The organism is Humibacillus xanthopallidus (assembly GCF_006717145.1).
GTDB lineage: Bacteria > Actinomycetota > Actinomycetes > Actinomycetales > Dermatophilaceae > Humibacillus > Humibacillus xanthopallidus.
The window spans coordinates 173,015-287,070 of sequence record NZ_VFQF01000001.1; the positions used below are offsets into that span (position 1 = coordinate 173,015).

Annotated in this window: 105 protein-coding genes and 2 tRNA genes (2 of these 107 running past the window's edge); 79 read left to right on the forward strand and 28 right to left on the reverse strand. The window is 71.5% G+C overall.

The window, feature by feature from the left end:
- The 3 genes from FHX52_RS00765 to FHX52_RS00775 all read left to right on the forward strand — a co-directional run.
- Positions 1–104, forward strand: partial view of a 2-hydroxyacid dehydrogenase gene (locus FHX52_RS00765; protein WP_141819048.1) — the 3' end only. Its footprint begins 835 nt before the window's first position; the window shows 104 of its 939 coding nt (coding positions 836–939); the start codon falls outside the window, past its left edge; it ends in the stop codon at positions 102–104.
- A 95-nt stretch (positions 105–199) separates the two neighbouring features.
- Positions 200–1,282: a WD40/YVTN/BNR-like repeat-containing protein gene (locus tag FHX52_RS00770; RefSeq protein WP_141819049.1), complete on the forward strand. Its 1,083-nt coding sequence runs from the start codon at positions 200–202 to the stop codon at positions 1,280–1,282.
- A 17-nt stretch (positions 1,283–1,299) separates the two neighbouring features.
- Positions 1,300–1,596 carry a MoaD/ThiS family protein gene (locus FHX52_RS00775; RefSeq protein ID WP_141819050.1) on the forward strand — a complete coding sequence of 99 codons (297 nt, stop codon included), beginning with the start codon at positions 1,300–1,302 and terminating at the stop codon, positions 1,594–1,596.
- Between the two features lie 25 nt (positions 1,597–1,621).
- Here the strand turns inward: FHX52_RS00775 and FHX52_RS24060 are convergent, their stop codons facing one another.
- Positions 1,622–2,251, reverse strand: a complete 630-nt coding sequence (locus FHX52_RS24060) for a TetR/AcrR family transcriptional regulator (protein WP_221630419.1) — start codon at positions 2,249–2,251, stop codon at positions 1,622–1,624.
- 59 nt (positions 2,252–2,310) lie between these two features.
- On the opposite strand from FHX52_RS24060, the gene FHX52_RS00785 reads away from it, so the two are divergent.
- The 4 genes from FHX52_RS00785 to ilvD all read left to right on the forward strand — a co-directional run bounded on the left by FHX52_RS00785 (position 2,311) and on the right by ilvD (position 7,376).
- Positions 2,311–2,958: a hypothetical protein gene (locus FHX52_RS00785; protein WP_141819051.1), complete on the forward strand. Its 648-nt coding sequence runs from the start codon at positions 2,311–2,313 to the stop codon at positions 2,956–2,958.
- Complete coding sequence (locus tag FHX52_RS00790) at positions 2,955–5,018, forward strand: YhgE/Pip domain-containing protein (RefSeq protein ID WP_141819052.1); 2,064 nt, start codon at positions 2,955–2,957, stop codon at positions 5,016–5,018. Before FHX52_RS00785 ends, FHX52_RS00790 begins: the two co-directional genes overlap by 4 nt.
- 46 nt (positions 5,019–5,064) lie before the next feature.
- Positions 5,065–5,589, forward strand: coding sequence for a SixA phosphatase family protein (locus tag FHX52_RS00795; protein WP_141819053.1), 525 nt, complete (start codon positions 5,065–5,067; stop codon positions 5,587–5,589).
- Between the two features lie 86 nt (positions 5,590–5,675).
- The gene (gene ilvD, locus FHX52_RS00800) at positions 5,676–7,376 is read left to right on the forward strand and encodes a dihydroxy-acid dehydratase (protein WP_141819054.1); all 1,701 of its coding nucleotides are present in this window, start codon (positions 5,676–5,678) and stop codon (positions 7,374–7,376) included.
- Positions 7,377–7,591: 215 nt separating this feature from the next.
- On the opposite strand, the gene FHX52_RS00805 is transcribed toward ilvD, so the two are convergent.
- The gene (locus FHX52_RS00805; RefSeq protein WP_141819055.1) at positions 7,592–8,422 is read right to left on the reverse strand and encodes a helix-turn-helix domain-containing protein; all 831 of its coding nucleotides are present in this window, start codon (positions 8,420–8,422) and stop codon (positions 7,592–7,594) included.
- A 125-nt stretch (positions 8,423–8,547) separates the two neighbouring features.
- Between FHX52_RS00805 and FHX52_RS00810 the strand changes: the two genes are divergently transcribed.
- Positions 8,548–9,390, forward strand: coding sequence for a phytanoyl-CoA dioxygenase family protein (locus FHX52_RS00810; RefSeq protein ID WP_141819056.1), 843 nt, complete (start codon positions 8,548–8,550; stop codon positions 9,388–9,390).
- A 9-nt stretch (positions 9,391–9,399) separates the two neighbouring features.
- Here FHX52_RS00810 and FHX52_RS00815 read toward each other — a convergent pair whose 3' ends face one another.
- Positions 9,400–10,365 (reverse strand): GNAT family N-acetyltransferase, encoded by a 966-nt coding sequence (locus FHX52_RS00815; protein ID WP_141819057.1) that lies wholly within the window; start codon positions 10,363–10,365, stop codon positions 9,400–9,402.
- 323 nt (positions 10,366–10,688) lie between these two features.
- Here FHX52_RS00815 and FHX52_RS00820 point away from each other — a divergent pair, with 323 nt between their 5' ends.
- The 3 genes from FHX52_RS00820 (at position 10,689) to ilvC (ending at position 14,229) form a co-directional block, all read left to right on the forward strand.
- Positions 10,689–12,575: an acetolactate synthase large subunit gene (locus FHX52_RS00820; RefSeq protein WP_141819058.1), complete on the forward strand. Its 1,887-nt coding sequence runs from the start codon at positions 10,689–10,691 to the stop codon at positions 12,573–12,575.
- Between the two features lie 3 nt (positions 12,576–12,578).
- Complete coding sequence (ilvN, locus tag FHX52_RS00825; protein WP_141819059.1) at positions 12,579–13,091, forward strand: acetolactate synthase small subunit; 513 nt, start codon at positions 12,579–12,581, stop codon at positions 13,089–13,091.
- Positions 13,092–13,200: 109 nt separating this feature from the next.
- Positions 13,201–14,229, forward strand: a complete 1,029-nt coding sequence (gene ilvC / locus FHX52_RS00830; RefSeq protein ID WP_141819060.1) for a ketol-acid reductoisomerase — start codon at positions 13,201–13,203, stop codon at positions 14,227–14,229.
- A gap of 180 nt (positions 14,230–14,409) precedes the next feature.
- Here ilvC and FHX52_RS00835 read toward each other — a convergent pair whose 3' ends face one another.
- Complete coding sequence (locus FHX52_RS00835; protein WP_141819062.1) at positions 14,410–15,162, reverse strand: SDR family oxidoreductase; 753 nt, start codon at positions 15,160–15,162, stop codon at positions 14,410–14,412.
- A gap of 258 nt (positions 15,163–15,420) precedes the next feature.
- Here FHX52_RS00835 and serA point away from each other — a divergent pair, with 258 nt between their 5' ends.
- From serA to cimA, 15 genes are all read left to right on the forward strand, one after another.
- Entirely contained in the window at positions 15,421–17,004 is a 1,584-nt protein-coding gene (gene serA, locus FHX52_RS00840; protein WP_141819064.1) for a phosphoglycerate dehydrogenase, read from the forward strand.
- A gap of 169 nt (positions 17,005–17,173) precedes the next feature.
- On the forward strand, positions 17,174–18,079 hold the full coding sequence (locus FHX52_RS00845; protein ID WP_141819066.1) for an ABC transporter ATP-binding protein: 906 nt from the start codon (positions 17,174–17,176) through the stop codon (positions 18,077–18,079).
- Positions 18,069–18,869 (forward strand): ABC transporter permease subunit, encoded by an 801-nt coding sequence (locus FHX52_RS00850; protein ID WP_141819068.1) that lies wholly within the window; start codon positions 18,069–18,071, stop codon positions 18,867–18,869. The genes FHX52_RS00845 and FHX52_RS00850 overlap by 11 nt, the downstream gene beginning before the upstream one ends.
- A 280-nt stretch (positions 18,870–19,149) precedes the next feature.
- Positions 19,150–19,236, forward strand: a complete 87-nt coding sequence (locus FHX52_RS00855) for a 3-isopropylmalate dehydrogenase (protein WP_246069834.1) — start codon at positions 19,150–19,152, stop codon at positions 19,234–19,236.
- A gap of 131 nt (positions 19,237–19,367) precedes the next feature.
- Positions 19,368–20,429, forward strand: a complete 1,062-nt coding sequence (locus tag FHX52_RS00860; protein ID WP_141819070.1) for a 3-isopropylmalate dehydrogenase — start codon at positions 19,368–19,370, stop codon at positions 20,427–20,429.
- 220 nt (positions 20,430–20,649) lie between these two features.
- Positions 20,650–21,768, forward strand: coding sequence for a branched-chain amino acid aminotransferase (locus FHX52_RS00865; RefSeq protein ID WP_141819072.1), 1,119 nt, complete (start codon positions 20,650–20,652; stop codon positions 21,766–21,768).
- A gap of 197 nt (positions 21,769–21,965) precedes the next feature.
- Complete coding sequence (locus tag FHX52_RS00870) at positions 21,966–23,585, forward strand: amino acid permease (RefSeq protein ID WP_141819074.1); 1,620 nt, start codon at positions 21,966–21,968, stop codon at positions 23,583–23,585.
- Between the two features lie 15 nt (positions 23,586–23,600).
- Positions 23,601–24,503 (forward strand): choline/ethanolamine kinase family protein, encoded by a 903-nt coding sequence (locus FHX52_RS00875; protein WP_141819076.1) that lies wholly within the window; start codon positions 23,601–23,603, stop codon positions 24,501–24,503.
- A complete protein-coding gene (locus tag FHX52_RS00880) occupies positions 24,500–26,965 on the forward strand; it encodes a GcvT family protein (protein ID WP_141819078.1) in 2,466 nt (821 codons plus the stop codon). The genes FHX52_RS00875 and FHX52_RS00880 overlap by 4 nt, the downstream gene beginning before the upstream one ends.
- A gap of 54 nt (positions 26,966–27,019) precedes the next feature.
- Positions 27,020–27,751, forward strand: coding sequence for a FadR/GntR family transcriptional regulator (locus FHX52_RS00885; RefSeq protein WP_246069551.1), 732 nt, complete (start codon positions 27,020–27,022; stop codon positions 27,749–27,751).
- Between the two features lie 9 nt (positions 27,752–27,760).
- Positions 27,761–29,128, forward strand: a complete 1,368-nt coding sequence (locus tag FHX52_RS00890) for a glutamine synthetase family protein (protein WP_141819083.1) — start codon at positions 27,761–27,763, stop codon at positions 29,126–29,128.
- Between the two features lie 112 nt (positions 29,129–29,240).
- Complete coding sequence (locus tag FHX52_RS00895) at positions 29,241–30,614, forward strand: aldehyde dehydrogenase family protein (RefSeq protein WP_141819085.1); 1,374 nt, start codon at positions 29,241–29,243, stop codon at positions 30,612–30,614.
- An 11-nt stretch (positions 30,615–30,625) separates the two neighbouring features.
- A complete protein-coding gene (locus tag FHX52_RS00900) occupies positions 30,626–31,393 on the forward strand; it encodes a 3-oxoacyl-ACP reductase (RefSeq protein WP_141819087.1) in 768 nt (255 codons plus the stop codon).
- A gap of 19 nt (positions 31,394–31,412) precedes the next feature.
- The gene (locus FHX52_RS00905; RefSeq protein ID WP_141819089.1) at positions 31,413–32,132 is read left to right on the forward strand and encodes a gamma-glutamyl-gamma-aminobutyrate hydrolase family protein; all 720 of its coding nucleotides are present in this window, start codon (positions 31,413–31,415) and stop codon (positions 32,130–32,132) included.
- Between the two features lie 812 nt (positions 32,133–32,944).
- Positions 32,945–34,525 (forward strand): citramalate synthase, encoded by a 1,581-nt coding sequence (gene cimA, locus FHX52_RS00910; protein ID WP_141819091.1) that lies wholly within the window; start codon positions 32,945–32,947, stop codon positions 34,523–34,525.
- Here cimA and bioD read toward each other — a convergent pair.
- The 4 genes from bioD to bioB are packed head-to-tail and all read right to left on the reverse strand — an operon-like array spanning position 34,504 to position 38,804.
- Positions 34,504–35,226, reverse strand: coding sequence for a dethiobiotin synthase (bioD, locus tag FHX52_RS00915; RefSeq protein WP_141819093.1), 723 nt, complete (start codon positions 35,224–35,226; stop codon positions 34,504–34,506). The genes cimA and bioD overlap by 22 nt on opposite strands.
- Entirely contained in the window at positions 35,223–36,398 is a 1,176-nt protein-coding gene (locus FHX52_RS00920) for an 8-amino-7-oxononanoate synthase (protein ID WP_141819095.1), read from the reverse strand. The genes bioD and FHX52_RS00920 overlap by 4 nt, the downstream gene beginning before the upstream one ends.
- Positions 36,395–37,735 (reverse strand): adenosylmethionine--8-amino-7-oxononanoate transaminase, encoded by a 1,341-nt coding sequence (bioA, locus tag FHX52_RS00925; RefSeq protein WP_141819098.1) that lies wholly within the window; start codon positions 37,733–37,735, stop codon positions 36,395–36,397. The genes FHX52_RS00920 and bioA overlap by 4 nt, the downstream gene beginning before the upstream one ends.
- Positions 37,728–38,804, reverse strand: a complete 1,077-nt coding sequence (bioB, locus tag FHX52_RS00930; protein ID WP_141819100.1) for a biotin synthase BioB — start codon at positions 38,802–38,804, stop codon at positions 37,728–37,730. The genes bioA and bioB overlap by 8 nt, the downstream gene beginning before the upstream one ends.
- Positions 38,805–38,926: 122 nt before the next feature.
- Here bioB and FHX52_RS00935 point away from each other — a divergent pair, with 122 nt between their 5' ends.
- The 4 genes from FHX52_RS00935 to FHX52_RS00950 all read left to right on the forward strand — a co-directional run bounded on the left by FHX52_RS00935 (position 38,927) and on the right by FHX52_RS00950 (position 42,171).
- The gene (locus FHX52_RS00935) at positions 38,927–39,484 is read left to right on the forward strand and encodes a TetR family transcriptional regulator (RefSeq protein WP_141819102.1); all 558 of its coding nucleotides are present in this window, start codon (positions 38,927–38,929) and stop codon (positions 39,482–39,484) included.
- Between the two features lie 241 nt (positions 39,485–39,725).
- Positions 39,726–40,211 (forward strand): VOC family protein, encoded by a 486-nt coding sequence (locus FHX52_RS00940; protein ID WP_185747025.1) that lies wholly within the window; start codon positions 39,726–39,728, stop codon positions 40,209–40,211.
- Entirely contained in the window at positions 40,208–40,834 is a 627-nt protein-coding gene (locus FHX52_RS00945; RefSeq protein WP_141819104.1) for a TOPRIM nucleotidyl transferase/hydrolase domain-containing protein, read from the forward strand. The genes FHX52_RS00940 and FHX52_RS00945 overlap by 4 nt, the downstream gene beginning before the upstream one ends.
- Before the next feature lie 227 nt (positions 40,835–41,061).
- Positions 41,062–42,171: a TolB family protein gene (locus tag FHX52_RS00950; protein ID WP_141819106.1), complete on the forward strand. Its 1,110-nt coding sequence runs from the start codon at positions 41,062–41,064 to the stop codon at positions 42,169–42,171.
- A gap of 127 nt (positions 42,172–42,298) precedes the next feature.
- On the opposite strand, the gene FHX52_RS00955 is transcribed toward FHX52_RS00950, so the two are convergent.
- A complete protein-coding gene (locus FHX52_RS00955) occupies positions 42,299–42,793 on the reverse strand; it encodes a DUF6326 family protein (protein ID WP_141819108.1) in 495 nt (164 codons plus the stop codon).
- A gap of 160 nt (positions 42,794–42,953) precedes the next feature.
- Here FHX52_RS00955 and FHX52_RS00960 point away from each other — a divergent pair, with 160 nt between their 5' ends.
- Complete coding sequence (locus FHX52_RS00960; protein ID WP_141819110.1) at positions 42,954–43,637, forward strand: TetR/AcrR family transcriptional regulator; 684 nt, start codon at positions 42,954–42,956, stop codon at positions 43,635–43,637.
- A 115-nt stretch (positions 43,638–43,752) separates the two neighbouring features.
- Here the strand turns inward: FHX52_RS00960 and FHX52_RS00965 are convergent, their stop codons facing one another.
- The gene (locus tag FHX52_RS00965) at positions 43,753–44,634 is read right to left on the reverse strand and encodes a 3-methyladenine DNA glycosylase (protein ID WP_141819112.1); all 882 of its coding nucleotides are present in this window, start codon (positions 44,632–44,634) and stop codon (positions 43,753–43,755) included.
- A gap of 69 nt (positions 44,635–44,703) precedes the next feature.
- Here FHX52_RS00965 and FHX52_RS00970 point away from each other — a divergent pair, with 69 nt between their 5' ends.
- From FHX52_RS00970 to FHX52_RS01005, 8 genes are all read left to right on the forward strand, one after another.
- Positions 44,704–46,167: a nitroreductase family protein gene (locus FHX52_RS00970; protein ID WP_141819114.1), complete on the forward strand. Its 1,464-nt coding sequence runs from the start codon at positions 44,704–44,706 to the stop codon at positions 46,165–46,167.
- A 54-nt stretch (positions 46,168–46,221) separates the two neighbouring features.
- Entirely contained in the window at positions 46,222–47,001 is a 780-nt protein-coding gene (locus tag FHX52_RS00975; RefSeq protein ID WP_141819116.1) for a fumarylacetoacetate hydrolase family protein, read from the forward strand.
- 33 nt (positions 47,002–47,034) lie between these two features.
- A complete protein-coding gene (gltX, locus tag FHX52_RS00980) occupies positions 47,035–48,678 on the forward strand; it encodes a glutamate--tRNA ligase (protein ID WP_281287858.1) in 1,644 nt (547 codons plus the stop codon).
- Between the two features lie 10 nt (positions 48,679–48,688).
- A complete protein-coding gene (locus FHX52_RS00985; RefSeq protein WP_141819118.1) occupies positions 48,689–49,339 on the forward strand; it encodes a GNAT family N-acetyltransferase in 651 nt (216 codons plus the stop codon).
- The gene (locus FHX52_RS00990; RefSeq protein ID WP_246069552.1) at positions 49,336–50,148 is read left to right on the forward strand and encodes an HAD family hydrolase; all 813 of its coding nucleotides are present in this window, start codon (positions 49,336–49,338) and stop codon (positions 50,146–50,148) included. The genes FHX52_RS00985 and FHX52_RS00990 overlap by 4 nt, the downstream gene beginning before the upstream one ends.
- Before the next feature lie 58 nt (positions 50,149–50,206).
- Positions 50,207–50,278: transfer RNA gene (locus tag FHX52_RS00995), tRNA-Gln, on the forward strand.
- Positions 50,279–50,367: 89 nt separating this feature from the next.
- Positions 50,368–50,443 (forward strand) — tRNA-Glu (locus FHX52_RS01000).
- Positions 50,444–50,590: 147 nt separating this feature from the next.
- Positions 50,591–52,351 carry an alpha/beta hydrolase gene (locus FHX52_RS01005; protein ID WP_141819120.1) on the forward strand — a complete coding sequence of 587 codons (1,761 nt, stop codon included), beginning with the start codon at positions 50,591–50,593 and terminating at the stop codon, positions 52,349–52,351.
- A gap of 7 nt (positions 52,352–52,358) precedes the next feature.
- Here the strand turns inward: FHX52_RS01005 and FHX52_RS01010 are convergent, their stop codons facing one another.
- Entirely contained in the window at positions 52,359–54,524 is a 2,166-nt protein-coding gene (locus FHX52_RS01010) for a bifunctional lysylphosphatidylglycerol flippase/synthetase MprF (RefSeq protein ID WP_221630421.1), read from the reverse strand.
- Between the two features lie 96 nt (positions 54,525–54,620).
- Positions 54,621–55,235 (reverse strand): MerR family transcriptional regulator, encoded by a 615-nt coding sequence (locus FHX52_RS01015; protein WP_185747026.1) that lies wholly within the window; start codon positions 55,233–55,235, stop codon positions 54,621–54,623.
- A gap of 73 nt (positions 55,236–55,308) precedes the next feature.
- On the opposite strand from FHX52_RS01015, the gene FHX52_RS01020 reads away from it, so the two are divergent.
- Positions 55,309–55,869 (forward strand): DUF4188 domain-containing protein, encoded by a 561-nt coding sequence (locus FHX52_RS01020; RefSeq protein ID WP_246069553.1) that lies wholly within the window; start codon positions 55,309–55,311, stop codon positions 55,867–55,869.
- Here FHX52_RS01020 and FHX52_RS01025 read toward each other — a convergent pair.
- From FHX52_RS01025 to FHX52_RS01040, 4 genes are all read right to left on the reverse strand, one after another.
- Positions 55,866–56,207: a DUF3072 domain-containing protein gene (locus FHX52_RS01025; protein WP_141819128.1), complete on the reverse strand. Its 342-nt coding sequence runs from the start codon at positions 56,205–56,207 to the stop codon at positions 55,866–55,868. The genes FHX52_RS01020 and FHX52_RS01025 overlap by 4 nt on opposite strands.
- Positions 56,208–56,282: 75 nt before the next feature.
- Positions 56,283–57,290 carry a glucose-6-phosphate dehydrogenase (coenzyme-F420) gene (gene fgd / locus FHX52_RS01030; RefSeq protein WP_141819130.1) on the reverse strand — a complete coding sequence of 336 codons (1,008 nt, stop codon included), beginning with the start codon at positions 57,288–57,290 and terminating at the stop codon, positions 56,283–56,285.
- A gap of 115 nt (positions 57,291–57,405) precedes the next feature.
- The gene (locus FHX52_RS01035; protein WP_246069554.1) at positions 57,406–58,386 is read right to left on the reverse strand and encodes a L,D-transpeptidase family protein; all 981 of its coding nucleotides are present in this window, start codon (positions 58,384–58,386) and stop codon (positions 57,406–57,408) included.
- A 236-nt stretch (positions 58,387–58,622) separates the two neighbouring features.
- Positions 58,623–59,375, reverse strand: a complete 753-nt coding sequence (locus tag FHX52_RS01040) for an IclR family transcriptional regulator (RefSeq protein ID WP_020142814.1) — start codon at positions 59,373–59,375, stop codon at positions 58,623–58,625.
- A 177-nt stretch (positions 59,376–59,552) separates the two neighbouring features.
- Here FHX52_RS01040 and leuC point away from each other — a divergent pair, with 177 nt between their 5' ends.
- The 3 genes from leuC (at position 59,553) to FHX52_RS01055 (ending at position 62,652) form a co-directional block, all read left to right on the forward strand.
- On the forward strand, positions 59,553–61,016 hold the full coding sequence (gene leuC / locus FHX52_RS01045; RefSeq protein WP_141819134.1) for a 3-isopropylmalate dehydratase large subunit: 1,464 nt from the start codon (positions 59,553–59,555) through the stop codon (positions 61,014–61,016).
- Between the two features lie 3 nt (positions 61,017–61,019).
- Entirely contained in the window at positions 61,020–61,613 is a 594-nt protein-coding gene (gene leuD / locus FHX52_RS01050; RefSeq protein WP_141819136.1) for a 3-isopropylmalate dehydratase small subunit, read from the forward strand.
- Positions 61,614–61,899: 286 nt separating this feature from the next.
- Positions 61,900–62,652, forward strand: a complete 753-nt coding sequence (locus FHX52_RS01055; protein WP_141819138.1) for an HU family DNA-binding protein — start codon at positions 61,900–61,902, stop codon at positions 62,650–62,652.
- Positions 62,653–62,813: 161 nt separating this feature from the next.
- Here FHX52_RS01055 and cofC read toward each other — a convergent pair whose 3' ends face one another.
- Complete coding sequence (cofC, locus tag FHX52_RS01060) at positions 62,814–63,755, reverse strand: 2-phospho-L-lactate guanylyltransferase (RefSeq protein WP_342777885.1); 942 nt, start codon at positions 63,753–63,755, stop codon at positions 62,814–62,816.
- A gap of 157 nt (positions 63,756–63,912) precedes the next feature.
- Here cofC and FHX52_RS01065 point away from each other — a divergent pair, with 157 nt between their 5' ends.
- Complete coding sequence (locus tag FHX52_RS01065) at positions 63,913–64,710, forward strand: lysophospholipid acyltransferase family protein (protein ID WP_141819142.1); 798 nt, start codon at positions 63,913–63,915, stop codon at positions 64,708–64,710.
- Positions 64,707–65,705 (forward strand): NAD(P)H-dependent glycerol-3-phosphate dehydrogenase, encoded by a 999-nt coding sequence (locus FHX52_RS01070; RefSeq protein ID WP_141819144.1) that lies wholly within the window; start codon positions 64,707–64,709, stop codon positions 65,703–65,705. Before FHX52_RS01065 ends, FHX52_RS01070 begins: the two co-directional genes overlap by 4 nt.
- Before the next feature lie 527 nt (positions 65,706–66,232).
- On the opposite strand, the gene FHX52_RS01075 is transcribed toward FHX52_RS01070, so the two are convergent.
- On the reverse strand, positions 66,233–67,318 hold the full coding sequence (locus tag FHX52_RS01075; RefSeq protein ID WP_141819146.1) for a trans-sulfuration enzyme family protein: 1,086 nt from the start codon (positions 67,316–67,318) through the stop codon (positions 66,233–66,235).
- Positions 67,319–67,368: 50 nt separating this feature from the next.
- Between FHX52_RS01075 and FHX52_RS01080 the strand changes: the two genes are divergently transcribed.
- Positions 67,369–68,508, forward strand: a complete 1,140-nt coding sequence (locus FHX52_RS01080) for a D-alanine--D-alanine ligase family protein (protein ID WP_141819148.1) — start codon at positions 67,369–67,371, stop codon at positions 68,506–68,508.
- Positions 68,509–68,581: 73 nt separating this feature from the next.
- Here the strand turns inward: FHX52_RS01080 and FHX52_RS01085 are convergent, their stop codons facing one another.
- Positions 68,582–68,887 carry a DUF3515 family protein gene (locus FHX52_RS01085; protein WP_246069555.1) on the reverse strand — a complete coding sequence of 102 codons (306 nt, stop codon included), beginning with the start codon at positions 68,885–68,887 and terminating at the stop codon, positions 68,582–68,584.
- A gap of 158 nt (positions 68,888–69,045) precedes the next feature.
- Entirely contained in the window at positions 69,046–69,279 is a 234-nt protein-coding gene (locus FHX52_RS01090) for an Lrp/AsnC ligand binding domain-containing protein (RefSeq protein WP_141819150.1), read from the reverse strand.
- A 187-nt stretch (positions 69,280–69,466) separates the two neighbouring features.
- On the opposite strand from FHX52_RS01090, the gene thiL reads away from it, so the two are divergent.
- Positions 69,467–70,468 carry a thiamine-phosphate kinase gene (gene thiL / locus FHX52_RS01095; protein WP_342777886.1) on the forward strand — a complete coding sequence of 334 codons (1,002 nt, stop codon included), beginning with the start codon at positions 69,467–69,469 and terminating at the stop codon, positions 70,466–70,468.
- A gap of 119 nt (positions 70,469–70,587) precedes the next feature.
- Here thiL and rpmB read toward each other — a convergent pair whose 3' ends face one another.
- Positions 70,588–70,776, reverse strand: a complete 189-nt coding sequence (rpmB, locus tag FHX52_RS01100; RefSeq protein ID WP_141821962.1) for a 50S ribosomal protein L28 — start codon at positions 70,774–70,776, stop codon at positions 70,588–70,590.
- A gap of 192 nt (positions 70,777–70,968) precedes the next feature.
- The gene (locus FHX52_RS01105; protein ID WP_246069556.1) at positions 70,969–71,742 is read right to left on the reverse strand and encodes a fructosamine kinase family protein; all 774 of its coding nucleotides are present in this window, start codon (positions 71,740–71,742) and stop codon (positions 70,969–70,971) included.
- A 241-nt stretch (positions 71,743–71,983) separates the two neighbouring features.
- Here FHX52_RS01105 and FHX52_RS01110 point away from each other — a divergent pair, with 241 nt between their 5' ends.
- The 8 genes from FHX52_RS01110 (at position 71,984) to mutM (ending at position 79,806) form a co-directional block, all read left to right on the forward strand.
- Positions 71,984–73,780, forward strand: a complete 1,797-nt coding sequence (locus FHX52_RS01110; protein ID WP_141819154.1) for a DAK2 domain-containing protein — start codon at positions 71,984–71,986, stop codon at positions 73,778–73,780.
- A 15-nt stretch (positions 73,781–73,795) separates the two neighbouring features.
- Positions 73,796–76,093 (forward strand): ATP-dependent DNA helicase RecG, encoded by a 2,298-nt coding sequence (locus tag FHX52_RS01115; protein ID WP_141819156.1) that lies wholly within the window; start codon positions 73,796–73,798, stop codon positions 76,091–76,093.
- A gap of 1 nt (position 76,094) precedes the next feature.
- Entirely contained in the window at positions 76,095–76,676 is a 582-nt protein-coding gene (rsmD, locus tag FHX52_RS01120) for a 16S rRNA (guanine(966)-N(2))-methyltransferase RsmD (RefSeq protein ID WP_141819158.1), read from the forward strand.
- Between the two features lie 64 nt (positions 76,677–76,740).
- A complete protein-coding gene (gene coaD / locus FHX52_RS01125; protein WP_141819160.1) occupies positions 76,741–77,223 on the forward strand; it encodes a pantetheine-phosphate adenylyltransferase in 483 nt (160 codons plus the stop codon).
- Between the two features lie 153 nt (positions 77,224–77,376).
- Positions 77,377–77,952: a YceD family protein gene (locus FHX52_RS01130; RefSeq protein ID WP_141819162.1), complete on the forward strand. Its 576-nt coding sequence runs from the start codon at positions 77,377–77,379 to the stop codon at positions 77,950–77,952.
- Position 77,953: 1 nt separating this feature from the next.
- Positions 77,954–78,148 carry a 50S ribosomal protein L32 gene (gene rpmF / locus FHX52_RS01135; protein ID WP_141819164.1) on the forward strand — a complete coding sequence of 65 codons (195 nt, stop codon included), beginning with the start codon at positions 77,954–77,956 and terminating at the stop codon, positions 78,146–78,148.
- Positions 78,149–78,156: 8 nt separating this feature from the next.
- A complete protein-coding gene (gene rnc / locus FHX52_RS01140; protein WP_246069557.1) occupies positions 78,157–78,939 on the forward strand; it encodes a ribonuclease III in 783 nt (260 codons plus the stop codon).
- A 6-nt stretch (positions 78,940–78,945) separates the two neighbouring features.
- Positions 78,946–79,806, forward strand: a complete 861-nt coding sequence (gene mutM / locus FHX52_RS01145) for a bifunctional DNA-formamidopyrimidine glycosylase/DNA-(apurinic or apyrimidinic site) lyase (protein ID WP_141819166.1) — start codon at positions 78,946–78,948, stop codon at positions 79,804–79,806.
- Here the strand turns inward: mutM and FHX52_RS01150 are convergent.
- From FHX52_RS01150 to FHX52_RS01160, 3 genes are read right to left on the reverse strand one after another with little or no spacing between them, the layout of a single operon-like run.
- On the reverse strand, positions 79,795–80,136 hold the full coding sequence (locus tag FHX52_RS01150) for a hypothetical protein (RefSeq protein WP_141819167.1): 342 nt from the start codon (positions 80,134–80,136) through the stop codon (positions 79,795–79,797). The two genes, mutM and FHX52_RS01150, sit on opposite strands and share 12 nt — an antisense overlap.
- A gap of 12 nt (positions 80,137–80,148) precedes the next feature.
- Entirely contained in the window at positions 80,149–81,903 is a 1,755-nt protein-coding gene (locus tag FHX52_RS01155; RefSeq protein WP_141819169.1) for a sodium:solute symporter family protein, read from the reverse strand.
- 60 nt (positions 81,904–81,963) lie between these two features.
- Positions 81,964–83,265, reverse strand: coding sequence for an NAD(P)/FAD-dependent oxidoreductase (locus FHX52_RS01160; protein WP_141819171.1), 1,302 nt, complete (start codon positions 83,263–83,265; stop codon positions 81,964–81,966).
- A gap of 40 nt (positions 83,266–83,305) precedes the next feature.
- Between FHX52_RS01160 and FHX52_RS01165 the strand changes: the two genes are divergently transcribed.
- The 3 genes from FHX52_RS01165 to FHX52_RS01175 all read left to right on the forward strand — a co-directional run bounded on the left by FHX52_RS01165 (position 83,306) and on the right by FHX52_RS01175 (position 87,484).
- Positions 83,306–84,601, forward strand: coding sequence for a hydroxyacid-oxoacid transhydrogenase (locus FHX52_RS01165; RefSeq protein WP_141819173.1), 1,296 nt, complete (start codon positions 83,306–83,308; stop codon positions 84,599–84,601).
- A gap of 91 nt (positions 84,602–84,692) precedes the next feature.
- A complete protein-coding gene (locus tag FHX52_RS01170) occupies positions 84,693–86,618 on the forward strand; it encodes a M3 family metallopeptidase (protein WP_141819175.1) in 1,926 nt (641 codons plus the stop codon).
- Positions 86,615–87,484: an MOSC domain-containing protein gene (locus FHX52_RS01175; RefSeq protein ID WP_246069558.1), complete on the forward strand. Its 870-nt coding sequence runs from the start codon at positions 86,615–86,617 to the stop codon at positions 87,482–87,484. The genes FHX52_RS01170 and FHX52_RS01175 overlap by 4 nt, the downstream gene beginning before the upstream one ends.
- Positions 87,485–87,566: 82 nt before the next feature.
- Here FHX52_RS01175 and FHX52_RS01180 read toward each other — a convergent pair whose 3' ends face one another.
- A complete protein-coding gene (locus FHX52_RS01180) occupies positions 87,567–89,546 on the reverse strand; it encodes an acyltransferase family protein (RefSeq protein WP_246069559.1) in 1,980 nt (659 codons plus the stop codon).
- 209 nt (positions 89,547–89,755) lie between these two features.
- Here FHX52_RS01180 and FHX52_RS01185 point away from each other — a divergent pair, with 209 nt between their 5' ends.
- Together FHX52_RS01185 and FHX52_RS01190 are read left to right on the forward strand one after the other, a co-directional pair.
- Positions 89,756–90,067, forward strand: a complete 312-nt coding sequence (locus FHX52_RS01185; RefSeq protein WP_141819179.1) for an acylphosphatase — start codon at positions 89,756–89,758, stop codon at positions 90,065–90,067.
- Positions 90,068–90,329: 262 nt separating this feature from the next.
- Positions 90,330–90,644 carry a chorismate mutase gene (locus FHX52_RS01190; protein WP_141819181.1) on the forward strand — a complete coding sequence of 105 codons (315 nt, stop codon included), beginning with the start codon at positions 90,330–90,332 and terminating at the stop codon, positions 90,642–90,644.
- A gap of 8 nt (positions 90,645–90,652) precedes the next feature.
- Here the strand turns inward: FHX52_RS01190 and FHX52_RS01195 are convergent, their stop codons facing one another.
- The gene (locus FHX52_RS01195) at positions 90,653–91,297 is read right to left on the reverse strand and encodes an MSMEG_1061 family FMN-dependent PPOX-type flavoprotein (RefSeq protein WP_141819183.1); all 645 of its coding nucleotides are present in this window, start codon (positions 91,295–91,297) and stop codon (positions 90,653–90,655) included.
- 112 nt (positions 91,298–91,409) lie between these two features.
- On the opposite strand from FHX52_RS01195, the gene smc reads away from it, so the two are divergent.
- The 15 genes from smc to trmD all read left to right on the forward strand — a co-directional run bounded on the left by smc (position 91,410) and on the right by trmD (position 110,372).
- Complete coding sequence (smc, locus tag FHX52_RS01200) at positions 91,410–94,994, forward strand: chromosome segregation protein SMC (protein WP_141819185.1); 3,585 nt, start codon at positions 91,410–91,412, stop codon at positions 94,992–94,994.
- A gap of 136 nt (positions 94,995–95,130) precedes the next feature.
- Positions 95,131–95,316: a hypothetical protein gene (locus tag FHX52_RS01205; RefSeq protein WP_141819187.1), complete on the forward strand. Its 186-nt coding sequence runs from the start codon at positions 95,131–95,133 to the stop codon at positions 95,314–95,316.
- Between the two features lie 120 nt (positions 95,317–95,436).
- The gene (gene ftsY / locus FHX52_RS01210; RefSeq protein ID WP_141819189.1) at positions 95,437–96,657 is read left to right on the forward strand and encodes a signal recognition particle-docking protein FtsY; all 1,221 of its coding nucleotides are present in this window, start codon (positions 95,437–95,439) and stop codon (positions 96,655–96,657) included.
- 276 nt (positions 96,658–96,933) lie between these two features.
- Positions 96,934–98,403 (forward strand): ammonium transporter, encoded by a 1,470-nt coding sequence (locus FHX52_RS01215; RefSeq protein ID WP_141819191.1) that lies wholly within the window; start codon positions 96,934–96,936, stop codon positions 98,401–98,403.
- A complete protein-coding gene (locus FHX52_RS01220) occupies positions 98,400–98,738 on the forward strand; it encodes a P-II family nitrogen regulator (protein ID WP_141819194.1) in 339 nt (112 codons plus the stop codon). The genes FHX52_RS01215 and FHX52_RS01220 overlap by 4 nt, the downstream gene beginning before the upstream one ends.
- A 61-nt stretch (positions 98,739–98,799) precedes the next feature.
- Positions 98,800–101,160: a [protein-PII] uridylyltransferase gene (locus FHX52_RS01225; RefSeq protein WP_141819195.1), complete on the forward strand. Its 2,361-nt coding sequence runs from the start codon at positions 98,800–98,802 to the stop codon at positions 101,158–101,160.
- Between the two features lie 299 nt (positions 101,161–101,459).
- Entirely contained in the window at positions 101,460–103,094 is a 1,635-nt protein-coding gene (gene ffh, locus FHX52_RS01230) for a signal recognition particle protein (RefSeq protein ID WP_141819197.1), read from the forward strand.
- Between the two features lie 346 nt (positions 103,095–103,440).
- Positions 103,441–104,409 carry a type IV toxin-antitoxin system AbiEi family antitoxin domain-containing protein gene (locus FHX52_RS01235; protein WP_141819199.1) on the forward strand — a complete coding sequence of 323 codons (969 nt, stop codon included), beginning with the start codon at positions 103,441–103,443 and terminating at the stop codon, positions 104,407–104,409.
- Between the two features lie 279 nt (positions 104,410–104,688).
- The gene (locus FHX52_RS01240; RefSeq protein ID WP_185747027.1) at positions 104,689–105,516 is read left to right on the forward strand and encodes an alpha/beta fold hydrolase; all 828 of its coding nucleotides are present in this window, start codon (positions 104,689–104,691) and stop codon (positions 105,514–105,516) included.
- A 10-nt stretch (positions 105,517–105,526) separates the two neighbouring features.
- Positions 105,527–106,621: an amidohydrolase family protein gene (locus FHX52_RS01245; protein ID WP_141819204.1), complete on the forward strand. Its 1,095-nt coding sequence runs from the start codon at positions 105,527–105,529 to the stop codon at positions 106,619–106,621.
- Complete coding sequence (locus FHX52_RS01250; RefSeq protein WP_246069560.1) at positions 106,611–107,540, forward strand: GNAT family N-acetyltransferase; 930 nt, start codon at positions 106,611–106,613, stop codon at positions 107,538–107,540. Before FHX52_RS01245 ends, FHX52_RS01250 begins: the two co-directional genes overlap by 11 nt.
- Before the next feature lie 182 nt (positions 107,541–107,722).
- Entirely contained in the window at positions 107,723–108,145 is a 423-nt protein-coding gene (gene rpsP / locus FHX52_RS01255; RefSeq protein WP_141819206.1) for a 30S ribosomal protein S16, read from the forward strand.
- A gap of 2 nt (positions 108,146–108,147) precedes the next feature.
- Positions 108,148–108,390, forward strand: a complete 243-nt coding sequence (locus FHX52_RS01260; protein ID WP_141819208.1) for an RNA-binding protein — start codon at positions 108,148–108,150, stop codon at positions 108,388–108,390.
- 249 nt (positions 108,391–108,639) lie between these two features.
- Positions 108,640–109,167: a ribosome maturation factor RimM gene (rimM, locus tag FHX52_RS01265; RefSeq protein WP_141819210.1), complete on the forward strand. Its 528-nt coding sequence runs from the start codon at positions 108,640–108,642 to the stop codon at positions 109,165–109,167.
- 20 nt (positions 109,168–109,187) lie between these two features.
- Entirely contained in the window at positions 109,188–110,372 is a 1,185-nt protein-coding gene (gene trmD, locus FHX52_RS01270; RefSeq protein WP_141821966.1) for a tRNA (guanosine(37)-N1)-methyltransferase TrmD, read from the forward strand.
- A gap of 9 nt (positions 110,373–110,381) precedes the next feature.
- Here the strand turns inward: trmD and FHX52_RS01275 are convergent, their stop codons facing one another.
- On the reverse strand, positions 110,382–111,140 hold the full coding sequence (locus FHX52_RS01275; protein ID WP_141819212.1) for an ABC transporter permease: 759 nt from the start codon (positions 111,138–111,140) through the stop codon (positions 110,382–110,384).
- Positions 111,141–111,391: 251 nt separating this feature from the next.
- On the opposite strand from FHX52_RS01275, the gene rplS reads away from it, so the two are divergent.
- The 4 genes from rplS to FHX52_RS01295 all read left to right on the forward strand — a co-directional run.
- On the forward strand, positions 111,392–111,784 hold the full coding sequence (rplS, locus tag FHX52_RS01280) for a 50S ribosomal protein L19 (RefSeq protein ID WP_141819214.1): 393 nt from the start codon (positions 111,392–111,394) through the stop codon (positions 111,782–111,784).
- Positions 111,785–111,854: 70 nt separating this feature from the next.
- Positions 111,855–112,574, forward strand: coding sequence for a signal peptidase I (gene lepB / locus FHX52_RS01285; protein WP_141819216.1), 720 nt, complete (start codon positions 111,855–111,857; stop codon positions 112,572–112,574).
- Positions 112,574–113,473 carry a signal peptidase I gene (lepB, locus tag FHX52_RS01290; protein ID WP_141819218.1) on the forward strand — a complete coding sequence of 300 codons (900 nt, stop codon included), beginning with the start codon at positions 112,574–112,576 and terminating at the stop codon, positions 113,471–113,473. The genes lepB (FHX52_RS01285) and lepB (FHX52_RS01290) overlap by 1 nt, the downstream gene beginning before the upstream one ends.
- 8 nt (positions 113,474–113,481) lie before the next feature.
- Positions 113,482–114,056 carry the 5' portion of a ribonuclease HII gene (locus FHX52_RS01295; protein ID WP_141819220.1) on the forward strand. It continues 199 nt past the right edge of the window, so only the first 575 of its 774 coding nucleotides appear in the window; it begins with the start codon at positions 113,482–113,484; its stop codon lies off the right edge, out of view.

The following is a 114,056-nucleotide window of genomic DNA, read 5'->3' on the forward strand; positions in this document are numbered from 1 at the left end:
GCGCGACGGAGGCGATGCGGCCGCGGGCCCTGGAGCTGATCCGGCGACAGGTCGTCGCAATGCGCGACGGAGAGCCGCTGCTCAACGTCGTCGCCACCGGCTGACGCCAGTTGGCACGGACTGACTCCGGCTGACTCGCCCTCAACCCGTGCGCGCCGGACCCTTGTCGGTGCACCGGTGCATAGTGGACACTGTGAACATGACCGAGACCATCGTCGCCATCGGCACGCGCAAGGGGCTCTGGATCGCCCGCAGCGACGACCGCAGCACCTGGAGCCTCGAAGGGCCCCACTTCCTCATGAGCGAGGTGGCCTCGGTCGCGATCGACACCCGTGAGGGTCGCTCGTCGCTGCTCGCGGGGGTCAAGTCGTGGCACTGGGGCCCGACGGTCCAGTCGAGCACCGACGGTGGACGCACCTGGACCGAGAGCGCCGAGCGCGCGCTGGCCTTCCCGGCCGACACCGACACCGCGCTCGAGCGGGTCTGGCAGCTGACCCCCGACCCCAACGACGCCGACGTCGTGTGGGCGGGCGTCGAGCCGCACGCCCTCTTCAAGAGCACCGACCGGGGCGAGCACTACGAGCTCGTCCGCGGGCTGTGGGACCACCCGCACCGCCCCTCGTGGGAGCCGGGCTTCGGAGGCGGGGCGGTGCACACGATCGTGCCCGAGCCCGGCCACCCCGAGTCGGTGCTCGTCGCGATGAGCGCCGGCGGCGTCTACCGCTCGTCCGACGGCGGCGAGACCTGGGTGCCGAGCAATCCCGGCATCCGTGCCGGCTTCATGCCCGACAACGAGTATCCCGAGTACGGCCAGTGCGTGCACAAGGTGGCCCGCGGCCAGGGCGACGGGGAGCTCTTCGCCCAGAACCACAACGGCGTCTACCGATCGCACGACAACGGCGCGACGTGGGACTCCATCGCCGACGGCCTGCCCACCGACTTCGGGTTCACGGTCCTCGCGCACCCGCGCCGGGCCGGAGTCGTCTGGGTCGTGCCGGTCGCCGACGCGGGGGAGCGCATCCCGCCCGACGCCCAGCTGCAGGTGCAGCGTTCCGAGGACGCGGGCGCGACGTGGCGGCAGCAGGCGACGGGCCTTCCCGACCACAGCTACACGTGCGTCCTGCGCGACGCTGCGGCTCTCGACTCGGCTGACCCTGTCGGGGTCTACCTCGGCACCCGCAACGGTGACGTCTTCGCGTCCGCCGACGAGGGCGAGTCCTTCCAGCGCATCGCGACCCAGCTGCCCGACGTGCTCGTCGTGCGCGCCGCCCAGATCGCCTGAGCGGCAGAGGATTCCGTATGCCGTCCGCCCCCGTCCGCGTCATCCTGCCGGGCATGCTGCGCGACCTCGTCGGCGGTGTGTCCGAGATCGAGGTCGAGTCGCCGGCCGACTCGCAGACCGTCGCGCAGCTGCTCGACCGCGCCTTCGCCGAGCACCGGGTCCTCGACGGCAAGGTGCGCGACGAGCGAGGTCAGATCCGCCGCCACGTCAAGGTCTTCGTCAACGGCGAGGACGCGACGCGCGGTGACGGTGTGGGCACGCCGGTGCCTGCGGGCGCCCGGGTGCACATCATCAACGCCGTCTCCGGCGGCTGACGTCAGCCGCTGACGCACGGCAGCGTCAGGGGCTGACGCCGAGCAGCACTGGCAGCACGACCTGCTCGAGCTCGCCGCGTTCGAGGGCGCCGGGTTCGATGAGCCGCTGCGTCATCGACCCCTGGGTCAGTGCCATCGCGACGCGCACGAACTGGTCGGTCGTCATCGGCAGGGTGATGTCACGAGAGGTGATCGCGTCGTCGACGACCCAGACGAGCGCCTCACGGATCCGCCGCTGCTGCGCGGCCCAGGCGCGCCGGGCGCCGGCGTCGCGGATGGCGTGCAGGGTGAACTCGGTCGTCAGCAGGACCGAGCGCTCGTGGCGGCCGGGCTCGTCGGCGAGGGCGGCGAAGACGGCGCCGAGCACCGCCTCTGGCGAGGCCTCGGTGCGTGCGGCCGCCGTGATGCGCTCGATGACGGCCTCAGCCTGTCGGGTCGAGAGGTGGATGACGAGGTCGTCCTTCGACGAGAAGTTCGAGTAGAAAGCGCCGCGGGTGAATCCCGCACGCTCGCAGATCTCCTCGACGGTGGCGCCGTGGAAGCCGCGCTCGGCGAAGACCTCGCTGGCCGCGTCGAGAACACGCGATCGGGTGGCCTGACGACGGGCGCTGACCCGGGCACGCGGCGGGCTGACAGGGGCTGAAGGAGGCGGCATACCTCTTACGATACAACCTCGTATTGCATACAGAGCCGTATCGGATACATACTTGTATCGTGAACAACCGAGAGACACAGGTCCGCAGTCAGCGCGAGGTCGTCGCCACGGGAGTCGCCGTCGCCGGCACGCACGAGCCCTTCGTCGAAGGCGTGGACTTCGTCGCACCCGGGGGAGCGGTCACCGTGGTGCCCTGCGACCCCGGCGTGCCCCAGGTCGCGCTCGCGCTCGCCGTCGGCGGTCGCGTCGCGCTCGCTGCCGGCGCCGTGTCCGTCGGTGGGTCGACCGACCGCACCGACCTCCAGGTCCGCACCCGCCTCGTCGACGTCTCGGACGTCACCGCACCCGAGGACACCCTTGCGCTGCGCGCGGTCATCGCGGAGGAGCTGGCCCTCGCCGAGCGGCCCTCCTCCCGCGCCGACGTCGACCACTTCCTCGCGGACCGCGACCTCACCGACCTGCGGCAGCGCCGGTGGGAGAGCCTGCCGTCCGGCCTGCGCACCCGCCTGCTCATCGAGCTGGGCTCGTGGCACCCCCGCGTCCGCGTGCTCGTGCTCGCCGGGCCCGACCGCCACGGCGGCTCCGTCGCCGAGTGGTTCGAGGCCGCGCGTGCGGCTGCCGACTCCGGCCTGACCGTCATCGTTCTCTGCTCGCCCGCCACCGCGTCCGCGCTGGCGTCGCACATCCCCTCTGGAGCCTCAGCATGAACCCGTTCCGTCTCGCAGCCTCCGAGCTGCGCCGACTCACGGCCTCCCGCATGGCGCGCCTCGGCGTCATCGCCCTCGCGCTCATCCCGACGCTGTATGCCGGCCTCTACCTCTACGCGAACCACGACCCCTACGCCGCCCTGTCGCAGGTGCCCGCTGCCGTCGCCAGCGACGACCGCGGAGCCACTCTCGACGGGGGCGAGCGACTCGACGCCGGGTCGTCCGTCGCCGACAAGCTCGTCGACTCCAAGTCGTTCGCCTGGCACAAGGTGTCGAGCGCGGAGGCGCTCGCCGGCGTCTATGACGGCACCTACTCGTTCGCCGTCGTCATCCCCGAGAGCTTCTCCGCCGACCTCGCGGCCACGAGCGACTTCACGCCGCGCAAGGCGGAGGTCATCCTCGAGACCAACGACGCCAACAACTACATGACGACGATGATGGGCAACACGGTCATCAAGGAGGTGCGTGCCTCGGTGGCCTCCCAGGTCAGTGAGACCGCCGCCGACCGGCTCCTCGTGGGCTTCACCGAGATCCACGACGAGCTCGGCAAGGCCGTCGACGGCGCCGACCAGCTGCGCTCCGGGCTGGCCAGCGCGGACGACGGCGCGGCCACGGCGCAGCAGGGTGCCCAGTCGCTCGCCTCCGGTCTCCACCAGCTCTCAACCGGCGCGGCGAAGCTCGACGACGGGCTCGGCCAGGCCGTGTCCGGTGCGGACCGTCTCCACACCGGGGCCAGCTCGCTCGCCTCGGGCCTCGGGACCCTGCAGTCACGCACGGCATCACTGCCGGCCCAGACCGCACGCCTCGCCGACGGCGCGGCGCAGGTGGCCGCAGGCAACAAGCGGATCGCCGTCATCGGTGACCGGGTCGCCGGCATCTCCACCGACCTGCGCGCCAAGGTGGGCGCCGAGCGCGACCCTCTCATCGCGCAGCTTCGAGCCGCCGGTCTCGACGACGCCCAGATCGCCCTCGTGCAGCAGCGTCTCGACCGGGTCGACTCCCTCGTCGTGCAGGCCGACGGCAAGGTGCAGCAGGCCTCCTCCGACCTCGACCGACTGGCGACCGGAGCCGGGCAGGTCGCGACCGGCGCACGAGCCCTCGCCGACGCCACCCCCGCCCTGACGGGTGGAATCCGCGACGCCGCCGACGGAGCCCGCCAGCTGCGAGACGGTTCGGCGTCTCTCGAGTCGGGCCTGCGCGCCCTCGACGCCGGCGCGGGCCAGCTGCGCAGCGGTGCGGATTCGGCTGCCAGCGGGGGCGACTCGCTGGCCGGTGGCATCGGTCAGCTCAAGGCCGGACTCGACAAGCTGGCTTCCGGCGCGACCGAGCTGCACAGCGAGCTCGCCAAGGGCCGCGACTCGGTGCCCAACCCGACCGACGCCCAGCGCACGGCCGTCGCCAAGACCATCGGTGACCCCGTGACCGTGCAGTCCGACTCGCTGGCCTCCGCCGGCACCTACGGCGCGGGTCTCGCACCCTTCTTCGTCAGCCTCGCCCTCTGGATCGGCGCCTACGTGCTCTTCCTCCTCGTGCGTCCGTTGTCGACCCGGGCGCTCGCGACGAGCCAGCGCTCGGTCCGCACAGCTCTCGGGGGCTGGCTCGCCCCCGTCGCCATCGGTCTCGTGCAGAGCATCGTGCTCTTCGGCATCGTCGCCCTGGCGCTCGACCTGCCTGTCGCGAACCCGCTGCTCGTCGTGCTCTTCGTCGGCTTCGTCTCGCTGACCTTCGTCGCGATCCTCCACGCGCTCGCGGCCCGCCTCGGCGCCGTGGGCAAGTTCCTCGGCCTCGTCTTCATGGTCGTGCAGCTCGTCAGCGCGGGCGGCACCTTCCCGTGGCAGACCCTTCCGGCGCCTCTCCAGGCGGTGCACCACGTCGTCCCGATGACGTATGCGATCGACGGGCTACGGCGCCTCATGTACGGCGCGGACCTCGCGCCGGTGCTGCTCGACCTCGGCGTCCTGGCAGGCTTCCTCGTCGCGGCGCTCACCGTGTCGACCATCGCCGCGCGCCGGTTCCGGGTGTGGACGCCGGAGCGGATCAAGCCCGAGCTCAGCCTCTAGGCCCTCCGGCTGACAAGGCCCCCGCGGCATAGCATGCTGTGGAGGTATGAGCAGTGCGGCGAAAGACAAGACCCTCATCCTCATGCGGCACAGCAAGGCCGAGGAGGGCTTCACCAAGCCCGACCACGACCGCGAGCTCGCCGCCCGCGGCCGGCGCGACGCCACAGCTGCGGGCAGCTGGCTGCGTGAGGAGGGTCTCGTGCCCGACCTCGTCATCTGCTCGACCGCCGTGCGCACGCGCCAGACCTGGGACCACGCCCGCAACGGCGGGGCCGGGGCCGAGTTCGTCGAGTTCCGGCGCAGTGTCTACACCGGCGGCGCCGATGCCGTCCTGGAGACGATCCGCGAGGACGGCGGCGAGATGGAGACGGTGCTCGTCGTCGGCCACAACCCCACCGCCGCCGAGCTCACGAGCCTGCTCTGTGACGGCGAGGGCAGCCACGAGGCGCACGAGGCCCTCGCCCAGGGCTTCGTCACGAGCGGGCTCGCCGTCCTGAGGTATGCCGGCGACTGGGCCGACCTCGACGCCGGGTCGTGCGCGCTCCGCCGTTTCCACGTCGCCCGCGGCTGACGGCATACGGCCGCGGGAAGGGCATGGAGAGGGTCGGCACCTGAGATGCCGTGTCCACCACGCGGACACGGTTCTATGCTGCAGGCATGACGCAGACGCCTGACATCAAGCCCCGCAGCCGCGACGTCACCGACGGTCTCGAGAAGACCGCCGCGCGGGGGATGCTCAGGGCCGTAGGGCTCGGCGACGACGACTTCGCCAAGCCGCAGATCGGCGTCGCGAGCTCGTGGAACGAGATCACCCCGTGCAACCTCTCCCTCGACCGGCTCGCCAAGGCGGTCAAGGACGGCGTGCACGCCGGCGGCGGCTACCCGCTCGAGTTCGGCACGATCTCGGTGTCCGACGGCATCTCGATGGGCCACGAGGGGATGCACTTCTCGCTCGTGTCGCGCGAGATCATCGCCGACTCCGTCGAGACCGTGATGAGCGCCGAGCGGCTCGACGGCTCAGTGCTGCTCGCTGGTTGCGACAAGTCGCTGCCCGGCATGCTCATGGCCGCCGCACGCCTCGACCTGGCGTCCGTCTTCCTGTATGCCGGCACCATCCTCCCGGGTGTCGCCAAGCTCTCCGACGGCACCGAGAAGGAGGTCACGATCATCGACGCCTTCGAGGCCGTCGGTGCGTGCAACGCCGGACTCATGTCGCGCGAGGACGTCGACGCGATCGAGCGCGCCATCTGCCCGGGCGAGGGTGCCTGCGGCGGCTTCTACACCGCCAACACGATGGCTGCGGTCGCCGAGGCGATCGGCATGTCGATCCCCGGTTCCGCCGCGCCGCCCGCGACCGACCGCCGCCGCGACATGTACGCCCGCAAGTCGGGCGAGGCCGTCGTCGAGCTGCTGCGCCGCGGCATCACCGCCCGCGACATCATGACGAAGCCGGCCTTCGAGAACGCCATCGCCGTCGTCATGGCCTTCGGCGGCTCGACGAACGCCGTGCTCCACCTGCTCGCGATCGCGCACGAGGCCGACGTCGACCTGACCATCGAGGACTTCCGGCGCATCGGCGCCAAGGTGCCGCACCTCGCCGACGTCAAGCCCTTCGGCAGCTTCGTCATGAAGGACATCGACCACATCGGCGGCATCCCCGTCGTCATGAAGACGCTGCTCGAGGCCGGCCTGCTCGATGGCGACTGCCTCACCGTGACCGGCAAGACGATGGCCGAGAACCTCGACGACATCAACCCGCCGCACATCGACGGCCGCGTCATCCGCGAGATGTCCCGGCCGATCCACAAGACAGGTGGCCTGACGATCCTCACCGGCTCGCTCGCCCCCGAGGGTGCCGTCGTGAAGTCGGCCGGCTTCGACGAGTCCGTCTTCGAGGGCACCGCGCGGGTCTTCGACGGCGAGCGCGCCGCGATGGACGCCGTCGAGGCCGGGTCGCTGCAGAAGAGCGACGTCGTCGTCATCCGCTACGAGGGGCCCAAGGGCGGTCCCGGTATGCGCGAGATGCTCGCCGTGACGGGCGCGATCAAGGGCGCCGGCCTCGGCAAGGATGTCCTGCTGCTCACCGACGGCCGCTTCTCCGGCGGCACGACCGGCCTCTGCGTCGGCCACGTCGCACCCGAGGCCGTTGACGAGGGCCCGATCGCCTTCGTCCGCGACGGCGACACGATCCGTCTCGATGTCGCGAGCGGCTCCCTCGACCTGCTCGTCGACGAGGACGAGATGGCGCGGCGCCGGGCCGAGGGCGTCACGCACCCCGAGCCGAAGTACACCCGCGGCGTCCTCGCGAAGTACCGCAAGCTCGTCGGCAGCGCCAGCGGCGGCGCCGTCTGCGGCTGAGCCGCTCTGGCACCCGCCCCCGCACCCCACACCCCGGTTCGAGGTGATGCTGGCAGCCACGTGTGGCCCGGTATCACCTCGAATCGGGGGTGAGCCCGGGGTGTGGGTGGGTGGTGCGCTGCTGGTTCGAGGTGATGCTGGCACCCACGTCGGGCCCGGTATCACCTCGATTCGGGGGTGGGTCCGGGGGTTGGGGGTGGGTGCGCCGCCGGTTCTCAGCGGCGGTCGTCGCGGAAGGCTCGAGGGGTCAGCCCTGTGCTCTCCCGGAAGCGCCGGATCAGGTGCCGTTCGTCGCTGAACCCCGTCGTCGCCGCGATGTCGCGCACGCCGAGGCCGGTGTGGACGAGAAGGTCGGTGGCGGCGGCCAGCCGGCGTGCCCGTCGGTGGGCGTAGGGGGACGTGCCCGTGGCCGCCCGGAACCGCCGCCGCCACGTCTCGTAGGGCAGACCCACCTCGGCTGCCACGGCGTGCAGGTCCAGGGCGTCCGCGAGGTCGGCCCCGAGCAGCTCGAGGGAGCGGTCCAACCACCCGACACGGTGGGGCCCTGGGCCCGACGCTGACGCCGCGGCCGTCGCCTCCAGGAGTGCTGCCAGCAGGTCCAGGGCCTCGGCGTCGCGCCCGTCGACGTCTGCCGGTCGGGGCCGGTCGGTGAAGGCTGTGAGCCGGTGGCGCCAGTGGGCCACGGGGAGTCCTTGCAGAAGCGGTCGATCGGGGGAGAGCGCGCCACGACGGCGCGCCAGCTCGAAGACGGCACCACCGAAGACGACGAAGAGCTCGTCCCACCCGCCGTGGTCCGCGCCGTACCAGTGTGGGTGCCCGGGGTGCACGAGGACGAGGGTGCCGGCCCGGATGGTCTCGTCGTGCGCGGCATCCCGGTAGCGCCCCGTGCCCGCCGCGACGAAGGTGAGGCCCCACGTCGGGTGGCGCCGGCGCGTGCCGACCGGGAGCCCGCTCCCACCCGTGATCCGGCCGGCAACGAGCACCTGGCCGAGACGGCCGCCGGCGACCTGTGCGGTCACCGGGTGGACGGATCTCGTCGGCGTCATGCTGCCATCGAACCAGCACGTACCCCTGTGACCACAACGTTCCGGGTCTGCTGGTGAGCCCTGCGGTGTGATCGTCCCACCGACGACCACTCCGGTCGCTCTCGATCCACGGAGGACACCGATCCATGCCCACCGAACTGGTCACCGACCCGCTCCCCGAGCTCACCACGGCATACCCCTTGTCAGAGGAGGACGTCGTTGCCTACCGCACGAACGGCCACGTCCGCCTGACCCAGGTGGCGACTGCCGCGGAGGCGGCCGCCTACCGTGATCCCGTCGCCGCTGCGGTCGAACGGCTCAGCACCGAGACGCGACCGCTCGCCGATCGCGACAGCTACGGCATGGCCTTCCTGCAGGTGATGAACCTCTGGAGGCACGACGCCGCTGTCGAGCGCTTCGTCAAGGCCATGCGGTTCGCCGACGTGGCGGCCCGCCTGCTCGGCGTGCCCCGGGTGCGCCTCTACCATGACCAGGCGCTCTTCAAGGAGCCCGGCGGCGGCTACACGCCGTGGCACCAGGACGCGATGTACTGGCCGCTCGACGGCTCCCGGTGCCTGACGATGTGGATGCCGCTCGTCGACATCACACCCGCGCACGGCGGACTCGCGTTCGCGTCGCGCAGTCAGGTCGACGGGCCGCTCAGCGACATCGGCATCTCGGACGCGTCGGAGGAGCACTTCGACCGGCTGCTCGAGGAGCGGGGTCTCGCCATCGACGAGCCGGTGGCGATGCGGGCCGGGGACGCCTCCTTCCACTCCGGCTGGACCGTGCACAAGGCCCTCGGCAACACCGCGGACCGGATGCGCGAGGTCATGACGGTCATCTGGTTCGCGGACGGCCTGCCGGTCCTCGAGCCGGCCAACGCGTCGCAGGCGAACGACCTCGCCTCGTGGCTTCCCGGTCTCGCTCCCGGTGACCTCGCCGCGTCGGCCGCCGACCCTGTCATCCCGGCCATCGTGCCGAGCTGACGGCTGCGGTCAGGCGAGCGCAGGCACGTCGATCGCGAGGTGTCGCCAGACCGACGTCACCTCCATGCCGACCTTCTCGTAGAGGCCCAGCGCACCGGTGCGCGAGTCGGTCGAGAGCTCGGACCGGTCACCGCCGTGCACCCTCCCGGTCTCGAAGGCGTCGACGAGCAGCGCCCGTGCCAGGCCGCGTCCGCGCTCGTCCTTGCGCACCGCGAGCTTGTCGACGTAGGCGCAGCGGTTCGACACGATGACGAAGGCCATGCCGACGACCTCGCCCGCCGGGTCGACGGCGAGGCGCAGCTGCCAGTCCTCGTAGCCGGGCCGGTGCACGACGTTGGCCGCCCACTCCTCGAAGGTCGACCGTTCCCGCTCCGACCACTCGAGGAAGGCGTCCTCGTTGACGACCCAGGCGGCGCGGTGGTCCGCGTCACCGGAGGCGGGCCGGACGGCATACCCCTGTGGGAGGGGCTGAGGCGCGATGACGGCGCCGGCGGGCAGCTCGAGCACCCACGAGGTCCAGAGCGGGCGGTAGCCGAGCGCGGTGAGGAGCCGCTCGCTCGCGGAGTCGCCGGGCACCGGCTGGCCCACGAGCGAGCCGCCGTCGCGCGCCGTCACGGCCTGCGACCACTGCGCCAGCGCCGTCCCGATGCCACGCCCGCGGTATGCCGGGTGGACCGCCGCGTCGCCCCAGCGGGCCTTGTAGACCTCGGCGTAGGCGACGAGCCGCCCCCCGTCGAACACCCCGACCGACTGCGTGGCGGGGTCGAAGGCCGGCCGCTGCCAGTCGCCGACGATGTCGGCCTCCTCGATGAGCTCCTCGCCGACGTCGTGCACCTCGCACGCACCGATGAGGGCCGCGACGTCGGCGGCATCGCCGGGGCGCAGCGGCCGGGTCGCCAGGTCGGTCGCCAGGTCTGGCGACACGTCGGGGGACGCAGGCAGCGTCAGGGGCACGGGCGCCAGTGCGGTCGTCATGGCACCGAGTGTCCCGACCGGGGCGAGGCCCCCACAACCGAATTCGTCGGCACCCGGGTCCGGTGGCAGCGGGGGGAGTGCTCCGGTGACAGTGGGTGAGATCACGGACCCACATGCTGAGACGGACTCATGGGCCGATTGACACCGCAGGGGCCGCGTAGGACGGTTGTCAGGTGGCGCGACTCCTCGTACTTCCATAGCGCGCGACCAGCTCCAACGGTCAGCGCGCTCCCTTCCGTCCCTGCGGGACAGAAGGGTTTTTTTGTGGGTCGAGTCGGCCCGCCACGGCAACACGACGATGTGCTCGAGACAAGGATGAGATCGTGAGCGACACGACGAAGCAGGCGCCCTCGCCGGCTGACGTGGCCTCCAGGGCCCGTCAGCGTCCGACCCCGACGGCCCCCGGTGGCCAGTCGGGCGCGGCCCCCACCCCCGGCCACGAGGTGGTCCCGGGCGTAGTGGTCACCGGGGCCCAGTCGCTCGTCCTGTCCCTCGAGGCGATCGGTGCCGACACCGTCTTCGGCATCCCCGGCGGCGCGATCCTGCCGGCCTACGACCCGCTGCTCGACTCGACGAAGGTCCGCCACATCCTCGTGCGCCACGAGCAGGGCGCCGGCCACGCCGCCGAGGGGTATGCCGCCGCCACCGGTCGCGTGGGCGTGTGCATGGCGACGTCGGGGCCGGGTGCGACCAACCTCGTCACGCCGATCGCCGACGCCCACATGGACTCCGTGCCCATCGTCGCGATCACCGGTCAGGTCGCGAGCGGCTCGATCGGCACCGACGCCTTCCAGGAGGCCGACATCCGCGGCATCACGATGCCGATCACGAAGCACAACTACCTCGTGACCGACCCGGCGAAGATCCCGCAGGCGATCGCCGAGGCCTTCCACGTGGCGAGCACCGGCCGCCCCGGTCCCGTCCTCGTCGACATCAGCAAGGACGCCCTCCAGGCGACGACGACCTTCAGCTGGCCGCCGCAGATCGACCTGCCGGGCTACCGGCCGGTGACCCGGCCGCACGGCAAGCAGATCCGTGAGGCGAGCCGCCTCATGTCCGAGGCGAAGCGACCCATCCTCTACGTCGGTGGCGGCGTCGTGCGGGCGCACGCCAGCGAGCAGCTGCGCACCCTCGTGGACCTCACCGGCATCCCTGTCGTCACGACCCTCATGGCCCGTGGCACGGTGCCCGACAGCCACGAGCTCAACCTCGGCATGCCCGGCATGCACGGCACCGTCGCGGCCGTGACGGGGCTCCAGCGCTCCGACCTCATCATCGCGCTGGGCGCCCGCTTCGACGACCGCGTCACCGGCCAGCTCTCGACGTTCGCGCCGGGAGCCAAGGTGATCCACGCCGACATCGACCCGGCCGAGATCAGCAAGAACCGCACCGCAGACGTGCCGATCGTCGGTGACGTGGGCGAGGTCGTGAACGACCTCATCACCCAGATCACCCTCGACCGCGCGACCGCCTCCGACGACGACCAGACGTGGGACTTCGCGTCATGGCGCGAGCAGGTCGCCGAGTGGAAGGCGACCTTCCCGCTCGGCTACACCGACAGCGACGACGGCACCCTCTCGCCGCAGTACGTCATCGAGCGCATCGGTGCCCTCTCCGGTCCGGAGGCGACGTATGTCGCGGGCGTCGGCCAGCACCAGATGTGGGCTGCGCAGTTCGTGCAGTACGAGCGCCCCAACGCCTGGATCAACTCGGGCGGCCTTGGCACCATGGGCTACTCGGTGCCGGCGGCCATGGGCGCGAAGGTTGCCGAGCCGGAGCGCACGGTGTGGGCGATCGACGGCGACGGCTGCTTCCAGATGACCAACCAGGAGCTCGCGACCTGCGTCATCAACAACATCCCCATCAAGGTGGCCATCATCAACAACAGCTCGCTCGGCATGGTGCGCCAGTGGCAGACGCTCTTCTACAACGAGCGCTACTCCAACACCGACCTCCAGCCGACGACCCAGCGGGTGCCCGACTTCGTCAAGCTCGCCGACGCCTACGGCTGCCTCGGCCTGCGCGCCGAGACGCCGGCGGAGGTCGACGAGGTCATCAAGCTGGCGCTCGAGACGAACGACCGCCCGGTCGTCATCGACTTCATCGTCCACCGTGACGCGATGGTCTGGCCGATGGTGCCGGCGGGCGTCAGCAACGACAAGATCCAGGCCGCGCGCCACGCCGCACCGGTCTGGGAGCGGGAGGACTGAGGCATGAGCAAGCACACCCTGTCGGTGCTCGTCGAGGACAAGCCCGGCGTCCTCACCCGGGTCGCGGCCCTCTTCTCGCGCCGCGGCTTCAACATCGACTCGCTCGCCGTCGGCCAGACCGAGATCCCCGAGATCTCGCGCATCACGGTCGTCGTCGAGGTCGAGGGCGCCGCCCTCGAGCAGGTGACGAAGCAGCTCAACAAGCTCATCGAGGTGCTCAAGGTCGTCGAGCTCGAGCCGAACGCCTCGGTGCAGCGCGAGATCATGCTCGTCAAGGTGCGCGCCGACGCGGGCACCCGCAGCCAGGTCATCGACACGATCCAGCTCTTCAAGGCCAAGGTCGTCGACGTCTCGACCGACGCCATGACGATCGAGGCGACCGGCAACTCCGACAAGCTGCGGGCCCTGCTCGACGTGCTCGAGCCGTTCGGCATCAAGGAGCTCGTCCAGTCGGGCATGGTTGCCGTGGGTCGCGGACCCCGGTCGATCACCGACCGGAGCCTGCGCAGCGCCTGATCCGGCACCAGCCCGCACACTGCCTCAGCCCCAGCGAAACCCAGCCTCACCGTCCCGCTCAGCCCAGCGGCATACCGCCGCAGATCCCCAACCGAAGGAGAAGGCCACGATGGCCGAGATGTTCTACGACGACGACGCCGACCTGTCGATCATCCAGGGGCGCAAGGTCGCCGTCATCGGCTACGGCAGCCAGGGCCACGCCCACGCGCTCAACCTGCGTGACTCGGGGGTCGACGTGCGCATCGGCCTCGCCGAGGGCAGCAAGAGCAAGGCGAAGGCCGAGGCGGAGGGCCTGACCGTCGTGTCGGTCGCCGACGCGGTCAAGGAGGCCGACCTCGTCGTCATCCTCACGCCCGACCAGGTGCAGCGCGGCGTCTACGCCGAGCACATCCAGCCCAACCTCAAGAAGGGCGCGGCCCTGCTCTTCGGCCACGGCTTCAACATCCGCTTCGGCTACATCAAGCCGGAGGCCGACGCCGACGTGCTCATGGTCGCCCCCAAGGGGCCCGGCCACATCGTGCGTCGCGAGTTCGTCGACGGCCGTGGGGTGCCCGTGCTCCTCGCCGTCGAGCAGGACGCCTCGGGCACGGCGTGGGAGCTCGCCAAGTCCTACGGCAAGGCGATCGGTGGCCTGCGCGCAGGCGGAATCAAGACGACCTTCACCGAGGAGACCGAGACCGACCTCTTCGGCGAGCAGGCCGTGCTCTGCGGTGGCGCGAGCCAGCTCGTCATGTACGGCTTCGAGACCCTCGTCGAGGCGGGCTACCAGCCCGAGGTGGCCTACTTCGAGTGCCTCCACGAGCTCAAGCTCATCGTCGACCTCATGATCGAGGGCGGCATCGCCAAGCAGCGCTGGTCGGTCTCCGACACGGCCGAGTACGGCGACTACGTCTCCGGACCCCGGGTCATCGACCCGCACGTCAAGGAGAACATGAAGGCCGTCCTCACCGACATCCAGAACGGCGCCTTCGCCAAGCGCTTCATCGACGACCAGGACGCCGGCGCGCCGGAGTTCAAGGCCCTGCGCGAGAAGGGTGCCCAGCACCCGATCGAGGCCACCGGCCGCGAGCTGCGCGGGCTCATGGCCTGGGTCAAGCAGACCGACAGCGACTACATCGAGGGTTCAGCCGCACGCTGACAGCCCGGTGAGGAAACGCTGGAGCGCCAGCGACCGAGGCCCGGAGCCGGGCGCGGAAGCGGGTGCATAGGCTCCGCTCGCTGACAGTGCGCAAGCGGGCGCGTAGGCTCCGCTCGCTGACGTCACACTGCACGGCTTGGGAGGCCGGCCGCCCGTTCGTGGGGCGGCCGGCCTCCGTCGTCAGTGCGGCAGACCGCTCGCGAGCCACTCGGAGAACGTGCGGCCACCGATCTGGGCTGCACCGGGGGAGGGCACGTTGCGCTGCTCGGCGAAGGCCCGCATGGCCCGGGTGAGCGCCGGCACCCGGACGACCCGGGGAGCCGAGGCGCCGCGCTGAGCGCGCAGCAATGTCGCGACCTGCGGCAGCGTCAGCACCTCGGGCCCGGCCACGTCGGTCGCGCGGGCGTATGCCGCCGGGCGGGGCCCCAGCGCGAGGTCGGCGAGCCGCTCGGCGACGAAGTCGGTGTCGACGGACTGGAATGCCAGCTCACCGAGGGTCACGGTCAGCGGGCCGAAGGAGAGGCGTTGCGCGAAAGACGCTGCGAGGGAATGGAACTGGGTCGCGCGCAGCACCGTTGCTGACCCGCCGGCCGCAGCGATCGCCTTCTCTGCTCGCAGCTTCCGCCGGTAGTAGGTGAGCGGGTGGTCGTCGATGCCGACGATCGAGATGTGGACGAGGTGCACGTCGTGCGCTGTGGCCGCGTCGGCGAGGAGGCGCGTGCCGTAGACGGTGACCCAGTCGCCTTGTGACGGGTCGTCGGCGCAGTGGACGACTGACTGGGCGCCCCCCAGCACCGCCTCGAGCCCGTCGCCCGAGACGAGGTCGACGCCCGTCCGCCGGCTCGCGGGCACCACCTCGTGCCCGCGGCCCGTCAGCTCCCGGACCACCCGCGCACCCAGATCACCGGCCGCACCCGTGACGACGACTCTCATGGCCTCACGGTAGTCCGGCGACGGCTCGGCGGGACCGCTATGACGGTGCCGAGCTAACGCCGGCGTTCCGGCATACGGGATGGTCGGTCCACGGGCTGATATCCGCACCGGGGGGCGTGGCGCTGTTCACATGGTGGTTACACGTCGTGATATCGCGAGCCGGAGCGCCTAGACTCGCCGGGGCACATCGCGGTGCCTCCGACGGCCCGCGCCCGGACCAGTGTGCGGGCCCCGCACCCGTCCGGAAGGGATCCCCCTGTGAGCAAGCCCGTTGTCCTCATCGCCGAAGAGCTGTCGCCCGCCACGATCGAGGCGCTCGGACCCGACTTCGAGGTCCGCTCGGCCGATGGAGCCAACCGCGAGGAGCTCCTCCCCGCGCTCGCCGACGTCGACGCGGTGCTGATCCGCTCGGCCACCAAGATGGACGCCGAGGCGATCGCCGCGGCCAAGAACCTCAAGGTCATCGCCCGCGCCGGTGTCGGCCTCGACAACGTCGACGTGCAGTCGGCGACGCAGGCCGGTGTCATGGTCGTCAACGCGCCGACCTCCAACATCACCTCCGCCGCCGAGCTCGCCGTGGGCCTGCTCCTGGCGACGGCTCGCAACATCGCCCCCGCCAACCAGGCCCTCAAGGGCGGCGCGTGGAAGCGCAGCAAGTACTCCGGCGTCGAGCTGCTCGACAAGACCGTCGGCGTCGTCGGCCTCGGCCGCATCGGCGCCCTCGTCGCCGAGCGGCTCAAGGGCTTCGGCATGAAGATCGTCGCCTACGACCCCTACGCCTCGCCCGCCAAGGCCGGCCAGCTCGGTGCCCAGCTCGTGAGCCTCGACGAGCTGCTCGCGCAGTCCGACTTCATCACGGTGCACCTGCCCAAGACCCCCGAGACCCTCGGCCTCATCGGCGAGGACGCCCTCTCGAAGGTCAAGCCGTCGGTGCGCATCGTCAACGCGGCCCGAGGCGGCATCGTCGACGAGGCCGCGCTCGCCCGCGCCATCGCCGAGGGCCGCGTGGCCGGCGCCGGCATCGACGTCTTCGTCACCGAGCCGACGACCGAGTCGCCGCTCTTCGAGCACGAGTCCGTCGTCGTGACGCCGCACCTCGGCGCCTCGACCGACGAGGCCCAGGAGAAGGCCGGCATCGCCGTCGCCAAGTCGGTGCGCCTCGCCCTCGGCGGCGAGCTCGTGCCCGACGCCGTCAACGTCAGCAGCGGCTTCATCGCCGAGGAGGTGCGTCCCGGCATCGCCCTCGTGGAGAAGCTCGGTCGCATGTTCACCGCCATCGCCGGTGCCGTGCCCGCCCAGCTCGACGTCGACGTGCGCGGCGAGATCACGGCGCACGACGTCAGCGTGTGGAAGCTCGTCGCGCTCAAGGGCCTGTTCACCGATGTCGTCGAGGACTCCGTCACCTACGTCAACGCCCCGGTGCTCGCCGAGCAGCGCGGTGTCGTGGTGCGCCTCGTGACCGACCCCGACTCGGGCGACTTCCGCAACGTCACGACGCTGCGCGGCACGCTCGCCGACGGCACGGTCGTCTCCGTCTCCGGCACGCTCACCGGCCCGAAGATGGTCGAGAAGCTCGTCGGCGTGGGCGGCTACGACCTCGAGGTGCCGCTGTCGGACCACATGCTCGTCTTCGAGTACTCCGACCGCCCCGGCGTCATCGGCAACGTCGGCCGCATCCTCGGCGACGCCGGCATCAACATCGGTGGCATGCAGGTCTCGCGCCAGGGCGACCACGCGATCGGCGTGCTCAACGTCGACAGCGCGGTGCCGCAGGCTCTCACCGCCTCGCTGAGCGAGGCCATCGACGCGACGACGTTCTCGGTCATCGACCTGCGCGCCTGAGCGCCGGGGCGAGCGCCCCATCCCGTATGCCGCTGGGCCGGCACCCACGATCGGGTGCCGGCCCAGCGGCATACCGGCGCGGTCGGTTTCCGGACGTGGCGAGCGGAGCCGGACCGAAGGGGGACGAACGGCCCTGTGGCCGGACCCGCGACCGGTCGACGCTGGAGGCATGGGATCTGTCATCACGGCCGAAGGGCTGACCAAGGCGTTCGGTGACACCGTCGCGCTGCGCGACCTCACGCTCGAGGTCGAGTCGGGAGAGGTGTTCGGTTATCTCGGGCCGAACGGCGCCGGCAAGACGACGACGCTGCGGCTCATCATGGGGCTCATCAGACCGACCCGGGGCAGCGTCAGCGTGCTCGGGATGGACGCCTGGCGTGACGCAGTGCCGATCCACGCACGTGTCGGCTACGTGCCGGGTGAGCTCGTGCTCTATGACCGCCTGACGGGCTACGACCACGTCGACTACCTCGCGGCGCTCCGCGGCAGTGCCCGGCCGGCCCGCGTCGAGCAGCTCGCCGAGCAGCTCGACCTCGACCTGCGCCGGCCGGCGCGCGAGCTGTCGCGCGGCAACCGGCAGAAGGTGGCGCTCGTGCTCGCCCTCATGAACGAGCCGGAGCTGCTCGTGCTCGACGAGCCGACCGGCGGGCTCGACCCGATGGTCCAGCGGACCGTCCAGGGGCTCATCCTCGACCACGCCGCCGGGGGAGGAGCGGTCCTGCTGAGCTCGCACGTGCTCGGCGAGGTGCAGCGCGTGGCCAGCCGCATCGGGGTGCTGAGGGCAGGTCGCCTCGTGGCCGTGGAGCGACTGGACGACCTGCGGGCCAAGTCGCTGCACCACGTCGAGGTGCAGTTCGCCGACACGGTGCCTGCGGCCATCCTCGACCCGGTGCCGGATCTGCGCGACGTGGTCGTCGACGGGCCGAGCCTGCGGTGCAGCGCCCCCCAGTCGTCGCTCGACGCCGTCCTCAAGGTGGTGAGCGCCCACCCCGTCGTCGACTTCGCCTGCGCGGAGGCCGAGCTCGAGGAGACCTTCCTCGCTTACTACGGAGCAGGTGAGACCGATGCTGCGTGACATCACGACCAAGACGCTGAGGGACCAGGGGCGGGCCTTCGCCGGGTGGGGTGTGGCGATCGTGCTGCTCGTCGCGATGTACGTCGCGATCTGGCCGAGCATGCGCGACCAGCCCGCGATGTCGGACTTCATCGACCAGATGCCGGAGGCGTTCCGCAACCTCTTCGCCACCGCGGGAGCCGACATGTCGACCCCCGTCGGCTACCTCCAGATCGAGCTCCTCTCGTTCATGGCACCGATCCTCGTCATCCTCTACGCCGTCACCGCCGGGTCGGCGGCGGTCGCCGGGGAGGAGGGCCGCCGGACCCTCGACCTGCTCGTCACCGCACCGGTCAGCCGTCGGCGCATCGTCCTCGAGAAGACGGCCGCCATGGTCGTCGGCACCGTGGGGCTCTCAGCCCTGCTCGGTCTCGCCCTCGTCGTCGAGGGCCGGTTCGCCGACATGAACCTGCCCGTCGGCGATGTCGCCGCCGCCATGCTGCACCTCGCCCTGCTCGGCCTCGTCTTCGGCGGAGTGGCGCTCGCGGTCGGGTGCGTCACCGGGCAGGCCGGCCTGAGCAAGGGCATCGCCGCCGTCCTCGCCGTCGTCACCTACATCGTCAACGGCCTCGGCGCCATGGTCTCGTGGCTCGAGCCGCTCCAGCGCTACTCGCCCTTCTACCAGTACGCCGCTCATGACCCGCTGCGCCACGGGGTGTCGTGGCCGGCGGTCGTCGTGGCGCTCGTCACAGTGGTCGTGCTCGTCGTCGTCGCGGTCCTCGGCTTCGAACGGCGCGACGTGCGCAGCTGAGCACGGAATCCGAGGTGCACAGCGGGGTCCGCTTGCGGATCCGTCGTGGAAGCGGCCGACACATGTCGGACACCGCGTCTCACGTGGTGGAAACCCCCTTTACCCGTAGTTACCGAGGCGTACCGTCGAAGACATGACGCGGCGGCTCGTACTCATCGCCAGCCGCGGCGAGTCCGGGTAGTCAGCCACCTCGCCGCGGAGACCCCGCGTTGCCGGCTGACCGGTTCGCCCCGACAGGGGCTCGAGCCACCCGAGACCCAACCGACACCACGAAGGAGTGATGACCATGAGCGACGATGCCATGGCCGCCCGCCAGGCGCTGCAGGAGTCCATGGACCTGCGCGACCAGGGCCACACCGAGGACTGACCTCGCCGACGAGCCCCCGCCACCTCGGCGGGGGCTCCGGCATTTCCCCGGAGCATCACCGCTCCACCACACCGCCGATCGATAAATGAGACGGCGATCCCACATCACAAGACGGGTTCTAGGCTGAAATCATGACGCAGACGCAGGTTCGGGACGCCTACTCCATCGCTGTCATCGGCGGGGACGGCATCGGTCCGGAGGTCGTGGCGGAGGGTCTCAAGGTGCTCGAGGCCGTCACCGCCGGCGGTCCGAAGTTCGCGACGACGGAGTATGACCTCGGCGCCCGGCGCTGGCACGCGACGGGCGAGACGCTGCCTGACTCGGTGCTCGATGAGCTCCGTGGCCACGACGCGATCCTGCTCGGCGCCATCGGTGACCCGAGCGTGCCGAGCGGCGTGCTCGAGCGCGGCGTCCTGCTGCCGCTGCGCTTCGCGCTCGACCACTTCGTCAACCTGCGGCCGGCGAAGCTCTATCCCGGAGCGAGCAGCCCCCTCGACGTGGCCCGCGTCGCCCCCGACGGCATCGACTTCGTCGTCGTGCGTGAAGGCACCGAAGGCCCCTACACCGGCAACGGTGGTGCACTCCGGGTCGGCACGCCGGCCGAGATCGCGACCGAGGTCAGCGTCAACACCCGCTACGGCGTGGAGCGCGTCGTGCGCGACGCCTTTGCCCGGGCCCAGGCGCGTCCGCGCAAGCACCTCACGCTCGTGCACAAGCACAACGTGCTGACGTATGCCGGCCACCTCTGGCGCCGCACGGTCGAGGAGGTCGGTGCCGAGTTCCCCGAGGTCGAGACCGCCTACCAGCACGTCGACGCCGCGACGATCTTCATGGCGACCGACCCCGGCCGCTTCGACGTCATCGTCACCGACAACCTCTTCGGTGACATCCTCACCGACATCGCCGCGGCCATCGCCGGCGGCATCGGCCTCGCGGCCTCCGGCAACATCAACCCGGCCCGCACGACGCCGAGCATGTTCGAGCCCGTCCACGGCTCGGCGCCCGACATCGCCGGCCAGTCCAAGGCCGACCCGACTGCGGCCATCCTCTCGGTCGGCATGATGCTCGCCCACCTCGGCCTCGACGCCGAGGCCGCGCGGGTCGAGGCGGCCGTCGAAGCCGACCTCGCCGAGCGGGGTGACGCCGTCCGCAGCACCACTGCCATCGGCGACGCCGTCGTCTCGCGGCTCTGATCCCACCGACCCGACCCCGACCCGGCCCCGACGCGACCCTGACGCCGACCGGCCGGGCCCGCCGGACGGCATACCCCCGCCAGGCGGCACGGGTGGCCGGGCGGCAGATGCCCGCCGGACGGCATACGGCCGGCCGGGCGGGCTGAGGTTACTTCTGCGTCTCACGATGTGGGCGATAGCCTGACGTCGAATCACCGCTGATCGCTCTGGAGGTTGTGCCATGTCCACCGATGCCGCGAAGGCTGAGGCCCTGACGTTCGAGGTCACGCGACGGGAGGACACCACGTCCTCCGAGCGGATCGCCGAGATCCTCGTGAACCCCGGCTTCGGCAAGACCTTCACCGACCACATGGTCGTCGCGACGTGGACGGCCGACGGCGGGTGGGGCGACGCCAAGGTCAAGCCCTACGGTCCCTTCCAGCTCGACCCCGCGGCCGCCGTCCTGCACTACGCGCAGGAGATCTTCGAGGGGATGAAGGCCTACCGTCACGCCGACGGCTCGATCTGGACCTTCCGCCCCGAGGCGAACGCCGCCCGCTTCGCGCGCTCCGCACGACGGCTCGCGCTGCCGGTGCTGTCCGAGGCCGACTTCATCGAGTCGCTGCGCCAGCTCGTCACCGTCGACCAGGAGTGGGTGCCGGCAGGTGATGCGGGCGAGAAGAGCCTCTACCTGCGCCCGTTCATGTTCGCCTCGGAGGCCTTCCTCGGGGTGAGGCCGGCCCAGCAGGTCACCTACTCCGTCATCGCCTCACCGGCGGGCGCCTACTTCTCCGGCGGCCTCAAGCCCGTGACGCTGTGGATCTCGACCGACTACGCCCGCGCGGGCGAGGGCGGCACGGGCGCGGCGAAGTGCGGCGGCAACTACGCCAGCTCGCTCGCCGGACAGCTCGAGGGTATCGAGCACGGCTGCGACCAGGCCGTCTTCCTCGACTCCTCGACGCACACCTACATCGAGGAGCTGGGCGGCATGAACCTCTTCCTCGTCACGAGGGACGGGCGCATCGTGACGCCCGAGCTGACGGGGTCGATCCTCGAGGGAGTCACCCGCAGCTCGATCCTCGAGATCGCCAAGGAGGAGGGCCTCGAGCCCGAGGAGCGCCGCATCCCCATCGAGGAGTGGAAGGAGGGGGCCGCGAGCGGCGAGATCGTCGAGATCTTCGCGTGCGGCACCGCCGCCGTCGTCACTCCCGTCGGCGAGCTGCGCTGGAACGGCGGCTCGGTCGACCACCGCCGCGAGGGCCACGTCGACCGCTACGCCGAGGCGATCCGGGCCAAGCTGCTCGACATCCAGTACGGCCGGGTCGAGGACACCCGCGGCTGGTTGACCCGCCTCGTCTGACGACCTCGGTCCCGGGGCGGTGTGCCGGTTGCCGCAAAGGTCCGTCCCGGGGCCATTGGTTCGCTGAAGATCCCGATCTGTCCGCTCTTGCCCCTGTGAGGGCCCGGAAATCGGTGGTTCGAAGGTCTGTCCGAGCGGACAGCGCAGCAGTAGCATTCGGTTCGACTTCATACCGAAGACGAGTAGGAGTGCTGCAGATGTCCCGTGTGACCGAACTCTCCGACGACGAACGCAAGCTCGCCGAGCTGGGCTACAAGCAGGAGCTCGACCGATCGTGGTCGGGGTTCTCGAACTTCGCGATCTCCTTCTCGATCATCTCGATCCTCGCGGGGTGCTTCACGACCTTCGGGGTCGGCTGGAACAACGGCGGGCCGGCGGCCATCTCGTGGGGCTGGCCGATCATCTCGCTCTTCATCCTCGTCATCGGCCTGTGCATGTCGGAGCTCGTCTCGGCCTACCCGACCTCCGGCGGCATCTACTGGTGGGCCTCGAAGCTCGGCGGCGTCAAGGCGGGCTACTACACCGGCTGGCTCAACCTCATCGGGCTGCTCGCCATCGACGCCTCCGTCGCCTACGGCTGCGCGACCTTCCTCGACCTCGCGCTGAGCTCCTTCAGCGACTCGTGGGCGGCCGGCTACAGCCTCGGCCGGGTCTTCGTCATCTTCATCGTCGTGCTCGTGCTCATGGCCCTGGTCAACATCTTCTCGGCCCACCTGCTCGCGATCCTCAACAACATCTCCGTGTGGTGGCACGTCATCGGCGCGACCGCCGTCGTCCTCATCCTCGTGTTCGTCCCGGACAACCACGCGTCCGCGTCGTCCGTGTTCACCCACACGATCAACAACACCGGTCTCTTCGGCGGCAGCACGAGCGGCATCGGCTTCCTGCTGTACATCCTGCCCCTCAGCGCGATCCTCACGCAGTACACGATCACCGGCTACGACGCCTCCGCTCACCTCTCGGAGGAGACGAAGTCGGCCGCCAACGCTGCCGCCAAGGGCATCTGGCAGTCCATCGCCTACTCGGCCATCGGCGGCTGGATCCTCCTCCTGTCGTTCCTCTTCGCGGTCCAGGACGAGGCCGGCGTCACCAAGGCGGGCGGCGGCGTGGCGGCGATCTTCTCGCAGGCTCTCGGCAGCAAGTGGGGTGGGCTCGTGCTGCTCATCTCCGCAGTGGGGCAGTTCTTCTGCTCCGTGGCCTGCATGACGTCGACGACGCGCATGCTGTTCGCCTTCAGCCGCGACCGCGCCGTCCCCGGTGCGCAGTACTGGTCACGGCTCAACAAGAACAAGGTCCCGGTCTACGGCGTCATCGTCTCCGCCGTCATCGCCGTGCTCCTCACGCTCCCCGCCCTCATCGAGGTCGACATCAACGGCGCCCCGGTGCCGGTCGCCTTCTTCGCCGTGGTCTCGATCGGCGTCGTCGGCCTCTACGTCGCGTTCGCCATCCCGATCTGGTACCGCTGGCGGCTCGGAGACAAGTTCGTCCCCGGCTCGTGGACGCTGGGGTCGCGCTACAAGTGGATGGCGCCCATCGCCGTCGCGGAGATCGCGGTGACCTCGGTGGTCGCCCTCCTGCCGACGTCACTCGGCGGTATGCCGTTCACCCCCGACTTCGAGTGGAAGTACGTGAACTACACGCCGATCGTCGTGTTCGGCGCCCTCCTGCTGCTGTGGGTCGCCTGGCACGTGCGGGCCAAGCACTTCTTCACCGGCCCCAAGATGACCATCGACCTGCCGCCCGACGTCTCGTCGGCCGACGAGCTCGAGCTGGAGATGGAGGGGCGCACCGCCCACCAGCACAAGCCCGAGTCCTGACCGACCGGCACACGCGTGCTTCTCGAAGCAGCCCTCGCGAGCCTCCCGTGGCTCGCGGGGGCGCGCGAGGTGACGGAGCTGCCGGGCGGGCTGACCAACCACAACTACCGGGTGCGCACCGCAGAGCACGACGTCGTCGTGCGGCTGTCCACTGCCGACAGCGAGCTGCTCGGGGTGGACCGGGAGCACGAGTGGCGCAACTCGCGGACGGCTGCCGACGTGGGGGTGGGGGCGCCGGTCCTCGACTACCTCCCGGGGCAGGGCGTCCTCGTCGTGAGCTTCCTCCCCGGCAGGACGTATGCCGCGGCGGACGTGGGTGCGAACCTCCCTCGGATTGCCGCCTCGTTGCGTCGCCTGCACGCCGCGCCCGAGTTCGCCTCTGCCTTCGACATGTTCGAGATCCAGCGGTGTTACGCCGAGATCGTGGGCGAGCGTCGTATGGCTGTGCCCGACGGCTACGGCGAGCTGGCGGACCGCGCCTGTGCGGTCGAGGCCGCGCTGCGGGCGCGGCCGGAGCGCCTCGTGCCGTGCCACAACGACCTGCTGGCCGCAAACTTCCTCGACGACGGCGGCGACGTGCGCATCATCGACTACGAGTACTCCGGCATGAACGAGCCCGCCTTCGAGCTCGGCAACCTCGTCAACGAGTCGCAGCTCGACCACGACCACCTCGTCGAGCTCGTCGAGGCCTACTACGGGACCGTGACCGCGCAGCGGCTCGCCCGCGCCGAGCTGTGGGGGCTGGCCGGCCGGTATGCGTGGACGCTCTGGGGCGCCATCCAGCACACCGTCTCGGACGTCGGTGCCGACTTCTGGTCCTTCGCCCTCGAGCGGTTCGAGCCCGCCGCGCAGCTGCTCACGAGCCGGCGACTCGACGTGCTCATCGCGGATGCCGTCGCAGACGGAGGACGTCGATGACCGAGCTGCCGGACCGGGCCCGCGTCGTCATCATCGGTGGGGGAGTCATCGGGTGCAGCGTGGCCTACCACCTCGGCCTGCTGGGCTGGACCGACGTCGTGCTGCTCGAGCAGGGCTCACTCTCCTGTGGCACGACCTGGCACGCAGCCGGTCTCGTGGGCCAGCTCCGCGCCACGGAGGTGAGCACCCGGCTCGTCCAGTACTCGACCGACCTCTACTCCCGCCTCGAGGCGGAGACCGGGCTCGGCACCGGCTACCGGGTGTGTGGCGGCCTCACCGTGGCGCGTACTCCCGAGCGCATGGTGGCGCTGCGGCGCACGGCAGCGAGCGCGGCGGCATACGACCTCGAGTGCGAGCTGCTGACAGCGGGCGGAGCACGGGAGCGCTACCCGCTCATCCGCGACGACGACCTCGTCGGCGCCATCTGGCTGCCCGGCGACGGACGGGCCAACCCGACAGACCTCACCCAGGCGCTCGCGAGGGGTGCGCGCCTGCGTGGCGCGCGGATCCTGGAGCGCGTGCGCGTGACGGGCATAGCGACCGTCGACGGTCGGGTGACCGGGGTGCGCACGACCGAGGGCGACATCGGGGCGGAGGTCGTCGTGAACTGCGCCGGGCAGTGGGCGCACGCCGTCGGTGCGATGGCCGGCGTCAACGTGCCGCTGCACTCGGCGGAGCACTTCTACGTCGTGACCGAACCGATCGACGGCGTGCACCGGGACCTGCCGATCCTGCGCGACCCCGACGGCTACACCTACGTCAAGGAGGAGGTCGGGGGACTCCTCGTGGGCGGGTTCGAGCCACAGGCCAAGCCGTGGGTGGGGCCGAAGCAGATCCCGCACCCGTTCGAGTTCGCGCTGCTCGACGAGGACTGGGAGCACTTCGAGGTCATCATGGACAATGCCGTCCAGCGGCTGCCGGTGCTCGCCGAGACGGGGATCCGCAAGTTCTACAACGGGCCCGAGAGCTTCACACCCGACAACCAGTTCATCATCGGGGAAGCCCCCGAGGTCGCGGGCTTCTTCGTGGCGGCGGGGTTCAACTCCGTGGGGATCGCGTCGGCAGGCGGCGCAGGCAAGGCCCTCGCCGAGTGGGTCGTCGAGGGTGGGCCGACGATGGACCTCATCAGCGCGGACATCCGGCGGTTCTCGACCCTGGCCGGCAACGAGTGGTGGCTGCGCGACCGCGTCGTGGAGGTCCTCGGGCTGCACTATGCCGTGCCGTGGCCGAACCGCGAGCTCGAGACCGGACGCCCGCTGCGTCGCTCGCCCGTGCACGACCTGGTCGTCGCCCAGGGGGCGCTGCTCGGCAGCCGCAACCACTGGGAGCGGGCCAACGTCTTTGCCCCACAAGGCCGCTCGCCGGTGCTCGAGTACTCGTGGGATCGCCCTTCGTGGGTCGACTGGTGCGTGGGTGAGCAGGTCACGACGAGGCAGGCGGTGGCTGTCTTCGACCAGACCTCGTTCTCGAAGTACCTCGTCGCGGGGGCTGACGCCGAGCGGGTGCTCCAGTGGGTCTGCACGGCTGACGTCGCCGTGCCCGTCGGGCGAGCCGTCTACACCGGGTGGCTCAACGCGCGGGGCACCTACGAGGCCGACGTGACGGTGACCCGTGTCGGTCGGACCGAGTACCTCGTCGTGAGCAGCGCCGCGACGACCGACCGCGACATCGACTGGCTGAGACGTCACGTGCCCGCCGGGGCTGCGGTGACGGTCACGGACCTGACGAGCGCGCTCGCCGTGCTCGGGGTCATGGGGCCGCGGTCGCGCGAGCTGCTGTCGCGGCTGTCCACGGACGACTTCGGAGACGACGCCTTCCCCTTCGGCACGAGCCGCGAGGTGGCCCTCGGCAGGGCGACGCTGCGGGCGACGCGCATCACGTACGTGGGCGAGCTGGGCTGGGAGCTCTACGTTGCTCCGGATCTGGCGGAGGGGATCTATGCCGACCTCTTCGCTGCCGGGGCCGACCTGGGAGTGGTGCCGGCCGGCTACTACGCCATCGAGGCCATGCGGCTCGAGAAGGGCTACCGCGCCTTCGGCCGTGAGCTGACCACCGACACCAGGCCCGTGGAGGCCGGACTGACCTTCGCCTGCAAGCTGGGCACCGACGTCGACTTCCTCGGGCGCGCTGCGACGGAGCAGGCTCGGGCGAGGGGGCCGAGGAGGCGAGTCGTGTCGTTCGTCGTCGACGACCCGACGGCCTACCTGTGGGGCGGCGAGCTCGTCCTGCGTGACGGGGTGCCGGTGGGTCAGGTCACGAGCGCGGCCTGGGGCGCGACCCTGGGAGCAGCGGTCGGTCTCGCGCTCGTCGGCGACCGCCGGACCGGGACGGCGACCTCCGCCTGGGTCCGGGACGGCTCGTACGAGGTCGATCTCGCCGGCTCCCGGTTCCCCGTCTCGGTCCAGCCGCGATCACCGTATGATCCCGATGGTCACAAGCTGTCTCGCAGGCTCGGCACCTAAATGGTTCATTCGCAGACCATTGACGGCTCAGAGCGCGGGGTATTGGATCAGTACGTGCATCCCCAGAGCGGCCAGACCTCGTTGCCGGACGTCGTGCTTCGTCCTGCCGGCGGAAACGTCTTCGAGGCCACGGTCGAGCAGCTGGCCACGGCGATCCGGCTGGGTGTCTTCACCAACGGCGAGCAGCTGCCGCCGGAGCGTGAGCTCGCCGAACGGCTGAGCGTCAGCCGCAACACGCTTCGCGATGCCATCGCGGCCCTGCGGGAGTCAGGCCTCGTGACGACGAAGCAGGGGCGCGGCGGCGGGACCTCGGTGACCTACGCGGCCGAGCACCCGGCGACGGTCGTCAGCGGGTCCTTCGTCCGCAGCGGTGCGGCCATGCTCGACGCGCTGACCTTCCGTCGGGTCGTCGAGCCCGGCGCGGCGTGGCTGGCGGCCACCCAGTCGCTGGCAGGTGACCAGCGCGCCTGGCTGACCGAGAGCCTCCGTGAGGTGGAGATCGCCCCCGACGCCGCCGCGCACCGCGTCGCCGACTCGCGCCTGCACCTCGCCATCGCGACCCTCTCGGGCTCGCCGATGGTCGTCGACGCCGTGACTCGGGCCCAGGCCGCCCTGCACGACATGCTCATGGCGATCCCGGTGCTCCGACGCAACATCGAGCACTCCGACGCCCAGCACCACCAGATCGTCGAGGCCATTCTCGGCGGCGACCCTGACCGGGCCCGCGCGGTGATGGAGGAGCACTGCGATGCGACCTCCGCCCTGCTCCGGGGCCTCATCGGATAGGAAGAGGACATGGCGAACCCACCGGCACTGACGGTCGAGCAGCTGCGCACCGAGATCGAGGCGGGCGACATCGACACCGTCGTCGTGGCCTTCACCGACATGCAGGGCCGCCTGCAGGGCAAGCGCCTGCACGGGCACTACTTCCTCGACCACGTGCTCGAGGACGGCACCGAGGGCTGCAACTACCTCCTCGCCGTCGACGTCGACATGAACACCGTCGACGGCTACGCGATCAGCTCTTGGGAGCGCGGCTACGGAGACATGTTCTTCGAGCTCGACCTCTCGACGCTGCGTCGCACCCCCGGCGCCCGGCACTCTGCGACGGTCCAGTGCGACCTCACCTGGCTCGACGGCAGCGGGCTCGTCGCCCAGTCTCCACGCTCGGTGCTGCGGGCCCAGGTCGACCGGGCGGCGGCGCTCGGTCTCACCGCCCAGTGCGGCACCGAGCTCGAGTTCATCGTCTTCGAGGACTCCTTCGACGCCGCCTGGGACCGCGGCTACGTCGGGCTGACGCCCGCCAACCGCTACAACGTCGACTACTCCATCCTCGGTGGTGACCGGGTCGAGCCGCTGCTGCGCGAGATCCGCAACGAGATGTATGCGGCGGGCGCCGTCGTCGAGAGCGCCAAGGGTGAGTGCAACCTCGGTCAGCACGAGATCGGCTTCCTCTTCGACGAGGCGGTGCGCACGTGCGACAACCACGTGGTCTACCGCAACGCCGCCAAGGAGATCGCTGCGAAGCACGGGAAGTCGCTGACCTTCATGGCGAAGTTCGACCAGCGCGAGGGCAGCTCCTGCCACATCCACCTCTCGCTGCGCGGTCGAGGCGGCGAGATCGTCTTCACTGATGACGAAGGCGAGCACGGACACAGCGCGATGTTCGACCACTTCCTCGCCGGCATCCTTGCCACACAGCGCGAGCTGACGTACTTCTACGCTCCGAACATCAACTCCTACAAGCGATTTGCGGCTGCGAGCTTCGCGCCGACGGCAGTGGCATGGGGTCGCGACAACCGCACGTGCGCGCTGCGCGTCGTCGGCCACGGCGTCGGCCTGCGCGTGGAGAACCGCGTCGGTGGGGGAGACCTCAACCCCTACCTCGCCGTCGCAGCCATGCTCGCGGGAGGCCTGCACGGCATCGAGAACGAGCTCCCCCTCGAGCCGCCGCTCGAGGGGAACGCCTACACGTCGGACAAGCCGCGGGTGCCGTCGACGCTGCAGGAGGCCCGTGACCTGCTGGCCGGCTCGTCGGTGGCGCGGGCCGCCTTCGGCGACGAGGTCGTCGACCACTACGTCAACGCCGCCGACGTCGAGATCACGGCCTTCAACGCCGCCGTCACCGACTGGGAGCGCAAGAGAGGATTCGAGCGACTGTGACCCACCCCCGAGCCACGAGCACCTCCCCACTCACCCCACCGACCCCCGTTTCGATGTGTCTCCGCGGGCCAGAGCCCGCGGAGACACATCGACCCGGAAAGGGGGTCTGGGCATGACCGCGATGCACGACGTCATCAACCCGGCGACCGAGGAGGTCGTCGCGACGGTGCCCCTCGCCTCGGTGGAGGAGGCGGATGCGGCCATCGCCCGTGCCCGTGCCGCAGCGCCGGCCTGGGCCGTGGTGTCACCGGCGGACCGCGGCCTGCTCCTGCGTCGCTTCTCCGACCTCGTCGGGGAGCACCAGGAGGAGCTCGCCCAGCTCGAGGTGGCCAACTCCGGCCACACGATCGGCAATGCGCGCTGGGAGGCCGGCAACGTCCGCGACGTCCTCGGCTACTACGCGGCGGCGCCGGAGCGGAACTTCGGGCGGCAGATCCCGGTCGCCGGCGGCGTCGACATCACCTTCCGCGAGCCCATCGGTGTCGTCGGCATCATCGTGCCGTGGAACTTCCCCATGCCGATCGCCGGCTGGGGCTTCGCTCCGGCGCTGGCCGCGGGCAACACGGTCGTGCTCAAGCCGGCCGAGCTCACCCCGCTCACGGCGCTGCGGCTCGGACAGCTCGCCCTCGAGGCCGGCCTGCCCGAGGGGGCGCTGACCGTCGTCGCAGGCAAGGGCTCGGTCGTGGGGGAGCGCTTCGTCACCCACCCCGACGTCGGCAAGATCTGCTTCACCGGGTCGACGCCTGTCGGCCAGGGGATCATGCGTGGCGCGGCCGACCGGGTCAAGAGGGTCACTCTCGAGCTGGGAGGAAAGAGCGCCAACATCGTCTTCGCCGACTCGGACCTCGAGCTGGCGGCCGCGCGTGCTCCTTACGGCGTCTTCGACAACGCCGGCCAGGACTGCTGCGCCCGCAGCCGGATCCTCGTCGAGCGCAGCGTCTTCGACCGCTTCATGGAGCACTTCGAAACCGCGGTGCGTGGCGTCGTCGTCACCGACCCGCGTGACGAGTCCGCCGAGATGGGCCCCCTCATCAGCGCCGAGCAGCGGGGGCGCGTGCGCTCCTACGTCGAGGACTCCGCCGACGACGTCGACGTCGCCTTCCGCGGCGACGGGCCGAGCGGGGCCGGATACTGGTACCCGCCGACCGTGGTGCTTCCCGGTGCGACGACCGACCGGGTCTGGCAGGAGGAGGTCTTCGGCCCCGTCGTCGCGGTGATGCCGTTCGACGACGAGGCCGATGCGGTCGCCAAGGCCAACGACACGGCATACGGGCTCTCAGGGTCGATCTGGACCCGCGACCTCGGTCGCGGCCTGCGCGTCGCGCGCGGGGTCCAGGCGGGCAACCTGTCGGTGAACTCGCACAGCAGCGTGCGCTACTCGACGCCCTTCGGTGGCTTCAAGCAGAGCGGCATCGGCCGCGAGCTCGGTCCGGACGCGCTCGACGCGTTCACCGAGGTCAAGAACGTCTTCATCTCCACGGACTGAAGGGAACTCCCATGGCAGGCAGGTTGGACGGCAAAGTCGCGGTCATCACCGGCGGGTGCTCCGGCATCGGGCTGGCGACGGTGCGGCGCTTCGCCGAGGAGGGCGCGAAGGTCGTCATCGGCGACCTCGACGAGGCGAACGGCACCCGGATCGCCGACGAGGTCGGGGGCACCTTCGTGCGCGTCGACGTCGTGAGCAAGGACGATGTCGACGCGCTCTTCCGCACGGCGAAGGAGACCTACGGCTCGGTCGACATCGCCTTCAACAACGCCGGCATCAGCCCGCCCGAGGACGACTCGATCCTCGACACCGACCTCGACGCGTGGCGCAAGGTGCAGGAGGTCAACCTCACGTCGGTCTACCTGTGCTGCAAGGCTGCTCTGCCCTACATGCTCGAGCAGGGCAAGGGGTCCATCATCAACACGGCCTCGTTCGTCGCGGTCATGGGCGCGGCCACGTCGCAGATCTCCTACAGCGCAAGCAAGGGTGGAGTGCTCTCGATGTCGCGCGAGCTCGGCGTCCAGTTCGCGCGACAGGGCGTGCGGGTCAACGCGCTCTGCCCCGGACCGGTCAACACCCCGCTGCTGCAGGAGCTCTTCGCCAAGGACGAGGAGCGCGCCGCGCGCCGGCTCGTCCACGTGCCGATGGGCCGCTTCGGCGAGCCTGAGGAGATGGCCAACGCCGTGCTCTTCCTCGCATCCGACGAGTCGAGCTTCATGACGGCATCCACGTTCCTCGTCGACGGCGGCATCTCGGGCGCCTACGTCACACCGCTCTGAGGTCGGGGAGGGCAGCGGCATGGGTCGTCCGGTCATCGGCATCACCGCCTACGTCGAGCGCGCCTCGTGGGGGCGCTGGGTCGACGTGCCGGGTGCGCTCGTGCCGCACCGCTACGTCCGCTCGGTGGAGGAGGCCGGTGCGATCGCGGTCGTGATCCCACCGCGTCACGACGCTGACGAGGAGACCGCGCGAGCGCTCCTCGAGCGGCTCGACGGCGTCGTGCTCGCCGGCGGGGTCGACGTCGCGCCGGAGCTCTACGCCGACGAGCGCCACCCGTCGGTGCAGGCTTCTCGGCCAGACCGCGACGCGACGGAGCTCGCGATCGCCCGCGCGTCGCTGGAGCTCGACCTCCCTCTGCTCGGCATCTGCCGGGGCATGCAGGTGATGGCCGTCGAGGCAGGGGGACTGCTCGAGCAGCACGTGCCCGACCGCGTCGGCCACGACGAGCACTCACCCGCCCCGACCGTCTACGGCAACCACCCGGTGCACACGGTCGCCGGCACCCGGGTGGCGCAGATCCTCGGTCCCGAGGTCGACGTGCCGAGCTACCACCACCAGTCGGTGCTCACGCACCCCGGCTATGTCGCCTCGGCCTGGGCGCCTGACGGCACCCTCGAGGCGATGGAGGTGCCGGACGCCCGCTTCCGGCTGGCCGTCCAGTGGCACCCCGAGGTCGGCACGGACCCGCGGCTGTTCGACGCCCTCATTGCCGCAGCCACACCCACCCGTTCGAGGTGATCCTGGCCCTCACGTGGGTCGCGCGATCACCTCGAATGGGCGGGAGGGCGGCATACGGGCTCGGGGTCTCTGAACCTTCCCCGAGTCGAGGTGATCCTGGCCCTGACGTGGGTGGCGGGATCACCTCGATCCGGTATGCCGTCGGGCTGGGTGGAGGTGATAGCGGACCTCACGTGGGTGGCGCGATCACCTCGAATGGGCGGGAGGGCGGCATACGGGGTCGGGGTCGTTTGAACCTTCCCCGAGTCGAGGTGATCCTGGCCCTGACGTGGGTGGCGGGATCACCTCCATCCGGTATGCCGTCCGGCTGGGTGGAGGTGATATCGGACCCTGACGTGGGTGGCGGGATCACCTCGAATGGGCGGGAGGGCGGCATACGGGGGCGGGGTCTTTGAACCTTCCCCGAGTCGAGGTGATCCTGGCCCTGACGTGGGTGGCGGGATCACCTCGAATGGGCGGGAGGGCGGCATACGGGCTCGGCGGGGCGGTCATGCCGTGGTTGGACGGCGGTCCCACGATCCGGACGGCATGTTTCGCGCAGGTTTCGTGAGCCGTACCTTGAGCCTGTGATGACACGCCCCGTGCCGACCGGCACGCTCATTATCGAATAGCGCGACGAGCAACCCTCGTCGCGCAGACCTCCCAACCCTGGGGGGTCTTTTTGTTTCCCGAGGCGATCCCGGAGGAGACGTCGCGAGGCCCACGACGCCGAGCGACATCAGGAGAAGAGCAGGGGAAATGGCATCACACGGAGGGTCGACCGCCAGCTCGGCGGTCGACCGCGACCCCCAAGATCGAGGACACTGAAGGTCATGGAAGCGCTGCACGTCTACGACACCACTCTGCGCGATGGTGCCCAGCAGGAGGGACTCAACCTCTCGGTGTCGGACAAGCTGGCGATTGCCGGGCTGCTCGACGACCTCGGGGTCGACTTCATCGAGGGGGGGTGGCCGGGCGCGAACCCCAAGGACACCGAGTTCTTCGAGCGCGCCCAGACCGAGCTGCACCTGCGGCACGCGACGCTGGCCGCCTTCGGTGCGACCCGTCGGGCCGGAGGCGCGGCCGCAACGGACCCCCAGGTCCAGGCTCTGCTCGACTCGAACGCCTCCGTCGTCTGCCTCGTCGCCAAGTCGCACACCGGCCACGTCGAGCGCGCCCTGCGCACGACGCTCGAGGAGAACCTCGCCATGGTCCGCGACACCGTGAGCCACCTCGTGGGTCAGGGGCGCCGGGTCTTCCTCGACTGCGAGCACTTCTTCGACGGCTGGCACCTCGACCGCGACTACGCCCTCTCCGTCGTGCGCACCGCGCACGAGGCCGGGGCCGAGGTCGTCGTGCTCTGCGACACGAACGGCGGCATGCTGCCCCACCAGGTCGAGGAGGTCGTCGCCGACGTCATCGCCTCGACGGGTGCCCGGGTCGGTGCGCACTGCCACAACGACACGGGCTGTGCGGCCGCCAACTCCGTCGCCGCGGTGCGAGCCGGCGCCACGCACGTGCAGGGCACTGTCAATGGCTACGGCGAGCGCACCGGCAACGCCGACCTCGTGACGGTCGCCGCCAACCTCCAGTTCAAGCTCGGGCTCGACGTCATGGAGCGCGAGACCTTCGCGCGGGCCATGCACATAGCCCACGCGATCAGCGAGGTCACCAACGTCCCCGCCTACAGCCGCCAGCCCTACGTCGGCGCAAGCGCCTTCGCGCACAAGGCCGGCTTGCACGCGAGCGCCCTCAAGGTCGACCCCGACCTCTACCAGCACATGGACCCGGCGCTCGTCGGCAACGGCATGCGCACGCTCGTCAGCGACATGGCGGGCCGCGCGAGCATCGAGCTCAAGGCGCGCGAGGCGGGCCTCGACCTCACCGGACACCCGCAGGTTGTGGCCTCCGTGCTCGCCGAGGTCAAGGACCTCGAGCTGCGCGGCTGGACCTTCGACGCCGCCGACGCGACCGTCGAGCTCATGCTCCGCGAGGCGCTCGAGCCCGGCTGCACCGACTTCTTCGAGGTCGAGTCGTGGCGGGTCATCACCGACTCGACCGGCGAGGGCGACGCCACGTCGGAGGCCACGGTCAAGCTGCGCGCCGGCGGCGCTCGCCTCATCGCGACAGGTGAGGGCAACGGTCCGGTCAACGCGCTCGACCACGCGCTGCGCGACGCCTTGACCCGCGCCTACCCCGAGATCGAGAAGATCGAGCTCATCGACTTCCGCGTGCGCATCCTCGACGCCTCGCACGGCACCGACGCCGTGACCCGCGTGCTCATCGAGACCTCCGACGGCGAGACGTCATGGGACACCATCGGCGTCGCCGGCTCGATCCTCGCCGCGTCGTGGCGCGCGCTCACCGACGGCATCGTCTACGGCCTGCTGCGTCAGGGCGTGTCGCGCCGCTGAGACGCTGCGGCCCGGCTCGCGAGGCCGGGTAGCCACCCCGTCGCCGCCGCGCAGAAGGCGGCGGGGTCGAGCCTCGGCGCTCCGGTGGGCACGGCGCCCAGCAGACCCTCCGGTAGCGCCGACAGGTAGTCGCGGTTCGACGTCTCGATGACCGTCGGATCGGTCGGCCACGACCCGAGCACGATGCCTAGCTCGCGGATTCCTCTGCGCTGCAGTGCTTCTCGGGTCAGCATGGTGTGGTTGAGCGTGCCGAGCGCACTGCGGGACACGACGAGGACGCCACAGTCGCCGACGCGCTTCACGAGGTCGGCGAGCGTGGCGCCTGCCTCGGTCAGCTCGACGAGAAGCCCACCGGCGCCCTCGACGACGACATGGTCGTGGCCGCTCGCGAGCGTCTCGATCGTCGTGAGGTGGTCGTCGAGCGTGGGCAGCGTTGCCCCCTCGAGCGCCGCTGCCGGGCGGGGTGCCATCGGCGCGAGCAGCCGGACGCCTTCGTGCGTGGGCGCGCCCGTCAGGCGCGACACCTCCGCCATGTCTCCCACGTCGCGCGGGCCGACGCCCGTCTGGGTGGGTTTGTATGCCGTCACGAGCAGTCCCGCCGCCCGCAGCGTCGCGCACACGGCCGCCGTCACGACGGTCTTGCCCACTTCGGTGTCGGTGCCCGTGACGACGACGACCCGAGGCAGGCTGCCGACCGTCATGCCGCTGCTCCGCAGTGGGTCGCGGCGACCTCGGCGATGAGCCGTGCGGCGGCGGCGACGTCGGCGGGGAAGAGATCGGCCCGTGCCGTCACTCGGAGCCGCGAGACGCCGTCGGGCACGCTCGGCGGGCGGAAGCAGCCGACGAGCACGCCGCGCTCGCGCAGCGCGAGGCAGGCCGCCACAGCCGCATCCGGTGAGGGCATCGGCAGCGACTGCACCGCTCCTGCCGCGGGCTCGATGGCGAGGGCCTCGGCGATCGTCTCGGCGTGCGTGCGGACCCGGCCGGCCAGGTCAGCGTCGGACGCGACGATGCCGGCCGCCGCCGCAGCAGCGGCTGCCGCAGCGGGTGCGAGGCCGGTGTCGAAGATGAAGCTCCGCGCCGTGTTGACGAGGTGGTCACGCACGGCCGGTGGCGCGAGGACGGCGCCTCCCTGCGATCCGAGCGCCTTGCTCAGCGTCATGGTGAGCACGAGGCCCGCGGCCCCGGTGAGCCCGAGTGCGGCGACGAGGCCGCGCCCCTGGCCGGCGACCCCGATGCCGTGGGCCTCGTCGACGACGAGGAGGGCGTCGTGGCGGGCGCACACCTCGAGCAGCTCCTCGAGCGGCGCGGCATCACCGAGGACCGAGTAGATCGACTCGACGGCGACGAGGACCCGCGAGCCGGCACGCCGCTCCAGCTCCCGGTCGAGGTCGACCGGGTCGGAGTGCGCGAACGTCGCGTGCGGGACCCGCGACATGCGGGCCGCGTCGTGCAGGGAGGCGTGCGCGTGCGCGTCGAGCAGGATCTCGGCCCCGCGTCCGCTGAGTGCGGTGAGGGCTCCGAGGTTGGCGGCATACCCGGTCGAGAAGGCGAGGGCGCTCGGCTGGCCGGTGAGCGCGCACAGCGCGGCCTCGAGCTCGCGGTGGACGGGGAGGGTGCCGGTCACGAGGCGGCTCGCGGTGGCGGAGGCGCCGTAGCGGTCGAGCGCGGTGTGGGCGGCGGCGATCACGCGCGGGTCCTGCGAGAGGCCGAGGTAGTCGTTGGACGCCAGGTCGAGCACGGGAGCGCCGCCTCCGTCGAGGCTTCCCTGGACGCGGCCCTCGCGGAGCACCGGGTCGGAGCGCACCGTGCCGCGGGCGCGGCGCAGGTCGGCGCGCTCGGCGAGCCAGGCCTCCCAGCCACTGGCAGTCATCCGTGCACCTCCTCGACGGCTCCGACGATGCCCGCGGCGATGCGGTGCACGTCGTCGTCGGTGCAGACGTAGGGCGGCATCGTGTAGACGAGGTCGCGGAACGGGCGCACCCAGACCCCCCGGCGCAGGGCTGCTCGGGTCACCCGAGGCACGTCGACGGGACCGGCCAGCTGGACGACGCCCACCGCTCCGAGGGTGCGCACGTCACGCACCTGAGACAGGCTGCGCGCCGGCGCCAGGTGCTCATCGAGCAGGCGTGCGATGCGGGGCACCTCGTCCTTCCACCCTGCCTCGACGAGCTCGAGCGAGGCGTTGGCGACAGCGCAGGCCAACGGGTTGGCCATGAAGGTAGGCCCGTGCAGCAGGGCTCGGTAGGACGACGACGTGATGGCATCACCCACCCTCGCGGTCGCGAGAACTGCTGCGAGAGTGAGATATCCGCCCGTGAGGGCCTTGCCTACGCACATGATGTCGGGGGCGACGTCTGCCCACTCGGAGGCGAAGAGCCTTCCGGTGCGGCCGAATCCGGTGGCGATCTCGTCGACGACCAGCAGGAGGCCGTGGTCGTCGGCGACCTCGCGGAGCACCCGCAGGCAGCGGGGGTCGTAGACGTGCATGCCGCCGGCGCCCTGCAGCACCGGCTCGACGACGACGGCGGCCAGCTCGTCGTGATGGCGGTCGGCCAGGGCCTCGACCTCCGTGGTCCATGCCGAGAACGCGAGATCGTCGCTCTCCCAGTGCTCCTCACCGGTCTCTGTCATGCGGAGCCGCGCGGCCGGTGGGCGTGGGGCGAAGACCTGTCGAGCCAGCACCCCGGGGAAGGCGGAGTGCATGCCGTCCACGGGGTCGCACACGCTCATCGCGGCGAAGGTGTCACCGTGATAGCCGCCCCGGACGGTGAGGAAGCGCTGCCGCTCCGGTCGCCCCACAGCAGCCTGGAACTGCAGCGCCAGCTTGAGGGCGACCTCAACCGACACGGATCCTGAGTCGGCGAAGAAGACGTGGGCCATCGGCCCGGGTGCGATGGCCGTGAGCCGCTCGGCGAGCGCGACGGCCGGCTCGTGGGTCAGGCCACCGAACATGACGTGGCTGAAGCGGTCGATCTGCGCGTGGGCAGCGGCGTCGAGCTCGGGGTGCCGGTAGCCGTGGATCGCGCACCACCAGGACGCCATCGCATCGGTCGCCGTGAACTGCTCGCCGTCAGACGCGCTCAGCTCGAGGGTGACGCCGGAGGCCGAGCGGACGGCATACGGCTCGGGGCCGTCGAGGGGGGCGTAGGGGTGCCACACGAGCCCGCGGTCGCGGCTCGTGAGCGTGGAGCCCGAGCCGTCAGGCATTGGCCGGCAGGTCGGTGCCGGCGCCCCGGCGACGCTTGGACGGGTCGTGCGAGTCGCTGTCCTCGGGGCTGTCGGGGCCCGCATCCGCCGCCTCGGCGCCAAGCACGACGAAGCCGTTGTCGCGGATCAGCTCGAGGTCGGCCTCGGCAGCCTGACCCTCGGAGGTGAGGTAGTCACCGAGGAAGATCGAGTTAGCGACGTGGAGGGCGGGCCCCTGCAGCGACCTCAGGTGCATCTCACGACCGCCGGCGATGCGAATCTCCTTGTCAGGACAGACGAACCGTGCCGCGGCGAGGATGCGCAGGCAGCGACCGGGCGTCAGCTCCCACGTGCCCTCGAGGGGGGTGCCGTCGAAGGGCATGAGGAAGTTGACGGGGATGGAGTCGGAACCGAGGTCACGCAGCGCGACGAGGGCCTCGACGAGCTGCTCGTCGCTCTCGCCCAGTCCGGCGATGAGTCCCGAGCAGGGCGAGAGGCCGGCATCCTTGGCACGGTTGACGGTGTCGACGCGGTCGGCGTAGGTGTGGCTCGTGACGATGTCGTCGTGGTGCGACTCGGCGGTGTTGATGTTGTGGTTGTAGGCGTCGACGCCGGCGGCGCGCAGCCGCTCGGCCTGCCCGTCCTTGAGCAGCCCGAGGCACGCGCACACCTCGACGTCGGGGTGCTCCGACTTCAGCGCGCCGACCATGCCTGCCACCCGCTCGACGTCGCGGTCGGTGGGGCCGCGGCCGCTCGAGACCATGCAGATGCGGCTCGCTCCGCCGCGCAGGCCGGCCGTCGCCTGCTCGACCGCCTCGTCCGCCTTGAGCCAGGTGTACTTGAGGATGTCGGCCTGCGAGCCGAGACGCTGCGAGCAGTAGTGGCAGTCCTCGGGGCACAGGCCCGACTTGAGGTTGACGAGGTAGTTGACCTTCACGGTGTTGCCGAAGTGCTTGCGGCGCAAGCGCGCTGCCGCCGCAACGAGCGGCAGCAGCTCGTCGTCGGTGGCGCGGAGGACGTCGAGGGCGTCGTCGGCGCCGGCAGCACCTCCGGCGAGGACGGCGTCGGCGAGGTCGTCGAAGCGGGTCATGCGGGCTCCTTGCGCACGTCGTTGAACGGTGTTCAACTTGAACGGTGTTCAGTATGCCGACTCGCTAGGGTCGGCTGTCAACGCGGGTCCACCGGGAGTCGCCGGGTGAGGAAGAGGGTGGCGTGGCGCTCAGCCGGGAGCAGGTTGTCCGCACGGCGGTGGAGCTCCTGCGCCGCTACGGCCTCGGGGACCTCTCGATGCGCCGCCTCGCCCGCGAGCTCGGAGTGGCTCCCGGTGCGCTCTACTGGCACGTCGCCAACAAGCAGGAGCTGCTCGTCGAGGTGGCCGACGCCCTGCTCGCGGAGGTGCCCGAGGTCTCGGGTGACCGCCCGCCTGCGGAGGCACTCGCCGCGCTCGCCCTCGCCATCCGCGAGGCGGTCGCTCCCGTGCCGGACGGCGCCGACGTCGTGGCCCTCGCGTATGCCGTCGAGCCGGGCGCCGCGCGGCCGCTGCGCGAGGTGACCCGGCTGCTCGCCGCTGCCGGGGTGCCGCTCGGCGAGCGTGAGCACGTGGCGGCCCTCGTCGTGCACCACATCCTGGGATCCGTTGCAGCGCAGCAGGATCGGGCGCTTGCTGCGGCGGTGGACCCGGAGCTGCCGGCGCCCGACGCGGTGGGGGAGACCAAGGCCTTCGAGATCGGGATGGGCGTCATCGTGAGGGGGCTCACGGCATACCGCTGAGCTGTGGCGATGTGTGAGTGGTGGCCCGCCCAGCGGCGGCGCCCGGGCATGCGAAGTGCTGGGCGGCTCAGGCCCCGCCCAGCACCACCCCCCTGCAGGGTGTGGAGTGTCGACGCGCGTGCCTGAACCTTCGCCGACACCCTTCAGAGCACGGGGGCGCGGCGCTGATACATCTCCCCGCACAGATGTCCGGGCGCCTTCGGCACGCCTGCCGTGGCGCGCGGGGTGGCACAGTGGAGCGATGCCGCTGAGAACGAGCACCCACTGGTTCGGGGTCGTGCTCGACTGCCCCGATGCGTCCGAGCTCGCCCACTTCTACGAGCGCCTGCTGGGCTGGACCATCTTCAAGGACACGCCGCAGTGGGCCACCCTCGCGCCGTCGGCGGATGCCGGCTACAACCTCGCCTTCCAGCAGGAGCCCCACTACGTGCGGCCGGTGTGGCCGAGTCGTCCGGGCGAGCCGCTCATGATGTCGCACCTCGACCTCGAGGTCGATGACCTCGAGCACGCGACGGCGTATGCCGTGGAGGTCGGCGCGCAGCTCGCCTCGTTCCAGCCGCAGGAGGACGTACGCGTCATGCTCGATCCCGCGGGGCACCCCTTCTGCCTCTACGTCGACGTCGAGGACGTCGACGAGTCGGGCGAGAAGTCCGAGGGGCCCCAAGGCTCCGAGGGCTCCGAGGGCTCTGAGGGCTCTGAGGGCACCGAGGGCACCGAGTCGACATGACGACGGTGCCGCCGGCCGGGGCGTCGACCTGGGTGCTGCTCGAGGGCGCCAGCGACGTCGCTGCCGTGCGTGTCCTGGCGCAGCGCGCCGGGCTGCCGCTCGACGGCTCCGGCACGCGGCTCGTCGACATGGGTGGGGCGACCAACGTCCGCCGGCACCTTCTCGATGCTGCGCGGGCGGCCGCGAGTCCTCGGGTGCTCGGCATGTGCGACATCAAGGAGGCCGGCTTCTTCATCCGGGCCCTGCGAGACCTGGGCTGCGACGTCACCTCCGCGCAGGCGCTACCCGGGTGGGGCTTCCAGCTCTGCGACCGCGACCTCGAGGACGAGCTGATGCGGGCGCTCGGGCCCGGCCGGGTGCGCGCGGTGTTCGAGGACCTCGGGCTGACCGACCGCTTCGCCACCTTCACGCAGCAGCCGGCGTGGGCGGCCCGTGACTTCCATGAGCAGGCGCACCGCTTCGCGGGGGTCGCGTCCGGGCGCAAGGAGCTCATGGCGGAGGCCCTCGCCCTGGCCCTGCACCCGAGGTCGTTGCCTGCTCCTCTGCGCGGGCTGCTCGATGACCTCGCCGGCGAAGGCCCGACCTTCGCCTCGCTCGGGGCGTCGGAGCGCACCGGCTCATGACGTCGGGGCGAACGCCCTGACATGTGAGATGCGCCCGGTATGCCCCATCTCGGCCCGCAGCGCCACGCCCGGTGCCACAGTGGGAGGAGCCGAGCGAGGAGGGGGATCTCATGACCAGCGATGACTTGAGGCCTACGGGCAGGGGGCACGGGCCGACGGGATGGTGGCCACCGGGGCTGGCGGCACGCGGCGCCACCCCACCCACGAGAGCCCATGCCCGACCGGGGGTGCCCGGCCCTGGCCACGCTCCGGGTGGGCTTGGAGCGCCGGGCCACGGACCCAAGCCGGGTCACGGACCCGGTCACGGACCCGGGCACGGTCATGGGCACGGTCATGGGCACGGGCCGGGGCCCGGCGCTGGGCCGACGGGGGAGATCCTCTACTTCGCGTGGACGATCGACGGCACCGAGCCGACCTCCCAGGAGGACATCTTCGGGGTCGACGCGGCGACAGGCGCCGTGCGGCGCCTCACCGACCAGTCCTCCGGCGTGCCCTTCATCTCGGACCGCGACGCGTCGTGGTCGCCGGACCACAGCCGCATCGTCTTCATGAGCAGCGACGCCATCGCGCCGACGCACCTGCCGGTGTTGTCGGCGGCGGGCGCTCTGGTTGCCGACCTGCCGGTCGAGGGCACGACGCCGATCTGGCTCGACGCGGCCACGGTGATCTGCGCGGTCGGGCGAGCGGAGCCGGACGGCTCCGGCAGACGACAAGACCTCGTCGCCGTGGACGTGCCCGGTGGCATGGTCCGCCCGCTGACCGCGGTTGCCCCCGGAGAGCTGCTCGGCGAGCCGACGTGGCACGCGACGGGCGGGCTGGCGGCCACGCTCTCGCGTGAGGACCCCGCGACCGGCGAGTGGGTGTCCACCCAGCTCGTCGTCGCGCCCGCGGCCGCTGTCTCGGCAACCCTGGCGGGCGGGGCGCCACTGACCCCTGCGTCCTTCGCCGACGTTGCTCCCGGCTGCACGTGGCCCGCCGGGCCGGACTGGTCGCCCGACGGCACGCGAATCGCCTTCAGCGCCAGTCGTCCCTGTGCGACGACCCAGTCGGACGGCACCCCCGTCCTGCAGATGGACGTCGCCATCGTCACCCCACCGGTGCCTGCCGGTGGCGCTCCCGGCCCGGTCGAGTGGGTCACCGACGACACGGCCGGCAGCTACGACGACGGGCTCAACGACGGCTCTCCCGCCTTCTCGCCCGACGGTGTCTGGCTCGCGTGGGCGCGGGGCCACGAGGACGACTGGACGAAGATCGTCGTCAAGCAGCTCGGCACGACGGGCACCCCGACCGTCCTGCTGGGCGAAGAGCACTGGTTTCGCTGGGGGCTCGACTGGTGATGCTCCGCCGACGGCTCGGCGAAGCCCGCGCTGCTCGGCGGCACACGGCGCCCTTGCCTCTCGGTTGACGGCCGGGCGGTCATCGGCGTGAGTGGTCAGGCCGTCGGTTCGATCGAAGCTCGGCGGCCTACCGCCCCGTCTGGACCTGCGACCGGTCGGGTTCGACGAGGTCTGCCACCGACCGTGCGATAGTGCGGGGCCAGGTCCAGGCGGAGCGCAGGATGAAGGCCAGGATGAGCACCTCGACTCCGATGGTGACGGCGTAGTAGGGGGCCCAGTCGGAGGACGCCCCTGCCGCGTTGAACGCGCAGATGGGGATGAAGAGCAGTGCGACGACGAGGTTCGTCGTGCGGTTCGCCCGGGCGGGCAGCGTCATGGAGAGCAGCACCATCAGGGTCGGGATCGCGATGAGCGCGAAGAACGTGGTCATCAGTGTCCCGCTGATCTCGAACACGAAGATGTCGCCGCCGCGGATCACGTCGATCTCGCCAGGTTGGTAGAGGTGGAAGTAGTCGATGTAGATGACGAGGAACATGAAGCTGGTCCAGGCCGCGGCAAGCTTGGCCTGCACGGGGATCGGCGGGTTCTCGAGCGGGGTCGGGTGTGTCGTTCGGATGGTCATCGGTTCTTCCTTCGCTCCGGTACTCGACCGGTGATCGGTCCCGCGGACGCCTCCTCGCGTGCGCGATGGGCTCTCACGGTTTCGTACGCTGTACGTCGTACGCTGTACTGTGACCGTACGGTGTACGGTTGTCAAGCCATTCGACGAAGTGAGGAGACCCGTGCCTGACAAAGGCCAACGCCAGGTCGTGTCGGACGCGGGGCTGAGCAAGCAGCGGGTCGTCCTCGAGGCGGTTCGACTCGCCGACCGCGAGGGCGTCGCCGGGCTGAGCATGCGCCGGCTGGCGGGCGTGCTCGGCGCGGGCGCGATGTCGCTCTACCACTACGTGGCGAGCAAGGAGGAGCTGCTGGACGCCATGGTCGACGTCGTGTTCGAGGAGATCGAGCTCCCGACCGCGGAGACCGACTGGCAGTCGGAGATGCGGCGGCGAGCGGTCTCGACGCGACAGGTTCTCGCACGCCACCCCTGGGCAATCGGCCTGCTGGAGTCGCGGACGTCGCCGGGGCCCGCGAACCTGCGCCACCACGAAGCGGTCACCGCCTGCCTGCGGAGGGCCGGCTTCCCGGTCCTCATGGCGACGCACGCCAACTGGTTGCTCGACAGCTACGTCTACGGCTTCGCGCTGCAGGCGGCCAGCCTGCCGTTCGACACCGCCGGCGAGCTCGCGGACCTGACGGAGGAGGTCTACCTGCCGCAGCTTCCTCAGGACCAGTTCCCCTTCCTCAACGAGTCCGCGGCGGCGCTCGTCGCCTCCGACTACGACCCGGCAGAGGAGTTCCTCTTCGGCCTCGACCTCATCCTGGCCGCCCTCGAGCCCATGAGAGCCTCGGAGCAGCAACGGTGACGGACCGTCGGGGCGGCCCGGCCGCGCCACAGCTCGGATCACGGAGCACTGCACCCCGCCTCGGTCGCGGTGCGGGACCTTCTTTCTCATCCGAGGCGCTCACCCGGCCGCGCGATCAGGTGGACTCGGGGACGCTCCGCACCACGCTGTCGCAGGCAGTGACCAGACGCTCCCGCAGCGCCTGGCCGCGGGCAGAGAACCCACGCTGCTCGGCGGCATACTGCGCCTTGCCCTCGGGCGTCTCGATGCGCACCGGCTCATAACCGAGCTCGCGCAGGTCGTAGGGCGCGGCCCGCATGTCGAGCGAGCGGATGTCGCGGGCGAGCTCGAAGCAGTCCATGACGAGGTCGCTCGGCACGACGGGCACGAGCTTGTGTGCCCACTTGTAGAGGTCCATCCCCGCGTGCAGGCACCCGGGCTGCTCGAGCGACGGCTGGCTCTCACGGGTCGGCGTCATCGCGTTGAGGGGCGCTGCCGCCGGCGTGAAGAAGCGGTAGGCGTCGAAGTGCGAGCAGGCCAGCTGGTGGCTCTCGACCACGGCATCGGTGCCGGAGGGCCCGAGGCGCAGCGGCCACGCCGAGTGGCGCACGTCGGCGGGGCCCTGGCGATAGACCATCGCCCACTCGTGCAGCCCGAAGCAGCCGAAGCGACCGGGTCGCCCCGCTGTCCGGACGAGCAGGTCGCGCACGAAGCGCAGGGTGTCGCCGCGTGCCGCTGCGAACGCCTCGCGGTCGACGCGGACGACGTCGCCGTTGACCGCGTAGAAGCGCCAGTCGCGGTGCGGCGCGCCACCTGCTCCGGCGAGACCCACGCCGGCGCCCGGGTGCCACCGCCGTAGCTGCGCAGGCTTGAAGGAGTAGTAGGTGAAGAGGAAGTCCTCGACGGGGTGGGCGCGGTGCTCGCGCCGGCGCGCGACGTGTGCGGCGGTGGCGGAGTCGACGCGCGCCTCGTGCGCCGCCGCCCGCTCCCGCCACTCCGGCTCGTCCAGGACCTGCACCCCACGAGGGTAGGTGACCGCTGCCGGCGATCCCCACCGTGCACGGGTCGGGCGGGGCAGGATGGCCTCATGGCACCGGACGCCGAGCGGCCCACACACCTGCTGCACCGTCTGACCTGCTACACCCCGGACCGCGAGTGGACCGAGGTCGCCGACGACGACCGGCTCGTGCAGGACCTCGTGCCCAACGACGTGACACGACGGCCGCAGCCCTACAAGCGCTACGACGACGACCTGCGCCGCATCCTCCTGCCGCCGGAGCTGTCCGCCTCGTCGGCGCCGGCCAGCGCCGTGCTCGCCGGCACCGCGGACGTCCCGCCGACACGCCTCGACCTCTCCGGCCTCTCCCGACTGCTCCACCTCTCGGCCGGAGTCACGCGGCGCACGCAGCGGCCGGACGGCGGCGTCATGCTCTTCCGGGCCGCAGGCTCGGCCGGCGCGCGCTTCCCGCTCGAGCTCTACGTCGCGGTGCCACGCGGGTCCGGCGTCGACGGCCTCGAGCCGGGCCTGCACTGGTACGACCCCGAGGCCCACGCCCTCGTCGTCCTCGGCCCGCCGCCGTCGGGCGAGGCGGTGACGCTCGTCGTCACCGGGGTGCCGTGGCGCACGGGGTGGCGCTACCGCGAGCGGGGCTACCGGCACATCTACTGGGACGCGGGGACGATGCTCGCGCAGACCCTGGCCCTCGCCGACTCCGGCGGGCTGACGGCGCGGCTCTTCACGGCGTTCCCCGATGCGGAGGTGGCGGCGCTCGTGGGCGCGGACCGGGTGCACGAGTTCCCGGTCGCGCTCGTGGCGCTCGGCCCCGGCGGCCCGGCTGTGCACCCGACCGGCGACCCGATGCCGGGCCACCACGACGCCGACGGCGTGGAGTTCCCGCTCGTGACCGCGGCGCAGCGTGCGGGGGAGCGGAGCACGCTCGGTCCGGAGCTCCAGCGCGGGGCCCCGGTGGCGCTCACCTCGAGCTCCGGGAGCGCGGGCACGGACGAAGTCATCGCGAGCAAGGGCTCGATCCGCCGCCTCCACCGGGACCGCTCCCTCCCGCGTGAGGTCCTCGTCGACGCCATGGCCGTGTCGCTGCGGGGGATCGACGTGCCGCACTGGGTCGGCGTCAGCGCCGTCGACGACGTGCCGACGGGCATCCACCTCTGGCCCGACCTCTCGTCGCCGGTGCGCCCGCTCGCCGAGCAGTCGGTCCGTGACGAGCTCTTCACGGCTGCCCTCGAACAGGGACTCGCCGGCGACGCCTCCTTCGTCGCCATGAGCGGCATCCCCCTCGACGAGCTCGACGACCACGGCTACCGCGAGGCCCAGCTGCTCGCCGGGCTCGCCGAGGGTCGGCTCCACCTCATGGCGTATGCGTTGGGCGCGGCAGCCTCGGGCATGACCTTCCGCGACACCGACCTCGCCCACCTGCTGGGCCGCGACGTGGCCGGGTTGCTGTGGACGTGCGTCGGGGTGCCGGAGTACCGAACACGCCCGAGCGGTGCGCCGGGGTCACCGGCCGACGTCACCATTGTCTGGCCGCGCTGACGGCGCGACGACGCTGGACGCGTGGCCCTGCCGGGCGGGTCGTAGGGTGGTCGCGTGCGTATCGCGAGGTTCACGACCGGGGACGACCCGGCATACGGCATCGTCCAGGGCGACCCCGGCAACGAGGTGATCACCCCGCTGGCCGGCGACCCGCTCTACATCGGGTTCCAGCCGAGCGGCGCAGACCCCGTGCTGCTCGAGGACGTGCGCCTGCTCGCGCCCGTCATCCCGCGCTCCAAGGTCGTGGCCATCGGCAAGAACTACGCCGACCACGTCAAGGAGATGGGCGGCGAGGTGCCCGCTGAGCCGATGATGTTCTTCAAGCCCAACACGTCGGTCGTCGGCCCCTTCGACCCCGTCGTGCTGCCGGCCGGCAGCAGCGAGATCTCCTACGAGGGTGAGCTCGCCGTGGTCATCAAGACGATCACCAAGGGCGTCAAGGCCGAGAACGCCGCCGAGTGCATCTACGGCTACACCATCGCCAACGACGTGACGGCCCGCGACTGGCAGCGCACCGACGGCCAGTGGGCCCGCGCCAAGGGCTTCGACACGAGCTGCCCGCTCGGGCCGTGGATCGAGACCGCGCTCGACCCCAGCGATCTCGCCATCGTGACGACGCTCGACGGCGAGGTGAGGCAGGACGGCACGACCGCAGACATGATCCACGGCATCGGCGCGATCATCGAGCACGCCTCCGCCGCCTTCACGCTGCTGCCCGGTGACGTCATCCTCACCGGCACTCCGGCCGGCGTCGGCCTCGTCGAGGCCGGCCAGCAGGTCACTGTCGAGATCGCCGGCATCGGGTCGCTGACCAACACCTTCGTGCGTCGCTGACCGTTTCGGGCGCCCACTAGGCTGGGTCGCACCATGAGCGAGAACACCCCCAGCACCGGTATGCCGTCTTCTCCCGTCACCAGCGCCACCGCCGGCGCGCTCGACCCGAGTGCCGTCGAGCAGGTCGATGTGCGCCAGCCGCAGGGGCGCCGCGTCTCGACCTCGGACGGGTCAGGCCCCGTTCGGGTCCGCGTCGCGCCGTCGCCCACCGGCGACCCGCACGTGGGTACGGCCTACATGTCGCTCTTCAACCTCGCCTTCGTGCGCCAGCAGGGTGGCCAGTTCATCCTCCGCGTCGAGGACACCGACCGCGCCCGCTTCCGTGCCGACAGCGAGGCGCAGCTCTACGACATGCTCGGGTGGCTCGGCCTCCACTGGGACGAGGGGCCCGACATCGGGGGGCCCTTTGCGCCCTACCGCCAGTCCGAGCGACTCGACACCTACCGGCCCTACGTCGACCAGCTGCTCGAGTCGGGCCACGCCTACTACTGCTGGTGCTCACGCGACCGCCTCGACCAGATGCGCGAGGTCCAGCAGAAGACGAAGCAGCCGACCGGCTACGACCGCCTCTGCGTCGGCAAGACGCGCGAGGAGCGTGCCGCGCTGCCCGGCTTCACCGAGACGCCGGTCGTGCGCATGCTCGTGCCCGACGACGTGCCGCTCGTGTTCGACGACGTCATCCGCGGCAAGGTCTCGGCGCCGCGCCCCGACGACCAGGTGATCCTCAAGGCCGACGGCTTCCCGACCTACCACCTCGCCGTCGTCGTCGACGACCACCTCATGGGGGTCACCCACGTCGTGCGCGGCGAGGAGTGGATCAGCTCGACGCCGAAGCACGTGCTGCTCTACCGCTGGCTCGGGCTCGAGGCGCCGAAGTTCGCGCACATGCCGCTCCTGCGCAACACCGACAAGTCCAAGATCTCCAAGCGCAAGAACCCCGCCGCGCGCCTGACGTGGTTCCGCGAGCGGGGCTACCTTCCCGAGGCGCTCGTGAACTTCCTTGCGCTGCTTGCCTATCCGCCGCAGCAGGACGCCGAGGGCGCCGACGTCGAGGTCTTCTCCTTCGATGACTTCAGCCGCACCTTCGACTGGGCGAAAGTCAACCCCATCGGGCCGATCTTCGACCTCAAGAAGCTCGACTGGCTCAACGGCGTCTACATCCGCTCGCTCGACGTGGGGGAGTTCGCGAGCCGCCTGCTGCCCTACCTCATCGAGGACGGGGTGCTCGGTGAGACCCAGTCGCTCGGCGAGCTGGCCCGGCTCAAGGCCGTGGCCGAGCTCATCCAGACCCGCATGGTGCTGCTCACCGAGGCGCCGGCCCTCGTGCGTCCGTTCTTCATCAGCGACGACCAGCTCGTCATCGACGACGACGCGCGGGGCCAGCTCAAGGAGGACTCCGGCGACGTGCTCGACGCGGCGCTGCGGGTGCTCGGCGACATCGACGACCACGGGTCGGGGGTGCTCGGCACGGGCAGCGCCTGGAACGCCGCCGCCATCGAGGCCGCGCTGCGCGAGGCGATCGTCGACGGGCTCGGCATCAAGCCGCGCTTCGCCTTCGGCCCGCTGCGCACCGCGGTGTCCGGGGCGCGCATCTCGCCGCCCCTCTTCGAGTCGATGGAGATCCTCGGCAAGACCTCGACGCTCGCGCGGCTCCGGTCGTTGCGCGACTCCCTCTGACAGGTCCCCGATGCGCCTCGTCGACGTGTGGCCGTTGCACGGGCTTCGTCTGACGACAGCCGATCTCGAGCTGCGGCCGACGACCGAGGCCGAGCTGCCGCAGCTGTGCACGATCCTGCCGTCCGACCTCGAGACCGACCCGGCGGCGACGCGCTACGCCGGACTCGACGACCGCGCCAACCACCGCGCCATCCTCGCCCAGAGCTACTGGCGTGCCATGGGCACGTGGTCGACGCACGACTGGGTCGTGCCGTTCGCCGTGCGTCACGACGGGGAGCTCGTCGGCATGCAGGCGCTCGAGGGTCCGGACTGGACCTCCGACCGCACCGTCGACTCGTGGTCGTGGCTCACCACGGACTCCCGCGGCAGGGGGTGGGGCAAGCAGATGCGTGCCGCCGTGCTCGCCCTCGCCTTCGGGTCGCTCGGAGCGCGCACCGCCATCAGCTCGGCCGTCATCGACAACGTCTCGTCGCTCGGCGTCTCGCGGTCCCTGGGCTACCGCGAGACGCACGTCTCCGTCCTCGAGCACTCGGGCCAGACCCTGCGCCACGTCCGTCTCGACCGAGACGCCTGGCAGGCGTCGGGCCTGGCAGACGAGATCGTCGTCGAGGGTGTCGACCCGGCGACCCTGGCCCTCTTCGGTGGGGCGGGCGACGCGTGAGCCCGCCCGACCTGCGCGACGTGTCGGACGGCATACCGCGGCGGCTCGCTGCCGGCACCGGTGGCACGGCTCTCGAGCGCGAGCTCGACGGCGTGCAGGCCATCCTCCTCGACGTCGACGACACGATCGTCGACACCGAGGGGGCGATGGTCGAGGCCGGCACGGTGGCCGCGGCGGCCGTGTGGCCCGGGCGGGACGACGAGCACCGCGCCGTCGCGCAGCGCTACTACGACGACCCCGCCCAGTGGTTCCGGAGGTATGCCGCAGGCGACGTCGGCTTCGACGCGATGCGAGCCGGCCGGCTGGGTGAGGTGGCCCGCGCGCTTGGGCTCGACCTTCCCGACGGGGCGCACGAGCGCTACGAGGAGGCCTACGCCCCCGCCTTCCGGAGCGCCCAGCGGCTCTTCCCCGACGTGCCCGGCCTGTTGGCGGCGGCCGAGCAGGTGGGGCTGCCCGTCGCCCTGCTGACCAACTCGGCGCACGCGCCCACCCGGGTCAAGCTCGAGGCGCTCGGTCTCGTCGACCGCTTCGACGTCGTCGTCACCACCGACACCCTCGGCTTCGGCAAGCCGGACGCGCGCGTCTACCTCGAGGCGTGCCGGCTGGTCGGCGCCGACCCCGGGGTCGTCGTCTGCCTCGGCGACAGCCTCGAGTGGGACGTGCTGGGTGCGCGCACGGCCGGGCTGCGGGCGGTCTGGCTCGACCGCGCAGGGGCCGGCACGGCGCAACCGGTGGCCTCGGTGCGGGGCCTCGACGAGGTCACGACCGTCCTCACGAGCCGATTTGGGCGCGCGGTCGGGGACCGGTAGTATTCCTCTTCGGTTCACAACGCAGAAGGCCGCGAGGCGCGCTCGGAGTGAAACCCCTTGGGGTATGGTGTAATTGGCAACACTACGGTTTCTGGTTCCGTCATTCTAGGTTCGAGTCCTGGTACCCCAGCTTTGGTTCAACGTCGTTGGGCCGATTCGAAGAAACGATGCCTTCACGGTATGGTTCCTTCTCGTGCCGAGTCCGCTCGGTTCGCGCGTGGCCCCGTTGTGTAGCGGCCTAGCACGCCGCCCTCTCAAGGCGGTAGCGCGGGTTCGAATCCCGTCGGGGCTACCACGTCGCAAGGCCCGGATCCTCTTGAGGATCCGGGCCTTTGCCGTGCACCCTGGACACTCCCCGGAATGCCGTGACGCCGGTGACCGGGCAGCCCTATGCTCGGCGCGACGAGGCCGGCTGTGGGGCTCGGGGAACGAAGGAAGTCGAATGTCGGTGGCGGTGGAGTCCGAGCAGACCCCGGAGCAGGAGAAACCCGTCGAGCCGGTTCAGAGCGGCAAGCCCGCCTGGCGTGGCTGGCGCCCCATGCTCGGTCACCCCGTCCGGGTGTTCGAGCCGTCCTTCTCGGGCACCGGGCTCACGATGGCTGCCTGGTTCTTCGCACTGTCGCTCGTGCCCTCGCTGCTGCCCCGCTCCGGCATGGTGCAGGGCGTCGTCTCCGGCGTCACCGTCATCATCGGCTACGCCTTCGGAGCCGCCTGCCAGGCGATCTGGGAGTACCTCGGCATCCCGAAGCCCCGGGGGCGGTTCCGCACCGTCCTCGTCTGGGTCGCCGTGGGGCTCGGCATCTGGGCGGCGGTCTTCACCGGGTGGCGCATGGTGGGCTGGCAGAACGAGCTGCGCAGCCTCTACGGCATGGAGCCGACGTCGCCGACGATCTGGCCGACGATCCTCCTGCTGACAGTCGTCGTCGCGGCCCTGCTGCTCGTCATCGGCCGGAGCCTGCGCCTGCTCTTCACCACGGTCGTGCGCTGGCTCGACCGGGCGCTCCCGCGACGCGTGGCCGTGCTCCTCGGCTCCGTCGCGCTGCTCGTGCTCGCCTGGGCCCTGTTCAGCGGCGTCCTCGTCAACGGCTTCTTCGCCACCGCGAACAACATCTTCTCCACCCGTGACACCCTCATCGCCGACGACATGCGCCAGCCGCAGACCCCGGAGCGCTCCGGCAGCCCGCAGTCGCTCTCCGCCTGGGACGTGCTCGGTCGGCAGGGCCGCTACTTCGTCGGTGGCGGCCCGACCGTGGCCGAGCTCGACGCCGCCAACGGGGGAGGGGCCAAGGAGCCGATCCGGGTCTATGTCGGTCTGCAGGGCGCGGACACGGCGCAGGGACGCGCGAACCTGCTCCTCGAGGAGCTGAAGCGCACGGGCGCCTTCGACCGCAAGGTGCTCGTCGTGGCCACGACCACCGGCACCGGCTTCCTCGACCAGAACGGCGTCGACCCGCTCGAGTTCGCCTGGAACGGTGACACGGCGATCGCGGGTGTGCAGTACTCCTACCTGCCGAGCTGGATCTCGCTGCTCGCCGACCAGGAGGCCGTCAAGGAGACGTCACGGGTCACCTTCGACACCGTCCACCAGTACTGGTCGACGCTGCCGGAGGCGAGCCGTCCCAAGCTCTATCTCTACGGCCTGTCGCTCGGCTCCTTCGGCGTCGAGAGCATCCTGTCGCAGATCAACATCATCAACGAGCCGATCGACGGCGCCTTCATGGTGGGCCCGCCCTTCGTCAACCCGCTGCACGCCACGCTGACGGCCGATCGCGATGCGGGCAGCCCGGCGTGGCTCCCGATCTACGAGCAGGGCCGCACGGTGCGCTTCACCGCCGAGCAGAACGGTCTGGACCGCACGACCGGGCCCTGGGGGCCGACGCGCCTCGTCTACCTCCAGCACGCCAGCGACCCCATCGTCTTCTTCAACCAGAGCCTGGCCTTCACCCCGCCCGAGTGGCTCGAGGACGGCCAGCGCGGTCCGGACGTGTCGCCCCGGATGGGGTGGTTCCCGGTCGTCACGATGTGGCAGGTGCTGCTCGACCTGCCCGGAGCGGGCAGCATCCCGATGGGCTACGGCCACCTCTACTCGGCCAAGGCGAACCTCGAGGGGTGGGTCGGGGTGACCAACCCCCCCAACTGGACCCCGGAGAAGACGCAGCAGCTCGCCACCATCCTCGAGGCCCGTCCGTACAAGGACACCTGACCGGTCGTCAGTGCGAGGGCGCGTCCTCGCGGATGGTCTTGAGACCGGCCGCCGCGAGGTCGCGCATCGACGCGCCCGGCAGGTAGGCCGAGGTGAGGGCGAGACCGATGCGGGGCAGGGCCGCCTCGTCCGGGAAGACGAGGTAGACCGCCTCGCCCCGCGGCGAGAACTTCTGCTTGAAGCTCTCGAGGGAGCGGAAGCCGTAGAGCGGCTCCAGGGCCTCGCCGAGCGCGCCGAGGAGGCGGTCGAGCGGCTCGCTGTCGGCGGTGTCGCCGCCGGCGTGGGCCAGCGGCGCACCCGACAGCGACACGAGGTCGGCGCCCTGCTCCTTGAAGGAGAGGCAGGCGCTCGCGATGAGGAACTCCGTGACCGGCCGGAAGCCGTCGGGCAGGCGCCGCATGACGTCGAGGGTCCAGCCGTGCGGACGTCCGCCTGCGGCATACACCGGCAGCCAGGAGGTCACGCCGTGCACCGTGGCGTCCGCGTCGATCGCGAGCCCGACCACGGTGTCGGGGTCGAGGGCCTCGTCGACCCCGCCGAGCGTGAAGGCCATCTCGGGCAGCCCCTTGTCGCCGACCCAGAGCTCGGAGATGGCGCGCACCTGGGTGAGGATGCCGCGCGGCATGTCGGCGAGGCGGCCCTCGCGGTAGGTGATGCCCTCCTTGCCCGCGCGGTTGAGGGCCGTGCGCACGCTCTGCCACTGCTTGCCCTTGAACTCGAGCGTCGGCAGGTCGATGATCGCCTCCTCCGCCACGACGAGGTCCCGATAGCCGCGGGCACCACCCCAGCGCTCCACCTCGCCCGTGACGCTGAAGAAGCAGACGACGAGTCCCTGCGCCTCCTGTGCCTCGACGAACGCGTCGAGCACCGCCGAGCGGCCCGCCTCGTCGGCCGCGACGGCGTCTCCGAGGGCGATCGCGACGCCACGGTGCACCTGGAAGGCGACGTAGCCGAGCGGTTCGCCTGATGCGTCGCGCCGCACGAACCAGCGGTTGGCCTCCCACGTGCCCATCCACGACATCGTCGTGCCGCCGTGGGTCTTCAGCAGTGCGATGGCGGTGTCGCGGTCGTTCATCTCGGCCAGCACCGCGCGGCGGCCGCGTCGGCTCGTGCGCGCGCGGAACGCGGCCCGCCCGAGGACGAGCACGAGGATCTGGAGCGCCCACAGCACGATGTCGACGACGAGCTCGGGCACCGACGAGACGACGACGGTGCCGCCGGATCCCAGCTGGTCGGGAGCCGCGATCTCGACCCAGAGCACGACGACGGCGGCGAGCAGCGACAGTGTCGAGAGGGCACCCGCGAGGTACCACGCCCGCCGTGATCCTCGTCGCAGGCCGTTGGCGAGGAGCACCGACACGGCCGCACCCACGAGCACGGTGATGGCGTTGCTGTCCGAGGTCGTGGCTCCCAGGGGCCCGTCCGAGGGCACGAAGTAGAGCAGCAGGCGCACCGCCGCGGCGATGAGGAAGGCCGTGAAGGCGACCATGCGCCACTCGTGGCGCGAGAAGCGGGCACCGGTCAGCACCGGCCGCCGGCCGACGAGGAAGGGGCCGAGCGCGAGGCCGAAGCCGACGGCGAGGAGGTGCTCGAGGTCCCAGAGCACACCGATGTAGAGGAAGGAGAGCACGACGTAGAGCGAAAGGAGCAGCCGGAGCCGCCCGCGCCACGGCGGGCGCAGGGTGACGGTGGCCGCAGCAACGGCACCGAGGGCGCCGGCACTGAACCCCGTGTCGAGTGCTTCAGCGGTGCGCTGCGCCCAACCCCAGCTCGTGCTCGACAACGGCAGCAGGACGAAGGCCGCGCCGAGGACCCCGACGAGGTGGGCCGACACTGCGGCGACCGCGACCCGGCGGGTGCCGAGGCGCCACTCGGACCAGCCGAGGAGCACGGCCGCGCCCGCAGCCACCGGGAGGTACTGCGCGGGGGTGAGCGCGAAGAACGCGCCGGTGAGCGGGGTCCACCACCGGCCGTCCTGGAACGCCGGCAGCCCGTAGGCGACCGTGCCGAGCAGCGACCGGTCCTCCAGCGGGTCCCACAGCGTCTGCGTGGCGATGCCGATCGCGACCATCAGGGCGACGACCCCGATGGTGAAGGGGACGGCTCGTGCGATCCGTCCGGCGCGCGCGGCCACCGCCTCGTCGGTGTCGTCGCTCGTCACGTCGCTGGTCACATCGGTCCCCTTGCCGTCGGCGCAGCCCATCGTCTGGGGTGGATGCTAGCGCCGTCGCAGCGCCGGAGAAGGTCCGTCGCCAGGACGGCCGGCCGCTCAGGAGTCGCGGGCCTCGAACCGCTGGGCGCTGAGGGCCTCTTGCGCGACGCGGCGCAGGGCGATGACGACGGGGTCGGTCAGCACGTTGCCGATGATCGCGTGGTGCAGGGCGTCGGCCGGCGACATCGCCGCCAGCTCGGGCACGACGTCGGCGTCGGCGACGCGGGTCATGGCGGCATACCAGCTCGTGAGCGTGGCATCGGAGATCGGCCAGCCGGCTCGCTCGGCCGCCGAAAGGGCTTGTGCCAGCTGGGTGCTCGCAGGTGAGCCCGCGCAGTCCGGCAGTCCGAGGGCGGTGATGCGGGCGATCACGCCATCGGGCGGCGGGCCGCCAGAGGGCTGGCGCAGCACGTCGTGGGCGGTGCCGAGGAGCAGGTGGCGACTCTCGGGTGGTAGGTCGAGCGCGGTCACGACCTCGCGCACCCGGTCGATCGACAGCCTCCCGACGTCGATGAGGGTGCGCACGAGCCGGACCCGCTCGACGTGCGCGTCGTCGTAGTCGGCGCGGGTCGGCCCCTGCGAGCGGCCGGGGTGGAGCAGACCCTCGCGCAGGTAGTACTTGAGGGTGGGGATGCTGACGCCCGTCGCGTCGGCGAGCTCCGAGATCCGCATGGCACCTCCAGGGTTGACATTGGATAGTATGGCTGTCCAATATTGGATAGGAACACTATCCACGGAGGTTCGCGTGTCAGCACCCATCCCGTCCGCCTTGCCTGCCCCGCCCACCCAGTCGGGCACGCCGTCGAGCGCAGCGGCGTTCCAGCGCCAGAGCCACGACCACGACGGTGCGCTCGCCGTCTTCCTCATCGGCATGCGCGTCAACCAGCCGTGGCGCCCCGACCTGTGGGCGCCGGTCTTCGGAGCCATGCCGCGCATGCTCACCGAGCTGTATGCCGCGAAAGCGGCCCACGCGCGGGGCGAGGCCGCCGACCTCGGCTTCCTCGACGGGCGCACCCTCATCGGTGCCGGCGGCCCGACCCTCGTGCAGTACTGGCGCAGCGCCGAGGACATCTACGCGTACGCGAGCGATCGTGCCCGCGAGCACCACCCGGCCATGCGCGAGTTCTATGCGCGATCGAGGCGGGCGAGCGGCGCCGTCGGCATCTGGCACGAGACCTTCGCCGTGCCGGCGGGGGCCCACGAGAGTCTCTATCTCGCGATGCCCCCAACCGGCCTCGGCAAGGCCTTCGGTGTTACGTCAGACGTGCGTCGGCGCCGGCACGCCCGGCTGGCCGCGGCAGGTTAGGCCGAGGGGCCGACCGCCTCGATGCCGGTGTTGGTGGCGGCGTCGGTGCCGGTGTTGGTGTTGCTGCCGGTGTCAGTGTTGGTGTCGGTGCCACGGCCGGTCACGCCCTGGAGCCGGTCGATGTGCTCGGAGGCCTCGGCCTTGGTGAGGTCGGCGGGCAGGGTCTCGCCGGCCTCTCGCGCCAGGGTCTCGAGGTAGCTGCGCTGCGCCCCGGTCATCGCCTCGTCGCCGGTGACCCAGTCGTCGGGGTCCTTGATGGTGCTGCTCCCGCCGGCGGGAGCACCCCCTCCGATGACGTCGACCTCGGGCTCGTTCGAAGGTGTGTTCGATTCGCTCATGACGCTCTCCTACCCAGAGCGAGCGCACCTGCACCACACGGGCTCGAGCGGGCGGCGTCTCGGCGGGGCCGCGGCTCAGCCGAGCTCGCGCAGCCCCGGCAGGACGTCGGCCGAGAACTGCTCGAGGAAGCGCCCCTGGTCGTGGCCGGGAGCGTGGAAGACGATGTGGTTGAAGCCCCAGTCGACGTACTGCCGCACGGCTTCGACCGCCTCCGCCGGGTCGCTCGTGACGATCCACCGCTTGGCGATGTCCTCGTCGGAGAGCTCGTCGGCGAGGCGCTCCATCTCAATGGGGTCGTGGACGCCGTGCTTCTGCTCCGCACTGAGCGACAGCGGCGCCCAGAAGCGCACGTTGTGCAGCGCGTGAGCGTGGTCGCGGTCGTAGGAGAGCTTGATCTCGATCATCCGGTCGATGTCGTCGCGGGTGCGGCCCGACTTCTCCAGACCCTCGTCGACGGCGGGCAGCAGCTTGTCCTCGTAGAGCTCCCGGCCCTTGCCGGAGGTGCAGATGAACCCGTCACCCGACCGGCCGGCATACTTCGCGACGAGCGGCCCGCCGGCAGCGACGTAGACAGGCACGGGCTGCTCCGGGCGGTCGTAGACCGAGGCGCCGTGGGTGCGGTAGAACTCGCCCTCGAACTCGACGCGGTCCTCGGTCCAGAGCCGGCGCATGAGCGTCACGGCCTCACGGAGGCGGGCGAAGCGCTCCTTGAAGTCTGGCCACGGCGACCCCGCGGCACCGACGGCCACCTCGTTGAGCGCCTCACCCGTGCCGATGCCGAGGACGACACGTCCGGGGTGGAGGGCGCCGAGGGTGCCGAACGCCTGGGCGACGACGGCGGGGTTGTAGCGGAACGTCGGCGTCATCACGGACGTTCCGAGCACGACCCGCTCGGTGCGCTCACCCGCGGCCGCGAGCCACGCCATGGCGAACGGAGCGTGCCCGCCCTCGTGCCGCCACGGCTGGAAGTGGTCGGAGATGAAGACCGAGTCGAGCCCGACCTCCTCGGCCTGCACGGCAAACGTGACGAGGTCGCGGGGGCCGAACTGCTCCGCTGACGCCTTCCAACCGACCTTGAGCACGGTGCCTCCTGTGGTGACCTGGGGTGTCCGGGTCAGCCTACGTCCGCGCGGTCGCGCGTCGTCAGGGCAGCGGCAGGGGCAGGGGTATGCCGTCCGGCGGGCTCCGGTCAGTGGCTCACCAGTGCACGACGACCTTGTCGCCGATGCGGACCTCGTTGTAGAGCTGGATCAGCAGCGGCTTGTTGCGCACGTTGACGCAGCCGTGCGAGGCGCCGGAGTAGCCGAGACGGGCGAAGTTCGACGAGTAGTGCACGGCCTGGCCGCCGGAGAAGAACATCGAGTAGGGCATCGGCGTGTGGTAGAGGTTCGAGATGACGTCGACCTTCTTGAGGTAGACCGAGAAGACGCCCTCGCGGGTCGGCAGCTCATCGCTGCCGAAGCGGACGTCGAAGCCGTACTGCGGCACGCCGTCGACGACCCAGGTCAGGCGCCGGGTCGACTTGCTGATGCACATGACCCGTCCGGTCATGCAGCGCTCGTCGACGTCCCAGGAGACGGCCGTGGGCTTGGGCTTGGCCTCCGGCGGCTTCGGCTTGACGTTGGCGAGCTCGTCGGCGGTCGGGCGGCGCGTCATCGCGATGAGCTTGTCGTAGGTGCGCTCGTCGGCCTGCCCGGTGACGGGGTAGCCCCGCTTCGCCTGGAAGCCGCGCACCGCGGCGACCGTCTTGGTGCCGTAACGGTCGGAGACGTCGCCGGCGAACCAGCCGATCTGGCGCAGGCGGGCCTGGAAGGCGCGGACCTTGGGGCCGGTGTCGCCCTGCTCGAGGATGATGGCGGGCGGTGGCGCCGGCTTGGTCGTCGGGGTCGGCTTCGCCGTCGGGGTCGGCTTGTCGGTGACCGTGGGCTCGGGCGTCAGCGGCTGCGCGCTCGTCGTCGGCACGGCCGTCGAGGTGGGGGACTCGGAAGGCGACCCAGTGGGGGACTCGGTGGGGGAGTTGGCGCTCGACGGGGGAGCGGTCGCGGACGAGGACTGCGCGACCTTCGTCGGGCTCGCGGTCACGGCGGCGTCGGGCGTGCACGCGGTCGCGGTCAGCGCGACGGCGATCGCTGCGCCGACGGCGAGGAGCCGGCGAGCGACACCGGCTCTCGTGGTCACCTGCTGCATGGTCTTTCCCCTGTCGACACTGGCGCCGCTGCCGGCACCCATCATGCGCACGGTCACCGTCGACCGCACGCTCAACAGACTGACGCGACCTAGGCCGCTCAGGTTGTCGCCCCGGCGCACTGGGTCCAGATCGTGACCGATCCGTTGCCTTGGAGCGCAGCGTGGCGTTGTGCGTGGCGTTGGACCGGGCGTTTGACGGGGCGGCACGACCCGGCCCCGCCCGCGCGTCAGGCGTTGTGCTGCTGCTGCTGTTGCTGCTGCATCGCGTGGTGACGGCGCAGCACCTCGGTCAGCTTGTTGGCGCCGGCGACGACGGTCGCGGCGTGCAGCCGACCGGGCTGACGCGAGAGGCGCTCGATGGGGCCGGAGATCGACACGGCGGCGACGACGCGACCCGACGGGCCGCGTACGGGAGCGGACACCGAGGCCACCCCGGCCTCGCGCTCGGCGACGCTCTGGGCCCAGCCGCGGCGACGGACGCCGGAGAGAGCGGTCGCCGTGAAGGCGGCGCCCTGCAGACCGCGGTGGAGCCGGTCGGGCTCCTCCCAGGCGAGCAGCACCTGGGCGGCGGAGCCGGCGAGCATCGAGAGCGTCGCCCCGACCGGGATCGAGTCGCGCAGGCCCACGGGCCGCTCGGCAGCGGCGACGCAGATGCGCTGGTCGCCCTGTCGACGGAAGAGCTGCGCGCTCTCGTTCGTGTGGTCGCGCAGCGCCCCGAGCACCGGTCCGGCGGCCGCGAGCAGCCGGTCCTCACCTGCGGCGGAGGCCAGCTCGCCGAGGCGCGGTCCGAGCACGAAGCGACCCTGCATGTCGCGCGACACGAGGCGGTGGTGCTCGAGCGCGACGGCGAGGCGGTGGGCGGTCGGACGGGCCAGACCCGTGGCGCCGACGAGCTGCGCGAGGGTGGCCGGACCGGCCTCCAGCGCCCCGAGCACGGTGGCTGCCTTGTCGAGTACGCCGACCCCTGAAGAGTTGTCCATGCACTGATATTGACGTCTCAGGCACTGAGACGTCAATCCATGGGGTACACAAAGGGTCCACGCTGGCGGATGAGCGACGTCGCGACCGGGTCCTCGGTGGCGCGCGCTCGCCCTGAGTCACGACGGCAGCAACAGCGGCACGAGCGGGCATGAGCCCCCGCGAGCGGAAGGTTGGAGATGGCAGGCACACTCGCCGAGAAGGTCTGGGACGCACACGTCGTGCGACGTGCCGAGGGGGAGCCCGATCTCCTCTACATCGACCTCCACCTCCTCCATGAGGTGACCAGTCCCCAGGCGTTCGACGGCCTGCGTCTCGCCGGCCGGCCGGTGCGCCGCCCCGACCTGACCCTCGCGACCGAGGACCACAACGTCCCGACGACACCCGGCCCGATCACCGACCCCGTGTCGAAGGTCCAGGTCGAGACGCTGCGCCGCAACTGCGAGGAGTTCGGGGTCCGCCTCTATCCGATGGGTGACGCCGACCAGGGCATCGTCCACGTCGTCGGCCCGCAGCTGGGCCTGACGCAGCCCGGCATGACCGTCGTCTGCGGCGACAGCCACACCTCGACCCACGGCGCCTTCGGAGCGCTCGCCTTCGGCATCGGCACCTCCGAGGTCGAGCACGTGCTCGCGACGCAAACACTGCCGCTCAAGCCGTTCCGCACCCTGGCCGTCAACGTCCGGGGTGCCCTGCCCGACGGGGTGACCGCCAAGGACGTCGTGCTCGCCGTCATCGCCAAGATCGGCACCGGCGGCGGTCAGGGCTATGTCATCGAGTACCGCGGCGAGGCCATCGAGGCGCTCTCGATGGAGGCGCGCATGACGGTCTGCAACATGTCGATCGAGGCCGGCGCCCGCGCCGGCATGATCGCCCCCGACCAGACGACCTTCGACTACCTCCAGGGCCGCCCGCACGCTCCGACGGGCGCCGACTGGGACGCCGCAGTCGCAGACTGGACCGCGCTCCGCAGCGATGACGACGCCGTCTTCGACGCCGAGGTCGACCTCGACGCCACCGAGCTGACGCCCTTCGTCACGTGGGGCACGAACCCCGGCCAGGGCCTGCCGCTCTCGGACTCGGTGCCGGACCCCGAGTCCTTCGCCGACGAGAGCGACCGCGTCGCTGCCGCCAACGCCCTCGCCTACATGGGGCTCGAGGCGGGCACGCCGCTGCGCGACATCAAGGTCGACACCGTCTTCGTCGGATCGTGCACCAACGGCCGCATCGAGGACCTCCGCGCCGCCGCGGCCGTCGTCAAGGGCCACCAGGTCGCCGACGGCGTGCGGATGCTCGTCGTGCCCGGCTCGGCCAAGGTGCGCCTGCAGGCCGAGGCCGAGGGCCTCGACGCCGTCTTCACCGAGGCCGGCGCCGAGTGGCGCCTGCCCGGCTGCTCGATGTGCCTGGGTATGAACCCCGACACGCTCTCGCCGGGTGAGCGCAGCGCGTCGACGTCCAACCGCAACTTCGAGGGGCGGCAGGGCAAGGGCGGTCGAACCCATCTCGTCAGCCCGCTCGTCGCGGCGGCCACAGCCATCCGCGGCACGCTCTCGAGCCCGTCCGACCTCGACACCCCCGCCGGCGAGCTGGCGTCCGCCACGGCCGCGGCGTCCGCAACGACCGCTACCACCGGAGAGGCCTGAGCCATGGACGCATTCACGACCCACACGGGTGTCGGCGTGCCACTGCGGCGCAGCAACGTCGACACCGACCAGATCATCCCGGCCGAGTACCTCAAGCGGGTCACACGCACCGGCTTCGAGGACGGCCTCTTCGCGGCCTGGCGCAAGGACGAGTCCTTCGTCCTCAACAGCCCGGTGTATGCGGGCGGCTCGGTCCTCGTGGCGGGCCCCGACTTCGGCACGGGGTCGAGTCGCGAGCACGCGGTGTGGGCCCTCATGAACTGGGGCTTCCGGGTCGTCATCAGCTCGCGTTTCGCCGACATCTTCCGTGGCAACAGCGGCAAGCAGGGGCTGCTCACCGCGATCGTGTCGCAGGACGACGTGGAGCTGATCTGGAAGTACCTCGAGAACAACCCGGGAGCCGAGATCACGGTCGACCTGGTCTCGCGCACCGTCCACGCCGGCGAGATCGTGGCGCCCTTCGAGATCGACGACTACACCCGCTGGCGTCTGCTCGAGGGTCTGGACGACATCGGGCTGACCCTCCGACACGAGGACGAGGTCACGAAGTTCGAGGCGTCTCGGCCCGCTCACAAACCGGTGACCACCCTCGCCTGACGGGCCCTGCCGGACAGCTCGCTCCTGACTCAAGAACGACGAATCCCACTGCTGCGCAGTGGGATTCGTCGTTTCTGCGTCCTCCCGACTCTGCGCCGACGCCAGTGCCGGCGGCGGGCCGAGAGCCTTCTCAAGGCGTCAAAGTGCTTGCGACACAACGAAAGAGACACATAGCGGTGATGGACGTGTCCCCCGACTCGGCCTAACGTCAGGAGTTAGCCGGACCTGCTCCGGACTCACATCCCGTCGGGTCGCCTGACACCGACAGTCCTCTGGAGGGGAAGACGTGAACAAGGCAGAACTGATCGACGCACTCGAGGTGAAGCTCGGCAGCAAGAAGGTGGCGTCCGATGCGCTCGAGGCCTTCCTCGACGTCGTCATCCGTGAGGTCGCCAAGGGCGGCAAGGTCGGGATCACCGGCTTCGGCACGTTCGAGCGCGCCGACCGCGCGGCCCGCACCGGCCGCAACCCCAAGACCGGAGCGACGGTGCGCATCAAGAAGACCCGCGTGCCGAAGTTCCGCTCGGGCACGAACTTCAAGGAGGTCGTGGCCGGCTCCAAGAAGCTCGCCAAGGACCAGCCTGCGGCCTCGCGGGCGTCGGCCGGCTCCGCCACCCCGGCGAAGAAGACCGCGACCAAGGCCGCCGCCACCAAGACCGCCGCGAAGAAGACGGCCACCAAGGCTGCTCCGGCCAAGCGGGCCACCGCGACCAAGGCGGCCCCGGCCAAGACCGCGACGCGCAGGACGACGACCGCGACCAAGGCGGCTCCCGCCAAGACCGCGACGCGCAGGACGACGACCGCGACCAAGGCGGCCCCCGCCAAGACCGCAGCCAAGACGACGACGACGCGCAAGGCCACGACGGCGACCGCGACCAAGGCTGCGCCCGCCAAGACCGCGGTGAGGAAGACCGCGACCAAGGCCGCGCCGGCCAAGACCGCGGTGAAGAAGGCGGCGACCAGGGCCGCCCCCGCCAAGACCGCAGCCAAGACGACGACGACGCGCAAGACGACGGCGAAGAAGACCACGTCGCGCTGAGCCTTCTGCTGGACCGCACGTCCACCCCTCACGTGCAGGGCGGGCCGCGGCCGGGTCACCCCCGGTCGCGGCCCGTCGTCACGTCATGGGTCGCCATGTGTCACCACGTGACGGGAAGGGTCACCTCGTCTCGCTAGAGGTGCGGGGCGACGCGCGAGGTGTCAGCGGATGCGCTGGTCGTGCCCGATACCGACGATGCGCATCGCGACGACCATGTCGTCGACGACCTCGACGGTGAGGCGCTGACCGCTGCGCAGCAGCCGGAGCCCACTGTCGTCGAAGGTGTGGGCGTCGAACGCCAGCCGCACGCCGTCGTCGCGCAGCACACTGCCCGTCCGGGTCTCGGGGTCGAAGCTGTGCACCGTGGCCTGCATGCTCCTGATCCAACCAGATGCCCGGTCGGCGAGGAGGGCGCTCGTCCTTCGGCCGAGCCCGATCCGGCGGGCTGCGGCGAGGCTCGGGGCATCGTCGACGTCGGTGCGCAGGCTCGGCAGGTCGAGCTCGAGGCGCACCGCCCCGTCGGCCGCGTGGCGAGCCGCGCTCTCGGGCCCGAAGCGCGGCTCGAAACCTGACCCGCACCGGAGCACGGTGCCGGTGCCGGCAGCATCGGGCACGAAGGACTCCCCGGCCTCCAGGGCGGCCGACAACGCGCTGGCGAGGTCGGCCGGTCGCAGCGCTGGCACGTCGCCGAGCAGAGCCGCCGTCAAGCGGCCCGTGGGGGTCGAGGCCTCGCCGGTTCTCACCGCGGCGTTGAGCCCTGCCCCCGGGTCGTCGAGGACGACCACGCCACGGGGCCGCCACGTCGTTCGCACACCGTCGTCGGAGGTCACGACCACGACCCTGCTCGCACCCACTGCTGCGACGGCGGCCGCGATGGTGTCGTCGGCTATGGCCCACGAGAGCATCTCGCGGTCAGCGCCGACTGCGGGTCCGAGGCGCGACTTGCCCTGTGCCGTCCGCTTCACGGGGATGACGACGTGCCAACGGTGCTCAGGCCCTAGGAGGCCGCCGTGCGGCACGTCTGAGGGGCTCGGAGGAGTTCGCGGCGTCGAGGCCGGGCCGGTGGCTGGCTTAGGGGGGGTTTGGCTCATGCTGGCGAACATCGTGCCACTCGCGGGCTACGCTGCTCGACACCACGTCGCGGGGTGGACAAGATGAACCTGCGCGACCCGCACGACCCGCGTGACCCCGAGCGAGGGCTCGAGGTCACGCACCTCGCACGGCGCCCGCCGTGCGCACGACGAGGAGGATCAGACAAACGTGGCTGGTGCCCGCCGAGCAGGCCTTCCGTGGGCCTACCGGTTCGCCGAGATCCTGGTGCGGCCGTGGCTGCTCCTGCTCACGAAGCGCGACTGGAGGGGCGCCGAGAACCTCCCGAGCGAGGGCGGCTTCGTCGTCTCGCCCAACCACATCTCGTATGCCGACCCGCTGCCCTTCGCGCACTACATGTTCGACAACGGCCGTCCGGCATACTTCCTCGCCAAGGAGAGCGTCTTCCGCGTGCGCGGCGTCGGCTGGCTGCTGCGCAAGGCAGGCCAGATCCCGGTCTACCGCAACTCGTCGGCCGCCACTGACGCCTTCCGGGCAGCGGTCGAGGGGGTGCGCGCGGGCAAGCCGGTCGCGATCTTCCCCGAGGGCACGATCACCCGCGACCCGGACCTCTGGCCGATGCGTGGCAAGACCGGGGCCGCCCGCGTGGCCCTGGAGACGCGCTGCCCGCTCATCCCCGTCGCGCAGTGGGGGGCGCAGGAGATCCTCTCTCCCTACGGCCATCGCCCGTCGATCTTCCCCCGCAAGACGATCCGGGTCATCGCCGGCCCACCCGTCGACCTCACGGACCTCTACGGCCGGCCGCTCGACACGAAGGTGCTGCGCGAGGCGACCGACCGCCTCATGGACTCCATCACGACCCTCCTCGAGGAGCTGCGTGGGGGTTCCCGGCCCGACGAGCGGTTCGACCCGCGCCTGCACGGGGTGCCGGAGATCGGCGACCCGCTGCGCCACGAGGACATCGGGCGCATCGCTCGACCACGCTCCGACGAGAGGGACAGGGCATGACGCACGTCGCGGTCATGGGCAGCGGCAACTGGGGCACGGCGTTCGCCGCGATCCTCGCCGACGCAGGGTGCCGGGTGACGATGTGGGCGCGGAGGGCCGAGACGGCCGCCGCGATCAACGCCGGGCACAACGCGGGCTACCTTCCCGAGCTCGACCTGCCGGAGGCGGTGCGCGCCACGACCGCGCCCGACGAGGCGCTCGAGGGCGCCGACATCGTCGTGCTCGTCGTGCCCTCACAGACGTTGCGCGACAACCTCTCGCAGTGGGGCGGGCACATCCCCTCCGGCGCTCCCGTCGTGTCGTTGATGAAGGGCGTCGAGCTGGGCACGACGATGCGCATGAGTCAGGTCATCGCCGAGGCCGGGAGCATCGAGGACGACCGTGTCGTCGTGCTCTCCGGCCCCAACCTCGCGCCCGAGATCGCCCGCAAGCAGCCCGCCGCGGGCGTCGTCGCCTGCCGCGACATGGCGACGGCCGAGCGCGTGGCCGCGGCCTGTGCGACGCCGTACTTCCGGCCCTACACCGACACGGACGTCGTGGGTGCGGAGGTCTGCGGCGCGACGAAGAACGTCGTCGCGCTCGCCTCTGGCATGGCTGAGGGCATGGGCTTCGGCGACAACACCAAGGCCACGATCATCACCCGGGGCCTGGCGGAGACGACCCGGCTCGGGCTGGCGCTCGGGGCCGACCCGCAGACCTTCATGGGCCTGGCCGGGGTCGGCGACCTCATCGCCACGTGCATGTCGCCGCTGTCGCGCAACCACTCCTTCGGCGTGCGCCTGGGCCGTGGCATGACGGTCGAGCAGGCGGCCGCCGAGATGCGTCAGACGACCGAGGGCGTCAAGTCCTGCGAATCGATCCTCACGCTCGCCAAGCAGCACGACGTCGACATGCCGATCTGCGAGCAGGTCGTGGCCGTCATCCGCGACGGCCACTCCGCGAGCGAGGTCGGCCCGCGTCTCATGTCGCGTGACCTCAAGGCCGAGAAGCGCTGAGCCCGCCGGTCGCCCGGCTCCTCAGACCCACATACCTGAAGTTTGGGGGTCTGACGGGCGCTGCCGAGCGACGACCGTTGGTCGACGAGGCGGGCCGACAGACCGGGGTGGCACGGCGTGTCGCTCCTCGACGTCGAGCAACGGTCGTCCGCCGGTTGGCACCGACACGGAGACCGTATGCCGTCCGCCCCCTCGGGCGCGAACCTCCAGACCCACAAGGTGCTCGGGCCAGCGCGGGCGCCGCACGGGCCGGGCGGCATACCTGAAGTTCGGGGGTCTGACGGTCGGCTGCCGAGCGACGACCGTTGGTCGACGAGGCGGGCCGACAGACCGGGGTGGCACGGCGTGTCGCTCCTCGACGTCGAGCAACGGTCGTCCGCCGGTTCGCACCGACACGGAGGCCGTATGCCGTCCCCCCACTCGGGCGTTGACCGCCCAGACTCACATAGTGCTCGGGCCAGCGCGGGCGCCGCACGGGCCGGGCGGCATACCTGAGCTTGTGCGTCTGACGGTGCCGTCAGATGGCGTCAGACGGCGTCGAGGGCCTGCTCGAGGTCGGACCAGAGGTCCTCGACGTGCTCGATGCCGACGGAGAGCCGCACGAGGTTGACCGGCACGGCCGTGGACTCGCTCGGGTGGCGGCGGCGCCGCTCGAGCTGCGACTCGACGCCGCCCAGGCTCGTCGAGTGCAGCCAGAGACGCGTCGCGGCACACAGCCGCTCGGCCGCTGCGGCGTCGTCGCCGACCTCGATGGCCAGCATCGCGCCCGACCCGGGGTAGCGCACCCGCCGGACCGCCGGGTGCCCGGCGAGCCGCTCGGCGAGCACGGCCGCGCTGGCGCAGGCCCGCTCGAAGCGGACGGCGAGCGTGCGCAGCCCGCGGAGGGCGAGGTAGACCTCGAGCGGCCCGGCGATGGCGCCGTGCAGGGTGCGGTGCCTCTGCAGCCGCTCACCGAGGGCACGGCCGCGCTCCGTGTCGGCGACGACGGTCGCCCCGAGCACGACGTCGCTGTGCCCCGACAGGTACTTCGTCACCGAGTGCACGACGATGTCGGCGCCCAGCTCGAGCGGCCGCGACAGCAGCGGCGTCGGGAGCGTGTTGTCGACGACGCTCGTCACCCCGAGCTCGCGCGACCGGGCGAGGACGCGCTCGAGGTCGATGACGTCCATGAGCGGGTTGGTCGGCGACTCCAGCCAGAGCAGGTCGGCCCCGTCCAGCGCGGCGACGAAGCCCGCGGTGTCGCTCGCGTGCAGCCGCACGACCGTGCCACCCGCCTCCTCGAAGGCGCGCAGCAGGTCTCCCGTGCCGTTGTAGGTCTGGTCGGGCGCGACCACGGTGCCGCCCGGCGCGACGAGCGACAACGCGGCGGAGATCGCGCCCATGCCGGAGGCGTGCACGAGCGCCCGCCCGCCCTCGAGCTCGCCGAGGGTCGACTCGAAGGCGTTCCACGTGGGGTTGCCGACGCGGCCGTAGTTGACCGGCCCGTCGGCGGCATACGTCGACGTCAGCTCGACGGGCACGTTGACCGAGGCCCCCGGCGCGCGCCCCGGCCGCCCCGATGCGACGAGGACGGTGTCGACGTGGAGGGGACCGTGCGCGTTCTCGAGGGCCATGGCGCCAGCGTACGAGGGACCGCGGGAGGTGCCCGCTAGAGTTCCGTCTGATGACCACGGACCAGCCCCAGCCCGCCCAGCCGAGCCGCCGCCCCCGCGTGGCCATCGTCTTCGGAGGTCGCTCCTCCGAGCACGCCGTCTCGTGCGCCACCGCCGCCGGCGTCCTGCGCGCCATCGACCGCAGCAAGTACGACATCGTGCCGATCGGCATCTCGCGCGACGGCCAGTGGGTCCTCACGGAGGACGACCCGTCGCGCTTCGAGCTGACCGCCGGGCGCACGCCCGAGGTCGAGTCGAGCGCCGCGCACGTCGTGCTGCCGCTCTCGACGCGGGAGACCTCCCTGACCGTGCTGGAGGCCGGGCAGCCGCCGCAGGAACTCGGCCAGGTCGACGTCGTCTTTCCGCTCCTGCACGGGCCCTTCGGCGAGGACGGCACCCTGCAGGGCTTCCTCGAGATGTCGGACGTGCGATATGTCGGCTCCGGGGTGCTCGCCTCCGCCGCGGGCATGGACAAGCACTACATGAAGGTCGTCTTCGCCGGCCACGGCATCCCCGTGGGGCCGTATGCCGTCATCACCGACCGCGCCTGGCGCTCGGACCGCGCCGCCGCACTCGCGTCGTGCGAGGGCCTTCGCTACCCGCTCTTCGTCAAGCCGGCGCGGGCCGGGTCGTCGATGGGCATCACGAAGGTCGAGAGCCCGACCGAGCTCGAGGCCGCCGTCGAGACGGCGCGCGAGCACGACCCCAAGGTCCTCGTCGAGGAGGGCATCGCCGGCCGCGAGATCGAGTGCGCGGTCCTCGAGGGGCACGGCACGGACGCGCCGCGCACCTCACAGGTCGGCGAGATCGCCGTCCACGACAACCACGCCTTCTACGACTTCGAGGCGAAGTACCTCGCCGAGGCCGACGTCGACCTCAGCTGTCCGGCCGACGTGCCCCCCGAGATCTCCGACGAGGTGCGCCGGCTCGCTGCGGCCGCCTTCGAGTCGCTGGGGTGCGAGGGCCTGGCCCGCGTCGACTGCTTCTACACCGAGGACGGTCGCGTCCTGGTCAACGAGATCAACACGATGCCCGGCTTCACGCCGACGTCGATGTATCCGCGGATGTGGGCGGCGACCGGCCTGACCTATCCCGAGCTCATCGACGAGCTGCTCGAGCTCGCCCTCGAGCGACGCACCGGGCTGCGCTGACCCGACCCCGGTTCGAGGTGATCCCGGCGCCCACGTGGGTGCCGGGATCACCTCGAACCAGGGTGACGAGGGCTCAGGTGCAGTGCCGGCCGTTCGTCGGCAGCGACGAGGCGACGGGCGAGAAGGCGGGCAGGAGCAGCGGCACAGGACCGTAGGCGCCGGGGGCGAGCACCTCGATCGCGGGGTCGCGTCCGTAGGTCGTGGCCATGGACCCGTCGCTGAGGGAGCGCACGACCCAGTCGACCCCGTCGACCGTCACGCAGTCGTCGGTGGTCGGTCCGAGGGGCTCGAGGCCGCAGCGGGCGATGACCGCCGGGTCACCCCACGCCGCCACCGACCCGGACTCGGGGTCCGTCGTGACCCGTGCGCGGCCCGCCACGGTGGCAGGCCAGGACGCCGAAGCGCAGACGGGCGCGGCAGACGCTGGGGCGAGCGCCACCTCGGGAGCGCGCGAGCAGGAGCCGAGCAGCACGACGGCGACGCAGCAGAGCGTCGCCGTCGTGAGCGTGCGTCTCAGGGGGAGCCCCAGGGTGGGTCTCAGACGTGGACCACCGTGCAGGTGAGCGTGCGCGTGATGCCGGCGACGTCCTGCAGCTTGGCGATGACGAGCCGCCCGAGGTCGTCGACGTTGGACGCCTCGACGCGGGCGATGACGTCGTAGGGGCCGGTGACGTCCTCTGCCATCGTGACGCCGGAGATCGCTGCGATCGCCTTCGCGACGCTGGCCGCCTTGCCGACTTCGGTCTGAATCAGGATGTAGGCCTGAACCACGTGTCACCTCTTTGTGTTGACGGATCGGACGGTCCTCGGGGGGCTCGCGACACCCACGGCGCCGGGCGAGCCCCGCCCGCACCCAGTGTGACTGCGGTCGTGACCTGACGCTACCTTGCCACGAGACGTTTCGTCCCAGCGACGGGCCCCGCGTCCGAGCGTGCGGGCCAGAAGGGGAGTGGGCCCCGTGCCGCACCCGAGCCGATCGACCCGAGGGCCGATGATGACGGGTGGGACGCCGCTGCGGACCCTCGACGAGGACGACCTCCTCGACCGGATCCTGCCGCTCTTCGGCGGCAGCGTCGACCTCGTCGTGGCCCCCGGCGACGACGCCGCCGTCCTGCGCACCGCAGGTGAGACGGTCGCGACGACGGACACCGCGGTGCTGGGGCGCGACTGGCTCGACGCCTGGTCGTCCGGCGCCGACATCGGCCACAAGGTCATCGTGCAGAACCTCGCTGACGTCGCCGCCATGGGAGGCACGCCCACGGGAGTGCTCATCACACTCGTGGCAGACCCCGGGCTGTCGCTCGAGTGGGTCCTCGACCACGCCGCCGGACTGGGCAGCGCCTGTGCCGAGGCTGGCGTGGCCGTGCTTGGCGGCGACCTGTCGTCGGCGCCCCCGGGAGTCGTCATGGTCTCGGTGACGGCGCTCGGCCGGCTCGACGGGCCGGTCGTCCTGCGGTCGGGCGCCACGCCCGGAGACGTGCTGGCCGTATGCGGCTCGCTCGGGCTCGCGGCCGCCGGTCTCCTTCTCCTCCAGGCCGGTCTCGAGGACCGGCACCCGCTCGCGGTGGAGCGTCAGCGTCGGCCGGTCTCACCGCTCGCAGCTGGTCCGGAGGCTGCCCGGGCGGGGGCGACGGCGATGCTCGACGTGTCGGACGGTCTCGTGCGCGACGGCACCCGGCTCGCGCGGGCCAGCGGCGTGGTGCTCGAGATCGACCTCACCGCCCTCGAGCCGGATCTGGCCGAGATCCGCGACGCCGTCGGGGCGTCCGAGGCCGTGGAGTGCGTCCTGGCCGGGGGAGAGGAGCACTCGCTGCTCGCCACCTTCCCCGCGGACCTCGTGCCGACCGGATGGCGGGTCATCGGGCGCGCCCGCGAAGTCGCCGCCGGCGAGCGACCCGGCGTGCTCGTCGACGGGCACGCCGTCACCCACACCGGCTGGGACCACTTCCGCAGCTCGTGAGGCCCGCGCCGGCCGCCGGAGACGGCCGCGGCTGGACGTGGGTCCGGGCTGTCAGCTCCCGGGCACGACAAAGGCCGGCTCCCGATCGGGGGCCGGCCTTCAGCGTTGGTGAGGGGCGTTCAGCGAACGACCTTGCCCGCCTTGAGGCAGGAGGTGCAGACGTTGAGTCGCTTCGGCGTCACACCGTTCACCAGCGTCCGCACGCGCTGGATGTTGGGGTTCCAGCGGCGCTTGGTGCGGCGGTGCGAGTGCGAGATGTTGTGACCGAAGCTCGGCCCCTTGCCGCAGACGTCGCAGTTGGCAGCCACGGGGTTCTCCTGAAGATCGATGTTGACGAAGTGCTTTCGCTCCACCCGCTCCGCGGGTCGACTCACGCCGGGGCGTGCGTCACCGCCGTGTGCACGGGGGGAACCGGGAAAGCGTAGCCGACGAGGTGCTCGGACGACAAAACGGCCGACGAGCCACCGCGGCTCACCCCCGCGAGGTCACGGGGGCCGGGGTCAACGGTAGCGTGCTGCGGTCGCGACGAGCTCCACGGCATACGCCGGCCCGTGCGAGGCCGCGTGGGTGGCGAGCGGGTGGAGCTGGTGGAGGCCGATGAGCGAGCGCCACGTGCCGTCGAGGCCCGCGGCTTCGGCATAGGCCGCCTCCACCAGGCCCAGGTCGGGGCAGCCGAAGAGCGCGAGCATCGCGAGGTCGGTGAGGCCGTGGCCACCGTGAGCCGCGGGGTCGACGAGGACGGCGCCCGAGTCGGTGAAGATGACGTTGCCCGACCAGAGGTCTCCGTGGAGACGCGCCGGAGGCCGGTCGTCGTCGAAGGTGCCCGAGGCGAGGCGGTCGCACACCGCATCGACGACGAGCGCCCCGGCACGGTCGAGGTGGCCGGCGTCGACGGCGCGGCGCACGAAGGGCCGCACCCGCTGCTCGGCGTAGAACAGGCCCCACGTCGGGGTGGGCTCGTTGCGCTGCCGCTGCCGGCCGATCCACGCGTCGCCGCTCCAGCCCGCCGGGGGAGCGCCGAAGGCCGGGGCCCCCGCCGCGTGCGTGCGCGCAAGGCCCCGGCCCAGCGCCTGCGCCGCAGCGGGCGTCGGGCGTCCCGGGAGCACCCGGGCGAGGTCGATGTGGTCGGCCGCCACGTCGAGCACGGCCACGGTCGTCGCGCCACCCGCGGGCTCCGCCTCGGCCAGCCAGCGCAGCCCAGCGGCCTCGACCTCGAAGAAGCCGGCGGGGGCGCCGTGCCACGACTTGCGGTGGACGGAGGGGGCGTGCGACACGCCCCTCACCGTACGACCGCTCCGAACGGGCGGCGACCCTGCCCGAACGTCGCGCCCTGCGCCGCGCAGGTGCATGCGACCGTCGGGGCGAGGCGCTAGCCTGCGCAGCAGCGGCCGTGGGTACGGACCGGTGGGTATGGACCGGGCCGACAGGCTCGCCCGAACCCGCACGCACCACCGGACCCACACCGCGCGCGTCCGTCACACGCACGGTCGCGGTCGATGACGAGCAGGAGGACGGATGCCTGGCGCAGCACGGCTGCCCGACCGGTCGACGCGTGCCCTGCTCCCCGTGCCGGGTGCGCTCACCGTCCTCGACGTACCCGCGGTGCGCCGCTGGGCGTTGCTCACCCGCTCCGTCTTCGCGGCGAGGCGCGTCGAGATCGATGCGCTCAACGTCTTCCCGGTGCCTGACGGCGACACCGGCACCAACCTCTTCCTCACCTTCGACGGCGCGGTCGAGCGGATGCTGACGCACGACCCGCACGGCGCCGGCGACCTGCTCGCAGCCTTCGCCAAGGCGCTGCTGTGGACGGCCCGGGGCAACTCCGGTGTCATCCTCAGCCAGCTCGCGCGCGGCCTCGCCGAGGCGTGCGCGGAGGCCGAGGTCGTCGACGGCCCGCTGCTCGCCCGCGGCCTCGTGCGCGCCGAGGAGCGCGCACGTCAGGCCGTGACCGACCCGCAGGAGGGCACGATCCTCTCCGTCGCCACCGCCATGGCGACCGCAGCCGTCGAGGCCGCCGCGGCCGTCGAAGGGGCTGAGGCAGTTGAGCCGGGCGGGTCGGGTGGCCGCACGGACACGGGGCTGTATGCCGTCTCGCTGGCGGCGCTGGACGCGGCCCGGGTCGCGCTCGAGCGCACTCCCGAGCAGCTCGAGGTGCTCGCTCGGGCGGGGGTCGTCGATGCCGGGGGCGCCGGACTCGTCTTCCTCCTGGAGTGCCTCGAGCGGATCTGCTCCGGGCAGCGCGGTCGCCCGAGCGGAGACGACCCGCCCAGCCGTCGAGGGCGCTACCGCACCGAGCCCGTCGGTCCGCCCTCCGCCGCCCGACCTGACGACGGCCTGCACCACCACGTCGGTGACGACTCGCCCGCCTACGAGGTGATGTACCTCCTCGCGGACTCTGACGAGGAGGCCGTCGCCCTGCTGCGCCACCAGCTCGTCGAGCTCGGCGACTCCGTCCTCGTCGTCGGAGGCGACGGTGAGTGGAACATCCATGCGCACGTCGACGACGCCGGGGCCGCGGTCGAGGCCGGCATCGTCGCCGGGCGCCCCCACCGGGTGCGCATCACGCGGCTCGACCGCGACATCGTGCCACTCGGCCACGAGGCGGAGGCGGCGCTGCATGCCCACGAGGCCGCACGGCATACGGGATCGGCGATCGTGGCGTGCGCGGCCGGTGACGGCCTCGCCGCCCTCTTCGGGGAGGCCGGGGCCGCGGTCGTGCCCTCGGGGCCGGGGCGGCGCGCCTCGACGGGCGCCCTCATCGCCGCCATCAGGGCACAGCACGCGACCGGTGCCGCGGGGGTCGTCGTGCTGCCCAACGACGGCGACACGCTGCTCGCCGCGGCGGCCGCGGCGCGGGCCGTGGCCGACGACGGCATCGACGCCCAGGTCGTGCACGCCCGCACCGCGGTGCAGGGTCTCGCGGCCCTCGCCGTCTTCGAGCCCGGGGCGCCCCCGTCGTCCAACGTCCTCGCCATGCAGTCCGCCTCGTCGGCGACGCGCCACGGCGCCGTCACCGTGGCGAACCGGGCGGCACTGACGAGCGCCGGGCCGTGCGAGCCGGGCGACGTGCTCGGTGTCGTCGACGGCGACATCGTCGTCGTCGGCAGCGACGAGGTGGAGGTGGGCCGCGAGGTCGTGCGCCGGCTCCTCGCGAGCGGGGGAGAGCTCGTCACGCTCGTCATCGGCGCCGGCGCGGGCGACGGCCTGGGCCAGGCGCTCGCCGCCGAGGCGACGGCACAGCACCGCGGGGTCGAGGTGTCACAGATCGACGGCGGGCAGCCGGTCTACAGCGTGCTCGTCGGGGTGGAGTAGGGGGTGGTGTAGGCCGTGGTCGTGCTCACCGAGGACTCACCGCTCACCAAGCTCGTCAAGAAGGGCGAGGCCGAGCAGCTCGCCCGCACCAAGGGGCTGCATACCGTCGGCGACCTCTTCGAGTTCGTCCCCCGTCGCTACGTGCGGCCCGGGCAGCTCACCGACCTGTCGTCCCTCCACGTCGGCGAGGACGTGCTCGTCGTCGCCGAGGTCGCCCACGCCACGTCACGGACGATGCGCAACCGGCGGGGCAAGATGCTCACCGTCGTGCTCACCGACGACCACGGCCACGAGCTCGACGTCACGTTCTTCAGCGCCTACGGCCACGAGAGCAAGCTGCGCGCCGGGGTCCGGGGCTTCTTCGTCGGCACGATTGGCGCCTACGGCCGACGCCTGCAGCTGACCCACCCGGAGTACGAGCTCTTCGACGACGACGTGCAGGGTCAAGCGGCGGTGGAGTGGTACCGGACGCATCGCGTGCCGGTCTACTCGACGACCGGCAAGATCAACTCGTTGCAGCTCCGGCGCCTCGTGCACACCGCGCTCGACTCCGTCGACCGCATCCGCGAGCCGGTGCCGGAGCCCGTGCGGGCAGCTCGGGGACTGCTCGACCGGGCGGCAGCGCTCGAGCTCGTGCACCGCCCCGGCGTCGACGAGCAGCCCAAGCGTGGCCTCGACCGGCTCAAGTACGACGAGGCCTTCGTCCTGCAGACGATCCTCGCCCAGCGCCGCAAGGCGGCCGAGGCCGAGCTCGCCACCCCGCGCCACCCGCGCCCGGGTGGGCTGCTCGCCGACTTCGACGCGCGGCTGCCCTTCGAGCTCACGGCGGGGCAGCGCGAGATCGGTCAGGTGCTGACCGGGGAGCTCGCCTCCGACCGGCCGATGCACCGGCTCCTGCAGGGCGAGGTCGGCTCCGGCAAGACCGTCGTCGCACTGCGGGCCATGCTCGCCGCGATCGACGCCGGAGGGCAGGCCGCGCTGCTGGCCCCCACCGAGGTCCTGGCCGCGCAGCACCACCGGTCGATCACCGCGATGCTCGGCGACCTCGCCCTCGGGGGCATGCTCGGCGGCGCGGAGCACGGCACGACCGTCGCGCTGCTCACCGGGAGCCAGGGCGCGAGTGCCCGCAAGAGGTCGCTGTTGGCGGCCGCGTCGGGTGAGGCCGGCATCGTCGTTGGCACGCACGCGCTGATCCAGAAGCACGTGCAGTTCGCCGACCTCGCCCTCGTCGTCGTCGACGAGCAGCACCGATTCGGGGTCGAGCAGCGTGATGCCTTGCGCGAGAAGGGGATCCGTCCGCCTCACGTGCTCGTCATGACCGCGACGCCCATCCCGCGCACCGTCGCGATGACCGTCTTCGGCGACATGGAGACCTCGACCCTGCGCGAGCTGCCCCGCGGACGTTCTCCCATCACGACCCACGTCGTCGACGGCGACCGGCCCGGTTGGGTCGACCGCACGTGGCAGCGCGTCGCCGAGGAGGTCGCCAAGGGTCACCAGGCCTATGTCGTGTGCCCCCGCATCGGCGACGTCGACGACGACGCCCTCGGGGCAGGGGCCGCGGGTGGGTCTCCGGGGTCGCAGTCGTCCGCGGCCGACGACGAGGACGCCTGGGACGTCGACTGGGCCGACGGTCGCGACGGGGAGGGCGATGAGGGCACTGCCGATGACGGGGGTCCCGAGGCGCCGGAGCGCGAGCTGACGGGCGTCTACACGATGCTCGCGTCGCTGCGGGCCAACCCGGCCCTCGAGGGCGTGCGCCTCGAGGTGCTGCACGGTCGCCTCGACCCGGACACCAAGGAGGCGACGATGCGCGCCTTCGCCACAGGCGAGATCGACGTCCTCGTGGCCACGACGGTGATCGAGGTCGGGGTCGACGTGCCGAACGCGTCGGTCATGGTCGTCGTCGACGCCGACCGCTTCGGCATCTCGCAGCTGCACCAGCTGCGCGGCCGCGTCGGCCGTGGCTCGGCGCCGGGCCTCTGCCTGCTCCTTACCCAGGGAGCCGGCGAGCTCGCCGCCGAACGTCTCGCCCGGGTCGCCGCGACGACTGACGGCTTCGAGCTGGCCCAGGTCGACCTGATGCTGCGGCGCGAGGGTGACGTGCTCGGGGCGCGGCAGAGCGGGCGCGGCAACTCCGTGCGCCACCTGCGGCTCGGCCGGCCCGAGGACGAGCAGGTCATCGCCGACGCCCGCGAGGACGCCTTCGCGCTCGTGGCGCAGGACCCGGACCTGCGCCAGCACCCCGCCCTCGCCGCGGCCGTCGCCATGCGTCTGGACGAGGAGCAGGCGGCCTGGCTGGAGAGGGGCTGAGATGACCCGCATCATCAGCGGCACCGCCGGTGGCCGACGGCTCCGCACGCCGACCGGCTCCTCGACCCGGCCGACCTCCGACCGGGTGCGCGAGGCGCTCTTCAGCCGGCTCGAGCACCGCGGCCTGCTCGACGGCACGCGCGTCCTCGACCTCTATGCCGGCTCGGGTGCCCTCGGGCTCGAGGCGGCCAGCCGCGGCGCGGCGCACGTCGCGCTCGTCGAGTCCCACAAGGGCGCGGCCGGCGTGATCCGGGCCAACATCGCCGCCGTCGGACACCCCGGGGTGCGTCTCGTCGTCGACACGGTGGAGCGCGCGCTGAGCGGAGGCCCGCCGGACGGCATACCGAGTGACCTCGTCCTCCTCGACCCGCCCTACGACCTCTCCGAGGACGCGCTCGCCGCAGTGCTGGGTGCCCTCGTCGCGAACGGCTGGCTCGGCCCGGAGTCCTTCGTCGTGGTCGAGCGGTCGACCCGCTCGCCGCAGCCCCGCTGGCCGGCCGGCCTCGAGCTGTCGGGTGAGAAGCGCTACGGCGAGACCGCCGTGTGGTTCGCCGAGCCCACCCCGCACGAGGTCGTCGCGTGAGGTCGGCGCGTGAGGACCGTGTGTGGGGCCCGGGTGTGAGCCCGGCGCTGGCTAGGTTGGGCACGTGACGACGCGACGCTGTGTGTGCCCCGGCTCCTACGACCCCGTGACCAACGGGCACGTCGATGTCATCTCCCGCGCCTCGGGGCTGTTCGACGAGGTCGTCGTGGCGATCCTGCACAACCCCGCCAAGCACGGCACGTTCGGCATCGACGAGCGCACCGCACTGCTCGAGGGGGCGCTGGGGCACCTGCCCAACGTCCGGGTGGGCTCGTGGGCCGACACGCTCGTGGTCGACGTGTGCCGCGAGGTGGGGGCCGACTCGATGGTCAAGGGACTGCGCGGTGGCACCGACTTCGCCTACGAGCTGCCGATGGCGCACATGAACCGGCACCTGACGGGTGTCGAGACCCTCTTCCTCGCCGCCGCCCCCGACCTGCAGCACGTCTCGAGCTCGCTCATCAAGGAGGTCGTGCGCTACGGCGGCGACGTCTCGGGCCTCGTGCCCGCCGACGTGCACGTCGCGCTCAAGGAGAGACTGGGCTGAGGGACTGGGCTGGGGGACTGGGCTGAGGGACTCGGCGCGGGGACCGGGCGCGGGGACCGGGCTGATTTGGGCGCCGGAGCACGCTCCGGTAGCCTTGGACGTCGGTCCTCATCCGCCGTGGAGTGGGCCGAACCTCAATCGTGCGCAGGAGCCATGAACCGCCCCGACCCCCGTTCACCACTGGTGCTCGACACCAGACGGCTCGATCGGCGACCCGGGACGATGCTGGAGCTCTCACGCACGGTAGAGCTGCCTGAAGACCTCGGAACCGACATCATCGCGATCAGGGCCGGCTCGCCGGTCGAGCTCGCGGTGCGGCTCGAGTCCGTCGTCGAAGGCGTGCTCCTCACGGGTTCGGTCACCGGCACGGCGACCGGTGCCTGCGTGCGGTGCCTGGACCCCGTCGAGCTGTCTGTCGACGGGACCTTCCAGGAGCTGTTCGCCTACACCGACCGGGCGGCGCACCACCACGAGGTGGGAGCCGACGCGGACGAGGACGTGGTGCACGAGCTGGTCGGTGACCTCATCGACCTCGAGCCCGTGCTCCGGGACGCGGTCGTTCCGACGCTGCCGTTCAAGCCGATGTGCCGGCCGGACTGCCCCGGGTTGTGCTCCGAGTGCGGAGCGCGGCTCGCGGAAGACCCCGACCACCACCATGATGTGTTCGACCCCCGATGGTCGGCCCTGCGCGGGATGCTGCAGGACGACCCGCAAGAGAAGAGGAACTGACGTGGCTGTCCCGAAGCGGAAGATGTCGCGCTCCAACACCCGTTCGCGTCGCGCGAACTGGAAGGCAACGCCGACCGCGCTCACGACCTGCCCCCAGTGTGGTTCGGCTGCCCAGCCGCACATCGCGTGCCCGTCCTGCGGCACCTACAAGGGCCGTCACTACGCCGTGGCAGAGCGCACCGAGCACCAGAGCTGACTGCCGCCGTGAGCAGCCCTGACACCCAGGGTGTTCCGGCAGTGCCGCAGCGGCCCGTCGATGCCCTGCTCGCCCACCTCACCGAGGTGGTCGGCCAGGATATCGACGAGCCGCTGCTTCTGCGCGCCCTGACGCACCGCTCGTACGCCTACGAGAACGGCGGCCTGCCCAACAACGAGCGCCTCGAGTTCCTCGGCGACTCGGTGCTCGGCCTCGTCGTGACCGACTCGCTCTATCGTGGGCACCCCGACCTCGCCGAGGGCCAGCTCGCCAAGCTGCGCGCCGCCGTCGTCAACATGCGAGCCCTGGCCGACGTCGCCCGCACCTTCGACCTCGGCGAGTACGTCATGCTCGGCAAGGGTGAGGAGGCGACGGGTGGGCGCGACAAGGCCTCGATCCTCGCTGACACGCTCGAGGCGCTCATCGGCACCGTCTTCCTCGCTGCCGGCATCGAGCGCGCCGCGGTCTTCGTGCACCACCACTTCGACCCCATCATCGAGGAGGCCGCCACGCTCGGCGCCGGCCTTGACTGGAAGACGAGCCTGCAGGAGATGGCCGCGAGCGTGTCGCTCGGGTCACCCGACTACCGCGTCGACGAGCAGGGGCCCGACCACGAGAAGGAGTTCCACGCCCGCGTGGTCTTCGGCGACGAGGTGCTGGGCGAGGGTCGGGGTCGCAGCAAGAAGGAAGCCGAGCAGAAGGCGGCCAAGGAGGCCTGGCACACGATCGAGGTCCGGCGCTCCGTCGCGGCCGGCGTGACGAGCTCTCCCTCGGGCTCGCCGGCCGTCTGACCTCGCGTGCCCGAGCTGCCCGAGGTCGAGGTGGTGCGGCGTGGTCTGCAGGACCACGTCGTCGGCCGTCACCTCACACGTGCCCGCATCAGCGGGGTGCGCGTCGCGCGTCGCCACGACGCCGGCGCCGAGGACCTCGCCGACCGGCTCCACGACGTCACCGTCACCGCCGCGTCGCGGCGCGGGAAGTACCTCTGGCTCGCCCTCGACGGCGAGGACGCCCTCATCGTCCACCTCGGGATGAGCGGCCAGATGCTCGTCGAGCCGGCCGACGCTCCCCTCGAGAAGCACTGCCACGCCCGCTTCGACTTCTCCGACGGGGGGCCGCAGCTGCGGTTCGTCGACCAGCGCACCTTCGGGGGACTGGCGCTGTCGCCTCTCGGGCCGGACGCCATACCTCAGGCTGTCGCGCACATCGCGCCCGACCCCTTCGAGGCGGCCTACGACCAGGCGGCCGTCGTGCGGCGGATGAAGCTGCGCGACAGCGCGGTCAAGCGCGCCCTGCTCGACCAGACCCTCGTCTCCGGCATCGGCAACATCTACGCCGACGAGGCGCTGTGGCGCGCCCGCGTGCACGGTGAGCGCCTGTGCTCGGCGCTGACGAAGCCGACCCTCTCGCGCATCCTCGACCACGCCCGTGAGGTCATGGGCGAGGCGCTCGGGCACGGGGGCACGAGCTTCGACTCGCTCTACGTCAACGTCAACGGGGCGAGCGGCTACTTCGACCGCTCGCTGCACGCCTACGGACGCGACGGGACACCGTGCGACCGGTGCGGCACGATCATGTGCCGCGAGCACTTCATGAACCGGTCGTCGTTCTCGTGCCCCGTCTGCCAGCCCCGCCCGCGACGCCGGTCAGTGGCCTGACGGACGACGCTTCGGCGCGGGGCGGGTGGCGTCGTCGTCGGGGGGCTCGACGTTCGCGGGCACGAGGATCGGCTTGAGACGGGCCCATGTCATGAAGATGGCGCTCATGACGAGCAGGACGAGCCCCGCCCAGAGGTTGGCGTTGATGCCACCCGTCTTGTCGTAGGCCTTGTCGCCGAAGATCCCCATCAGCGTGAGGATGATGCCGTAGAGCCCCAGCAGCGCGCCGATGAAGTTGCGGATGTCGAACGCGCCGGCCGCATGCTTCGTTGCGGGGCTCGAGGACGCCGAGCCCGGAACGGACGGGGGCGTGGTGTTGTCTGCGCTCATGATCACGGCTCCTTAGACGAGGAAGTTGAGGGCGATGACCAGCGCGAGCGACACGCCGGCGAGGGGGAGGGTCCGCCTGAACCACGGCAGCTTCGCCTCCTCGGGGTCGACGAGGTCCTCGCGCGGGGTCTCCGAGTAGACGAGGCCGCGCAGTGAGCCGGCCGGCTTCGGCTCGGTCACGAGAGAGACGACGATCGACAGGACGATGTCGACGACGAAGGCCGTCGACGCAGCCGCGAAGGCGGCGCCCTGCCCGCTCAGCGGGATCACCCCGAGGCTGAGGGTGCCGAAGGCGTCCTCGCTGAGATAGGCGACGAGCACCGCCGAGAGCGTGCCGGCCGAGAGCCCCACCCAGCCGGCCGTCGCCGTCATCCGCTTCCAGAACATGCCGAGGATGAAGGTCGCGAAGAGCGGTGCGTTGAAGAAACCGAAGAGGCTCTGGAGGTAGTCCATGATGTTGCTGAAGGAGCTGGCGATGGTCGCGGTGAAGATCGCGATGAACGTCGCTCCGACGGTGGCGAGGCGGCCGATGCGCAGGTAGTAGTCGTCACTGTGGTCCTTGCGGATGTAGCGCTGCCAGAGGTCGTAGCTGAAGACGGTGTTGAACGCCGAGATGTTGGCGGCCATGCCGGCCATGAAGGCGGCGAGCAGGCCAGCGATGGCGAGGCCGAGCAGGCCGTTGGGGAGGATGTCGCGCATGAGGAGCAGCAGCGAGTCGTTGTAGGCCACCCCCTTGCCCGAGGCGCCGCCCGCTGGCGTGCCGCCGGCCTTGAGCTCGGCGATCTCCTTGACGAGCACGGCCGCGACCATGCCGGGCAGGATGACGATGAAGGGCACGAACATCTTGGGGAAGGACCCGATGATCGGGGTCTTGCGCGCCGCCGAGATGGAGTTGCTCGCCATCGCCCGCTGCACCTCGACGAAGTTCGTCGTCCAGTAGCCGAAGGAGAGCACGAAGCCGAGGCCGAAGACGATGCCGACGACCGACCAGAACGGGGACTCGAAGCCGGTGAGCGCCTGGCCCGGCCAGCTGTTGAGCTGCCAGTCGGCAGGCGGCACGTCGGCGCTCGCGGGCGCGGTGGCCGCGAACTCGGTGATCTTCTGCTTCAGCCCCTCGTAGCCGCCGACCCGGTGCAGGCCGATGAGCGTCAGCGGCAGCAGGGCCGCGACGATGACGAAGAACTGGAGCACCTCGTTGTAGATCGCCGCCGAGAGCCCGCCGAGGGTGATGTAGGACAGCACGATCGCGGCGGCGACGAGCAGCGCCACCCAGAGCGGCCAGCCGAGGAGGGCGTGCACGATCGAGCCGAGGAGATAGAGGTTGACCCCGGCGATGAGCAGCTGCGCGACGGCGAAGCTGATCGCGTTGACGAGGTGGGCGCCGGTGCCGAAGCGGCGGAACATGAACTCGGGGACCGAGCGGACCTTCGAGCCGTAGTAGAAGGGCATCATCACGACGCCGAGGAAGAGCATCGCCGGGATCGCACCGACCCAGAAGTAGTGGACGGTCGCGACGCCGAACTCCGCGCCGTTGGCCGACATGCCCATGATCTCCACGGCACCGAGGTTGGCCGAGATGAAGGCCAGACCCGTCACCCAGGCGGGGAGCGACCGACCCGACAGGAAGAAGTCGATGGAGTCCGAGACCGCACGCCGAGCCATGAAGCCGATGCCGAGGACGAAGACGAAGTAGAGCGCGATGATGAGGTAGTCGACGGGCTTCGCGTCGATGAGCGTTGCCGTGGACAAGTGCGACAAGCCGGGCATGCGATCAGTCCCTTCGGTGGGCGACGCCTCACGCTAGCGCCGGCCCCGCGGACCCGCATGTCAGGATCTGGGCGCGCTGGGTGGCCGGTCGTTCGCGGTGTCGCTCGTGCTGGTGACGGCGGTCTGCAGCCCTCGGCGCAGCGGCAAAGTCGAGTCCCCCGCGAGGTTGGCCGGAATCGTCATACCCCGCTCGAGCGCTCGCTTCACCACGACGTAGTCGGCGCTCGCACCCACTGCCTCGATGGCGATGAGCAGGCCCTCGCGGTAGGACAGCAGCGAGAACGACTCGGAGCCGAGCTCGCCCCTGATGACGAGCTGGTCAGCGCCGTGGGGGAGCCCGGCGATCTGCAGCCGGAGGTCACCCTGGTCGCTCCAGAACCACGGCACCGAGGCGTATGCCGTCTCGTGGCCGAGGAGGGTCGCCGCAGCCACCCGCGCCTGGTCGGTCGCGTGCGCCACGCTCTCGAGCCGGAGCCGTCCGGGACGGCCTCGGGTGAAGGGGTTGGGCCCGACCGTGCAGTCGCCTGCGGCCACCGTGACGCCGTCGGACGTGAGCGCGCGGCGGTCGACGACGATTCCGCGCGGCTCGACCTCGAGGCCCAGGCCCACGGCGAGGTCGGTGCGCGGGAGAGCCCCGATGCCGACGACGACGAGGTCGGTGCGCAGCTCGCGGCCGTCGTCGAGGACGACGGCCTCGGCCCGGTCGGCGGTGCCGTGGATGCGCACCGCCGTCGTGCCGAGGAGCACTCTCGTGCCACGCCGCTCGTGCGCGGCGAGATAGAAGTCCGACAGGACCGGCGTGACCGAGCGGGCGAGCAGCCGGTCGGCAGCCTCGACGACCGTGACCGTCGCACCCATCTGCCGCGCGCTCGCCGCGACCTCGAGGCCGATGAAGCCACCACCGACGACGACGACGTCGCGGCTGCCGCGCAGGGCGGCGGCGAGGACGTCGGCGTCGTGGAGGGTGCGCAGGGTGAGCACCCGGTCGAGCTCGGCCCCCTCGACGGGGAGGGCGGCCTCGAATGCCCCTGTCGTCAGGGCGAGCCGGGCGAAATCGAGATGGCGACCCGACTGCGTCGTGGCGCGCCCGCCGCGGTGGTCCCGCTCGATCGACACGACGGCGTCACCCATGACGAGCTCGACACCGTGGTCCGCACACCAGGCTGCGTCGCGCAACGTGAGCGAGGAGCGGTCGTGCTCACCGCGCAGGTAGGACTTGGACAGGGGAGGCCGCTCATAGGGAGGCTCGTCCTCGTCGCCGACCAGGACAACGGGCTCGTCGTGACCGAGCGCCCGCAGCTCCGCGACGAGCGAGATGCCGGCCTGGCCGGCGCCGACGACGAGGGTCGCAGGAGCCGTCATGCCCTCAGCCTAGGTCCCCAGCAGGTGTCACAATCGCGCCATGACGTGGTCGCCAGTGCAGCCCGAGTCCGTCTTCACGTACGGCGCGCCGGCGCTGAAGTTCGGCTCGGGAGCGGTCCGCGAGATCGGGCACGATGTCGCGGCCCTCGGGGCGACCCGGGTCCTCGTCGTCACGGACCCCGGTGTCCTCGCCACCGGTGCGCCCGACCTGGTCGCCGAGGCGCTCCGTGCAGCCGGCCTCGTGGCCGTGGTGCACGCCTCGGCGCACGTCGAGCCGACCGACGCCAGCCTCGAGGTCGCGATCGAGCGTGCCCGCGCCGACGGGCCGTTCGACGCCGTCGTCGCGGTGGGTGGAGGCTCGTCGATCGACACGGCCAAGGCCGTCGACCTCATCCTCAGCAACGGCGGCGACCTCATGGACTACGTCAACGCGCCGGTCGGGGCCGGGCGGGCGCCGGTGCGCCCCCTCGTGCCGCTCGTCGCCGTCCCGACGACGACGGGCACCGGTGCCGAGAGCACGACGATCTGCGTCCTCGACGTCCTCGCCCTGAAGGTCAAGACCGGCATCAGCCACGTCCGGCTGCGACCGCTGCTCGCGGTCGTCGACCCCGATCTCACCGTGACGCAGCCGGCGGGCGTCACGGCGAGCGCCGGCATGGACATCCTCTGCCATGCGCTCGAGAGCTGGACCGCGCGCCCGTTCACGAGCTACGAGCGCAAGCGTCCGGAGCAACGTGTGCCGTACTGCGGGAGCAACCCGATCTCCGACATGTGGGCGGAACGCTCGATGTCGTTGCTGGCGGGCGCCTTTCGCGCCGCGGTCCACGACGGCACCGACGCCTCGGCTCGTGGTGAGATGGCGCTCGCAGCCACGTTCGCCGGGCTCGGCTTCGGCAACGCCGGTGTCCACGTGCCGCACGCCAACGCCTATCCCATCGCAGGCCGGGTGCGCGGCTTCCACCCCGCCGACTACCCGAGCGAGGAGCCGATGGTGCCGCACGGCATGGCCGTGGCACTGACGGCGCCGGAGGCCTTCCGGTGGACCTTCGAGGCGGCTCCGGAGCGCCACCTCGCGGCCGCCCGTCTCCTCGACCCCGGCCACGGGCCACGCTGGGAGTCGGAGCCGCGTGACGTGCTGCCCGGTGTCCTGCGCGACCTCATGCGCGACATCGGCATGCCGAACGGCCTGTATGCCGTGGGCTACGACGAGCGCGACGTCGATGGTCTCGTGGAGGGCGCGCTCGCCCAGCAGCGGCTCCTCGCGACGAGTCCCCGGGAGGTGACGGCCGACGACCTCGCCGACATCGTCAAGCGGTCCATGAGCCTCTGGGAGTAGCGCAAGGCAACCACGCGGGTGGTCGGGGGGACACGGGGGCGCAGGCCGTCTTCGGCCGTGAGCCCCCGTGCGTCGGCATACAGTGCCGTCTGTGACGACGACACCCACATCGCTGCCGCTGCCCGCGAACGACGCCTGGCTCGACTGGGTCACCGATCGGGGGCAGGAGCAGCTCGCCCGCGCGCGCGCCCTCGTGGACCAGCTGAAGAGCGAGCCCCCGAGCGAGGCGCTCGAGGTCCTGCAGCTGTGGAACGACGCCCAGCTCGCGTTGTCCAACGCGTCGTCGGTCGGCTCGCTCTTCTCCGAGGTGCACCCGGACAAGACCGTGCGTGAGCGCGCGGAGAAGGTCGCGCAGGACGTCCAGAAGCTCGACACCGACCTCGGGCTCGACACGGAGCTGTATGCCGTCCTGTCCGCGGTCGACGGCAGCGGCCTCGACGCCGACGCGTCGCGCGTGCTGGAGCGTACGCTGCGCGACTTCCGCCGCGCGGGCGTCGACCGCGACGAGGCGACGCGGGCGCGGCTGCGCGAGCTGTCGGAGCGCGCCGTGCTGCTCAGCCAGGAGTTCAGCAAGAACATCCGCGGCGACGTGCGGAGCATCCGCGTGCGACCGGACCAGCTCGCCGGCATGCCCGACGACTGGGTGGCGGCGCACCCTGTGGGTGACGACGGCCTCGTGACGGTGACGACCGACTATCCGGACGTCGTCCCCTTCCGCACCTTCGCGCGTGACGCGCAGGCGCGTCGCGACCTCGTCACGCAGTTCCTCACGATCGCCTGGCCCGCCAACGACCGTGTGCTCCAGGACATCTTCGCCGTGCGGCGCGAGCACGCCGCGCTCCTCGGCTACGCGTCGTGGGCCGACTACGACGCCGAGGTCAAGATGATCGGCAAGGGCCCGGCCATCGGCGAGTTCATCGACCGCATCACCGAGCTGTCGACCGCGAGCGCCGAGCGCGACAAGTCCGTGCTCCTCGAGCGGCTCCGTCAGGACCGTCCCGACGCCACCGACATCGACGGCGCCGACGCGTCCTACTACGCCGAGCTCGTCCGCAAGGAGCAGCTCGCGGTCGACGCCCAGCGGGTGCGCACCTACTTCTCCTTCGAGGCCGTGCGGCAGGGCCTTCTCGACGTGACCGGGCGGCTCTTCGGTCTCGAGTGGGTTCCGGTGCCGGCCGAGGAGGCCCGCACGTGGCACGAGGAGGTCGCGACCTACAACGTGTCGTTCGACGGGCAGCGCATCGGTCGCATCCACCTCGACCTGCACCCGCGCGACGGCAAGTACAAGCACGCGGCGCAGTTCGACCTCGCCCGCGGGGTCGCCGACGTCCAGCTCGCCGAGGGCGTGCTCGTCTGCAACTTCAACCGCGGCCTGCTCGAGCACGACGAGGTCGTGACGCTCTTCCACGAGTTCGGTCACCTCGTGCACCACGTCCTCGCCGGGCGCACCGAGTGGGTGCGCTTCTCGGGCGTCGCGACCGAGTGGGACTTCGTCGAGGCGCCGAGCCAGATGCTCGAGGAGTGGGCCTGGGACCCCGAGGTGCTCGCGACCTTCGCCCGCAACGCCGACGGCGAGACCATCCCGGCCGACCTCGTCGAGGCGATGCGGCGTGCCGACGACTTCGGCAAGGGCTACGACGCTCGCACGCAGATGTTCTACGCCGCGCTGTCCTACGACTTCCACGTCAACGAGACCGACGACCTCACCGCGCGCCTGCGCGAGCTGATGGCGCGCTACTCCGTCTTCCCCTACCTCGACGGCACCCACATGCAGTGCCACTTCGGTCACCTCGACGGCTACAGCTCGGCCTACTACACCTACATGTGGTCGCTCGTCATCGCCAAGGACATGTTCTCCGCCTTCGACCGCCACGACCTCTTCGACCCCGAGGTCGCAGGTTCCTACCGCGACAAGGTGCTCTCCCAGGGGGGTCGGCGCGACGCCGCCGACCTCGTCGAGGACTTCCTCGGCCGCCCCTACACCTTCGAGGCGTATGCCGCGTGGCTGGCCGAGTGACGCCCGCCGCGCCGGTGCGCGTCACGTCGCTGACGGCATACCCCGTCAAGTCGCTCGGGGGAGCCTGGCTCGCTGCGGCGGAGGTGGAGGAGCGCGGGCTGCGGGGTGACCGCCGGTGGGCGGTCGTCGACCCGGACGGCACGAAGGTCACCGCTCGTGAGGAGCACGCCCTGCTCGGGCTGCGGGCCAAGCCGCTCCCAGACGGAGCGGTGCGGCTCTTGTCGCCCGAGGGGGACCCGATCGAGGTGGCACCCCCGCGCGACGCGGCGCCGGTGGCGGTGCGGTTCTCGGGGCAGGACGAGGCTCGCCCGGCCGGGGCGGAGGCCGACGCCTGGCTCAGCGAGCGCATCGGACGGCCGCTCCGGCTCGTGTGGCAGGACGACGAGACACACCGCCCGATCCGGCCCGAGATGGGCGGCCTTGCGGGCGAACGGAATTCGCTCTCGGACGCCGCGCCGTTGCACGTGACGTCGGAGGCGTCGCTGCGCCGGCTCAACGACTGGGTGACCGAGACGGCGCTGGAGCGCGGCGAGCAGCCGGGGGAGCCGCTGGGGCACGACCGCTTCCGGCCCAACGTCGTCGTCGAGGGCGGCGAGCCTTTCGCCGAGGACTCGTGGGTCGGGGCCCGCATCGGCGACGTGCCGTTCCGCGCGACGATGGTGTGCGACCGCTGTGTCATGACGACGATCGACCGTGCGACGGGCGAGAGTGCCAAGGAGCCGATCCGCAGTCTGGCCCGCCACCGCACGTGGGCCGGCGCGACGTGGTTCGGCATCCGACTGACGCCCGTGCTCCCGATCGCCTCGGGTGCCGTGATCCGACTGGGCGACGAGGTCGTCCCCCTGCTCGCGCAGGACCCAGGCTGACCGTCCCACTCCATCGAAAGAGCAGTTCGTCGGCTCGGCCGTGAGCGGCCTCCCCGACGAGATGCTCTTTCGATTGCCGGGGTCAGGGGATCGGGAGCTCCTTGAGGACCACCGGGGTGCCCGTGTTGCGTTCGGAGATCTCGGCCAGCGCTTGTCGCACCGCCTTGGAGAAGAGGTGAGCGCCCTTGATCGTCGGGTGGATCCGGTCGGACTGGACCTGCTCGGGGTGCGCCCGAACGGCGGAGGCCCAGTCGGCGATCGCGACGTTGCTGCGCCCCTTGGCGATGGCCTCGAGCTTGGCGTTGTCCTTCTCGATGCGGCTGAAGGGCCCCATGACGTTGACGAGGACGATCATCCGGTTGGGGCCCAGCTCGTCGAGAACCTTCGCGACGCCGGCCTCGTCGACGCCGGCGTTGGTGCCGAACGCCAGCACCACAGCGCGACGGTTGGCATCGCCTCGCGCCGTCACCTGAGTGACCGCGTCGGACCACCTGCGGTTGGACTTGGCGTCGATCCGGATGCCGGGGAAGTAGTACCGCATCGCTTGCAGACTGCCGACCATGATGGAGTCACCGTAGGCGTCGATGTCCTTGCCGGCGGGCATCGTAAAGGTGGAGTTGAGCCCCGTCGGCAACGCACTCGGTGCGGCCGTGGGTTGCCCGCTCGGTGAGCCGGTCGCGGCCGCACCGGAGGGCGCGGGGCTCGGCTCGTCGGCCTCCGCCGCAGCCTCGTTGGCGGCGAGCATCCGTGCCGTCTCGCTCTGGGCGGGCGCCGTGACGACGATCCCGGTGACGACAACGGCGACCACGGTGACGAATGCCGCCAGACCGCGCCGGGTCGGCACCGACAGTGCGGCGGTCTGGTCACGCAGCCGCGCACCGACGCCCCGGAAGCCGAGGGTGCGGAAGGGCCCTTCGACGAACCGGTAGGTGAGGTCGGCCAGGGCGAGCGTCACGACGACGCACCACAGGCGCGTCAGCAGGTGCGAGATGGTGCCGGGCGCCGACGGGTTGTCGAGGGCGACGAGGAGGATGACCGGCCAGTGCCAGAGGTAGATGGAGTAGGAGCGCGCCCCGACCCAGGTCGCCACGGGGTGGCGGGCGAGGCGCTGCACCGCAGTCGGGCCCCCGGCAGCCGACGGCGCCGGATCGATGACCCCCATGATGAGCAGAGCCGTGGCGAGGGAGGCGAGGGCGATGCCCCCGCGGAAGGTCAGTGCCTGCTGCTCGTCGAGCAGGACCATCTCGGCAAGCAGCACGATGCCTGCGAGAGGTCCGGCGACCCAGCCGAACCGTCCCCAGTGGGACGGCGTCACGAAGCGGGCCAGCCGCGGGCTGGCCCACGCGAAGGCCAGCGCCGCTCCGGCCATGAGGCCGATGAGGTGGGTGTCGGTGCCGTAGTAGACGCGGGTGGCGTCGGCGTCGGGCACGTAGAGCAGCGCCATGAGCAGCGCCGACCCACCGCCGATGGCGACCGCCGCCCCGACCCGCACCCGGCTCGAGAGCGCGAGCAGGCCGATGGTGATGAGCGGCCAGAGCAGATAGAACTGCTCCTCGACCGCCAGCGACCAGAAGTTCATGAAGAGCTGCGGCGCCGTCTGGTCGAAGTAGCTCGACCCTGCGGTGATCTCGAGCCAGTTCGTCGAGAAGGTCAGGGCGCCGGCCATCTGCCGACCGACGTCGACGAGCAGGTCGGCGCTCACGACCCGGGCGATGAGGACGCTCGTCACGACGCAGAGCACCAGGGCGGGCAGCAGCCGCCGGGCGCGGCGGACCCAGAACTGTGAGAGGGCGATCCGGCCGGTGCGTCGGTGCTCGTGCACGAGCAGGGTGGTGATGAGGAAGCCCGACACGACGAAGAAGACGTCGACGCCGAGGAAGCCGCCGGGCAGCCACGCAGCGTCGAGGTGGTAGACGAGCACGCCGACGATCGCGAGGGCCCGCAGGCCGTCGAGTCCCTCGATGCGGTCACGGGGATGCCGGCCGCCCGCGGGGATCGATCCGGTCGCCACCTCCGCGGGAGCCGTGCGCTCCTGCCTCAGGGGCCTCGCCGACGTCGTCACGCCGCTCCCTCCTCGGGCGCCGGGGAGACGCGTCGGACGGGAGGTCCGCTGCAACCCCGGTGTGCTTGACGTGAGCATAGTGACGGGTGGGACACCAGCGACGGAGGCGCGCGGCGCGCCCCGCCCCTCTCGCCCCGGTATGCGTGGAGCGCGCTCGAGCGGGTCGCCACCGTCGCACGCTCCCGGGCCTCCCGGCATACCGTGGGGTCATGGACGCGAGCGAGACCTCCGCCACCGAGCCGGTGCGGGGCACCTTCTTCGTGCACGGCTACGTGCAGGGGGTCGGCTTCCGCTGGTGGGTTCGTGCCCGGGCGCTCGAGCTGGGGCTCGTCGGGCACGCGCGCAACACCGTCGACGGAAGGGTCGAGGTCGTCGCCCAGGGTCGCGTCGAGTCGGTAGACCGCCTCCAGGAGCTGCTCACCGAGGTGCCCTCGACGGCGCGTCGGCCGGGGCGCGTCACGCAGGTCGTGTCGCAGCGCAGTGCCGCGAAGGACGGGATCACCTCCTTCGTCGAGCGCTAGGACGACCAAAAGCAGGTCTGGAGTGACGACGCGGCCACGTGCCCGTTCGAGTGGCCTCGCGACCTCTCCTGTCCCAGGGGTGGTGGGGCTGGTGTGGCGACGCGGCCACTCGAGGAGCCGCTGTCCTAGTCGAGTGGCCTCGCGACCTCTTCTGTGCCAGGGGTGGTGGGGCTGGTGTGACGACGCGGCCACTCGAGGGGGCGCTGTCCCAGCGGACGGAACCCGTGGCGTCCACAGCGGCCCGACGACCTACCCTGACGAGGTGAGCGACACGACCCAGGCCGGTGACGAGATCCCGACCGAGCTCGCGCGGCTGCGCAGCAGCATCGACAACATCGACGCCGCCCTCGTGCACCTGCTCGCCGAGCGCTTCAAGTGCACCCAGCAGGTCGGTGAGCTCAAGGCGGCGCGGCACCTGCCCGCCGCAGACCCGGCCCGCGAGGAGCGCCAGGTCGCGCGGTTGCGGGCCCTAGCCGATGAGGCAGGCCTCGATCCCGTCTTCGCCGAGAAGTTCCTCTCCTTCATCATCGCCGAGGTCATCCACCACCACGAGCGGATCGCGGCCGGCGGCGAGTAGATCGGACCTCAGTAGAGCGTGGCGTCCTGGCGGGCGGCGAGCCCGCGGTCGTACTCCGCGGCCTCGTCGTCGGAGCCGAAGCCACCAGCCTCGCGCGTCATCTGCCCGGCAGACGGCACGGCGTCCTGATCGACGTGGGTTGCGTTGTCCCACAGGCGACTTCGCTTGACCGCCCGCGCGCACTGGAAGTAGACACGCTCGACCGTGACGATGAGCACGGACGCCGGTCGGATGCCCCGCACCTCGTGGCGCTCAAGCTCAGCGGTATCGGTCGACACCACGGCGGTGCCGCGAACCCGCAGCTCCTCGCCCACACCCGGCACGAGGAAGAGCAGCCCCACGCGAGGGTCCGCGACGATGTTGCGCAGGGTATCGAGCCGGTTGTTGCCTCGGCGGTCCGGCACGACGAGCGTGTGTTCGTCGCGCACCGTGACGAAGCCGGGCGCGTCGCCGCGAGGCGACTGGTCCAGGCCACCGTCACCCACCGTCGCGATGACGCAGAACGGCGAGGCGGCGATCACGCGGGCGTGCGTCGGCAGGATCGTCGGCGACTCCTTGGCGAGGGAGTTCGGCGCGGGGGAGAGCGGATAGACCTCGAGGAGCCGCTCGAGCGAGGTCACGATGCACGGGTCGTCAGGGGGCTGCGAGCTCACCCCGCCACGGTATGCCGCGTGGCCCGGGAGCGCTCGCCTCCCCGGGGTCGCTCCGCTCGGCTAGTACGCTGACCGGGATCGCCGATCGCAGGACGAAGGAACTTCACCTCCCGTGTACGTCAAGAGCCTCACCCTGAAGGGCTTCAAGTCCTTCGCCTCGGCGACCCACCTGCGGCTCGAGCCCGGCATCACCTGCATCGTGGGCCCCAACGGCTCCGGCAAGTCCAACGTCGTCGACGCGCTCGCGTGGGTCATGGGGGAGCAGGGCGCCAAGTCGCTGCGCGGCGGCAAGATGGAGGACGTCATCTTCGCCGGCACCTCCGGCCGAGCGCCGCTCGGCCGCGCCGAGGTCGCCCTGACGATCGACAACACCGACGGCGCGCTGCCGATCGACTACACCGAGGTGACGATCGCCCGCACGATGTTCCGCAACGGCGGCTCCGACTACTCGATCAACGGCACGCCGTGCCGGCTGCTCGACGTGCAGGAGCTGCTGAGCGACAGCGGCATCGGCCGCGAGATGCACGTCATCGTCGGTCAGGGGCAGCTCGACACCGTGCTGCGAGCCACCCCGGAGGAGCGGCGCGGCTTCATCGAAGAGGCGGCCGGCGTCCTCAAGCACCGCAAGCGCAAGGAACGCGCGCTGCGCAAGCTCGAGACGATGGAGTCCAACCTCACCCGCGTGCAGGACCTCACCGGTGAGATCCGCCGCCAGCTCGGCCCGCTCGGTCGGCAGGCCGAGACCGCTCGCAAGGCGGCGGTCATCCAGGCTGACGCCCGCGACGCCCGCCTCCGTCTGCTCGCCGACGACCTCGTGCAACTCACCTCGACCCTCGAGCAGGAGGTCGCCGACGAGTCGGCGCTCATCCAGCGCCGCACCGAGGTCGAGGCCGCGATGGCCGAGCTGGCAACCCGGCTCGCCTCCCTCGAGTCGGCCGCCGAGCAGGCCCGGCCCGCGCTGACCCGCGCCCAGGACGACTACGTCGCCGTGGGCCGTCTCGTCGAGCGGCTGGCCGCGACGCGCTCGCTCGCTGCCGAGCGGGTGCGGCTGCTCTCCGAGGACGACGAGCCCGAGCCCGCCGGCCAGTCCCGCGACCCCGAGCAGCTGCGGTCGCAGTCCGCCCAGGTGCGTGAGCAGGAGCAGGCCATCGTCGCCGAGATCGCCGCCGCCAAGACGGCCCTCGAGGAGGCGGTGCTGGCCCGCACCGCTGCCGAGCGCAGCCACGCCGAGGAGACCTCACGCCTCGCTCGAGCCGCGCGCGCCGCCGCTGACCGCCGCGAGGGGCTGGCCAAGCTCGGCGGCCAGGTCGGCGCCAAGGCGTCGCGCATCGAGGCGCGCGAGGCCGAGATCGGTCGGCTGCGGGCCACCGTGGAGCAGGGCCAGACCCGAGCGGCCGAGGCCGAACGCGAGTTCGCCCGGCTCGAGGCCAGCGTCGCCCAGGACGAGGAGGGCGAGGAGGGGCTCGACACCGCCTACGAGGAGGCCGCCGAGCGGCTCGACGCCGCCGAGGCGGAGCTCGCCCGCTGGAAGGAGGCCGAGGCCGCCGCCGAGCGGTCCCGCACCACGGCTGCCGCCCGCGTCGAGGCCCTCGAACTGAGCCTGCGCCGCAAGGACGGCGCCGCCGCGCTGCTCGCCGCCTCCGACGACGCCCACGAGATCCTCGGCTCGGTCGCCTCGCTCGTCACCGTCGAGGCTGGCCTTGAGAACGCTGTCGCCGCCGCGCTCGGCTCTGCGGCCGAGGCACTGGCGATCGGGTCGCTCGACGCCGCGGCGATGGCCCTGGGAGCCCTGCGCGACGACGACTCGGGCCAGGCCAGCCTTCTCGTCGCCGAGTCGGCCACCCCCGTCGACCCCGCCTCATGGCCGGCCCTGCCGGATGGGTCCCGATGGGCCCGTGAGGTCGTCGAGTGCCCGGCGTCCGTGCGCCCGGCCGTCGAGCAGGTGCTCGAGCGGGTCGCGCTCGTGACGACCGACGCCGAGGCGATCGCCCTCGTGCGCGCGCACCCCGGACTGACCGCCGTCACCCGGGCCGGCGACGTCTACGCCCCCGGCACCGTGCGGGGCGGCAGCACCTCCGCGCCCAGCCTGCTCGAGCTGCAGGCCGCCCTCGAGGACGCCCAGACCCGCATGGCGGCGGCCACCCGTGACGGCGAGCAGGCCCGTTTCCGCGCGGCTGCGGCCGAGGCGACTCGCGCCGAGCTCGCCGAGGCGGTCGAGGCGATCCTCGAGCGGCTCAACGAGAGTGATGCCCGGATGGCGGCGATCGCCGAGCGGCTCGGCTCGCTCGGACAGGCCCTGCGCGCCGCGCGCGCCGAGGTGGAGCGCACCGAGAAGGCCATCGCCGATGCGAGCGCCGCCCTCGAGAGCGACCAGGCCGAGCACGCCGCACTGCTCGAGCGACTCGAGGCCGCGAGCGGCGAGGGCGAGATCGAGGCCGACCCCTCGACCGCCGAGCGCGACCGCCTCGACGCCCTCGCCCGCGAGGCCCGCACGACCGAGACCGAGCTGCGCCTCGGCCTGCGCACCCGTGAGGAGCGGGCCCGCGCACTCAAGGACCGCGCCGACGCGCTCGAGCGCAGCGCCCGCCACGAGGAGCAGACCCGGCAGCGCCTCGCCGAGAAGCAGGCCCGACGACGCCGCGAGGCCGCCGTCGCCGAGGCCGTGCGCACCGCCTCCACCTGGGCGCACGACCTGCTGTCGCGCTCCGCCGAGGAGGCCGGTCGGGTCCGGGCCGCAGGCGAGGCCGCCCGCACCGAGCGCGACGCCGAGCTCGCCGTCGTGCGCCGTGACCTCGCCGTCCTGCAGGCCGAGCTGCGCGAGCTCACCGACTCGGTCCACCGCGACGAGGTCGCCCGCACCCAGCAGCGCCTGCGTATCGAGCAGCTCGAGACCCGCGCGGTCGAGGAGCTCGGCATCGCCCCCGACGCGCTCGTCGAGGAGTTCGGCCCCGACCGCCCCGTTCCCTTCGTGCCCGACCCCGACGCCGACCCTGCGGCCGAGCCGCCCGCCCCGGTGCCGTTCGTGCGTGACGCGCAGGAGAAGCGGCTTCGGGCCGCCGAGCGCAAGCTGGGCGCGCTGGGGCGCATCAACCCCCTTGCGCTGGAGGAGTTCTCGGCCCTCGAGGAGCGGCACAAGTTCCTCACGGAGCAGCTCGAGGACCTGCGCAACAGTAAGCGCGACCTGCTCGACATCGTCAAGGAGGTCGACGAGCGCGTCGAGAAGGTCTTCGCCGAGGCCTTCGCCGACACCGCGGTCCAGTTCGAGCGCGTCTTCCAGCGGCTCTTCCCCGGTGGTGAGGGGCGCCTCGTGCTCACCGATCCCGGCAACATGCTGACGACCGGGCTCGAGGTCGAGGCCCGCCCGCCGGGCAAGAAGATCAAGCGCCTGTCGCTGCTCTCCGGTGGCGAGCGCTCGCTCGTCGCGGTCGCGCTGCTCGTTGCCATCTTCAAGGCCAGGCCCTCGCCGTTCTACATCATGGACGAGGTGGAGGCGGCGCTCGACGACGCCAACCTCGGCCGTCTCATCACCCTCTTCGAGGAGCTGCGCGACAGCTCGCAGCTCATCGTCATCACGCACCAGAAGAAGACGATGGAGATCGCCGACGCCCTCTACGGCGTCAGCATGCGTGGCGACGGCGTGACGACGGTCGTGTCCCAGCGCCTGCGCGACGTCGCCGACCAGCAGCAGCCGGCCTGACGGCATACCCCCGCGCGGTTGTGGCTGCGGTTGGACGTGGGGGTGGACCCGGTGGCGGGAGGGGACACGCCAGGCGTCGACGCCAGTCACTCTGATGTGTTTGCGTCACACAGGTCACATGCGTCACTCTGTTCACATGGCTCTCCTGGTCATTGCGATGCTCGTCATCATCGGTCTCGGTGTGGCGGTCGTCGGCGTCGTCGCGGTGCCCGCGCACCGCGATGGCCGGGACCTGCTCACCACCAAGGGGGAAGGGGTCGCTCGGTCCGCGCAGCAGCGGGCCGCTGCCCTCGGTCGAAGCACGCGCGCACGCACGCCGTGAGCTCGGGCTGACCGCCTGCCCAAACCCTCGACCACCGGCCTGCCCGGTGGTCGAGCCGCGTCTCCGCCGCGCCCGAGGCGGTATGCCGTCCCGCGGGGGACCGCGGGCCAGCGTGGTTGGATGGGCGGCGTGGAGAACGTGTGGATCTACGTCATCATCGGGGTCGTCATCCTCGCGGGGGCCATCGCCTACGGCGTGAACCTCACCCGCGGGCGCGGCGGAGACACCCGCACCCTCGACCGTGAGGCGCCGAGCGCACCCGGGCTGCCCGGAGAGGACCTCGACCGCAGGCCGCCCGCGGCCACCGACACGGTGGCACCACCGAAGGCGCCGGGCACCGCGGCCGAGGTGGAGACCGCCGGCCCGCAGGCCCCGCCGGCGCCGACCGAGCCGGCCGCACCGACCATCGAGCGCCCGGAGTCCGCCCGGGGACGCCTAGCCCGCCTGCGCGCCCGGCTCGCCCGCTCCAACAGCGCGCTCGGCAAGGGACTGCTCGCCCTCCTGTCACGCGGCAAGCTCGACGAGGAGGCATGGGAGGAGGTCGAGGACACCCTCATCGCCTCCGACCTCGGCGTCGAGGCGACGACCGAGCTCGTCGACTCGCTGCGCCTGCGCGTCAAGGTCGACGGCACCACCGATGAGGCGACCGTGCGCGAGTGGCTGCGCGAGGACCTCCTGAAGCTCGTCCAGCCCGACATGGACCGCCGCATCGCCAGCAGCCGGGTCGGTGACCGGCCCGCCGTCGTGCTGGTCGTCGGGGTCAACGGCACGGGCAAGACGACGACCGTCGGCAAGCTCGCCCGCGTGCTCGTCGCCGAGGACCGAGAGGTGCTGCTCGGCGCGGCCGACACCTTCCGCGCGGCGGCGGCCGACCAGCTCGAGACGTGGGGCGCCCGCGTGGGCGTCGTCACGGTGCGCTCCGACAAGGACGGCGCCGACCCTGCGGCGGTGGCTTTCGACGCGGTCAAGGCCGGCATCGAGGAGGAGGTCGACGTCGTCATCATCGACACGGCGGGGCGCCTGCACAACAAGGTCGACCTCATGAACGAGCTCGGCAAGGTCAAGCGCGTCATCGAGAAGCAGAGCCCGATCGACGAGGTGCTGCTCGTCCTCGACGCGACGACGGGACAGAACGGCCTGCAGCAGGCCAAGGTCTTCGCCCAGGCGGTCGACGTCACCGGCATCGTGCTCACCAAGCTCGACGGCACCGCCAAGGGCGGCATCGTCGTGGCGGTGCAGCGCCAGCTCGGGGTGCCGGTCAAGCTCGTCGGCCTCGGAGAGGGCCCTGACGACCTTGCGCCGTTCGACGCCGAGGCCTTCGTCGACGCGATCATCGCCTAACCGCTCCGAGGTGGTCGCCCAAGGCCCCTCTCGCGGGCCGCTCACGGGCCGGTCACGGGCTGCTCACGGGCCTCTCACGGCCCATCGAGCGCTCACAGCGGACGTCCAGCGGGCGCCCAGACGGCCGCCTGGCCGACCGGGCGCCCGCTGTCGCACTTCCAGCAGGCGGACGTGCTCCGTGCGTGAAACCATCCGCTTACACCGCCTCGACGTTGTTAGCACGCCCGTAACAATCAGCGTGATCGCCGGAAATTTGCCGCGTCCATGGTTCTGGCCATGAGCGCAATTACCTTCGTGGCGGCCGACACGCCGTTCACTGACAGCGGGAACACCGCGTGGGTCCTGGCAGCGGCCGCTCTGGTGCTGTTCATGACTCCCGGTCTCGCCCTCTTCTACGGCGGCATGGTCCGCACCAAGAGCGTCCTCAACATGATGATGATGTCCTTCATCACGATGGGCACGGTCGGCACGGTGTGGGTCCTGTGGGGCTACAGCGAGACGTTCGGCAACGATGTCGGTGCCGGACTCCTCGGGAACCCCTTCGAACACTTCGGGCTCTCGGGCGTGCTCGATGCCATCTACGGATACGTACCGGCCGACGCGGCCACCGGCACGGCAGCAGCCGGCGGCATCCCGGGTGGCGCCTTCGTCGCCTTCCAGGTGGTCTTCGCGATCATCGCCGTGGCCCTCGTCTCCGGTGCCATCGCCGACCGAGCCAAGTTCGTCACCTGGACGGTCTTCACGGTCATCTGGGCGACGCTGGTCTACTTCCCGGCGGCCCACTGGGTCTTCGCCTTCAACGGCTTCGCAGCCGAGACCGGAGGCTGGATCGCCAACAAGGCCGAGGGCCTCTTCCTGGGTGGCGCGGGTGCCTACGACTTCGCCGGCGGCACGGCGATCCACATCAACGCCGGTGTCGCGGGCCTGGCCCTCGCGATCCTGCTCCGCAAGCGGGTCGGCTGGCCCAAGGAGCCGATGCGTCCGCACAACCTGACACTCGTCATGATCGGCGCCGGCATCCTCTGGTTCGGCTGGTTCGGCTTCAACGCCGGCTCCGCCCTCAGCGCGGGCACCCTGGCCGCGGGCGTGTGGGTCAACACCCTCGCCGCGACCTGCACGGCCATGCTCGGCTGGCTCATCACGGAGAAGATCCGCGACGGCCACGCCACCTCCCTCGGTGCAGCCTCGGGTGTCGTCGCCGGCCTCGTGGCCATCACCCCCGCCTGTGCGACCGTCTCCCCGTGGGGCGCGCTCGTCGTCGGCCTCGCCGCCGGCGTCGGCTGTGCCCTCGCGGTCGGCCTCAAGTTCCGCTTCGGCTTCGACGACAGCCTCGACGTCGTCGGCGTCCACCTCGTCGGTGGTCTCATCGGCACCCTCCTCATCGGCTTCCTCGCCGACGCGACCAACAGCCCGACCGGCACTGCCGGGCTCAGCATGAACGACGGGCTCTTCTTCGGCGGCGGCTTCGGCCAGCTGTGGTCGCAGACCCTGGGCGCCGGTGCCGTGCTGATCTACTCCTTCGTCGTGACGTTCATCATCGGCTGGGTCCTGCACAAGACCATGGGCTTCACCGTCCCCGAAGAGGACGAGGTGGCCGGGATCGACCTGCTGGAGCACGCTGAGACCGCATACGACCTGGGGGCCTTCACCGGTGGCAGCCGCCACGTGTCCTCCGGCGTCGTGGCCGAACGAACCCGACAGGTCGTCGCCGACGAGCCGTCCTCCAAGGAAGAGGCCTCCGCATGAAGCTCATCACCGCCATCATCAAGCCCCACCAGCTCGACGAGGTGAAGGAGGCCCTGGAGGCCTTCGGCGTCGCGGGCATGACGATCAGCGAGGCGAGCGGCTACGGCCGCCAGCGCGGCCACAGCGAGGTCTACCGCGGTGCCGAGTACACCGTCGACTTCGTGCCGAAGGTCCGCCTCGAGGTCCTCGTCGATGACGTGGACAGCTCGGACGTCCTCGAGGTCATCCTCAAGGCCGCGCAGACCGGCCGCATCGGCGACGGGAAGATCTGGTCCGTCCCGGTCGACGAGGTGGTGCGCGTCCGCACCGGCGAGCGTGGTGTCGACGCTCTCTGAGCGCCGACGCACCGCTCGACACACCAACACAACAGCTACCAGGGGACGGCGAGAATCTGACATGACGGATGTGACCTCACGACGTCTGGACCTCGCCGGCACCCGAACCTTCGCGACGCCCGGCGCGGGCCAGACCCGCCGCCGGGCGCTCGCGGACTTCGGCTTCGGGTGGCTCCAGGAGCTCTGGCGCGAGGCCTGTGCGGGCCGGCGCCACGAGGGTGTCGCCCTCGCCGCGGTGGGTTCGCTCGCCCGCGGCGACGGCGGCCCCCTCAGCGACTACGACCTCGTGCTCGTGCACCACCCGCGAGGCCTCTCCGGCAAGGAGGTCGGCGCCTTCGCCGACAAGCTCTGGTATCCCATCTGGGACGCCGGGGTCCGCCTCGACCACAGCGTCCGCACCGTCGCCGACTGTCGCGCCGTCGCCTCGGACGACCTCTCGGCAGCGGTCGGTCTGCTCGACCTCACCCACGTGGCCGGTGACGCCGACGTCGTCAACGCGGCCCGCTCCACGGTCGCGCACGACTGGCGGGCCAACGCCCGCACCCGGCTCGGCGAGATGCACGAGTCCGTCGTCCAGCGGCACGCCCGCCAGGGCGACCTCGCCCACCTCATCGAGCCCGACCTCAAGGAGGCCCACGGCGGCCTGCGCGACATGTCCGTCCTGCGGGCCCTCACGGCCGCCTGGCTCACCGACCGCCCCCACGGCGACGTCGACGAGGCCTACGAGCGCATCCTCGACGTGCGCGACGCGATCCACGTCGTCACCGGCCGTGGCCGGGACCGCCTGACCCGCGACGACCAGGACGCCTGCGCCGCACTGCTCGGCTACACCGACTCCGACGACCTGCTCACCGACCTGTCGACCTCGGCCCGCACCATCGCGTATGCCGTCGACAGCACCGTCCGCCGCGCCATGCAGTCCCAGCGGGCTCGCACCCTGCGCGTCGGCCCGCGCCGGCCGCAGCTCGCACCCCTCGGCTACGGCCTCTACCGCCACGACGGCGAGGCCGTGCTGGGCCCGTCGGCCGACCTGTCGTCCGACCCGATCATCCCGCTGCGCGCGGCGGTCGTGGCGGCACGCGGCGGCATACCGCTCTCACCGACGACCCTGAAGAACCTCGCCGCCCAGTCGCCGACCCTGCCGGAGCCGTGGCCGGAGGTGGCACGCAACCTCTTCGCCGACCTGCTGGCGGCCGGGCCCGGCCTCGTCACGGTGTGGGAGGGGCTCGACCTGGCCGGCGTCGTGGAGCGGTGGATCCCTGAGTGGACCGCCGTCCGTAGCCGGCCCCAGCGCAACGCCGTGCACCGGCACACCGTCGACCGCCACCTCATCGAGACGGTCGTCGCCGCGAGCGGCATGGTGCGCGACGTCTCGCGCCCCGACCTGCTCATGCTCGCCTCCGTCCTGCACGACATCGGAAAGGTGCCCGGCTCCCGCGACCACGCGGTGACCGGCGCCGAGATCTCCGACGGCGTGCTGCGCCGGATGGGGGTGTCCGAGCCCGACCGCACCGTCATCGTGCGGCTCGTGCGCGAGCACCTCACCCTCGTCGACCTCGCCACCCGCCGCGACCCCGAGGACCCGGCGACCATCGCCGCGCTGTCCGAGGCCGTCGACGGCTCGGTGCACACGCTCGACCTCCTGCGCGCCCTCACCGAGGCGGACGCGTCAGCCGCCGGCCCGAAGGCCTGGAGCGACTGGCGAGCCGGTCTCGTCACGCGTCTCTACACGGCCTGCCGGGCGGCCCTCATCGCCCAGTCCGAAGGAGAGGGGGCTCTCGTCGTGGAACCGATCGAGACCCTGCCGCTCTCCGAGGAGGCCCTCGACCGGGTCGCCTCCGGGGAGCCCTACGTCACCGTGTCATCGCTCGGTGGCGCCCACCGCATCGACATCATCGCCCGCGACCGCGCCGGCCTCTTCGCCGACACCGCTGGCCTGCTCGCCGCCCACGGCTTCATCGTGCGCTCGGCGATCGTCCGTACCCTCGACGGCCTCGCGGTCAACGAGTGGTGGGTCGACTCGCCGGGCGGCGAGACGCCGCTGCCCGAGATCATCTCGCGCGACCTGTCGCGCGTCGCCGCCGGCGACCGCTCGCCGCTGGGCAAGCTCCAGCGCCGCAAGTCAGGCGGCGTGCGCAGCCCCGGCTCGGGTTCGGTCGACTCCGCCCGCGCCATGGTGATCAGTAGCGCCTCCGACACCGCGACCGTCATCGAGGTGCGCGCGACCGACCGTCCCGGGCTGCTCCAGGACATCGGCATGACGCTCGCCCGCGCCTCGTTGTCCGTGCGGTCGGCGCACATCGCGACGTATGCCGGCCAGACCCTCGACACGTTCTACGTGACCGAGTTCGGTGGCGGGCAGCTCGCTCCGGCCCGGGCCGCCCAGGCCGTCGCGATGATCATCGACACCTGCGACGGCTGACCACCCCGCTCCACCCACTCCCCGGACCTCTTCCCGCCCGGACCTCCCCGTACCGACCTCCTCGGTCGATGTCTTTCCGCGAGCCCTTGCCCGCGGAAATACATCGACCGGGAGCGAGGGGGCGGGAGCCGGGGGCGCCCGGAGCGAGGGGCGGCCGGTAGCGAGGGCGGCCGGTAGCGAGGGCGGCCGGGGGCGAGGGGGTGAGCGGGGAGCGGGGGGGCGGCCGGACGGCATACGGCATCGGGTCCGAGGAGTGCGCCCGAGTCGGAGCAGGGCGCGGGAGCGGATAGCCTTGCCGGGTGTTTGCATCCCTGTCTGACCGGCTGACCGCCACCTTCAAGAACCTGCGCGGCAAGGGCCGCCTGACGGAGCACGACGTCAACGCGACGGTCCGTGACATCCGGCTGGCGCTGCTCGACGCCGACGTCGCGCTGCCCGTCGTCAAGCGGTTCACCGGCAAGGTGCGCGAGCGGGCGCTCGGTGCGGAGGTGAGCCAGGCGCTCAACCCCGCCCAGCAGGTCGTCAAGATCGTGCAGGAGGAGCTCGTCGCGATCCTCGGCGGGCAGACCCGACAGCTCTCGCTGGCGAAGCAGCCTCCGACAGTCATCATGCTCGCGGGCCTGCAGGGCTCGGGCAAGACGACCTTCGCGGGCAAGCTCGGCAAGTGGCTCAAGGACCAGGGGCACACGCCGCTGCTCGTCGCTGCCGACCTCCAGCGACCCAACGCCGTCACCCAGCTCGAGGTCACCGGTGAGCGCGCCGGAGTCCCCGTCTTCGCGCCCGAGCGCGGCAACATGGGCGGCCACGACGCCGTGCTCGACTCCGGCGAGGGCACGCGGTCGTTCGGCGACCCCGTCGCCGTGTCGCGCATGGGCATCGAGCAGGCGCGCGCGAAGCAGTACGACGTCGTCATCGTCGATACGGCCGGCCGCCTCGCCGTCGACGAGAACCTCATGGAGCAGGCCGCCGACATTCGTGCGGCGATCCGTCCCGACGAGGTGCTCTTCGTCATCGACGCGATGATCGGTCAGGCGGCCGTCGAGACCGCACTGGCCTTCCACGCCGGCGTGGCCTTCACCGGTGTCGTGCTCTCGAAGCTCGACGGTGACGCCCGCGGTGGTGCCGCCCTCTCGGTCGCCGAGATCACGGGCGAGCCGATCATGTTCGCCTCGACGGGTGAGAAGGTCACCGACATCGAGGTGTTCCACCCCGACCGCATGGCCAGCCGCATCCTCGACATGGGTGACGTGCTGACGCTCATCGAGCAGGCCGAGAAGGCGTTCGACAAGCGCCAGGCCGATGAGATGGCGCGCAAGTTCATGGCGGAGGAGGACTTCACCTTCGAGGACTTCCTCCAGCAGATGAACGCCATCAAGAAGATGGGCTCGCTCAAGTCGATGCTCAAGATGATGCCGGGCATGCAGGGCATGCGCGAGCAGCTCGACGCCTTCGACGACCGGGAGTTCGACCGCGTCGAGGCGATGGTCCGCTCGATGACGCCCTTCGAGCGCACCCACCCCAAGCAGATCAACGGCTCGCGGCGCGCGCGCATCGCCAAGGGCTCCGGCGTCACGGTGACCGAGGTCAACCAGCTGCTCGTCCGCTTCGGCGACGCGCAGAAGATGATGAAGTCGATGGCCCGCGGCGGCGGTGGTGGCCTGCCCGGCATGCCGGGCATCCCCGGCACCGGCAAGCGCGGCCGCCCCCAGCAGCCGCAGCGCAAGAAGAGCAAGAGCGGCAACCCCGCCAAGCGTGCGGCCGAGGAGCGAGCGGCGGCCGACAAGGCGTCGGCCGGCCGGTCGGCAGCCGCGGCCAGCGCCTTCGGTGTGCCCGGTGCCGGTGCGGAAGGCGACGGACAGGCCGCCGATCCGATGGCCGGCTTCGACCCGAACAACCTGCCGAAGGGCTTCGAGAAGTTCCTCGGCGGCCGCTGACCGGAGGACGTGCCGCTCGCTGATCGGTGCCGACGCGCATCACCTCACCGATGGGCTTGCATCGACTTGCGGATCAACTGGTGAATCAACCTGGCTTTGGTGTTGCTCCAACAGCACCAAAGGCGAGTTGATCCACCAGTTGATGGCGATCGGTCGCCACAACGGCGCCCACGGAATCAACTGGCGGATCAACTGGGGTCTGCTGTCGCTCTGGCGACACCTCCCACCAGTTGATCGACCTGTTGATCCTGCCGTCTGGAATCGAGCAGCCTGAGAGCCCCGACTGCGGGGCGCGACCTGTGGATGAGGCGGAGATCCGCGCACTTCCGGACCTCAAAGTGGGGGCATGGAGCTGCCCGACCACCTCGCCGAGCTCGCGTCCACCCAGTGGGGCGTCGTCACGCGACGCCAGCTGCTCGAGGCCGGTGTCCCGCCGGCGATGATCCGGTGGCAGACCGGTCGACGGTGGAGATCGTTGCTGCCGGGCGTCATCCTGCTCTCTCCCGGGCTACCGACGTGGGACCAGAGACTCGTGGCAGCTCTGTTGGCGGCCGGCCCGAAGTCCTGGCTGAGCGGCGCGACTGCGGCCGCATGGCATGGGCTGGCCAGAGCCGACAACACCTTGCCGGTGCACGTCATGGTCCCGTTTCCTGCGACCAGCAAGCAGATCGCCTGGGTGTCGATCCGCGCCACCAGCCTGACGAACGAGCGTCTCGTGCAGCGCGGACCGCTGCGCGTCTCGTGCCGTCCGCGCGCGCTCGTCGACGCTGCCGCTCAGGCGTGTGATGACGACGCGGCCCGGGCCCTGGTCATCGCGGCAGTGGAGGACCGGCAGGTCCGAATCGACGACGTGCAGCACTGGTTGGCCGTTCGGCGTCGCAACGGCACCGTGCGTCTCAAGACTGCCGTGCGAGAGGCCGCGACAGGTCTGTGGTCGGTGCCGGAGGCAAAGCTCGCCGGGATCGTTCGCGCGTCCGGCCTGTTCCCGCACGTCATGGCGAACCCCGTGCTCGTCGACGCCTTGGGTCGGCCCCTGACCACGCCCGACCTGTGGATCGACGACGTGGGGCTCGCGCTCATGGTCCACTCCCGGCGCTTCCACGCTGAAGCCCTCGACTGGGACGCGACCGTGGACACCGACGAAGACCTCCGTGATGCGGGCATCGAGGTGGTGGGAGTGACGCCCAACGCGATCGAACGCCGCCCCGAGAAGGTGCTGGCCCGGGTGTCGTCCGGGCACGCTCGTGCCTCCCGGCGACCGCGCCCGAACGTCACGGCCACACCACGCGACTGGATGAGCCGTGTCTCTGGCTGACGACGCCGGCACTGCAGGCAGGTTTGAGCGCCGGGCCAACATCCGAACCGATCAACTCGGGGATCAACTCGTGGGAGGTGTCGTCAGAGCGACAGCAGGCGGGAGTTGATCCACCAGTTGATGCCCGAGGGCGTGCGCTGCGCGGTCAGGTACGGGTTGGGTCGTAAGGTCGATCAACTCGGGGATCAACTGGGAGATCAACTGGGCTTTGGTGTTGCTCCACGACCACTCGAGCCGAGTTGGTCCACCGGCGGGTCGAGGCGGCATACGCTCGGGAGCGTGGTCACCGTCGACGGACGCTCACGGGTGAGGCTTCCCGACGGGCGCGGCCTCGACGTCTGGCAGGGCGGCGACTCGGGCGGAACGCCCGTCCTGTTCCTGCACGGCACGCCCGGTGGACGGCTGCAGGGCGCGCTCGGCGACGGCGCCGCGGCTAAAGCAGGCGTGCGACTCGTGTCCTTCTCGCGGCCCGGCTACGGCGGGTCGAGCGATGCCGCCACCACCTTGGCGTCCGTGGCGCGCGACGCGGGCGCGATCGCCGACGCGCTCGCCATCGACGGCTTCGCGGTGCTCGGCGTCTCCGGGGGAGGGCCGTATGCCGTCGCGGCCGGCGCCGTTCTGCCAGACCGGGTGCGTGCCGTCGGGGTCGTCGCAGGGGTCGGACCGCTGCTCGAGCTCGATCCGGCGTCGGCGGCCGACCCGGCTGTGCGGGCTGCTGTCGCCGGCGACGACGACGGTGCGCTCGCGCTCCAGGACGCCACCACCGCCGTCCGTCGCGGTTCCGGCGCGCGGGGCTTCGTCACGCCCGAGATCCTCGAGCCGTGGACGCCGAGCGGGCGACCGGGGCTGCCCTCCTACCGCGGCGCCTCGCGCGACGCGCTCGCCTTCGCCGTCGGGTGGGACATCGACCTCGCCGCCATCAGCGCGCCCGTCTGGCTCTGGTACGGCGACCACGACCAGCAGGTGCCGCTCGAGCACGGGCGGTGGCTGCACGAGCGCCTGCCCACCTCGACGCTCGTCGTGCGCGAGGGCGCGGGGCACCTCGCGACCCTCATGCCCTACTGGCACGACATCCTCGTCACCCTCACCCGCGACCGGTCTGGGTAGGGTCGTCGACATGACTGCGCCGCTGCTCCACGTGAGAGGTCAGGTCCTCGTCCGACCCGACGAGACGGTCGACGAGCTGTGGGTCGTCGACGGCAGGGTGACCTTCACGCGACCGACGGGCCGGTATGCCGCCGACGTCCAGACGCTCGAGGGCTGGGTGCTGCCGGGTCTGGTCGACGCGCACTGCCACGTCGGGCTGGGTGCCCACGGCGAGGTGCCGCAGGAGGAGGCTGAGCGTCAGGCTCTCACCGACCGCGACGCCGGGACGCTGCTGATCCGTGACGCCGGCCAGCCGGGCGACACCCGGTGGGTCGACGAGCGCGAGGACCTGCCCAAGATCATCCGCGCCGGCCGTCACATCGCCCGCACCCGCCGCTACATGCGCAACTACGCCCACGAGGTCGAGGAGGCCGAGCTCGTCCAGCACGTGCGGCTCGAGGCCCACCGCGGGGACGGCTGGGTCAAGCTCGTCGGCGACTGGATCGACCGCGACGTGGGCGACCTCGCACCGAGCTGGAGCCGCCAGGCCGTCGCCGACGCCATCGCAGCCGCCCACGAGGAGGGTGTCCGCGTCACGGCGCACTGCTTCGGCGAGGAGTCGCTGCGCGACCTCGCCGCCGCTGGCATCGACTGCATCGAGCACGCCACCGGGCTCCAGGAGGGCTCGATCGACACCTTCGCCGCTCAGGGGATCGCCATCGTGCCGACCCTCGTCAACATCGCGCAGTTCCCGAGCCTCGCGGAGCCGGCCAAGGAGAAGTTCCCCGACTACCACCGCCACATGCTGGACCTCCACGAGCGGCGCTACGCGACGGTCGGCGCCGCCCACGAGGCGGGCGTGCCGATCTATGTCGGTACCGACGCCGGAGGCAGCCTGCCGCACGGGCTCGTCGGCGCCGAGATGGTCGAGCTGACGAAGGCCGGGCTGTCGAACCTCGAGGTCATCTCGGCCGCCACCTGGGGCGCTCGCGAGTGGCTCGGCCGGCCCGGGCTCGTCGAGGGCGCCGATGCCGACCTCGTCGTCCTGAGGGCCGACCCACGCGACGACGTCGGCGCCGTCGCAGATCCCTCCGGCGTCGTCCTGCGAGGTCGCGTTGTCCTCTGACCTCACCCCCGAGCCCCCCGCCGACGCCCCGCTCACCGCGGTGGGGGAGCGCGTGCTCGTGCGGCCGCCGACGCCGGCCGACGAGCCGGCCTACGTCGAGGCCGTGACCCGCTCGAGCCGGCGGCTCGCCGACTTCGCGATGCCCGACCCCCACAACCTGCCGACCGTCCTCGCGAGCCAGTCGCCGCTCTACCGCACCTTCATGGTCGTCGCGCGCGAGCCGGCCGGGGAGCACGGCCTCGTCGGGCGGATCAACGTCGCCAACGTCGTGCGCGGAGCCTTCCTCAGCGCGTCGATCGGCTACGACGCCTACGACCCGTATGCCGGCCGCGGCCTCTTCGTCGAGGGGCTGAGCCTCACCCTCGACCTCCTCTTCGCCGACGAGCCGGCGGGCATGGCGCTGCACCGGGTCGAGGCCAACATCCAGCCGGCGAACGCCCGCTCGGCCGGGCTCGTGCGCTCGCTCGGCTTCGTCCACGAGGGCTTCTCCCGCGCTTTCCTGCACCTGCCCGGTCTCGACGGCCGGCGCGCGTGGCGTGACCACGACCGCTACACGATGCTCGCGACCGACTGGCCCGCCGCGCCCTACCGGCCCCACGGCGCCCGCCGGGTCGCCTGCATCGTGACAGGCACTGCCGGCTACGGCGGCACGACCCTTGCTGCCGCGCTCGCGCTCGAGCTCGAGGTGCCGCTCTACTCCTCGAGCACGGTGCCGCAGACGTCGACCCTCTTCGAGCTGCTGCGCTCGTCACCGGTCGGCGGCGTCGTGGAGTGCCGGGCGAGCGCTCCCGAGCTGCGCATGGGCCTGGCCCGGGCCGGCTTCGACCCGTCGGCCGTGCCGGTGCTCGACGCCGCCGTCGACGTGCCCAAGGCGGAGGTCGTGCGCCAGGCACTGGCGGTGCGCACGGCGTTCGCCTGAGCACCGTCGGGCGCTCGCGGCCGCCGGTTCGGAGGAGCTCCCGGAGTCTGGCAGAATGGACGGCTGTACCCGTCGGGCCAGAACTCTCTTGCCTGACCCGGACGCCTACACCGGGTGTCGGCCCCCCACGCATCTCAGCGTGGTCTTGCCGCGCTCACAACACGGAAGAGGAAACCACACCAGTGGCCGTCAAGATTCGTCTGAAGCGCATGGGCAAGATCCGTGCACCGTTCTACCGCGTCGTCGTCATGGACTCGCGCACCAAGCGCGATGGCCGGGCCATCGAGGAGATCGGCAAGTACCACCCCACCGAGGAGCCCTCGCTCATCGAGATCGACATGGAGCGCGCCCACTACTGGCTCGCCCAGGGCGCCCAGCCCACCGAGGCCGTCGCTGCCCTGATCAAGGTCGTCGACGGTGGCACCCTCAAGACCAAGGAGCCCAAGCCGGCGAAGAAGGACCTCTACGAGGCCGCCATCGCCGCCGCGGGCAAGGCCGACGACGGTGGCTCCGCGCCTCGCAAGAAGGCCGAGAAGAAGGCCGACGCCCCCAAGGCTGACGAGGCCAAGGCCGACGAGTCCGACGCCGCCAAGGCCGAGGCCTGAGCATGATCGAGGAGGCCCTCGAGCACCTCGTCAAGGGCATCGTCGACCACGACGAGGACGTCGTCGTGCGCCGCAAGGAGCTGCGTCGCGGTGAGCTGCTCGAGGTCCGGGTGCACCCCGACGACCTCGGCCGCGTCATCGGCCGCTCCGGCCGCACGGCGAGCGCCCTGCGCACCGTCGTGGCCGCCCTCGCGGGCAACAGCAACATCCGTGTCGACATCGTCGACACCGACCGCGAGCGCTGACCAGCTGACGCCGACGGCGTCGCACAGCCTGCACGAGAAGGGGTGTCCCGAGCGATCGGGACGCCCCTTCCGCATGCCCGGGGCAAGGGCTGCCCCACTCCCGTATGCCGCCCCGATCGACAGAGCGCGCCCGTCCTATCGAGAGAGCACTCCAGGCAATCGAGAGAGCGATCCGTGGGGCAGGCCGTCCGCACCCCTCTGCCTCGGGATCGGTGCGCCCGCTTGGGACAAACCTGAGAGGATGCCGCCATGAGTCTCGTCCTCGCCCGGATCGGCAAGCCCCACGGTCTGCGGGGAGAGGTCACCGTCCGGCTTCACACCGACGAGCCCGAGACCCGCTTCGCCGTCGGCGCCGTGCTCGAGACCGAGGCCGACCCGGGCTCAGGGGTGCCCAAGGCCCTGACGATCGCGTCGACCCGCGTGCACAACGGGGTCTGGCTGCTGACCTTCGAGGAGATTCCCGACCGCACGGGTGCGGAGAGCCTGCGTGGCGCCCGGCTCGTGACGTCGGGCACGGCGCCTGCGGTCGACGACGAGGCCTTCTACGAGGAGGATCTCGTCGGGCTCGAGGCGCGCGACGTGAGCGGCGCCGTCGTCGGCACCGTCACCGGGCTCGAGATCGGCGCAGCCCAGGACCGGCTCGTGCTGCGCCTGACCGACGGGGTCACGGCCTACGTGCCCTTCATGCGCCACATGGTGCCGGTCGTCGCGGAGGACCACGTCGTCGTCGACCCTCCGGCCGGCCTCTTCGACCTCTATCGCGAGGGCACCGAGTGACTGCCGACGCCGGGCCCGCACTGCGCATCGACGTCGTCTCGATCTTCCCCGACTACCTCTCGGCGCTCGACCTGTCGCTCATCGGCAAGGCCCGCGAGGACGGCCTGCTCGACGTGCGCGTGCACGACCTGAGGGACTTCACCCACGACCGGCACCGCACCGTCGACGACACTCCCTACGGCGGCGGCGCCGGCATGGTGATGAAGCCGCAGCCGTGGGCAGAGGCACTCGATCACGTTGTCGCACAGGGCGGTTCGAGCGCACCTTCGGGTCGCCCCCACCTCGTCGTGCCGGGGCCAGGCGGTGCGCCCTTCACGCAGGCCGTGGCGCGCGAGCTCTCGCAGGAGGGGTGGCTCGCCTTCGCCTGCGGCCGCTACGAAGGCATCGACGAACGCGTCTACGAGCACGCACGCGAGACCCTCGGGCTCGAGGTCTCGGTCGTCAGCCTCGGCGACTACGTCCTCAACGGCGGTGAGGTGGCGGTGCTGGCGATGGTCGAGGCGATCGGTCGCCTCGTGCCCGGCGTCATCGGCAACGCGGAGTCGCTCGTCGAGGAGTCGCACGAGGACGGGTTGCTCGAGTACCCCCTCTACACCAAGCCCCGCGAGTGGAACGGCCGCGAGGTGCCGCCGATCCTCCTGTCCGGCAACCATGCCGCGATCGCCGCCTGGCGCCACGGGCAGAGGCTCGCCCGCACGGCCGCACGCCGGCCCGACCTGCTGCACCCCTCGCACGGAGACAGCGAGGTCGAGATCGCCGCTGCCACGCCGGGTGACGTCCCCGAGCTCAACGTGCTCTTCAAGGCCTGCTGGGTTCAGGAGGCGCTGGTCAACGACACGCTCGACATCCCCGCCCTGCGCGAGTCCCTCGCCGACGTGCGGGCGAGCCTCGACTCGACGCAGACCTGGGTCGCCCGCAAGGCGGGCCGTCTCGTGGGTGCGGTGCGCACCTCGAGGCAGGAGGACGACTGGTTCATCGGCCGCCTCTGCGTCGTGCCGGACCTCCGGGGGCAGGGACTCGGCCGGCGCCTGCTCGAGCACGCCGAGGCGACCGCACCGGACGGCATACGCACGATGTCGCTCGACACGGGCGCTCGCAGCGCCGACAACCTGCGGATGTACAGGAAGGCCGGCTACCGCCCTGCACCCGAGACGGGCGACGCGCCCGCGGGGGCGGTGCGCCTCACCAAGCGTCGTCGTCGCTAGGCGCCGTGGTCAGGAGACGAGCGAGACGCGCAGGTCGGGCGCGAGCATGAGCCGCCGACGGATGAGCGCGGCCTCGACGCCCGCGGTGATCGCCTGGGTCGCCATGATCGCGAAGAGCACGAGCACCTGGGCCGTCGCCGCCTGCACCGCGCTGCCGCCACCCAGCATGACGCCGATGAAGGCGCCGGGCAGCGTGACGATGCCCGAGGTGCGCACCTGGTCGAGGCTCGGCACGATCCCCTCCGGCACCCGGCGCGCGATGACCTCGTCGATGGCCTGAGGTGCGGTGAGGCCGAGCGAGAGGCACGCCTCGTACTGCCCGTGCTCCTCGCGCAGGGCCGCGAACGTGCGACGCCCGACGAGCGTGTGAACCGTCATCGTGTTGCCGATGACGATGCCGGCCACGGGGATGAGCGCGACCCCGACGAAGGGCACGGCGCCGCTGAGGAGCAGGATCGCGACGACGGGCACGACGCCGCAGGCCATCGACGCCGCTGCCCAGTGCCACGAGCGCGGCGCACCCACCCGCCTGGCCGTCGTCACCGCGGCGGTGGTGAACATGACGCAGACAGCCAGCAGCGAGAGCCAGATCGAGCGCACGACGGCGGTGATGACGAGCGCGACGATCCCGAGCTGGACGATGGCGCGAGCGCCCGCGACGACGGCCTCCCGGTCGAGATCGATGCGCCCGAGCCGGTTGGCCACGACGGTGACGGCGAGCAGCACGACGAGGGCGATGGCCACGGGCCAGCCGGGAGAGATGTCCACGGCGCCACCGTAGGCTCGCCATGACGCCGCGGGCACTCAGGGTCGCGCGCTCGCCGATTTCAGGTATGCCGTGTGGCTCTGGCAGACTTGACCACTGCGTCCGGCACGACGGCCCCTGCCACAGGGGGAGTCGGGTCCCCAGCACGCCCCCCGGGTCGACGACCTCGGGTGCGGGAGACCCACGCGGCCCGACGGACGCACACACGAACATCGTGCCGGGTGACCTGTGGCGCCCAGGAAAGTGGACCATCATGCAGAAGTTCGACGCACTCGACAAGGCGTCGCTCCGCGACGACATCCCCGCGTTCCGCGCGGGTGACACGCTCAAGGTGCACGTCAAGGTCGTCGAGGGCACGCGCTCGCGTGTCCAGGTCTTCCAGGGCGTCGTCATCCGTCGCCACGGCGGCGGCATCGGCGAGACGTTCACCGTCCGCAAGATCTCGTTCGGCGTCGGTGTCGAGCGCACCTTCCCCCTGCACACGCCGATCATCGACCACATCGAGGTCGTCACGCGTGGTGACGTGCGCCGCGCCAAGCTCTACTACCTGCGTGGTCTGCGCGGCAAGGCTGCCAAGATCCGCGAGAAGCGCGACAACGTCCCGGCCAAGGCCGGCGCGGCCAAGACGACGGCCAAGAAGGCCTGACGACGTCTGCTGACGCAGGCGTCCGGATGACCTCGCAGGGCGCGGTGGACCTCCTTCGGGTCGGGCCGGCATGAGTGCCGACACGACCCCCGAGCAGGGGTCCTCCGCGCCTTCGCGCACCAGCCCGCCGACCGGCATACGGCGGCACCGCTGGCTGCTCGGCCCAGCGACGCTGCTGCTGCTCGTCATCCTCGTGCGCACGTTCCTCGTGACGCCGTTCGGCATCCCCAGCGGGTCGATGCAGGACACCCTGCTCATCGGTGACCGGATCCTCGTGAGCCGGCTGACGGCGCCCGCGGACCTCCAACGGGGCGACGTCGTCGTCTTCGACGCGTCGCAGGGCTTCAACCTGCGCGTGCCCGAGCGGGGTCTCTTCCAGACGTTCGTCGAGGCTGCCCAGAGCATCTTCGGCAAGGGTCAGCCGACCGACTACATCAAGCGCGTCATCGGCCTGCCCGGCGACCACGTGAAGTGCTGCGCGCCGGACGGCCGCCTCGAGATCAACGGGGTCGCCGTCGACGAGCCCTACATCGCCCCCGGCGCGGTGCCGAGCACGATGACCTTCGACGTGACGGTGCCGCCCGACCGTTTCTGGGTGATGGGCGACAACCGCGGTGCCTCTGCGGACTCGCGCGCGCACCTCGGCGACCCGGGTGGCGGCATGGTCCCCGGGGAGGACATCATCGGCAAGGTGTGGGTGCGATACTGGCCGCTCGGTCGGCTCGGATACGTCGACCAGGGCCAGCTGGCATCCGTGCCAGCCGCCCCCGTCCCACGAAATGGTGAGTGATGTCGCAGCAGACCGGACGCCCCGAGGACCCGACGCGCGGGCGCGGCACTGACGACCTCCAGCGTCGTCGTGGGCGCGCTGACGACGACTACGACGACGACTTCGACGACGACCTCGAGGACGACGAGGACCGCCCCCGCGGCTTCGGCGCTACCGTTCTCGCCGGCATCAAGGAGCTCGTCATCGTCATCGTGCTCGCGATGGCCCTGTCGTTCGTCGTCAAGACGTGGCTCTTCCAGGCCTTCTACATCCCGTCGGGCTCGATGGAGAACACCCTCGTGCGCGACGACCGGGTCATTGTCAGCAAGCTGACGCCCGGCCCCTTCGACCTGCGGCGCGGCGACGTCGTCGTCTTCGAGGACCCGGGCACGCCGCAGCCGTGGCTGGCCGGGCTCGACAGCGGGGCGAGCACCGTTGGTGGCCCCTTCCACGAGGCGCTCGTCTTCGTCGGGCTGCTCCCGGAGGACTCCGAGAACCACCTCATCAAGCGCGTCATCGGGCTGCCCGGCGACCACGTGCAGTCCGACGGCGGTACCGGGCCGATCCTCGTCAACGGCGTCGCGATCACCGAGCCCTACGTCAAGCCGGGTGACGCGCCGAGCGAGGGCAAGAAGTTCGACATCACCGTGCCGGCCGGGCACGTCTGGGTCATGGGCGACCACCGCTCCGACTCCTCCGACAGCCGCTTCCACGACGACGGCACCGGCGCCACCGGCTCGGTCCCGATCGACAAGCTCGTCGGGCGAGCCCTCTTCATCGTCTGGCCCATCGACCACGTGACGTGGCTCGGGGTGCCGGAGCGCACCTTCGCGCAGGTCCCCGCCCCGGCGAGCACCCCGGCCGTCAAGCCGTCGGGCACGAAGACGACGCCGGCCGCGACGAAGGCCCCTGCGAGCTGACGGTCCCGATGGTCGCGCGTCCAACCCCTTCCAAGAAGCCCTCGCTGCGGGTCGAGCGCGCCCTGCAGCGTTCGGGCCACCGCCTCCTCGCCGGCATGGACGAGGTCGGCCGCGGCGCCCTCGCGGGCCCCGTGAGCGTCGGCGTCGTCGTCATCGACGAGACGGTGCGCTCGGCCCCCGTGGGGGTCAAGGACTCCAAGCTGCTCACCGAGCGGGCCCGCAAAGGCCTCGTGCCACGCATCCAGCGCTGGGCCGTCGCATATGCCGTCGGGCACGCCGGTCCCGACGAGATCGACGCCATCGGCATCATGGCCGCGCTTCGCCTCGCGGGCACCCGAGCGCTCGACTCGCTCGGGGTGGTGCCCGACCTCGTCATCCTCGACGGCAACCACGACTGGCTCACCGCACCGGGCGAGGTGGGGCTGCTCGCCTTCTCCGGCGACGCGGCCGGCCCGTCGACGCCTCCGGTGACGACGATGATCAAGGCCGACATGAAGTGCTCGTCGGTCGCCGCGGCCAGCGTGCTCGCGAAGGTCGAGCGCGACGACCTCATGGTGGGGCTCGCGGCCGACCACCCGGCATA

What these genes read in the sequence shown, in the direction of transcription:
- FHX52_RS01130 (WP_141819162.1), top strand. Translation starts at nt 77,377, where the DNA reads ATGAACCGCCCCGACCCCCGTTCACCACTGGTGCTCGACACCAGACGG.
- rsmD (WP_141819158.1), top strand. Translation starts at nt 76,095, where the DNA reads ATGACCCGCATCATCAGCGGCACCGCCGGTGGCCGACGGCTCCGCACG.
- FHX52_RS00880 (WP_141819078.1), top strand. Translation starts at nt 24,500, where the DNA reads ATGACCGAGCTGCCGGACCGGGCCCGCGTCGTCATCATCGGTGGGGGA.
- FHX52_RS01220 (WP_141819194.1), top strand. Translation starts at nt 98,400, where the DNA reads ATGAAGCTCATCACCGCCATCATCAAGCCCCACCAGCTCGACGAGGTG.
- FHX52_RS00895 (WP_141819085.1), top strand. Translation starts at nt 29,241, where the DNA reads ATGACCGCGATGCACGACGTCATCAACCCGGCGACCGAGGAGGTCGTC.
- cofC (WP_342777885.1), bottom strand. Translation starts at nt 63,755, where the DNA reads ATGTTCGCCAGCATGAGCCAAACCCCCCCTAAGCCAGCCACCGGCCCG.
- FHX52_RS01215 (WP_141819191.1), top strand. Translation starts at nt 96,934, where the DNA reads ATGAGCGCAATTACCTTCGTGGCGGCCGACACGCCGTTCACTGACAGC.
- FHX52_RS01040 (WP_020142814.1), bottom strand. Translation starts at nt 59,375, where the DNA reads ATGGACAACTCTTCAGGGGTCGGCGTACTCGACAAGGCAGCCACCGTG.
- FHX52_RS00845 (WP_141819066.1), top strand. Translation starts at nt 17,174, where the DNA reads ATGGGATCTGTCATCACGGCCGAAGGGCTGACCAAGGCGTTCGGTGAC.
- FHX52_RS01225 (WP_141819195.1), top strand. Translation starts at nt 98,800, where the DNA reads ATGACGGATGTGACCTCACGACGTCTGGACCTCGCCGGCACCCGAACC.
- FHX52_RS00905 (WP_141819089.1), top strand. Translation starts at nt 31,413, where the DNA reads ATGGGTCGTCCGGTCATCGGCATCACCGCCTACGTCGAGCGCGCCTCG.
- FHX52_RS01205 (WP_141819187.1), top strand. Translation starts at nt 95,131, where the DNA reads ATGGCTCTCCTGGTCATTGCGATGCTCGTCATCATCGGTCTCGGTGTG.
- ilvD (WP_141819054.1), top strand. Translation starts at nt 5,676, where the DNA reads ATGACGCAGACGCCTGACATCAAGCCCCGCAGCCGCGACGTCACCGAC.
- FHX52_RS00890 (WP_141819083.1), top strand. Translation starts at nt 27,761, where the DNA reads ATGGCGAACCCACCGGCACTGACGGTCGAGCAGCTGCGCACCGAGATC.
- FHX52_RS00900 (WP_141819087.1), top strand. Translation starts at nt 30,626, where the DNA reads ATGGCAGGCAGGTTGGACGGCAAAGTCGCGGTCATCACCGGCGGGTGC.
- FHX52_RS01185 (WP_141819179.1), top strand. Translation starts at nt 89,756, where the DNA reads ATGGACGCGAGCGAGACCTCCGCCACCGAGCCGGTGCGGGGCACCTTC.
- bioA (WP_141819098.1), bottom strand. Translation starts at nt 37,735, where the DNA reads ATGCCTGACGGCTCGGGCTCCACGCTCACGAGCCGCGACCGCGGGCTC.
- ilvC (WP_141819060.1), top strand. Translation starts at nt 13,201, where the DNA reads ATGGCCGAGATGTTCTACGACGACGACGCCGACCTGTCGATCATCCAG.
- FHX52_RS00815 (WP_141819057.1), bottom strand. Translation starts at nt 10,365, where the DNA reads ATGACGACCGCACTGGCGCCCGTGCCCCTGACGCTGCCTGCGTCCCCC.
- FHX52_RS00940 (WP_185747025.1), top strand. Translation starts at nt 39,726, where the DNA reads ATGCCGCTGAGAACGAGCACCCACTGGTTCGGGGTCGTGCTCGACTGC.
- FHX52_RS00810 (WP_141819056.1), top strand. Translation starts at nt 8,548, where the DNA reads ATGCCCACCGAACTGGTCACCGACCCGCTCCCCGAGCTCACCACGGCA.
- FHX52_RS01150 (WP_141819167.1), bottom strand. Translation starts at nt 80,136, where the DNA reads ATGAGCGCAGACAACACCACGCCCCCGTCCGTTCCGGGCTCGGCGTCC.
- FHX52_RS00865 (WP_141819072.1), top strand. Translation starts at nt 20,650, where the DNA reads ATGTCCACCGATGCCGCGAAGGCTGAGGCCCTGACGTTCGAGGTCACG.
- FHX52_RS00850 (WP_141819068.1), top strand. Translation starts at nt 18,069, where the DNA reads ATGCTGCGTGACATCACGACCAAGACGCTGAGGGACCAGGGGCGGGCC.
- FHX52_RS00795 (WP_141819053.1), top strand. Translation starts at nt 5,065, where the DNA reads ATGAGCAGTGCGGCGAAAGACAAGACCCTCATCCTCATGCGGCACAGC.
- FHX52_RS01015 (WP_185747026.1), bottom strand. Translation starts at nt 55,235, where the DNA reads ATGCGGATCTCGGAGCTCGCCGACGCGACGGGCGTCAGCATCCCCACC.
- FHX52_RS00985 (WP_141819118.1), top strand. Translation starts at nt 48,689, where the DNA reads ATGCGCCTCGTCGACGTGTGGCCGTTGCACGGGCTTCGTCTGACGACA.
- FHX52_RS01160 (WP_141819171.1), bottom strand. Translation starts at nt 83,265, where the DNA reads ATGACGGCTCCTGCGACCCTCGTCGTCGGCGCCGGCCAGGCCGGCATC.
- rimM (WP_141819210.1), top strand. Translation starts at nt 108,640, where the DNA reads ATGAGTCTCGTCCTCGCCCGGATCGGCAAGCCCCACGGTCTGCGGGGA.
- lepB (WP_141819216.1), top strand. Translation starts at nt 111,855, where the DNA reads ATGAGTGCCGACACGACCCCCGAGCAGGGGTCCTCCGCGCCTTCGCGC.
- FHX52_RS00955 (WP_141819108.1), bottom strand. Translation starts at nt 42,793, where the DNA reads ATGACCATCCGAACGACACACCCGACCCCGCTCGAGAACCCGCCGATC.
- FHX52_RS00870 (WP_141819074.1), top strand. Translation starts at nt 21,966, where the DNA reads ATGTCCCGTGTGACCGAACTCTCCGACGACGAACGCAAGCTCGCCGAG.
- FHX52_RS01165 (WP_141819173.1), top strand. Translation starts at nt 83,306, where the DNA reads ATGACGTGGTCGCCAGTGCAGCCCGAGTCCGTCTTCACGTACGGCGCG.
- FHX52_RS00770 (WP_141819049.1), top strand. Translation starts at nt 200, where the DNA reads ATGACCGAGACCATCGTCGCCATCGGCACGCGCAAGGGGCTCTGGATC.
- FHX52_RS01260 (WP_141819208.1), top strand. Translation starts at nt 108,148, where the DNA reads ATGATCGAGGAGGCCCTCGAGCACCTCGTCAAGGGCATCGTCGACCAC.
- FHX52_RS00945 (WP_141819104.1), top strand. Translation starts at nt 40,208, where the DNA reads ATGACGACGGTGCCGCCGGCCGGGGCGTCGACCTGGGTGCTGCTCGAG.
- FHX52_RS01155 (WP_141819169.1), bottom strand. Translation starts at nt 81,903, where the DNA reads ATGCCCGGCTTGTCGCACTTGTCCACGGCAACGCTCATCGACGCGAAG.
- FHX52_RS00855 (WP_246069834.1), top strand. Translation starts at nt 19,150, where the DNA reads ATGACCATGAGCGACGATGCCATGGCCGCCCGCCAGGCGCTGCAGGAG.
- FHX52_RS01110 (WP_141819154.1), top strand. Translation starts at nt 71,984, where the DNA reads ATGCCTGGCGCAGCACGGCTGCCCGACCGGTCGACGCGTGCCCTGCTC.
- leuC (WP_141819134.1), top strand. Translation starts at nt 59,553, where the DNA reads ATGGCAGGCACACTCGCCGAGAAGGTCTGGGACGCACACGTCGTGCGA.
- bioB (WP_141819100.1), bottom strand. Translation starts at nt 38,804, where the DNA reads ATGACCCGCTTCGACGACCTCGCCGACGCCGTCCTCGCCGGAGGTGCT.
- FHX52_RS01070 (WP_141819144.1), top strand. Translation starts at nt 64,707, where the DNA reads ATGACGCACGTCGCGGTCATGGGCAGCGGCAACTGGGGCACGGCGTTC.
- FHX52_RS01245 (WP_141819204.1), top strand. Translation starts at nt 105,527, where the DNA reads ATGACTGCGCCGCTGCTCCACGTGAGAGGTCAGGTCCTCGTCCGACCC.
- FHX52_RS01025 (WP_141819128.1), bottom strand. Translation starts at nt 56,207, where the DNA reads ATGAGCGAATCGAACACACCTTCGAACGAGCCCGAGGTCGACGTCATC.
- rplS (WP_141819214.1), top strand. Translation starts at nt 111,392, where the DNA reads ATGCAGAAGTTCGACGCACTCGACAAGGCGTCGCTCCGCGACGACATC.
- FHX52_RS00775 (WP_141819050.1), top strand. Translation starts at nt 1,300, where the DNA reads ATGCCGTCCGCCCCCGTCCGCGTCATCCTGCCGGGCATGCTGCGCGAC.
- ilvN (WP_141819059.1), top strand. Translation starts at nt 12,579, where the DNA reads ATGAGCAAGCACACCCTGTCGGTGCTCGTCGAGGACAAGCCCGGCGTC.
- FHX52_RS00860 (WP_141819070.1), top strand. Translation starts at nt 19,368, where the DNA reads ATGACGCAGACGCAGGTTCGGGACGCCTACTCCATCGCTGTCATCGGC.
- lepB (WP_141819218.1), top strand. Translation starts at nt 112,574, where the DNA reads ATGTCGCAGCAGACCGGACGCCCCGAGGACCCGACGCGCGGGCGCGGC.
- cimA (WP_141819091.1), top strand. Translation starts at nt 32,945, where the DNA reads ATGGAAGCGCTGCACGTCTACGACACCACTCTGCGCGATGGTGCCCAG.
- FHX52_RS01005 (WP_141819120.1), top strand. Translation starts at nt 50,591, where the DNA reads ATGTCGGTGGCGGTGGAGTCCGAGCAGACCCCGGAGCAGGAGAAACCC.
- FHX52_RS24060 (WP_221630419.1), bottom strand. Translation starts at nt 2,251, where the DNA reads ATGCCGCCTCCTTCAGCCCCTGTCAGCCCGCCGCGTGCCCGGGTCAGC.
- FHX52_RS00790 (WP_141819052.1), top strand. Translation starts at nt 2,955, where the DNA reads ATGAACCCGTTCCGTCTCGCAGCCTCCGAGCTGCGCCGACTCACGGCC.
- leuD (WP_141819136.1), top strand. Translation starts at nt 61,020, where the DNA reads ATGGACGCATTCACGACCCACACGGGTGTCGGCGTGCCACTGCGGCGC.
- FHX52_RS01080 (WP_141819148.1), top strand. Translation starts at nt 67,369, where the DNA reads ATGACCACGGACCAGCCCCAGCCCGCCCAGCCGAGCCGCCGCCCCCGC.
- FHX52_RS00805 (WP_141819055.1), bottom strand. Translation starts at nt 8,422, where the DNA reads ATGACGCCGACGAGATCCGTCCACCCGGTGACCGCACAGGTCGCCGGC.
- FHX52_RS01075 (WP_141819146.1), bottom strand. Translation starts at nt 67,318, where the DNA reads ATGGCCCTCGAGAACGCGCACGGTCCCCTCCACGTCGACACCGTCCTC.
- bioD (WP_141819093.1), bottom strand. Translation starts at nt 35,226, where the DNA reads ATGACGGTCGGCAGCCTGCCTCGGGTCGTCGTCGTCACGGGCACCGAC.
- FHX52_RS00920 (WP_141819095.1), bottom strand. Translation starts at nt 36,398, where the DNA reads ATGACTGCCAGTGGCTGGGAGGCCTGGCTCGCCGAGCGCGCCGACCTG.
- FHX52_RS00970 (WP_141819114.1), top strand. Translation starts at nt 44,704, where the DNA reads ATGGCACCGGACGCCGAGCGGCCCACACACCTGCTGCACCGTCTGACC.
- FHX52_RS00835 (WP_141819062.1), bottom strand. Translation starts at nt 15,162, where the DNA reads ATGAGAGTCGTCGTCACGGGTGCGGCCGGTGATCTGGGTGCGCGGGTG.
- FHX52_RS01235 (WP_141819199.1), top strand. Translation starts at nt 103,441, where the DNA reads ATGGAGCTGCCCGACCACCTCGCCGAGCTCGCGTCCACCCAGTGGGGC.
- gltX (WP_281287858.1), top strand. Translation starts at nt 47,035, where the DNA reads ATGAGCGAGAACACCCCCAGCACCGGTATGCCGTCTTCTCCCGTCACC.
- ftsY (WP_141819189.1), top strand. Translation starts at nt 95,437, where the DNA reads ATGGGCGGCGTGGAGAACGTGTGGATCTACGTCATCATCGGGGTCGTC.